Source organism: Streptomyces sp. NRRL B-1140 (assembly GCF_001280065.1).
Classification (GTDB): Bacteria; Actinomycetota; Actinomycetes; order Streptomycetales; family Streptomycetaceae; genus Streptomyces.
The window spans coordinates 1-113,398 of sequence record NZ_LGEA01000092.1; the positions used below are offsets into that span (position 1 = coordinate 1).

General features: G+C 70.5%; 110 protein-coding genes, 1 tRNA gene and 1 pseudogene (1 of these 112 cut by a window edge). 42 read left to right on the plus strand and 70 right to left on the minus strand.

Going from position 1 to position 113,398, the window contains the following annotated elements; translation table 11 throughout:
• The 3 genes and pseudogenes from ADK65_RS39260 to glgB form a co-directional block, all read left to right on the plus strand.
• Window positions 1–1,445, plus strand: a pseudogene (locus ADK65_RS39260) (alpha-amylase family glycosyl hydrolase); the annotation flags it as partial.
• Window positions 1,446–1,637: 192 nt separating this feature from the next.
• On the plus strand, window positions 1,638–3,080 hold the full coding sequence (locus ADK65_RS14440) for a maltokinase N-terminal cap-like domain-containing protein (protein WP_053670520.1): 1,443 nt from the start codon (window positions 1,638–1,640) through the stop codon (window positions 3,078–3,080).
• 28 nt (window positions 3,081–3,108) lie between these two features.
• Window positions 3,109–5,997: a 1,4-alpha-glucan branching enzyme gene (gene glgB / locus ADK65_RS14445; RefSeq protein ID WP_078955972.1), complete on the plus strand. Its 2,889-nt coding sequence runs from the start codon at window positions 3,109–3,111 to the stop codon at window positions 5,995–5,997.
• A 42-nt stretch (window positions 5,998–6,039) separates the two neighbouring features.
• On the opposite strand, the gene ADK65_RS14450 is transcribed toward glgB, so the two are convergent.
• Both ADK65_RS14450 and ADK65_RS14455 read right to left on the minus strand, forming a co-directional pair.
• Window positions 6,040–7,032, minus strand: a complete 993-nt coding sequence (locus tag ADK65_RS14450) for an alpha/beta hydrolase family protein (protein ID WP_053670521.1) — start codon at window positions 7,030–7,032, stop codon at window positions 6,040–6,042.
• Window positions 7,029–7,949, minus strand: a complete 921-nt coding sequence (locus ADK65_RS14455; protein ID WP_053670649.1) for a zinc-binding dehydrogenase — start codon at window positions 7,947–7,949, stop codon at window positions 7,029–7,031. Before ADK65_RS14455 ends, ADK65_RS14450 begins: the two co-directional genes overlap by 4 nt.
• Before the next feature lie 97 nt (window positions 7,950–8,046).
• Here ADK65_RS14455 and ADK65_RS14460 point away from each other — a divergent pair, with 97 nt between their 5' ends.
• From ADK65_RS14460 to ADK65_RS14470, 3 genes are all read left to right on the plus strand, one after another.
• A complete protein-coding gene (locus ADK65_RS14460; RefSeq protein WP_053670522.1) occupies window positions 8,047–8,991 on the plus strand; it encodes a LysR family transcriptional regulator in 945 nt (314 codons plus the stop codon).
• Window positions 8,992–9,105: 114 nt separating this feature from the next.
• Window positions 9,106–9,570, plus strand: coding sequence for a hypothetical protein (locus ADK65_RS14465; RefSeq protein WP_053670650.1), 465 nt, complete (start codon window positions 9,106–9,108; stop codon window positions 9,568–9,570).
• On the plus strand, window positions 9,567–9,977 hold the full coding sequence (locus tag ADK65_RS14470) for a hypothetical protein (RefSeq protein ID WP_053670523.1): 411 nt from the start codon (window positions 9,567–9,569) through the stop codon (window positions 9,975–9,977). The genes ADK65_RS14465 and ADK65_RS14470 overlap by 4 nt, the downstream gene beginning before the upstream one ends.
• 37 nt (window positions 9,978–10,014) lie before the next feature.
• Here the strand turns inward: ADK65_RS14470 and ADK65_RS14475 are convergent, their stop codons facing one another.
• The 4 genes from ADK65_RS14475 to ADK65_RS14490 all read right to left on the minus strand — a co-directional run bounded on the left by ADK65_RS14475 (window position 10,015) and on the right by ADK65_RS14490 (window position 13,714).
• Entirely contained in the window at window positions 10,015–12,246 is a 2,232-nt protein-coding gene (locus tag ADK65_RS14475; protein ID WP_199825636.1) for a HelD family protein, read from the minus strand.
• Window positions 12,247–12,417: 171 nt separating this feature from the next.
• Entirely contained in the window at window positions 12,418–12,753 is a 336-nt protein-coding gene (locus ADK65_RS14480) for a thioredoxin family protein (RefSeq protein ID WP_324614271.1), read from the minus strand.
• Window positions 12,747–13,175: a MerR family transcriptional regulator gene (locus tag ADK65_RS14485; RefSeq protein WP_053670525.1), complete on the minus strand. Its 429-nt coding sequence runs from the start codon at window positions 13,173–13,175 to the stop codon at window positions 12,747–12,749. The genes ADK65_RS14480 and ADK65_RS14485 overlap by 7 nt, the downstream gene beginning before the upstream one ends.
• A gap of 29 nt (window positions 13,176–13,204) precedes the next feature.
• Window positions 13,205–13,714, minus strand: a complete 510-nt coding sequence (locus ADK65_RS14490) for an Lrp/AsnC family transcriptional regulator (RefSeq protein ID WP_234352882.1) — start codon at window positions 13,712–13,714, stop codon at window positions 13,205–13,207.
• A gap of 45 nt (window positions 13,715–13,759) precedes the next feature.
• Between ADK65_RS14490 and ADK65_RS14495 the strand changes: the two genes are divergently transcribed.
• Together ADK65_RS14495 and ADK65_RS14500 are read left to right on the plus strand one after the other, a co-directional pair.
• The gene (locus ADK65_RS14495; RefSeq protein WP_078955983.1) at window positions 13,760–14,671 is read left to right on the plus strand and encodes an NAD-dependent epimerase/dehydratase family protein; all 912 of its coding nucleotides are present in this window, start codon (window positions 13,760–13,762) and stop codon (window positions 14,669–14,671) included.
• Window position 14,672: 1 nt separating this feature from the next.
• Complete coding sequence (locus ADK65_RS14500) at window positions 14,673–15,587, plus strand: aldo/keto reductase (RefSeq protein ID WP_053670528.1); 915 nt, start codon at window positions 14,673–14,675, stop codon at window positions 15,585–15,587.
• Window positions 15,588–15,647: 60 nt separating this feature from the next.
• On the opposite strand, the gene ADK65_RS14505 is transcribed toward ADK65_RS14500, so the two are convergent.
• A complete protein-coding gene (locus ADK65_RS14505; RefSeq protein ID WP_053670529.1) occupies window positions 15,648–17,330 on the minus strand; it encodes a DHA2 family efflux MFS transporter permease subunit in 1,683 nt (560 codons plus the stop codon).
• A 113-nt stretch (window positions 17,331–17,443) separates the two neighbouring features.
• On the opposite strand from ADK65_RS14505, the gene ADK65_RS14510 reads away from it, so the two are divergent.
• The gene (locus ADK65_RS14510) at window positions 17,444–18,058 is read left to right on the plus strand and encodes a TetR/AcrR family transcriptional regulator (RefSeq protein WP_053670530.1); all 615 of its coding nucleotides are present in this window, start codon (window positions 17,444–17,446) and stop codon (window positions 18,056–18,058) included.
• Window positions 18,059–18,136: 78 nt separating this feature from the next.
• Here the strand turns inward: ADK65_RS14510 and ADK65_RS14515 are convergent, their stop codons facing one another.
• Window positions 18,137–19,534 (minus strand): cation:dicarboxylate symporter family transporter, encoded by a 1,398-nt coding sequence (locus ADK65_RS14515; protein WP_053670531.1) that lies wholly within the window; start codon window positions 19,532–19,534, stop codon window positions 18,137–18,139.
• A 198-nt stretch (window positions 19,535–19,732) separates the two neighbouring features.
• Between ADK65_RS14515 and ADK65_RS14520 the strand changes: the two genes are divergently transcribed.
• On the plus strand, window positions 19,733–21,406 hold the full coding sequence (locus ADK65_RS14520; RefSeq protein WP_053670532.1) for an ATP-binding protein: 1,674 nt from the start codon (window positions 19,733–19,735) through the stop codon (window positions 21,404–21,406).
• Entirely contained in the window at window positions 21,403–22,092 is a 690-nt protein-coding gene (locus ADK65_RS14525; RefSeq protein WP_053670533.1) for a response regulator, read from the plus strand. Before ADK65_RS14520 ends, ADK65_RS14525 begins: the two co-directional genes overlap by 4 nt.
• Before the next feature lie 29 nt (window positions 22,093–22,121).
• Here the strand turns inward: ADK65_RS14525 and ADK65_RS14530 are convergent, their stop codons facing one another.
• From ADK65_RS14530 to ADK65_RS39785, 3 genes are all read right to left on the minus strand, one after another.
• Entirely contained in the window at window positions 22,122–23,468 is a 1,347-nt protein-coding gene (locus ADK65_RS14530; protein ID WP_053670534.1) for an enolase C-terminal domain-like protein, read from the minus strand.
• A gap of 72 nt (window positions 23,469–23,540) precedes the next feature.
• Complete coding sequence (locus ADK65_RS14535) at window positions 23,541–24,878, minus strand: gluconate:H+ symporter (RefSeq protein ID WP_053670535.1); 1,338 nt, start codon at window positions 24,876–24,878, stop codon at window positions 23,541–23,543.
• Between the two features lie 354 nt (window positions 24,879–25,232).
• Complete coding sequence (locus tag ADK65_RS39785; protein ID WP_199825637.1) at window positions 25,233–25,400, minus strand: hypothetical protein; 168 nt, start codon at window positions 25,398–25,400, stop codon at window positions 25,233–25,235.
• Between the two features lie 167 nt (window positions 25,401–25,567).
• Between ADK65_RS39785 and ADK65_RS14540 the strand changes: the two genes are divergently transcribed.
• On the plus strand, window positions 25,568–26,332 hold the full coding sequence (locus ADK65_RS14540) for a helix-turn-helix domain-containing protein (protein WP_420709029.1): 765 nt from the start codon (window positions 25,568–25,570) through the stop codon (window positions 26,330–26,332).
• Window positions 26,333–26,369: 37 nt separating this feature from the next.
• On the opposite strand, the gene ADK65_RS14545 is transcribed toward ADK65_RS14540, so the two are convergent.
• Window positions 26,370–27,395: an ATP-dependent 6-phosphofructokinase gene (locus tag ADK65_RS14545; protein WP_053670536.1), complete on the minus strand. Its 1,026-nt coding sequence runs from the start codon at window positions 27,393–27,395 to the stop codon at window positions 26,370–26,372.
• 220 nt (window positions 27,396–27,615) lie between these two features.
• Here ADK65_RS14545 and pta point away from each other — a divergent pair, with 220 nt between their 5' ends.
• The 3 genes from pta (at window position 27,616) to pyk (ending at window position 32,431) form a co-directional block, all read left to right on the plus strand.
• A complete protein-coding gene (gene pta, locus ADK65_RS14550; RefSeq protein WP_053670537.1) occupies window positions 27,616–29,718 on the plus strand; it encodes a phosphate acetyltransferase in 2,103 nt (700 codons plus the stop codon).
• Window positions 29,715–30,929, plus strand: a complete 1,215-nt coding sequence (locus ADK65_RS14555) for an acetate kinase (RefSeq protein ID WP_053670538.1) — start codon at window positions 29,715–29,717, stop codon at window positions 30,927–30,929. The genes pta and ADK65_RS14555 overlap by 4 nt, the downstream gene beginning before the upstream one ends.
• 74 nt (window positions 30,930–31,003) lie before the next feature.
• Window positions 31,004–32,431, plus strand: coding sequence for a pyruvate kinase (pyk, locus tag ADK65_RS14560; RefSeq protein WP_053670539.1), 1,428 nt, complete (start codon window positions 31,004–31,006; stop codon window positions 32,429–32,431).
• 104 nt (window positions 32,432–32,535) lie between these two features.
• On the opposite strand, the gene ADK65_RS14565 is transcribed toward pyk, so the two are convergent.
• The 4 genes from ADK65_RS14565 to ADK65_RS14580 form a co-directional block, all read right to left on the minus strand.
• Window positions 32,536–33,906, minus strand: a complete 1,371-nt coding sequence (locus ADK65_RS14565; protein WP_053670540.1) for a hypothetical protein — start codon at window positions 33,904–33,906, stop codon at window positions 32,536–32,538.
• Window positions 33,896–34,459, minus strand: a complete 564-nt coding sequence (locus ADK65_RS14570; protein WP_053670541.1) for a DUF6114 domain-containing protein — start codon at window positions 34,457–34,459, stop codon at window positions 33,896–33,898. The genes ADK65_RS14565 and ADK65_RS14570 overlap by 11 nt, the downstream gene beginning before the upstream one ends.
• A gap of 118 nt (window positions 34,460–34,577) precedes the next feature.
• The gene (locus tag ADK65_RS14575; protein WP_053670542.1) at window positions 34,578–35,210 is read right to left on the minus strand and encodes a DUF6230 family protein; all 633 of its coding nucleotides are present in this window, start codon (window positions 35,208–35,210) and stop codon (window positions 34,578–34,580) included.
• A 621-nt stretch (window positions 35,211–35,831) separates the two neighbouring features.
• Window positions 35,832–36,806, minus strand: coding sequence for a tetratricopeptide repeat protein (locus ADK65_RS14580; protein WP_053670543.1), 975 nt, complete (start codon window positions 36,804–36,806; stop codon window positions 35,832–35,834).
• Window positions 36,807–37,042: 236 nt separating this feature from the next.
• Here ADK65_RS14580 and ADK65_RS14585 point away from each other — a divergent pair, with 236 nt between their 5' ends.
• The gene (locus ADK65_RS14585) at window positions 37,043–37,654 is read left to right on the plus strand and encodes a TetR/AcrR family transcriptional regulator (protein ID WP_053670544.1); all 612 of its coding nucleotides are present in this window, start codon (window positions 37,043–37,045) and stop codon (window positions 37,652–37,654) included.
• A 39-nt stretch (window positions 37,655–37,693) separates the two neighbouring features.
• Here ADK65_RS14585 and ADK65_RS14590 read toward each other — a convergent pair whose 3' ends face one another.
• The 5 genes from ADK65_RS14590 to ADK65_RS14610 form a co-directional block, all read right to left on the minus strand.
• On the minus strand, window positions 37,694–39,394 hold the full coding sequence (locus tag ADK65_RS14590; protein WP_053670545.1) for an acyl-CoA mutase large subunit family protein: 1,701 nt from the start codon (window positions 39,392–39,394) through the stop codon (window positions 37,694–37,696).
• Window positions 39,395–39,508: 114 nt separating this feature from the next.
• Window positions 39,509–39,847, minus strand: coding sequence for a DUF3817 domain-containing protein (locus ADK65_RS14595; protein WP_053670546.1), 339 nt, complete (start codon window positions 39,845–39,847; stop codon window positions 39,509–39,511).
• Between the two features lie 43 nt (window positions 39,848–39,890).
• Window positions 39,891–40,400 carry a MarR family winged helix-turn-helix transcriptional regulator gene (locus tag ADK65_RS14600; RefSeq protein WP_053670547.1) on the minus strand — a complete coding sequence of 170 codons (510 nt, stop codon included), beginning with the start codon at window positions 40,398–40,400 and terminating at the stop codon, window positions 39,891–39,893.
• A 96-nt stretch (window positions 40,401–40,496) separates the two neighbouring features.
• Window positions 40,497–40,790: an MTH1187 family thiamine-binding protein gene (locus tag ADK65_RS14605; protein WP_053670548.1), complete on the minus strand. Its 294-nt coding sequence runs from the start codon at window positions 40,788–40,790 to the stop codon at window positions 40,497–40,499.
• The gene (locus ADK65_RS14610; protein WP_053670549.1) at window positions 40,787–41,131 is read right to left on the minus strand and encodes a DUF3817 domain-containing protein; all 345 of its coding nucleotides are present in this window, start codon (window positions 41,129–41,131) and stop codon (window positions 40,787–40,789) included. Before ADK65_RS14610 ends, ADK65_RS14605 begins: the two co-directional genes overlap by 4 nt.
• Before the next feature lie 191 nt (window positions 41,132–41,322).
• Between ADK65_RS14610 and ADK65_RS14615 the strand changes: the two genes are divergently transcribed.
• The 4 genes from ADK65_RS14615 (at window position 41,323) to ADK65_RS14630 (ending at window position 43,997) form a co-directional block, all read left to right on the plus strand.
• Window positions 41,323–41,955, plus strand: a complete 633-nt coding sequence (locus tag ADK65_RS14615) for an AIM24 family protein (protein ID WP_053670653.1) — start codon at window positions 41,323–41,325, stop codon at window positions 41,953–41,955.
• Window position 41,956: 1 nt separating this feature from the next.
• A complete protein-coding gene (locus ADK65_RS14620; RefSeq protein ID WP_053670550.1) occupies window positions 41,957–42,607 on the plus strand; it encodes an AIM24 family protein in 651 nt (216 codons plus the stop codon).
• On the plus strand, window positions 42,604–43,404 hold the full coding sequence (locus tag ADK65_RS14625; protein WP_053670551.1) for an AIM24 family protein: 801 nt from the start codon (window positions 42,604–42,606) through the stop codon (window positions 43,402–43,404). Before ADK65_RS14620 ends, ADK65_RS14625 begins: the two co-directional genes overlap by 4 nt.
• A gap of 116 nt (window positions 43,405–43,520) precedes the next feature.
• A complete protein-coding gene (locus tag ADK65_RS14630; RefSeq protein WP_053670552.1) occupies window positions 43,521–43,997 on the plus strand; it encodes a MarR family winged helix-turn-helix transcriptional regulator in 477 nt (158 codons plus the stop codon).
• 12 nt (window positions 43,998–44,009) lie between these two features.
• Here the strand turns inward: ADK65_RS14630 and ADK65_RS14635 are convergent, their stop codons facing one another.
• Window positions 44,010–45,419, minus strand: a complete 1,410-nt coding sequence (locus ADK65_RS14635) for a sensor histidine kinase (RefSeq protein ID WP_053670553.1) — start codon at window positions 45,417–45,419, stop codon at window positions 44,010–44,012.
• Window positions 45,416–46,084 carry a response regulator transcription factor gene (locus tag ADK65_RS14640; RefSeq protein ID WP_053670554.1) on the minus strand — a complete coding sequence of 223 codons (669 nt, stop codon included), beginning with the start codon at window positions 46,082–46,084 and terminating at the stop codon, window positions 45,416–45,418. Before ADK65_RS14640 ends, ADK65_RS14635 begins: the two co-directional genes overlap by 4 nt.
• A 116-nt stretch (window positions 46,085–46,200) precedes the next feature.
• Between ADK65_RS14640 and ADK65_RS14645 the strand changes: the two genes are divergently transcribed.
• Window positions 46,201–46,854, plus strand: coding sequence for a PepSY domain-containing protein (locus ADK65_RS14645; RefSeq protein WP_053670555.1), 654 nt, complete (start codon window positions 46,201–46,203; stop codon window positions 46,852–46,854).
• A gap of 346 nt (window positions 46,855–47,200) precedes the next feature.
• Here the strand turns inward: ADK65_RS14645 and meaB are convergent, their stop codons facing one another.
• A complete protein-coding gene (gene meaB, locus ADK65_RS14650; protein WP_053670556.1) occupies window positions 47,201–48,157 on the minus strand; it encodes a methylmalonyl Co-A mutase-associated GTPase MeaB in 957 nt (318 codons plus the stop codon).
• 34 nt (window positions 48,158–48,191) lie between these two features.
• A complete protein-coding gene (locus ADK65_RS14655) occupies window positions 48,192–49,406 on the minus strand; it encodes an acetyl-CoA C-acetyltransferase (protein ID WP_078955974.1) in 1,215 nt (404 codons plus the stop codon).
• Window positions 49,407–49,554: 148 nt separating this feature from the next.
• Here ADK65_RS14655 and mce point away from each other — a divergent pair, with 148 nt between their 5' ends.
• The 7 genes from mce to ADK65_RS14690 all read left to right on the plus strand — a co-directional run bounded on the left by mce (window position 49,555) and on the right by ADK65_RS14690 (window position 59,429).
• Window positions 49,555–49,995 carry a methylmalonyl-CoA epimerase gene (gene mce / locus ADK65_RS14660; protein ID WP_053670557.1) on the plus strand — a complete coding sequence of 147 codons (441 nt, stop codon included), beginning with the start codon at window positions 49,555–49,557 and terminating at the stop codon, window positions 49,993–49,995.
• 233 nt (window positions 49,996–50,228) lie between these two features.
• Window positions 50,229–54,176 carry a polarized growth protein Scy gene (gene scy, locus ADK65_RS14665; RefSeq protein ID WP_053670558.1) on the plus strand — a complete coding sequence of 1,316 codons (3,948 nt, stop codon included), beginning with the start codon at window positions 50,229–50,231 and terminating at the stop codon, window positions 54,174–54,176.
• 194 nt (window positions 54,177–54,370) lie between these two features.
• A complete protein-coding gene (locus ADK65_RS14670; RefSeq protein ID WP_053670559.1) occupies window positions 54,371–55,306 on the plus strand; it encodes a cellulose-binding protein in 936 nt (311 codons plus the stop codon).
• An 85-nt stretch (window positions 55,307–55,391) separates the two neighbouring features.
• On the plus strand, window positions 55,392–56,360 hold the full coding sequence (locus ADK65_RS14675) for an ABC transporter ATP-binding protein (RefSeq protein WP_053670560.1): 969 nt from the start codon (window positions 55,392–55,394) through the stop codon (window positions 56,358–56,360).
• A 3-nt stretch (window positions 56,361–56,363) separates the two neighbouring features.
• Window positions 56,364–57,134 (plus strand): ABC transporter permease, encoded by a 771-nt coding sequence (locus ADK65_RS14680; RefSeq protein ID WP_053670561.1) that lies wholly within the window; start codon window positions 56,364–56,366, stop codon window positions 57,132–57,134.
• Between the two features lie 121 nt (window positions 57,135–57,255).
• A complete protein-coding gene (locus ADK65_RS14685; protein WP_053670562.1) occupies window positions 57,256–58,551 on the plus strand; it encodes an ABC transporter ATP-binding protein in 1,296 nt (431 codons plus the stop codon).
• A complete protein-coding gene (locus ADK65_RS14690; protein ID WP_053670563.1) occupies window positions 58,548–59,429 on the plus strand; it encodes an ABC transporter permease subunit in 882 nt (293 codons plus the stop codon). Before ADK65_RS14685 ends, ADK65_RS14690 begins: the two co-directional genes overlap by 4 nt.
• A gap of 6 nt (window positions 59,430–59,435) precedes the next feature.
• Here the strand turns inward: ADK65_RS14690 and ADK65_RS14695 are convergent, their stop codons facing one another.
• Window positions 59,436–59,768 carry a hypothetical protein gene (locus ADK65_RS14695; protein WP_053670564.1) on the minus strand — a complete coding sequence of 111 codons (333 nt, stop codon included), beginning with the start codon at window positions 59,766–59,768 and terminating at the stop codon, window positions 59,436–59,438.
• A 266-nt stretch (window positions 59,769–60,034) separates the two neighbouring features.
• Between ADK65_RS14695 and ADK65_RS14700 the strand changes: the two genes are divergently transcribed.
• Window positions 60,035–61,063, plus strand: coding sequence for an LLM class flavin-dependent oxidoreductase (locus tag ADK65_RS14700; RefSeq protein ID WP_053670565.1), 1,029 nt, complete (start codon window positions 60,035–60,037; stop codon window positions 61,061–61,063).
• A gap of 84 nt (window positions 61,064–61,147) precedes the next feature.
• On the opposite strand, the gene ADK65_RS14705 is transcribed toward ADK65_RS14700, so the two are convergent.
• On the minus strand, window positions 61,148–61,540 hold the full coding sequence (locus ADK65_RS14705; protein WP_053670566.1) for an SCO5389 family protein: 393 nt from the start codon (window positions 61,538–61,540) through the stop codon (window positions 61,148–61,150).
• Window positions 61,541–61,797: 257 nt separating this feature from the next.
• Between ADK65_RS14705 and nucS the strand changes: the two genes are divergently transcribed.
• Window positions 61,798–62,469: an endonuclease NucS gene (nucS, locus tag ADK65_RS14710; protein ID WP_053670567.1), complete on the plus strand. Its 672-nt coding sequence runs from the start codon at window positions 61,798–61,800 to the stop codon at window positions 62,467–62,469.
• Window positions 62,470–62,535: 66 nt separating this feature from the next.
• Here the strand turns inward: nucS and ADK65_RS14715 are convergent, their stop codons facing one another.
• From ADK65_RS14715 to ADK65_RS14730, 4 genes are all read right to left on the minus strand, one after another.
• Entirely contained in the window at window positions 62,536–65,037 is a 2,502-nt protein-coding gene (locus ADK65_RS14715; protein WP_053670568.1) for an ATP-binding protein, read from the minus strand.
• A 267-nt stretch (window positions 65,038–65,304) separates the two neighbouring features.
• Complete coding sequence (locus ADK65_RS14720) at window positions 65,305–65,628, minus strand: STAS domain-containing protein (RefSeq protein WP_053670569.1); 324 nt, start codon at window positions 65,626–65,628, stop codon at window positions 65,305–65,307.
• 151 nt (window positions 65,629–65,779) lie between these two features.
• On the minus strand, window positions 65,780–66,628 hold the full coding sequence (locus tag ADK65_RS14725; protein ID WP_053670570.1) for a 3-hydroxyacyl-CoA dehydrogenase family protein: 849 nt from the start codon (window positions 66,626–66,628) through the stop codon (window positions 65,780–65,782).
• Between the two features lie 116 nt (window positions 66,629–66,744).
• Window positions 66,745–67,386: a TetR/AcrR family transcriptional regulator gene (locus tag ADK65_RS14730; protein ID WP_053670571.1), complete on the minus strand. Its 642-nt coding sequence runs from the start codon at window positions 67,384–67,386 to the stop codon at window positions 66,745–66,747.
• A 79-nt stretch (window positions 67,387–67,465) separates the two neighbouring features.
• Here ADK65_RS14730 and ADK65_RS14735 point away from each other — a divergent pair, with 79 nt between their 5' ends.
• The 3 genes from ADK65_RS14735 to ADK65_RS14745 are packed head-to-tail and all read left to right on the plus strand — an operon-like array spanning window position 67,466 to window position 69,625.
• Window positions 67,466–68,248: an ABC transporter ATP-binding protein gene (locus ADK65_RS14735; protein ID WP_053670572.1), complete on the plus strand. Its 783-nt coding sequence runs from the start codon at window positions 67,466–67,468 to the stop codon at window positions 68,246–68,248.
• A gap of 41 nt (window positions 68,249–68,289) precedes the next feature.
• Entirely contained in the window at window positions 68,290–69,033 is a 744-nt protein-coding gene (locus tag ADK65_RS14740) for an ABC transporter permease (protein WP_053670573.1), read from the plus strand.
• A gap of 19 nt (window positions 69,034–69,052) precedes the next feature.
• Window positions 69,053–69,625, plus strand: coding sequence for a cob(I)yrinic acid a,c-diamide adenosyltransferase (locus tag ADK65_RS14745; protein ID WP_053670574.1), 573 nt, complete (start codon window positions 69,053–69,055; stop codon window positions 69,623–69,625).
• Here ADK65_RS14745 and ADK65_RS14750 read toward each other — a convergent pair whose 3' ends face one another.
• Window positions 69,626–69,814, minus strand: a complete 189-nt coding sequence (locus ADK65_RS14750) for a DUF5708 family protein (protein WP_053670575.1) — start codon at window positions 69,812–69,814, stop codon at window positions 69,626–69,628.
• Window positions 69,811–70,389 (minus strand): hypothetical protein, encoded by a 579-nt coding sequence (locus tag ADK65_RS14755; protein ID WP_053670576.1) that lies wholly within the window; start codon window positions 70,387–70,389, stop codon window positions 69,811–69,813. Before ADK65_RS14755 ends, ADK65_RS14750 begins: the two co-directional genes overlap by 4 nt.
• A 152-nt stretch (window positions 70,390–70,541) precedes the next feature.
• Here ADK65_RS14755 and ADK65_RS14760 point away from each other — a divergent pair, with 152 nt between their 5' ends.
• From ADK65_RS14760 to ADK65_RS14770, 3 genes are all read left to right on the plus strand, one after another.
• Complete coding sequence (locus ADK65_RS14760) at window positions 70,542–71,735, plus strand: sensor histidine kinase (RefSeq protein ID WP_053670577.1); 1,194 nt, start codon at window positions 70,542–70,544, stop codon at window positions 71,733–71,735.
• Entirely contained in the window at window positions 71,732–72,373 is a 642-nt protein-coding gene (locus ADK65_RS14765; RefSeq protein ID WP_053670578.1) for a response regulator, read from the plus strand. Before ADK65_RS14760 ends, ADK65_RS14765 begins: the two co-directional genes overlap by 4 nt.
• A 121-nt stretch (window positions 72,374–72,494) precedes the next feature.
• Window positions 72,495–74,318, plus strand: coding sequence for a glycoside hydrolase family 18 chitinase (locus ADK65_RS14770; RefSeq protein WP_053670579.1), 1,824 nt, complete (start codon window positions 72,495–72,497; stop codon window positions 74,316–74,318).
• Between the two features lie 35 nt (window positions 74,319–74,353).
• Here the strand turns inward: ADK65_RS14770 and ADK65_RS14775 are convergent, their stop codons facing one another.
• From ADK65_RS14775 to ADK65_RS14900, 26 genes are all read right to left on the minus strand, one after another.
• A complete protein-coding gene (locus ADK65_RS14775) occupies window positions 74,354–74,800 on the minus strand; it encodes a DUF2550 domain-containing protein (RefSeq protein WP_053670580.1) in 447 nt (148 codons plus the stop codon).
• 131 nt (window positions 74,801–74,931) lie between these two features.
• Complete coding sequence (locus ADK65_RS14780) at window positions 74,932–75,309, minus strand: F0F1 ATP synthase subunit epsilon (RefSeq protein ID WP_053670581.1); 378 nt, start codon at window positions 75,307–75,309, stop codon at window positions 74,932–74,934.
• A gap of 117 nt (window positions 75,310–75,426) precedes the next feature.
• Window positions 75,427–76,863, minus strand: coding sequence for a F0F1 ATP synthase subunit beta (gene atpD / locus ADK65_RS14785; protein ID WP_053670582.1), 1,437 nt, complete (start codon window positions 76,861–76,863; stop codon window positions 75,427–75,429).
• On the minus strand, window positions 76,864–77,781 hold the full coding sequence (locus ADK65_RS14790; protein ID WP_053670583.1) for a F0F1 ATP synthase subunit gamma: 918 nt from the start codon (window positions 77,779–77,781) through the stop codon (window positions 76,864–76,866).
• A 20-nt stretch (window positions 77,782–77,801) separates the two neighbouring features.
• Entirely contained in the window at window positions 77,802–79,391 is a 1,590-nt protein-coding gene (gene atpA / locus ADK65_RS14795; protein ID WP_053670584.1) for a F0F1 ATP synthase subunit alpha, read from the minus strand.
• Window positions 79,392–79,515: 124 nt separating this feature from the next.
• Window positions 79,516–80,331 (minus strand): F0F1 ATP synthase subunit delta, encoded by an 816-nt coding sequence (locus tag ADK65_RS14800; protein WP_053670585.1) that lies wholly within the window; start codon window positions 80,329–80,331, stop codon window positions 79,516–79,518.
• On the minus strand, window positions 80,328–80,876 hold the full coding sequence (locus ADK65_RS14805; RefSeq protein WP_053670586.1) for a F0F1 ATP synthase subunit B: 549 nt from the start codon (window positions 80,874–80,876) through the stop codon (window positions 80,328–80,330). The genes ADK65_RS14800 and ADK65_RS14805 overlap by 4 nt, the downstream gene beginning before the upstream one ends.
• A 38-nt stretch (window positions 80,877–80,914) precedes the next feature.
• Window positions 80,915–81,154: an ATP synthase subunit C gene (locus ADK65_RS14810; RefSeq protein WP_053670587.1), complete on the minus strand. Its 240-nt coding sequence runs from the start codon at window positions 81,152–81,154 to the stop codon at window positions 80,915–80,917.
• Between the two features lie 66 nt (window positions 81,155–81,220).
• Window positions 81,221–81,991: a F0F1 ATP synthase subunit A gene (atpB, locus tag ADK65_RS14815; RefSeq protein ID WP_053670588.1), complete on the minus strand. Its 771-nt coding sequence runs from the start codon at window positions 81,989–81,991 to the stop codon at window positions 81,221–81,223.
• Between the two features lie 273 nt (window positions 81,992–82,264).
• Complete coding sequence (locus ADK65_RS14820; protein WP_053670589.1) at window positions 82,265–82,702, minus strand: hypothetical protein; 438 nt, start codon at window positions 82,700–82,702, stop codon at window positions 82,265–82,267.
• A gap of 297 nt (window positions 82,703–82,999) precedes the next feature.
• The gene (locus ADK65_RS14825) at window positions 83,000–84,346 is read right to left on the minus strand and encodes an MraY family glycosyltransferase (RefSeq protein ID WP_053670590.1); all 1,347 of its coding nucleotides are present in this window, start codon (window positions 84,344–84,346) and stop codon (window positions 83,000–83,002) included.
• Window positions 84,347–84,475: 129 nt separating this feature from the next.
• Entirely contained in the window at window positions 84,476–85,714 is a 1,239-nt protein-coding gene (glyA, locus tag ADK65_RS14830) for a serine hydroxymethyltransferase (protein WP_053670591.1), read from the minus strand.
• A 70-nt stretch (window positions 85,715–85,784) separates the two neighbouring features.
• Window positions 85,785–86,465, minus strand: a complete 681-nt coding sequence (locus ADK65_RS14835) for a low molecular weight phosphatase family protein (RefSeq protein WP_053670592.1) — start codon at window positions 86,463–86,465, stop codon at window positions 85,785–85,787.
• Window positions 86,462–87,109 (minus strand): L-threonylcarbamoyladenylate synthase, encoded by a 648-nt coding sequence (locus ADK65_RS14840; protein WP_053670593.1) that lies wholly within the window; start codon window positions 87,107–87,109, stop codon window positions 86,462–86,464. Before ADK65_RS14840 ends, ADK65_RS14835 begins: the two co-directional genes overlap by 4 nt.
• An 88-nt stretch (window positions 87,110–87,197) precedes the next feature.
• A complete protein-coding gene (gene prmC / locus ADK65_RS14845) occupies window positions 87,198–88,037 on the minus strand; it encodes a peptide chain release factor N(5)-glutamine methyltransferase (RefSeq protein ID WP_053670594.1) in 840 nt (279 codons plus the stop codon).
• Window positions 88,038–88,132: 95 nt separating this feature from the next.
• Window positions 88,133–89,209 (minus strand): peptide chain release factor 1, encoded by a 1,077-nt coding sequence (gene prfA, locus ADK65_RS14850; protein WP_053670595.1) that lies wholly within the window; start codon window positions 89,207–89,209, stop codon window positions 88,133–88,135.
• A 293-nt stretch (window positions 89,210–89,502) separates the two neighbouring features.
• Window positions 89,503–89,724 carry a 50S ribosomal protein L31 gene (gene rpmE / locus ADK65_RS14855; RefSeq protein WP_003992975.1) on the minus strand — a complete coding sequence of 74 codons (222 nt, stop codon included), beginning with the start codon at window positions 89,722–89,724 and terminating at the stop codon, window positions 89,503–89,505.
• A gap of 136 nt (window positions 89,725–89,860) precedes the next feature.
• Window positions 89,861–90,997, minus strand: a complete 1,137-nt coding sequence (locus tag ADK65_RS14860) for an LCP family protein (RefSeq protein WP_053670596.1) — start codon at window positions 90,995–90,997, stop codon at window positions 89,861–89,863.
• Window positions 90,998–91,203: 206 nt separating this feature from the next.
• Entirely contained in the window at window positions 91,204–92,997 is a 1,794-nt protein-coding gene (locus ADK65_RS14865) for a trypsin-like serine protease (protein ID WP_053670597.1), read from the minus strand.
• 152 nt (window positions 92,998–93,149) lie between these two features.
• On the minus strand, window positions 93,150–95,228 hold the full coding sequence (gene rho, locus ADK65_RS14870; RefSeq protein ID WP_053670598.1) for a transcription termination factor Rho: 2,079 nt from the start codon (window positions 95,226–95,228) through the stop codon (window positions 93,150–93,152).
• Between the two features lie 403 nt (window positions 95,229–95,631).
• Window positions 95,632–96,561: a homoserine kinase gene (gene thrB / locus ADK65_RS14875; protein ID WP_053670599.1), complete on the minus strand. Its 930-nt coding sequence runs from the start codon at window positions 96,559–96,561 to the stop codon at window positions 95,632–95,634.
• 340 nt (window positions 96,562–96,901) lie between these two features.
• On the minus strand, window positions 96,902–97,960 hold the full coding sequence (gene thrC, locus ADK65_RS14880) for a threonine synthase (protein WP_053670600.1): 1,059 nt from the start codon (window positions 97,958–97,960) through the stop codon (window positions 96,902–96,904).
• A 6-nt stretch (window positions 97,961–97,966) separates the two neighbouring features.
• The gene (locus ADK65_RS14885) at window positions 97,967–99,259 is read right to left on the minus strand and encodes a homoserine dehydrogenase (protein ID WP_053670601.1); all 1,293 of its coding nucleotides are present in this window, start codon (window positions 99,257–99,259) and stop codon (window positions 97,967–97,969) included.
• A 152-nt stretch (window positions 99,260–99,411) separates the two neighbouring features.
• Window positions 99,412–100,803, minus strand: a complete 1,392-nt coding sequence (gene lysA, locus ADK65_RS14890; RefSeq protein ID WP_053670602.1) for a diaminopimelate decarboxylase — start codon at window positions 100,801–100,803, stop codon at window positions 99,412–99,414.
• A 16-nt stretch (window positions 100,804–100,819) separates the two neighbouring features.
• A complete protein-coding gene (gene nrtL, locus ADK65_RS14895; protein WP_053670603.1) occupies window positions 100,820–101,866 on the minus strand; it encodes an ArgS-related anticodon-binding protein NrtL in 1,047 nt (348 codons plus the stop codon).
• Window positions 101,867–102,097: 231 nt separating this feature from the next.
• Window positions 102,098–102,655, minus strand: a complete 558-nt coding sequence (locus tag ADK65_RS14900; RefSeq protein WP_078955975.1) for a response regulator — start codon at window positions 102,653–102,655, stop codon at window positions 102,098–102,100.
• Between the two features lie 116 nt (window positions 102,656–102,771).
• Here ADK65_RS14900 and ADK65_RS14905 point away from each other — a divergent pair.
• A tRNA-Arg gene (locus ADK65_RS14905) sits at window positions 102,772–102,843 on the plus strand.
• Between the two features lie 232 nt (window positions 102,844–103,075).
• Here ADK65_RS14905 and ADK65_RS14910 read toward each other — a convergent pair.
• The 10 genes from ADK65_RS14910 to ADK65_RS14955 form a co-directional block, all read right to left on the minus strand.
• The gene (locus ADK65_RS14910) at window positions 103,076–104,482 is read right to left on the minus strand and encodes a tyrosine-type recombinase/integrase (RefSeq protein WP_053670605.1); all 1,407 of its coding nucleotides are present in this window, start codon (window positions 104,480–104,482) and stop codon (window positions 103,076–103,078) included.
• Window positions 104,479–104,673, minus strand: a complete 195-nt coding sequence (locus ADK65_RS14915; protein ID WP_033314625.1) for a helix-turn-helix transcriptional regulator — start codon at window positions 104,671–104,673, stop codon at window positions 104,479–104,481. The genes ADK65_RS14910 and ADK65_RS14915 overlap by 4 nt, the downstream gene beginning before the upstream one ends.
• The gene (locus tag ADK65_RS14920; RefSeq protein WP_053670606.1) at window positions 104,649–105,947 is read right to left on the minus strand and encodes a replication initiator; all 1,299 of its coding nucleotides are present in this window, start codon (window positions 105,945–105,947) and stop codon (window positions 104,649–104,651) included. Before ADK65_RS14920 ends, ADK65_RS14915 begins: the two co-directional genes overlap by 25 nt.
• Window positions 105,948–106,105: 158 nt before the next feature.
• The gene (locus tag ADK65_RS14925; RefSeq protein WP_053670607.1) at window positions 106,106–106,351 is read right to left on the minus strand and encodes a hypothetical protein; all 246 of its coding nucleotides are present in this window, start codon (window positions 106,349–106,351) and stop codon (window positions 106,106–106,108) included.
• 24 nt (window positions 106,352–106,375) lie between these two features.
• On the minus strand, window positions 106,376–106,570 hold the full coding sequence (locus ADK65_RS14930; RefSeq protein ID WP_053670608.1) for a hypothetical protein: 195 nt from the start codon (window positions 106,568–106,570) through the stop codon (window positions 106,376–106,378).
• 15 nt (window positions 106,571–106,585) lie between these two features.
• Entirely contained in the window at window positions 106,586–106,777 is a 192-nt protein-coding gene (locus ADK65_RS14935; protein ID WP_053670609.1) for a mobile element transfer protein, read from the minus strand.
• Between the two features lie 10 nt (window positions 106,778–106,787).
• Window positions 106,788–107,456 carry a DUF2637 domain-containing protein gene (locus tag ADK65_RS14940; RefSeq protein WP_053670610.1) on the minus strand — a complete coding sequence of 223 codons (669 nt, stop codon included), beginning with the start codon at window positions 107,454–107,456 and terminating at the stop codon, window positions 106,788–106,790.
• An 84-nt stretch (window positions 107,457–107,540) separates the two neighbouring features.
• Window positions 107,541–108,917 (minus strand): FtsK/SpoIIIE domain-containing protein, encoded by a 1,377-nt coding sequence (locus tag ADK65_RS14945; RefSeq protein WP_053670611.1) that lies wholly within the window; start codon window positions 108,915–108,917, stop codon window positions 107,541–107,543.
• A complete protein-coding gene (locus ADK65_RS14950) occupies window positions 108,917–109,273 on the minus strand; it encodes a hypothetical protein (protein WP_053670612.1) in 357 nt (118 codons plus the stop codon). Before ADK65_RS14950 ends, ADK65_RS14945 begins: the two co-directional genes overlap by 1 nt.
• 165 nt (window positions 109,274–109,438) lie before the next feature.
• Window positions 109,439–110,158: a GntR family transcriptional regulator gene (locus ADK65_RS14955; protein ID WP_233580483.1), complete on the minus strand. Its 720-nt coding sequence runs from the start codon at window positions 110,156–110,158 to the stop codon at window positions 109,439–109,441.
• On the opposite strand from ADK65_RS14955, the gene ADK65_RS39270 reads away from it, so the two are divergent.
• The 5 genes from ADK65_RS39270 to ADK65_RS14975 all read left to right on the plus strand — a co-directional run bounded on the left by ADK65_RS39270 (window position 110,072) and on the right by ADK65_RS14975 (window position 112,184).
• The gene (locus tag ADK65_RS39270; RefSeq protein WP_234352885.1) at window positions 110,072–110,314 is read left to right on the plus strand and encodes a hypothetical protein; all 243 of its coding nucleotides are present in this window, start codon (window positions 110,072–110,074) and stop codon (window positions 110,312–110,314) included. The two genes, ADK65_RS14955 and ADK65_RS39270, sit on opposite strands and share 87 nt — an antisense overlap.
• A gap of 20 nt (window positions 110,315–110,334) precedes the next feature.
• Window positions 110,335–110,742, plus strand: a complete 408-nt coding sequence (locus ADK65_RS14960) for an NUDIX hydrolase (protein WP_053670655.1) — start codon at window positions 110,335–110,337, stop codon at window positions 110,740–110,742.
• A 46-nt stretch (window positions 110,743–110,788) separates the two neighbouring features.
• Window positions 110,789–111,214, plus strand: a complete 426-nt coding sequence (locus tag ADK65_RS14965; RefSeq protein ID WP_053670613.1) for an ATP-binding protein — start codon at window positions 110,789–110,791, stop codon at window positions 111,212–111,214.
• A complete protein-coding gene (locus tag ADK65_RS39275; RefSeq protein WP_053670656.1) occupies window positions 111,214–111,594 on the plus strand; it encodes a hypothetical protein in 381 nt (126 codons plus the stop codon). The genes ADK65_RS14965 and ADK65_RS39275 overlap by 1 nt, the downstream gene beginning before the upstream one ends.
• 173 nt (window positions 111,595–111,767) lie before the next feature.
• Entirely contained in the window at window positions 111,768–112,184 is a 417-nt protein-coding gene (locus tag ADK65_RS14975; protein ID WP_053670614.1) for a hypothetical protein, read from the plus strand.
• A 221-nt stretch (window positions 112,185–112,405) separates the two neighbouring features.
• On the opposite strand, the gene ADK65_RS37140 is transcribed toward ADK65_RS14975, so the two are convergent.
• Window positions 112,406–113,398 carry the 3' portion of a DNA methyltransferase gene (locus ADK65_RS37140; RefSeq protein WP_078955978.1) on the minus strand. 159 nt of this gene lie beyond the right edge of the window, so 993 of the gene's 1,152 nt are visible here — the last part of the coding sequence; the start codon falls outside the window, past its right edge — the gene reads right to left on this strand; the stop codon is at window positions 112,406–112,408.

The window sequence follows — 113,398 nt, forward strand, 5'->3', positions numbered from 1 at the left end:
CGTGGAGTTCGTCGACGCCGCCCACCAGCGCGGCATGCGCGTGATCATCGACTTCGTCATGAACCACACCAGCGACCAGCACCCGTGGTTCCAGGAGTCACGCAAGGACCCCGACGGGCCCTACGGCGACTACTACGTGTGGGCGGACGACGACAAGCAGTACCAGGACGCGCGGATCATCTTCGTCGACACCGAGGCCTCCAACTGGACCTACGACCCGGTCCGCAAGCAGTACTACTGGCATCGTTTCTTCTCCCATCAGCCGGACCTCAACTACGAGAACCCGGCCGTGCAGGAGGAGATGATCTCCGCGCTGAAGTTCTGGCTGGACCTGGGCATCGACGGCTTCCGCCTGGACGCGGTGCCGTACCTGTACCAGCAGGAGGGCACGAACTGCGAGAACCTCCCGGCCACCCACGACTTCCTGAAGCGGGTGCGCAAGGAGATCGACGCGCAGTACCCGGACACCGTGCTGCTGGCGGAGGCCAACCAGTGGCCCGAGGACGTCGTCGACTACTTCGGCGACTACCCGAGCGGCGGCGACGAGTGCCACATGGCGTTCCACTTCCCCGTCATGCCGCGCATCTTCATGGCCGTCCGGCGGGAATCCCGCTACCCGGTCTCCGAGATCCTGGCCAAGACCCCGGCGATCCCGTCGAACTGCCAGTGGGGCATCTTCCTGCGCAACCACGACGAGCTGACGCTCGAGATGGTCACGGACGAAGAGCGCGACTACATGTGGGCCGAGTACGCCAAGGATCCCCGCATGCGCGCCAACATCGGCATCCGCCGCAGGCTCGCCCCGCTGCTGGACAACGACCGCAACCAGATCGAACTGTTCACGGCCCTGCTGCTGTCCCTGCCGGGCTCGCCGATCCTGTACTACGGCGACGAGATCGGCATGGGCGACAACATCTGGCTCGGCGACCGGGACGCGGTGCGCACGCCGATGCAGTGGACGCCCGACCCGGGACGCGGTGCGCACGCCGATGCAGTGGACGCCCGACCGCAACGCGGGGTTCTCCTCGTGCGACCCGGGGCGGCTGTTCCTGCCCACGATCATGGACCCGGTCTACGGCTACCAGGTCACGAGCGTCGAGGCGTCGATGTCGTCGCCCTCGTCGCTGCTGCACTGGACCCGCCGCATGATCGAGATCCGCAAGCAGAACCCGGCCTTCGGACTGGGCTCGTACACCGAGCTGCCCTCGACGAACCCGGCCGTGCTGGCGTTCCTGCGCGAGTACGAGGACGACCTGGTGCTGTGCGTGAACAACTTCTCGCGTTTCGCACAGCCCACGGAGCTGGATCTGAGCGCCTTCGAGGGGCGGCACCCGGTGGAGCTGTTCGGCGGGGTCCGCTTCCCGGCGATCGGCGAGCTGCCGTACCTCCTGACCCTCGGGGGGCACGGGTTCTACTGGTTCAGGCTCCGCAAGGAGAGCATGTGAGGCCTGAAAAGGCCTGTTGAGGCCCGATCCGCGGGACGGGCCGCAAACCCCGGCGGCGGGGCGTTTCCTCCGCCCCGCCCGGGGCACGCATCAGTAACACCCCGCCCGCCCGCGTGAGCCGGAGGGGCGCCGTCCGGGGCCGGTCGCAGGCGCCGGAAGGCGCACCACACATGGGTGAAAGGACGCGACGTCATGTCGGAAGCCGTCACACGCACCGTCACCACCCCGCCCGGCCTTCTGCCCTCCCTGGATCCGCTGCTGCGGGAATGGCTGCCGCGGCAGCGCTGGTTCGCGGGCAAGGGACGGCCGGTCACCGGGTTCACGCTGGTCGAGGCCACCGAGCTGCTCCCGGCCACGTCCAAGCTGGGCCTGTACCACCTGCTCGTCCGCGCCCATCAGCCCGTCGTGCAGTCCCGCGGGGCGCCCGGCCACCCCGGTGACTGCTACCAGCTGCTGATAGGCGTGCGCGAGACGCTGCCGCCTCGGCTGGCGCCCGCGCTGATCGGACACGTGCCGACGGGACCGCTGGCCGGCCGGACCGTCTACGACGCACTGCACGACACCCGGCCCGCCGAGCTGCTCCTGGAGGCACTGCGCTCCAAGGCCCGGGTCGGGCGGCTCCGCTTCGAGCGGGACCCCGGGCAGGACATCCGCTCCGGGCTGGTGCCACGCGTGGTGACCGCCGAGCAGTCCAACTCGTCCCTCGTCTACGGAGATACGTTCATCCTGAAGCTGCTCCGCCGGATCGTGCCCGGGGTCAACCCCGACCTGGAGCTGCCGCTCGCGCTGGCCGGGGAGAACTGCCCCCGGGTGCCCGCGCCGACGGCCTGGATGGTCGCGGACATCGCCCCCACGGCCGACCCGGTCGTCACGGCGGGCCCGGGCGACCTCGCCGGCCAGCCGTACGTCCTCGGGGTGCTCCAGCCGTTCCTGCAGGGCGCCTCCGACGGCTGGGAGCTGGCCCTGCGCGAGCTGGCCAAGGGCGAGGACTTCGGCGCCGAGGCACGGGCACTGGGGCGGGCCACCGCAGAGGTGCACACCGCGCTGGCCCGGGCGTTGCCGACCGTCACCCTCGGTCACACGCAGCTCGAGCTCATGGTCGGCGGCATGATCGAGCGGCTGGACGCTGCCGTCCAGGCGGTGCCCGCGCTGCGGCCGTACGCCCGCGGCCTGCGGTCGGCGTTCACGGCGCTGGGCGATCTGGCCGCCGAGGGCCGCACCTGGACCGCGCAGCGGGTGCACGGCGATCTGCATCTCGGGCAGTGCCTGCGCTCGCCGTCCGGCGAGTGGCGGCTGATCGACTTCGAGGGTGAGCCTGCCCGGCCGCTGGCCGAGCGCCGTATGCCGCAACCGACGGTACGTGACGTCGCCGGCATGCTGCGGTCCTTCGACTACGCGGCACGCTCGGCCGACCCGCCCCAGCCGGACTGGGCCGAGACCTGCCGCTCCGCGTACTGCTCCGGCTACGCGGAGGCCTCCGGCCGCGATCCGCGCACCGACCCGGTGCTGCTGCGGGCCTACGAGACGGACAAGGCGATCTACGAGGTGGTGTACGAGGCCCGGCACCGCCCCGACTGGCTGCCGGTGCCCCTGGCCGCCATAGACCGGCTCGCCTCGACCGGCCACCTGACCTGACCGACCCCTCGCCCTGGAGGCTCCGCCCGTGACCCCCCGCCCTGAGTCCAGCGGTTCGCGTCCCAAGGGGACCGCCGGGGAGAAGATCCCCGAGCAGCCCACGGCCGCCCAGCAGAAGAGCGCCGCCAAGAAGACGGCGGTGCCGAAACAGGCAGCGGCGAAGAAGGCGGCCCCCGCGAAGGCGACCGCCAAGAAGGCCGCCGCCGGCAAAACCACCGTCGCCAAGACCGTGGCCAAGAAGGCGGCGACGAAGGCTGCCGCCAAGAAGACGTCGGCGGGACAGCCGTCGTCGGAGAAGGCGGCTGCCGCCAAGAAGACCGCCGCGAAGAAGACGGCTGTGAAGAAGACGGCCGCGAAGAAGACCGCTGCCGAGAAGGCCACGGCGGTCAGGGAGACGGCGGCCAAGAACACCGCCACGAAGGTCTCGGCAGCGGATGTCACGGCTGCCGGGTCTCCCGCGGCCGGAGCCACCGCCAAGAAGACCGCCGCGAAGAAGGCCACGGCGAAGAAGGCCGCCGCCACCAAGGCCACCGCCAAGAAGGCCGCCGCCAAGAAGGTGCCCACCGCCAAGGCCCCCGCGAAGAAGACCGCCGCGGTCAAGACCACCGCGTCCAAGGTGCCCGCGAAGAGCCTCCCCAAGAAGGGCGCGGTCAAGAAGGCCCCGGCCCCGAAGACACCTGCCGACCAGGCCGCTGCCGCCCAGGTCGTTCCGCCGGAGGTGGAGGTCGCCGTCTCGCCCGCCGTCGACGCGGCGGACCGGGAGCGGCTGCTCGGCGGCACGCACCACGACCCTCACTCGGTGCTCGGCGCGCACCTCGTGCCCGGCGGCGTCGCCTTCCGGGCGTTCCGGCCGTACGCCCTGGCGGTGACCGTCGTCGCCGGGGAGCTGCGGGCGGAGCTGCACGACGACGGGGAGGGGTTCTTCTCGGGGCTGCTGCCGCTGCGGGAGGTCCCGGCGTACCGGCTGATCGTGGAGTACGAGGGCACGGTCCTGGAGACCGAGGACGCCTACCGCTTCCTGCCCACCCTGGGCGACCTCGACCTGCACCTGATCGGCGAGGGCCGCCACGAGGAGCTGTGGACGGCGCTGGGCGCACACCCGATGACCCACCAGGGCGTGACCGGCACCCGGTTCGCGGTCTGGGCGCCGAACGCGCGCGGGGTGCGCGTGGCCGGCACCTTCAACTTCTGGGACGGCACCGGGCACGTCATGCGCTCGCTGGGCTCGTCCGGGGTGTGGGAGCTGTTCCTGCCGGACATCGGCGAGGGCGAGCTGTACAAGTTCGAGATCACCCGCCCCGACGGCTCGAAGACGCTGCGCGCCGACCCCCTGGCCCGCCGCACGGAGGTACCGCCCGCCACCTCGTCGGTGATCACGTCCTCGGCGTACGAGTGGGGCGACGCCGACTGGGTGGCCCGGCGCGCGGACGTCCCCGCACACGAGGCGCCGTTCTCGGTGTACGAGATCCATCTGCCGTCCTGGCGGCCTGGTCTGACGTACCGTCAACTGGCCGAGCAGCTCCCCGGCTACGTGAAGAACCTCGGCTTCACGCACGTCGAGCTGATGCCGGTCGCGGAGCATCCGTTCGGTGGCTCCTGGGGCTACCAGGTGACGGGCTTCTACGCGCCGACGGCCCGGCTGGGCACGCCGGACGACTTCCGGTACCTGGTCGACAAGCTGCACCAGGCCGGCATCGGCGTCCTCATGGACTGGGTGCCCGCCCACTTCCCGCGGGACGCCTGGGCGCTGGCCGAGTTCGACGGCAAACCCCTGTACGAGCACGAGGATCCACTGCGGGCCGCGCACCCCGACTGGGGCACGCTGGAGTTCGACTTCGGGCGCAACGAGGTGCGCAACTTCCTGGTCGCGAACGCCGTGTACTGGTGCGAGGAGTTCCACATCGACGGCCTGCGGGTGGACGCCGTGGCCTCGATGCTCTACCTGGACTACTCGCGCGAGCCGGGCCAGTGGACGCCCAACGAGCACGGTGGCCGGGAGAACCTGGACGCGGTGGCGTTCCTGCAGGAGATGAACGCGACGGTGTACCGCAGGGTGCCCGGCGTCGTCACGATCGCCGAGGAGTCCACCGCCTGGGACGGTGTCACCCGGGCCACCCACCACAAGGGCCCGAGCGGTTTCGGCGGGCTCGGGTTCGGGCTGAAGTGGAACATGGGCTGGATGCACGACTCGCTGCAGTACATGAGCCACGAGCCGGTGCACCGCAAGTACCACCACGGGGAGATGACCTTCTCCATGGTGTACGCCTACAGCGAGAACTACGTGCTGCCGATCTCGCACGACGAGGTCGTGCACGGCAAGCGCTCCCTGGTGTCGAAGATGCCCGGCGACTGGTGGCAGCAGCGCGCCGGGGTCCGGTCCTACCTGGGCTTCATGTGGGCCCATCCGGGCAAGCAACTGCTGTTCATGGGGCAGGAGTTCGCACAGGGCGCCGAGTGGTCCGAGGCGCACGGCCCCGACTGGTGGCTGCTGGATCCGGGGTACGGGGCGGAGCCCGACCACCGCGGGGTGCGTGACCTGGTCCGCGACCTGAACACCGTGTACCGGGCGACCCCGGCGCTGTGGCGCCTGGACACCGACCCGGCCGGTTTCGAGTGGATCGTCGGGGACGCCGCCGACGACAACGTCCTCGCCTTCCTGCGGCTGGACCCGGAGGGCGTCCCGCTGCTGGCGGTGTCCAACTTCGCGCCGGTCACCCGCCCGGACTACCGCCTGGGCGTCCCCGACGACGTCCCCGCCTGGCACGAGGCCGTGAACACCGACGCGGCCCGTTACGGCGGCAGCGACGTCACCAACCCCCACCCGGTCAAGCCCGAGCCCGCGGCCTGGCACGGCCGCCCGGCCAGCATCCGCCTGACACTGCCGCCGCTGGCGACGGTGTGGCTGCGGCCGGCTTAAGGATCCGGGCAGGGGAAGGCACAAGGCGTCGACGGGAGCGGCTCACACCGCCGCTCCCGTCAGCGTGTGCGCGAGGTGGTCGGCGAGCGGGGGCAGCCAGTCGCTCCGCGCGTTGCCGAGCAGGTGGTCGCCGTGCGGGACCGGCAGATGGGTGCCGTGCGGTGCGAGGCGGGCCAGCGGCTCGCCGTTGGTCACGCCGGGGATGACGTCCCGGCCGCCGTCCACGACCAGCAGCGGGGCCGTGATGCGCGGTGCCAGGCCGGTGAGATCCACCCGGCGGGCGAAGGCGCGGGCGGCGTCGGCTCCTCCGGCCCGCCGGGTCATGATGTCCCGTACGGGCGGGGGCAGTTCGTCCCAGTCGAGACGGAAGGGGCCGCTGACGGTGGCGACGGCCGCCACGCGGGGCTCCAGGGCGGCGGCGCGTGCCGCGTAGTAGCCACCCAGACTGAGGCCGGCCAGTCCGACGCGCGGGACGCCGAGGGCGTCGACGACCCGGCCGACGACCTGCTCGTAGTGCGGGGTGAGGGGGGTGGTGGCCGCGAGGGCGCCCTGCCCGGGTCCGTCCATCGCGAACACCGCGAGCCCGCGGGCCAGCAGCACGGACGCCAGATCGAGGAACTCCTCCTTGGCCGAGTCCAGCCCGGGCACCACGATCACCGTGCCGGGGGCGTCCGAGGGGCCGCGCAGCCAGCCGGTGAAACCGGCACCGCTGATGCGTCGCGCACCGGGCTCCAACAGGGTCAGCGCCCGGCTCAGGGCATGGTCGGCGGCTGCGGCGGCACGGTCCGCCTGCGCGTAGGGGGCGAGTGTGGCGAGGTGGAACCAGCGGGCCGCCATCAGCAGGTGTTCCCCCGCGGAGACGGACGAACCTGCCCGCTCCGCACGCTCGACGCAGGCGTGGCCGGTGCGCGAGAAGGCCGGTCCCCAGTCGGCGACGGAGGCGAGGGCGGCGGTGACACGCCGGTACTCGTGGGGGTCGACACCCGCACCGGTGGCGCGGGTCCACTGGGCGGCGGCGAACTCAGAGGCGTTCATCGGGTTCCTCCCGTCAGCAGGACGGCCTTGCCGCGTATCCGCCGCTCGCGCAGGTCGACCAGCGTGCCGGCGGTGTGGGTCCAGTCGGCGGTCCTGCCGATCTCCGGGTGCAGCCGGTCGTGTTCCACGAGGCGCACCAGCGTCGCGAGGTCGGGGCCGTAGGGGGCGCCGGCGTAGTGGAAGTGCTGGAGTGTCACGCGCTCGGGGCCGCCGAGGAGCGCGAAGAAGTCGAGGGTCGCCGGGGTGCGGCTCGCCTGGCCGAACCAGACGACCAGCCCGCCCGGGCGCGTCCGGGTGAGAGCCGCCGGCAGGTCCGGCCCGCCCGTGGACTCCAGCACCACGTCGAAGAGCCCGTCAGCCGCCGCCACCTCGTGCACGACCTCCGCGCCCAGTTCCCTGAGGCGCTCGCCGCGTTCCGGTGTGGCCGTCACCGCGGTCAGCTCGGCTCCGGCTGCGACGGCCAGTTCGGTGACGTAGTGGCCAACCCCGCCCGAGGCGCCGGTGAGCAGCACCCGTGTGCCGGCCAGGGAACCGGCCGTGCGCAGCAGGCGCAGGGCGGTGATGCCGGCGAGGGGCAGGGCCGCCGCCCGGACGCTGTCGACGCCGTCCGGGAGGGGTGCGAGGGAGTGCGTGGGCACCGCGGCGTACTCGGCCCAGCCGGCCCGCGCCGGGTGTCCGACCACGCGGGTGCCGATGGCGGTGCCCGAGCCGTCGGCCGCGGCCTGCACCACCAGTCCCGCGATGTCCTTGCCCGGCAGCAGCCCCGGGCGGGGGTGCTCGAGGAGAAACGTCTCGCCCCGGTTCGGCGCGAACGCCTCGACCTTGACGAGTGCTTCGTCGGGCTCAGGGACGGGCGGGGGAACCTCGGCGAAGGCGACCGGACGGACCGCCTCCCCCGTGGGGATCAGTCTTCGCATACCCGACATGCAACCCTCGCGGCCGCCCCGTGATCCAACAACGAACGGGCGGGACCGACAACGTTCGGTTGTCGCCCGAGGTCTAGGCTGGGGAGCCATGGATCTCGACATGGCGCAGGTACGGGCCTTCGTACGCGCCGCCGAGGAACTGCACTTCGGGCGGGCGGCCGGCACGCTCGGCCTCTCCCAGCAGGCGCTGTCCAAGCGGATCGCGCGGCTCGAATCGCTGCTCGGCACCGTGCTGTTCCGGCGCGGCGGCCAGGCGGTCGATCTCACGGAGGCGGGGCGGCGTTTCCTCGCGCCGGCGCGGCAGGCCCTGGCCGCGGCCGAGTCGGCCGTCGCGGCGGCCGTGGGGGCGGACCGGCCCCTGCGGGTCGACGTCTGGGGCCACCTCTACGCGCCGATGCGGACCCTGGCCGGGGTGACCGCTCGTGCCGGGGACCTGGTGCTGGGGCACGGCCGTGATCTGCCGTCGGTGACGGCCGCCCTGCTGCGTGGCGACATCGACGCGGCCTTCGGCCGGGTGCACCCTCCGCTGCCCACCGGGCTGGCGCACCGTCTGGTGCGGCTGGAGCCGGTGGACGCCGTGCTGGGCGCGGGCCATCCGCTCGCGGCCGAACCGGCCGTACGGCCCGAGCAGTTGCGCGGCGGTGTGCTGTGGGCACCCGGGACGCTGGACCGCCTCGACTTCCTCCACCGGTTCGCCCGGCGCTTCGCCATCCCCACCACGGCCACCACCGTGAACCTGGGCCTCGCCCCGTTCCTGGCCGAGGTGGTGGCGGACCCGCGGCGCTTTTCGCTGCTGCCCGCCGACGTGCCCCTGCCGGACGTACCGGGGTTGCGCTCCGTTCCGCTGGTCGAGCCCACGCCCCTGTACGCCTGGTCGCTGCTGTGGCGCACCGGAAGCGGGCACCCGGGGCTGGACACCCTCACCACCGCCCTCGCCGCGCAGGCGGGACCGAGCCGGTGGCTGGAGTACGATCCGGCGCGCGACTGGCTGCCCGAGCCGCCCGCGAACGCGCACCCGCGCCGGGCGGGGTGAGCCCGCTGCCTGTGACAGGGGTGTGACCGGAGGAGTGGCTTCCACCACAGCCCGACCGGCCCGGCCCTGGTGGGGTGGCCGCATGGACACCCTCTCGAAGGTCCCGCCGTGCTGATGGGGCTCGGAGTCTCGATCGCCTGTGCCGTCGGCGCGCTCATCGCCGCGGCCGGTGTCGTCGCGATGGCGCTTCCCGGCCGGCCCGAGCCGTGGCGGGCGCATCTGCTGCGCCGTGCCGCGGCGGCCGCCGCGTGGGGTGCCGCGGCCGTGTACGCGCTGGGGCTCTCCTCCGTGCTGGCGTCGGAGCACGCGTTCGGTCACGGCGCGGACTCGGTCCCCGCCCCGGCCTGCCGCGACGGATTCGACGAGGCCACGCGGGACGGGCTGTCCCATCACCGGTCCTCGTACCTGCCACTGCGCTTCGACTGTGTGCGCAAGGACGGGACCGTCTACTCCAGTGATCCGGACTACGGGTGGATGAACGGGGCGAGCGCGTCCCTCGCCCTGACCGCCGCCCTGCTCGTCATCGGCGTGGGCTACATGAGCGAACTGCGCGCCCGGAAGGCGGCCGTGCCGTCATGACACTGCTCCCCGTCTTCGTCGTCCTGGTGGTCGGCTGGGTCGCGCTGCGGGGGCTGCTGGCGCATCCGCTGCTGCCGCTGTGGGTGAAGATGTCGGTCTTCTGGGCGGTGCCGCTCGGCGCTCTCACCTGGGTGTTCATCATGGTGGCGGACGATCCCGTGCTGTTCCCGGAGACCGCCCCCTGCCCCCAGGAGCCGTACCGGGAGGGCGTCATCGGGAGCGGGAAGGTGACGGGGGTCTCCACCCCGTTCCCGCCGCGGGCGTACTGCCTCTGGGAGGACGGCACCGTCTACGACCTCGCGCCACGGGCCGAGTTCCTGTTCTGGGTCTTCTTCGCCCTGACGGTCGTACCGCTCGGGGCCGGGCTGTGGCACGCGCTGCGTGATCCGAGGTCGATGCTGCGGTAGGCGGGCCCCGTACCCGGGCGGGTACGGGGCCGCTCCGCTACCCGAGCGCTGCCGCCAGGGGCTTCGGCAGCTCCCCGGTGTGCAGCACGCCCAGCCGCTGGGTGGCCCGGGTCAGGGCCACGTACAGGTCGCTGGTTCCGTAGCGGCCGGGCTCCACGACGAGGACGGAGTCGAACTCCAGGCCCTTGGCCTGGCGGGGGTCGAGCAGGACCACGGTCTGTGTGAGGTCGGGTTCGGCGCCCGCCGTCACACCGTCCAGCCGGGCCGCGAGCGAGCGGTGGAGGTCGCGCGGCGCGATCACCGCGAGCCTGCCCTCGGCCGGGGTGAGCTCCCCGACCGCCTCGGCGACGGCGCCGGGGAGGTCGCCGGTGGCACGCGCCCAGGGGCGTACGCCGGTCGAGCGGACCGAGCTGGGCGGTTCGAAGTCCGGGTGCTCGGCGCGCACCACGGCAGCGGCGACGTCCATGATCTCGGCCGGGGTGCGGTAGTTGACGCCCAGGCGGGTGTGCTCCCAGCGGTCCTCGACGAACGGCGAGAGGATGCCCGACCAGGAACCGACCCCGGCCGCCTCCGCCGTCTGCGCCGGGTCGCCGACCAGGGTCATCGAGCGGGTCGGGCTGCGCCGCATCAGCAGCCGCCAGGCCATCGGCGACAGCTCCTGCGCCTCGTCGACGATGATGTGCCCGAACGCCCAGGTGCGGTCGGCGGCGGCGCGTTCGGCGGCGCTGCGGTGGTCGTCCTCCTCGTGCCGCTCGGCGAACCGCTCGGCGTCGATGATGTCGTGCGCGGACAGCACCTCGGAGCTCTCGGGGTCGTCCTCCTCCTTGTCCTCGAACTCGTAGGTCCGGGACGCGTAGGACACGTCGAGCACGCCCTGGGCGTAGGCGATCTGCCGCCGTCGCTCGCGCTCGGCGCGGTCGCGGGCGAGCCGGTCGTCGTCGCCGAGGAGTTCGGCGGCCTCGTCGAGCAGCGGCACGTCCGCGACCGTCCAGCGCCGGGTCACCGGACGGCGTACGGCGTCGGCGTCCTCGGCCGGCAGGAACTCCTCGGGCGCGGCGAGGAGGTCGGCGACGAGCCGCTGCGGGGTCAGCAGCGGCCACAACTGGTCGACGGCCGCCCAGACCTCGGGGTTCTCGGCGAGGTCGTCGCGGATCTGGGTGATGTCGCTGGGGTCGAGCAGGCTGGACCCGTCGAAGGGGTCGGTGCCGATCCGTTCGGCGTACAGGTCGGTGAGGGCGTTGAGGATGTGGCCCTCGAAGTGCTCGCGGGCGGCGTTGTGCGGCAGCTTGGCGGCGCGGGTGCGTTCGCGGGCCATGTTGACCAGGCCGTCGTCGAGCATGAGGACCTCGCGGTCGTGCTCGATGGCGATCACGGGGTCGGGCAGCGCCTGCCGGCTGCGCACGGCCTCGGCGAGGACGTCGGCCATGCCGGCACGGCCCTTCACGGCGGCCGCCTCGGGCGTGTCGGTCGCGGTCGCCTTCACCCCGGGGAACAGTTCGCCCACGGTCGCCAGGAGCACACCGGTCTCGCCGAGGGAGGGCAGCACCTCGCCGATGTAGCCGAGGAACGCCGGGTTGGGCCCGACGATCAGCACGGCCCGCTTGGCGAGCAGCTCCCGGTGCTCGTACAGCAGGTAGGCGGCGCGGTGCAGGGCGACGGCCGTCTTGCCGGTGCCCGGGCCGCCCTCCACCACCATGACGCCGCGGTGCGGGGCGCGGATGATGCGGTCCTGGTCGGCCTGGATGGTCTGCACGATGTCGCCCATGCGGCCGGTGCGCGCCGAGTTGAGGGCGGCGAGCAGTACGGCGTCGCCCGTCGGATCCTCGTGACCGGTGCGGGTCTCGTCGCCGAGGTCGAGGATCTCGTCGTGCAGGTGGGTGACCCGGCGGCCGTCGGTGGCGATGTGCCGGCGGCGCCGGAGATCCATCGGCGTGTGCCCGGTGGCCAGGTAGAAGGGGCGGGCGACGTCGGCGCGCCAGTCGATGAGCACCGGGGTGCGCTCGGCGTCGTCGGTGCGCAGGCCGATGCGGCCGATGTGGTGGGTGACGCCCGAGGTGAGGTCGATCCGGCCGAAGCACAGGGAGCCGTCCACCGCGTTCAGCGCGGCGAGCAGCCCGGAGCGCTCGGCGACGAGGATGTCCCGCTCGAGTCTGGCCTGCTGGGGCGTGTTGCCCTGCGCGAGCGCGTCCGCGACGGAGGTCTCGGCGTCGCCGCGCAGCGCGTCCACGCGCGCGTACAACCCGTCGATGAATTCCTGTTCCTGTCGCAATTCATCGTCCGGAAATTCGGTGTTTGACAATTCCGCTCCCGCCCGGATATACTGTGCTCACTGAACTTCACGTGACCGCAATCCGATTGAAGTCACGAACAGAAAAATATACGCCAGGAAATCCCCCGAGCGCAATTGCTCGGGGGATTTCCTGTCGTCCGGGCGGGTCGCCTACATCACGTCGGCCAGCTCCTCCAGCAGTTTCCGCTTGGCCCGTGCGCCGACCATCGCCTTCACGGGCTCACCGCCCCGGAACACCATGAACGTCGGCATGGACAGCACCTTGTAGGCGTTGGTCGTCGCCGGGTTGGAGTCCACGTCGAGCTGCACCACCTTCAGCCGGTCGCCCTGCTCGGCGGCGAGGGCCTTGAGCACCGGTCCCATCTGCCGGCAGGGCGGGCACCAGTCCGCGGTGAACTCCACCAGCACCGGCAGCTCCGCGCCGATCACCTCCGCCTCGAAATCCGCGTCGGTCACATCCATCACGCCGGTCACTCCCGTCACCATGGTTCCCCTCCCAGCTCGCATGCGGGCTCCGGACCGCCCGGAACCTCCGCCTCGGCGGCCAGCTCGGCCCGCGCCAGCTCGGCCCGCTCCAACTGCCGTGCGACGGTGTCCCGCACGCCGGCCAGCTGACCGATCAGCGCGTCGAGTTCGTCCAGCTTGCGCCGGTAGACCGCGAGCGACGCCGGGCACGAGTCGCCTTCGGGGTGCCCGGCGCGCAGGCACTCCACGAAGGGCCGTGTCTCCTCCAGGTCGAACCCGAAGTCCTGGAGCGTCCTGATCTGCCGCAGCAGGCGCAGGTCGCTCTCGTCGTAGGACCGGTACCCGTTGCCGGTGCGCCGCGCGGGCAGCAGCCCGCGCGACTCGTAGTACCGCAGCGTCCGCGTCGTGGTCCCGGCCCGTGCGGCCAGCTCGCCGATTCGCATGCGCTCGAACGTAATCCTTGACCCCGGCGTCAAGGCAACAGCGGTTTCCGTTCCACCGGAGAGGTGAGCACGATCGACGTCGTGGTGCGGCCCAGCGCGGAGACGGCCTCCAGGACCTCCTCCAGGTGGACGGTGTCCCGCACCGCGACCTTGAGGATCCAGCAGTCCTCCCCGACCACGTGGTGCACCTCGGTGATCTCGGGACGCTCGATCAGCTCCAGGGTCCTCGGATGTTTCAGGTTGTACCCGCCGTGCGGGTTGACGCGGATGAACGCCTGGATGCCGTAGCCGAGCCGGGACGGCACGACGTGGGCGCCGTAGCCGCTGATCACGCCGGACGCCTCCAGCCGCCGCACCCGCTCCGTGACGGCCGCGGGGCTCAGCCTGACCCGCCGGCCCAGCTCGCTGAGCTTGATCCGGCCGTCCGTCTGGAGCAGCTGGAGGATCTGCCGGTCCAGCGCGTCGAAGGCCACCGATGTTTCCTCGGCGGCGGTCCGCAACTGCCGTGGTTCTTTCGGCGCGGTGGCCTGAACTCCCATGGTTCCCCCTTCAGAGCGTGGATGTACGCCGGGAGAATTATGTCCATGGAAAAGGCCCTGAACGTCCTGGTCATCGGCGGCAATCGATACGTCGGAAAGCGTCTGATCGCACGGCTGCTCGCCGAAGGCCACCGCGTCACCGTATTGAACCGGGGCTCCTCCCCGCCGCCCGCCGGGGTGGAGCACCTGTGCGCCGACCGGGACGACGAACGGTCGCTGACCGACGCGCTCGGGTCCCGCTTCTTCGACGTCGTCGTCGACCAGGTCTGCTACACCCCGCGCCAGGCCGCGATCGCCCGCCGTGTCTTCACCGGCCGCACACGCCGCTACGTGATGACCTCGACGGTCGAGGTGTACGAGTACGAGGACTCCCCCGCTCTCGTGCGCGAGGAGGCCGTCGACCCGTCCACCGTCCCCGTCGACCTGGACCTGGCCTGGGACGACCCCGCGTTCGTGGAGGCGCATTACGGGGAGGGCAAGCGGCAGGCGGAGGCGGTTCTCGCGGCCGGACCGGAGTTCGCGTCCACGGTGGTGCGGGTCGCCCATGTGCTGGGCGGGGACGACGACTTCACGGGCAGGCTGGCCCACTACGCCGAGCGGATACGCACCGGCGAGCCGATCGCCGTGCCGGCGGTGAACCGGCCCGCCACCTATGTGTACGTGGAGGAGATCGCCCGGTTCCTCGCGTGGGCCGCGGGCGAGGACTTCACCGGGCCGGTGAACGCCGCCTCCTACGGGGTGCTGGGCACCGAGGAGCTGTGCGTGGCGATGGCCGCTCATGTGCCCGGCGGCCGGGCCGAGTTCCGGCCCGTGGAGGTCGGCGAGGTCTCACCGTTCTCCTTCCGCCGCTCCTACGGCATGGACAACGGCCGTGCCGTCCGGCTCGGTTTCACCTTCGGCGAGGCCCGGCAGTGGCTGCCGCGTGCCGTCGCGGAGACGCTCGGGAAGGGTGCCTGACATGCGGTACAGAGCACTGGGGGGACTGCGGGTGAGCGCGGTGGGGCTCGGCGCGATGCCGCTGTCCATCGAGGGCCGGCCGGACGAGGACCGCGCACTGGCCACCGTGCACGCGGCGCTCGACGCCGGCGTGACCCTCCTGGACACGGCCGACTCGTACCACCTGCCGGGCGCGGAGCCCGGGCACAACGAATGTCTGGTGGCCCGGGCGTTGGCCTCGTACGGCGGTGACACCTCCGGTGTCCTGGTGGCGACGAAGGGCGGACGCGGCCGCCCGGCGGGCGGTGACTGGACGGTGAACGGCTCGCCCCGTCACCTCAAGGCCGCCGCCGAGGCGTCGCACAAGCGGCTCGGGGTGGAGGCGATCGGCCTCTACCAGCTGCACAAGCCGGACCCCGCGGTGCCCTTCGAGGAGTCGGTCGGCGCGCTGCGCGAGCTGCTCGACGCGGGCACGATCCGGCTGGCCGGTCTGTCCAACGTCGACGCGGACCAGATCCGCGGGGCCCGCGGGATCCTCGGCGACCGGCTGGTGTCGGTGCAGAACCGCTACTCCCCCGCCGTCCGGGACAGCGAGCCGGAGCTGCGGCTCTGCGCGGAACTGGGGCTGGCGTTCCTGCCGTGGAGTCCGCTGGGCGGGCTGGCCCGCAGCGCCCTGGACGGGCCGTCGCGCACCGAGGGGGAACAGCGCTTCGCCGCGTTCCACACGGTGGCGGCGGAACGCGGCGTCAGTCCCCAGCGGGTGGCGCTGGCCTGGCTGCTGTCCCGGTCCCCGGCGGTCGTCCCGATCCCGGGGGCGAGCCGGCCGGAGACGATCAGGGACTCGGCGGCGGCTGCGGACCTGCTGCTGACACCGGAGGAACGGACCCGGCTGGACGTGGCGGCCGGGGCGGCACAGGACGTTCGCGCGCACGGCTGAGGGGAGTCCGGGGAGCCCCGCCTGCCCGGCGAGCGGGCGGGGCGGGGCTGCCCGGGGCCCTCAGCGGGTCCCTGCGGACTCCGGTTCCCTGCTCTCCTCGTTCTCTTCGGCGGGTTCGGCCACCGTCTTGTCCTTGCCGGGCAGCAGCAGCGCCACCACCACCGTGCCGACGCCCAGGATCACGGCTCCGATGAGGCTGGTGTGCGCGACCGCGTCGGAGAAGGAGGACCCGACCGCCTCGGCCATCTGCTTGGCCCCGCCGCCGAGCTGCTCGGCCTGCGCCCGGAGCCGCCCGGCCTGCTGGGGGTCGCTCGTGTGCGCGGCCTGCTCGGCGAGCTGCCGGGCCTTGTCACCGATGCCCCGGGCGACTGCGTACCCGGCCCCGACGGAGTCCTGGGCCGTTGAGAGGGAGGACGCCGGGAGCTTGCTGCCGGCCGTCGCGTCCGAGAGGTGGCCGGAGTACGAGGTCGCCAGCAGCGAGCCGAGGATGGCGATGCCCAGCGAACCGCCGAGCTCCAGCGACGTGTCGTTCACCGCGCCGCCGACACCCAGCTTCGACTCGGGGAACGCCCCCATGATCGCGTCCGTGCAGGGCGAGAGCGCCAGTCCGATCGACAGACCGAGGACGATCAGCGGCGCGACGAAGTCGCCGTACGACGCACCGGAGTCGACCCGGGTGAGCAGGGCCAGGGCCGCCGTGCCGCCGACCATGCCGGCCGTGACGGTCCACTTCATGCCGACGCGGGGCGTGAGGAAGCCGGTGAGGGCGGACCCCACGAACACGGCACCCGCCAGCGGAAGCATCCGCAGGCCCGTGTCCAGTGCGTCGTAGCCGAGGACGAACTGGAGGTGCTGCGTCAGGTAGTAGAAGGCGCCGAAGACCGCCAGGAAGAACAGGGCGACGGCGAGATTGGAGCCGGCGAAGCCGCGGTCGGTGAAGCGGCGGACGTCGAGCAGCGGGCGCGGGTGGCGCAGCTCCCAGAGAACGAAGGCGACGAGCCCGGCTCCGGCGACGACCGCGGCGGTGACGGCCTTGACGCCCCAGCCGAAGTGCGGCCCCTCGATGATCATGTAGACCAGTGCGGCGATCCACAGCACCGACAGCAGACCGCCGCCGTAGTCGATGCGACCGCGGTCCGCGGCCTTGGACGGCGGCACGAGGACGAAGGCGCCGGCCAGGGCCAGGACGGCGACGGGGACGTTGATGAGGAACGTCGACGACCAGCCGTGGTCCTCCAGCAGCGCCCCGGCGACCAGCGGTCCGGCGGCGATGGCGAGTCCGGCCGTGGCGGTCCACAGGGTGATGGCCTTGGCGCGTTCGGCCCTGGGGAAGGTCGCGGCGAGCAGCGACAGCGTGGCGGGCATGATCATCGCCGCGCCCGCGCCCATCACGGCCCGGGCGGCGATGACCGTCGTGGAGCTGTCGGCGAGGTAGCCGAAGACGGAGCCGCCCGCGAACACGGCCAGCCCGAGGACGAGCGCGCCCCGGCGGCTGTACTTGTCGCCGATCGCGCCGAGCAGCAGCATCAGCGCGGCGTACGGGACGGTGTAGCCGTCGATCACCCACTGCAGGTCGGCGCTGGACAGACCGAGGTCCTCGGTCATGGCGGGCGCCGCGACGGTGAGGGCGGTGTTGGCCATCACGATGATCAGCAGGCTGAGGCAGAGCACGAGGAGCGCCCACCAGCGGCGCGGATAGGGGTGGTCCATCCTCTCGGCCGGTTCGTTCATGACGAGTCGCATGACAGGGGTCGCCTTCCCAAAGCTCGTAGTTGCACATGGCTGTGCATTTACACAACGCTGTGCAATCTACGCCGTTGCACAGCACTGTGCAACTCAATGAGGGAAGGGGCACAATGACGTCCATGACCACGGGAACCAGCCGCGCCGACGCCAACCGCCGCCGCATCCTCGACGTCGCCCTCTCCGAGCTCCTGCGCGACCCCGACGCGTCCATGGACCAGATCGCACGGGCCGCGGGCGTCGTACGGCGCACCGTGTACGGGCACTTCCCGAGCCGCGAGGCGCTGATCAGCACGCTCGTCGACGAGGCCGTGGAGGCGCTGTCGGCCGCGCACGCGGCGGGCCGCGAGGACGTGCGGGAACCTGCGGAGGCGGTGGCGCGCTCGGTGCTGGCGGTGTGGGAGATCGCCGACCGCTACCGGCTGCTGGTCGCCCTCGCCCAGCGCACGGTCACCATGCAGGGCATCCGGGAGCGGCTCGCCCCGGTCCGGGACGCGAGCATCGGGCTGCTGCAGCGAGGGCTGGACGAGAACGTCTTCAGTTCGCCGCTGCCGGCTCCGGCCCTGGCGTACGTGCACGAGCAGATGCTGTTCGCCGTGATGGAGGCCGTGAACGACGGGCTGCTGGCAGCACAAGAGGCGGGCCGCTGCGCCGCGGTCACCGTACTGACCGCGGCGGGCGTGCCCGCCTCGAAGGCCACCGAGCTGGTGGCGAAGCTGAACGCGTGAACTTCTCGGTGTGTGGACCGGGCGGCTGAGCGACGGGGGGACACCCAGCCGCCCGGAGTCTGGGGGGCGGCGCGGCCGTCAGGCCTTCGCCAGCTCCTTCTCGCCGCCCTTCTCGGGCACCTCGGCCTCGACGTGGTCGTCGGCCGGGCCACCGTGGCCGTCGTCCAGCAGCGTCTTCTCGTCGAAGGGCAGCTGACCGGCCAGGACCTGGCCCACCCGCTCCTTGTCGATCTCCTTCGTCCAGGTGCCGATCAGCACGGTGGCCACGGCGTTGCCGGCGAAGTTGGTCAGGGCGCGGGCCTCGCTCATGAAGCGGTCGATACCGACGATGAGGCCGATGCCGTCCACCAGGGCCGGCTTGTGCGACTGCAGACCGCCGGCCAGCGTGGCCAGGCCCGCACCGGTGACACCGGCGGCACCCTTGGAGGCGACCAGCAGGAAGAGCAGCAGCGGGATCTGCTCACCGATCGACATCGGCGTACCCATGGCGTCGGCGATGAACAGCGAGGCCATGGTCATGTAGATCATGGTGCCGTCGAGGTTGAACGAGTAGCCGGTCGGGACGGTGATGCCGACCACCGGCTTGCTGACGCCCAGGTGCTCCATCTTCGCGATGAGCCGCGGCAGCGCGGACTCGGAGGAGGACGTGGACAGGATCAGCAGGAACTCCCGGCCCAGGTACTTGAACAGCGTGAAGACGTTCAGGCCGGCCACCAGGCGCAGCAGGGCGCCGAGCACGATGAAGACGAACAGGAAACAGGTCACGTAGAAGCCGAGCATCAGCACGGCGAGGCTCTTGAGCGCCTCCAGGCCGGCGGAGCCGGTGACGGCGGCGATGGCGCCGAAGGCACCGATCGGGGCGGCCCACATGACCATGGCGAGGATGCGGAAGACGAGCCGCTGGATGTGCTCGATGCCCCGCAGGATCGGCTGGCCGGCCGAGCCCATGCCCTGCAGCGCGAAGCCCGCGAGGAGGGCGATCAGCAGGGTCTGCAGTACCGACTCGTTGGTGAAGGCCGAGACGATGGTCGTCGGGATGATGCCGAGCAGGAACTCCGTGGTGTCCTTGGCCTCGGAATCGATCTGCGCGTGACCGGCGTCCTTGATCGCGTCGGTCACCGCGAGGCCGGTGCCCGGCTCCAGGATGTTGCCGACGACCAGGCCGATACCCAGCGCGACGAGCGACATCACCATGAAGTAGCCCAGGGCGATACCGCCGACGGCACCGACCTTGGCGGCCTTCCGTACCGAGCCGATGCCCAGCACGATCGTGCAGAAGATGATCGGCGAGATCATCATCTTGATCAGGGCCACGAACCCCGTGCCGATCGGCTTCAGCCCGACAGCGAAGTCCGGAGCGGCCAGGCCCACCGCGATACCGGCGGCGACCGCGATGATCACCGCGATGTAGAGGTAGTGCGTGCGGTCCCGCTTGGGTTTGCGTGCGGCAGGTGCCGTATCGGCTGCGCTGGTCACGGCGGCCCTCCTTGACGACGTCGTCGGCATCACCGGCGTGCGGCTCACGTCCGGGGAGACTCCGGGAAAACTCGGGAAACACCGAGCGGGGCTCCCGGAGATGCGTTATGGGGAATGCCGTGACTATGTCGTCCTCTGTGAGCGCGGTCACCCTTCCGTTCATTTAGTTCACAATCGGCCACGAGGCAGACTGACGACATGCGCCTCACCGTCCCCGGTCCCCGCAGTCTGGCGGGCCAGCTCTTCGCCATGCAGGCCGTGCTGATAGCGGTCGTCGTGGCCGGATACGCGCTGTTCTCCTACGTCAGCGACCGCGGCCAGGCGGAAGAGGCCGCGACCCGGCAGGCCAGGGCGGTGGCGCGGTCCGTCGCGGACTCCCCGTCGGTGCTGGCGGCGACCCGTACCCCGGACCCGACGACCGAGCTCCAGCCGTACGCGCTGAAGGTGATGCGGGACACCGAGGTCGACTTCATCACGATCATGGATCCCCGGGGCATCCGCTGGACGCACCCCGACCCGAAGCAGATCGGCCAGACCTTCCGAGGGCACACCGAGCGGGCCCTGAAGGGCGAGACCTTCACCGAGACCTACACGGGCACGCTCGGCCCGTCGGTCCGCGCGGTCACCCCGATCCAGGACGGCGGCAGGGTGGTCGGCCTGGTCAGCGCGGGGATCCGGGTCGAGCAGATCACCCAGCGGGTCCAGGACCAGCTGACGGCGCTGCTCGGCGTCGCGGTCGGCGCGCTGGTCCTGGGCGCGGTCGGTACCTACGTCATCAACGCACGGCTGCGCCGCCACACCCACGGCATGAACGCGACCGAGCTGAGCCGGATGCACGACTACCATCAGGCCGCCCTGCACGCCGTGCGCGAGGGGCTGCTGATGCTGGACGGGCAGTACCGTGTGGCGCTGATCAACGACGGAGGCCGTGAGTTGCTCGGCGTGGCCGGGGACGTGGTGGGCAGGTCGGTGGCGGAGCTGGGGCTGCCGGCCCCGCTGACGGGCGCCCTGCTGGCCTCGGAGCCGCGGGTGGACGAGGTGCATCTCACGGCGTCCCGGGTCCTGGTGATCAACACCTCGCCGGTGTCGGGCGGTGAGCGGCGCGGTACCGTCGTCACCCTCCGCGATGTCACCGAACTCCAGTCGCTGATGGGCGAGCTGGACTCCGAGCGGGGCTTCACACAGGCGCTGCGCTCCCAGGCGCACGAGGCGGCGAACCGGCTGCACACGGTGGTCTCGCTGATCGAGCTGGGCCGGGCGGAGGAAGCGGTGGAGTTCGCGACGGCCGAGCTGGAGCTGGCCCAGGCACTGACCGACCAGGTCGTGGCGGCGGTGAGCGAGCCGGTGCTGGCGGCGCTGCTGCTGGGCAAGACGGCCCAGGCGAACGAGCGGGGCGTGGAGCTGATGGTGTCGGAGGACAGCAGTCTCGACGACGGTCTGCTGCCCGAGACCCTGCCGGCGCGGGACCTGGTGACCATCCTCGGCAACCTCATCGACAACGCCGTGGACGCGGCGCAGGGCAGCGCGCGGGCCCGGGTGACGGTGGCGGCGTACACCCGCCACTGCGGCGACTGCCCGGAGCTGGTGCTGCGGGTCTCCGATACGGGGCCGGGCGTGGACCCCGCACACGCCGAGGCGGTCTTCCAGCGCGGCTTCTCGACGAAACCGGCGGGACCGGGCGGCCGGGGCCTCGGGCTGGCGCTGGTCCGGCAGGCGGCCCAGCGGCACGAGGGCTCCCTGACGGTCGCGGAGGCCGACGGGGGCGGCGCGGAGTTCGAGGTACGGCTGCCGCTGCGGGAGCCGGGGACGCCGGCGGGCAGCGTGCCCTCCGGGGCAGCCCCGGTGGCCAGAGGCGCTGGAGGCGACGCATGACGAGCAGCGAGAAGGCCATCCGTGTCCTCGTGGTGGAGGACGACCCGGTCGCCGCCGACGCGCACGTCCTGTACGTGGGGCGGGTGCCCGGGTTCGTGGCCGTGGGCAAGGCGCACACCGGCGCGGAGGCCCGCCGGGCCCTGGAGCGCACCCCGGTGGACCTCCTCCTGCTCGACCTGCACCTGCCGGACGTGCACGGACTGCACCTGGCCCGGTCCCTCAGGGCGGCCGGTCATCACGCGGACGTGATAGCGGTGACGTCCGCCCGCGACCTGGCCGTCGTCCGCGAGGGCGTCTCCCTCGGGGTCGTGCAGTACGTCCTCAAGCCGTTCACCTTCGCGACCCTGCGCGACCGCCTCGTGCGCTACGCCGAGTTCCACGCGGCGGTCGGCGAGGCGAGCGGCCAGGACGAGGTGGACCGCGCGCTCGCCGCCCTGCGCGCGCCGGGCCCGGCCGCACTGCCCAAGGGACTGAGCGCGCCGACGCTGGAGCGGGTGACGGTGGCCCTGCGCGACAGCACGGAGGGCCTGACGGCCGCGGGTGTCGCGGAGACCGTGGGCATCTCCCGCATCACGGCCCGCCGTTACCTGGAGCACCTGGTCGACGCGGGCCGCGCCGCGCGCCGCCCGCAGTACGGCACGGTGGGACGGCCGGAGCTGCAGTACCGCTGGGTCACGGGCCAGTGACGGTTCACCGGCCGCCGCCGTCCGGGCCGTCACCGCACCAGACACGGCCGCTTCGGGTCGAACCGCCAGTCCGGGACCAGGTACCGCATGGCCGTGGCATCGTCCCGGGCCCCCAGCGCCTTCTCCCGGTACAGCTCGTGCGCGGCCAGCAGCCGGTCCATGTCGAGTTCGACGCCCAGCCCCGGCCCGGCCGGCACGGCGATCTCCCCGTCCACGATCCTGGGCGGCCGGACCGTCAGCCGCTCCAGCCCCTCCTGCCAGATCCAGTGCGTGTCCAGCGCGTTGTACTCGCCCGGGGCGGCCGCCCCGCAGTGGGTCACCATCGCCAGTGAGATGTCGAAGTGGTTGTTGGAGTGGCACCCCCAGGTCAGCCCCATCGCATGGCAGAGCTGCGCGACCCGCACCGATCCCTGCATCGTCCAGAAATGCGGATCGGCCAGCGGGATGGACACCGACTGCAGAGCCAGGGCGTGGGCCAGCTGTCGCCAGTCCGTGGCGATCATGTTGGTCGCGGTGGGCAGCCCCGTGGCCCGCCGGAACTCCGCGAGCACCTCCCGCCCCGAGTAACCGCCCTCCGCCCCGCACGGATCCTCGGCGTAGGCGAGCGTCCCCACCAGCGGCCGGCACAACTCCACGGCCTCCCGCAGCGACCACGCCCCGTTCGGGTCGAGAGTGATCCGGGCCTCGGGAAAGCGCCGCTTCAGCGCCCGCACGGCCGCGACCTCCTCGCTCCCCTCGCGTACGCCCCCCTTGAGCTTGAAGTCCCGGAACCCGTACAGGTCGTAGGCCGCTTCGGCCTGCCGTACGATCGCCTCCGCCGACAGCGCCTCCTCGTGTCGCACCCGGTACCACTCCACCGGGGAGCCGGGCTCGCGCACATACTCCAGGTCGGTCCGGTCCGGGTCGCCCACGTAGAACAGATAGCCCAGCACCCGCACCGAGTCCCGCTGCTGCCCGTCCCCCAACAGCGCCGCCACGGGCACGTCGAGGTGCTGCCCCAGCAGGTCGAGCAGCGCCGACTCGACCGCGGTGACCGTGTGCACCGTCGTCCGCAGGTCGAACGTCTGCGCACCTCGACCGCCCGCGTCCCGGTGGGCGAACCGCTCACCGATCTCGCGCAGCACCCGCTTGTAGTCGCCCACCTTCGCGCCGACCACGAGGGACTCCGCGTCCCGCAGCGTCCGCGTGATCCTCTCGCCGCCGGGCACCTCCCCCAGCCCGGTCCGTCCCTCCGAGTCGGTGAGCACGACGACGTTGCGGGTGAAGTACGGCCCGTGCGCGCCGGACAGGTTCAGCTCCATGCTGTCCCGTCCGGCGACGGGATGGACGGCGAACGATGTGACGACCGGCTGCCGGCCGGTGCTTGCGATGCTCATGGATCGCCCTTTCACGAAAAACCGGTTCGGACTCGGAACGACACGGACTCGGAACGACACGGACTCGGAACGTCACGGACTCAGAACGTCGAGCACCCACTCGGCCACCAGCACCCCGCCCAGCCCGAGCACGGCGAGCACCGTCGTGTAGGACGTGCGCACCTTGATCGCCTCGATGACCGACAGGTTGAAGTACTCCTTGAACAGCCAGAACCCGGGGTCGTTCACGTGCGAGAACGCGATGGAGCCACAGGCGACGGCCAGCACCATCACCTCCGGGTGGACGCCGCTCCCCGCGAGCAGCGGCAGGGCCACCCCGGAGGCCGTGACGACGGCGACCGTGGCCGAGCCCAGCGCGATGCGCAGGATGACGGCGACGAGCCAGGCGAGGACGATCGGGGAGACGGACCAGCCGTCCGTGGTGTCCTTGATGTACTCGGAGATCCCGCCCTCGACCAGGACGTTCTTGAACGCCCCGCCGGCGCCGATCACCAGCAGGATCATCGCCATCGCCTGGGCCGCCGACGTACAGGACGCCCCGACGTCGCTCAGGCTGCGCCCGATGCGCGGCCCGAACGCCCACACGGCCAGACACAGCGTCAGCAGCAGCGCGATCGGCGCCGACCCGATGAACGCGACGACGTGCAGCAGGGGACTCTCCCCCGACGTGGCCATCTCGGTCACCGCGGCGGCCACGATCAGCATCACCGGGAACAGCGCCACGAACAGCGACCAGCCGAGCCCGGGCATCTCCTCGTCGCCGAACTCGCGGTCGCTGACCAGGCCCTCGGGGATGGACGGCGTCAGCCGCGCGACGAACGGAAGCCGGGGCCAGGTGAGGGCGACGAGCACGCCTGCGGGGACGGCCACGAACAGACCGTAGAACAGGGTCAGTCCGGCGGAGGCATGGAAGGTCGCGGCGACGGCGGTGGGGCCGGGGTGCGGAGGCAGGAAGCTGTGCATGGTGGACAGGGCGATGGACATCGGCAGGCCGACCCACAGCAGCTTCGCCCCGGTGACCCTGACCAGGGTGAACGCGACGGGCACGATGATGATGAACGCGACCTCGTAGAACATGGTCACGCCGATGAGCATGGCCGTGACCACCATGGCCACCTGGACCCAGCGCGGGCCGAAGGCGTCGAGGAGACGGCCGGCTATGCGCTGGGCGGCGCCCGAGTCCCCCATCACGCGGCCGACCATGGCGCCGAGCCCGATGGTCAGCATGGTGTCGCCGACCTGGTCGCCGATGCCCTCGGAGAGGACGTCCGGGATGGTCGCCACGGGGATGCCCCGCACCAGCGCCACTCCCACGGCCACGAGCAATAGGGCCGCGAAGCCGTTCAGTCTCAGCCTGGTCATGAGCAGGAGCAGGATCACGACGCTGAGTCCGACGACGAGCAGAGGCAAGGCAGTTCCCCTTTGAACCGGTGTCCCATCCCTGGTGACGCATCCCGACGCAGCCGTCTCCGTATGCGAATGACGTCCACGTATGGAGATGGAGGCTAAGTGGGTGAACGGATCAGGGTCAATGGGTCGGACGATCACACCTCGACAGGTGCGCCGCACACGGGAGCGCCCGGCGAGACCTGCCCGCCGGGCGCTCAAGTGATCACCCCCCTAAATACGGGGGGACAGCCCGCCCGAGGGTTCAGCCCGCGACGAACCGGACGACCCTCCCCCGGATCTCCGCCCGGTCGTACGGGTTGCCGGAGTCGTGGCGCGACAGCGATACGTAAGGATTGCGCCGCCGGTTCTCCTCCTTCACCGGCCCTCCGAGGTGTCGACCACGGCGCACTCCCCTTCGATGTCCGCCCACAGGGGCGACACCCGAGGCGCCCCGTCCGCCCCCGCCCTCGCCGGGCGCCGGAAGTCCGGCATGGGGAAACGCTCGCGCATATGACCGTTGAGCTTGCCGTTCGCGTGGGTCATCGCCTTTCCGGGCCCGTGCTCATCGAGTCCGGCGCCCTCCTCGCCGCACCCGCTCCCCCGTAACGGCACGATTTACCCCCCGTTCGACCCCGCCGGTAGCCGTAGCTTCCTACGATCCGTGATCCTGGCCGAACAGACCGTAGTCATCCCCCGCGGGCGGCCCTAGCTTGTGGGCCGTGCGCCGACCTTCAGCCCGACCTGACCGCCCGTTCCCGCCTCCCCCCGCGCCGATCGCCCCCACGCCCCGGCCGTTCGACGCCCCCGCCGCCCGCCGACTGCGCGCGGCCCTCGGGATGGCACCCGAGCACGTCGCCCACGGCATGCGCGTCTCGTACGGGCATCCGCACGTCACCCCGGACCAGGTGAGGGAATGGGAGCGCGGGATTGCCGCCCCGACCGACTCCGAACTCACCGCGCTCGCGGGCGTGCTGTGGTGCTCGCCCTCCGAACTGATCAGCAGACCGCGCACCCTGCGCGAACACCGCATCGCCCGCTGCCTCGCCCCGGAGGACGTGGCCCGGGCCGTGGGGCACGACCTCCACGCGTACCTGCGCATGGAGGAGACCGGCGGCTGGCGCGGCACGGAACGCCAGGCCGCCGCCCTGGCCGATCTGCTCGGACTCGCGCTGCCCGACCTCGTGACCGTCACGGGCCGCGACGCCCGGCTGGGCGATCTGCTGCGCAGCGCCGCGACCACCCGCTGGCAGGCCTACGTCCGCCCGGTGGCCAAACTCGTGCCCCTGAACCGGCGGTTCCTGGAGGGCGCCCTGCGGGGCCTGCACGAGGACTACCAGGGCCACATGGCCGCCACCCTGAGCTGGGGCGGCGGCAGCGGTGACGCGGGCGGCGCCGGCCGGGACTTCCTCGACCGGATCGTGGAGCACTTCTGGACGAAGCTCCAGGGCGACACGGACCCGGAGGCCGGCCAGTAGCACGGCCACCGGGGGACTTCGCCCCCGAAGCCGCCTGCTAGAAGACCGACTCGGCCTCGTCCATCCGGTCCTTGGGGACCGTCTTCAGCTCGGTCACGGCCTCCGCGAGCGGGACCATCACGATGTCCGTCCCGCGCAGGGCGGTCATCCGGCCGAACCGGCCCTGGTGCGCCGCCTCCACCGCGTGCCAGCCGAACCGCGTGGCGAGCACCCGGTCGTAGGCGGTCGGCACACCCCCGCGCTGGACGTGGCCGAGGATGACCGGCTTGGCCTCCTTGCCGAGGCGCCGCTCCAGCTCGTGCGCGAGCGCGGTGCCGATGCCCTGGAAGCGCTCGTGGCCGAACTTGTCTATGGCGCCCTTGTTGTAGTCCATGGAGCCCTCGGCGGGGTGGGCGCCCTCGGCGACGCAGACCACCGCGAACTTCTTGCCGCGGGAGAAGCGCTCCTCGACCATCTTCACGAGGTCGGCCGGGTCGAACGGCCGCTCCGGCAGGCAGATCCCGTGCGCACCGGCCGCCATTCCGGACTCCAGGGCGATCCAGCCGGCGTGCCGGCCCATGACCTCCACCACCATCACCCGCTGATGGGACTCGGCCGTGGTCTTCAGCCGGTCCATCGCCTCGGTGGCGACGCCCACCGCGGTGTCGAAGCCGAAGGTGCGGTCCGTGGAGGAGATGTCGTTGTCGATCGTCTTCGGGACGCCCACGACGGGCAGGCCCGCGTCGCTGAGCATGCGCGCGGCCGTCAGCGTGCCCTCGCCGCCGATCGGGATCAGCGCGTCGATGCCGAACTGGTGGATCATGTCGGAGGCGTTCTCGCAGGCCTCCCGGAGCCGGTCGCGCTCCAGCCGGGACGAGCCGAGGATGGTGCCGCCGCGGGCGAGGATGCCGCTGACGGACTCCAGGTCGAGGGAGCGGTAGCGGCCGTCGAGCAGGCCCGCGTACCCGTCCTCGAAACCGATGACCTCGTCCCCGTAGTTGTCGACCGCCCGGTGCACGACCGACCGGATCACGGCGTTCAGGCCGGGGCAGTCGCCGCCTGCGGTGAGAACTCCGATACGCATCGTGCTGTGTCTCCTGCTCGCTGTTGACACCGGTGAGCCACTGCCGATTGTTTCACGCTCCACAGCCCGCTGCGGCACCCCGTCCTGACGGGCGCCTTATCCAGCGGCGGAGGTATTGTCAAGATGGTTCTGCTCACCTCGGTGGGCGATTTTTGTGCCCCGTGGCTGGAAAGCCGTGGGTGTGAGGCCTCCCCCACTCGAGACGAAACGGAGAGCGCGCGTGACCCGCAGCGTGTACGTGACCGGCATCGACCGCGGCGACGGACGCCAGGTCGTCGAACTGGGGGTCATGGAACTCCTCACCCGCCAGGTCGACCGGGTCGGCGTGTTCCGGCCCCTGGTCCACGACGGGCCCGACCGGCTCTTCGAGCTGCTGCGCGCCCGTTACCGGCTCACCCAGGACCCGGCGACCGTCTACGGCATGGACTACCACGAGGCGTCCGCGCTCCAGGCCGAGGCCGGCACGGACGAGCTGGTGTCCACGCTCGTCGACCGCTTCCACCTGGTCGCCCGGGACTACGACGTCGTCCTGGTCCTCGGCACCGACTACGCCGGCACCCAGCTCCCGGACGAGCTGTCGCTCAACGCCCGGCTGGCGAACGAGTTCGGCGCGTCCGTGATCCCCGTCGTCGGCGGCCGCAAGCAGACCGTCGAGTCCGTGCTCGCCGAGACGCGCAACGCCTACCGCGCCTACGACACCCTGGGCTGCGACGTGCTGGCCATGGTCACCAACCGGGTGGCCCGCGAGGACCGTGACGTCATCGCCGGCCAGCTCGACTCCCGGCTGCCCGTGCCCTGTTACGTCCTGCCCGACGAGCCCGCGCTGTCCGCGCCGACCGTCTCGCAGATCGGCCACGCCCTGGGCGCCAAGGTGGTGCTGGGCGACGACTCGGGGCTCGCCCGGGACGTGCTCGGCTTCGTCTTCGGCGGCGCGATGCTGCCGAACTTCCTGAGCGCCCTGACCCCCGGCTGCCTCGTCGTCACCCCGGGCGACCGCTCCGACCTGGTCGTCGGCTCGCTCGCCGCGCACAGCGCCGGCACCCCGCCGATAGCGGGCATGCTGCTCACCCTGGACGAGGTGCCCGGCGACCACATCCTCACCCTCGCCGACCGCCTCGCCCCGGGCACCCCGGTGCTGTCGGTGGCGGGCACCAGCTTCCCGACCGCCGAGCAGCTGTTCTCCCTGGAGGGCAAGCTGAACGCGGCCACCCCGCGCAAGGCCGAGCGGGCCCTCGGCCTGTTCGAGCGGTACGCCGACACCGCCGACCTGGCGCGCCGGGTCTCCGCGCCGAGCAGCGACCGCGTCACGCCGATGATGTTCGAGCACAAGCTGCTGGAGCAGGCCCGCTCCGACCTGCGCCGGGTCGTCCTGCCCGAGGGCACCGAGGAGCGGGTGCTGCACGCCGCCGAGGTGCTGCTGCGCCGGGGCGTGTGCGAGCTGACGCTGCTCGGCCCGGTCGACCAGATCCGCAAGAAGGCCGCCGACCTCGGCATCGACCTCGGCGAGTCCCAGCTGATCGACCCGGCGACCTCCGAGCTGCGGGACACCTTCGCCGAGCAGTACGCGGCGCTCCGCGCGCATCGGGGCGTCACCGTGGAGCTGGCCTACGACGTCGTCTCCGATGTGAACTACTTCGGCACGCTGATGGTCCAGGAGGGCCTGGCCGACGGCATGGTGTCGGGCTCGGTGCACTCCACGGCCGCGACCATCCGCCCCGCCTTCGAGATCATCAAGACCAAGCCGGACGCGGACATCGTCTCGTCCGTGTTCTTCATGTGCCTGGCCGACAAGGTCCTCGTCTACGGCGACTGCGCGGTCAACCCGGACCCGGACGCCCGGCAGCTCGCCGACATCGCCATCCAGTCGGCGGCCACGGCCGAGCAGTTCGGTGTGGAACCGCGCATCGCGATGCTGTCGTACTCCACCGGCACCTCCGGCTCCGGCGCCGACGTCGACAAGGTCCGCGAGGCCACCGAGCTGGTCCGCTCCCGCCGCCCCGACCTGAAGATCGAGGGCCCGATCCAGTACGACGCCGCCGTGGAGCCGTCGGTCGCGGCGACCAAGCTGCCCGGATCCGAGGTCGCCGGGCAGGCGAGCGTGCTGATCTTCCCCGACCTGAACACCGGCAACAACACCTACAAGGCCGTGCAGCGCTCGGCCGGCGCGATCGCCGTCGGCCCGGTGCTCCAGGGTCTGCGCAAGCCGGTCAACGACCTGTCCCGGGGCGCCCTGGTCCAGGACATCGTCAACACCGTCGCCATCACGGCGATCCAGGCCCAGTCACCCGCCCCGTCCCCGAGCGAGAAGGCAGCCGCCCAGTGAGCCCCACCCGTGTCCTCGTCCTCAACTCCGGCTCCTCGTCGGTGAAGTACCAGCTGCTCGACATGCGCGACAGCAGCCGGCTGGCGGTGGGCCTGGTCGAGCGCATCGGCGAGCAGACCTCGCGTCTGAAGCACACCCCGGCCGGTGGCGAGAGCCGGGAGCGCGGCGGGGCGATCGCCGACCACGACGCCGCCCTGAAGGCCGTCGCCGAGGAGCTCGCCAAGGACGGCCTCGGCCTGGACTCGCCCGAACTGGCGGCGATAGGGCACCGGGTGGTCCACGGGGGCAAGCACTTCACCGAACCGACCGTCGTCGACGGCGCCGTGCTCGCCGAGATCGAGCGGCTCATCCCGGTGGCTCCGCTGCACAACCCGGCCAACCTCACCGGCATCCGCACGGCCCAGGCCTTGCGGCCCGACCTGCCGCAGGTCGCCGTCTTCGACACCGCGTTCCACACCACGATGCCGGAATCGGCCGCCCGCTACGCCATCGACGTGAAGACGGCCGACGAGCACCGCATCCGCCGCTACGGCTTCCACGGCACCTCCCACGCCTACGTCTCCCGGGCCACCGCCGGGCTGCTGGGCAAGGACCCCGCCGAGACGAACGTCATCGTGCTGCACCTGGGCAACGGGGCGTCCGCCTCGGCCGTACGGGGCGGACGCTGCGTGGACACCTCCATGGGGCTGACGCCTTTGGAGGGGCTCGTGATGGGTACGCGCTCGGGAGACATGGACCCGGCCGTCATCTTCCATTTGATGCGTGTTGGTGGAATGTCCGCCGACGAGATCGACACTCTTCTCAACAAGAAGAGCGGTCTGATCGGTCTGTGCGGCGACAACGACATGCGGGAGATCCGCCGTCGCGTCGACGAGGGCGACGAGCAGGCGGAGCTGGCGTTCGACATCTACATTCACCGTCTGAAGAAGTACATCGGTGCCTATTACGCCGTCCTCGGACGGGTGGACGCGGTCGCCTTCACCGCCGGTGTGGGCGAGAACGCGGCGCCCGTGCGGGCGGCCGCCCTGGCGGGCCTGGAGGAGCTGGGCCTTGCGGTGGACGGCGAGCGCAACGCCGTGCGCGGCGACGAGGCGCGGCTGATCTCGCCCGACGGCGCCCGGGTGGCGGTGGCGGTGGTACCTACTGACGAGGAATTGGAGATCGCGACACAGACCTACGCGCTGGTAATTGGTTCGGGGAATCACACCTGAGCGGCATCCCGCCCTTTTGTATTTTCCGCCAGACGGAATATTCCCTTGCGAAACAAACCGATAGGATCGCCCCCATGCGCCGTTCGAAAATCGTCTGTACTCTCGGCCCCGCGGTCGACTCCCACGATCAGCTTGTCGCGTTGATCGAAGCCGGCATGAACGTGGCCCGCTTCAACTTCAGCCACGGCAGCCACGCCGAGCACCAGGGCCGGTACGACCGGGTCCGTGCCGCCGCCAAGGAGACCGGCCGGGCCATCGGGGTCCTCGCCGACCTCCAGGGCCCGAAGATCCGTCTGGAGACCTTCGCCGAAGGTCCGGTGGAGCTGGTGCGCGGTGACGAGTTCACCATCACCACCGAGGACGTCCCGGGCGACAAGACGATCTGCGGGACGACCTACAAGGGTCTGCCCGGCGACGTCACCAAGGGCGACCAGATCCTCATCAACGACGGCAACGTCGAGTTGAAGGTCACCGAGGTCGAGGGCCACCGGGTGAAGACGATCGTCATCGAGGGCGGCGTCATCTCCGACCACAAGGGCATCAACCTGCCCGGCGCGGCCGTCAACGTGCCCGCCCTGTCCGAGAAGGACGTCGAGGACCTCCGATTCGCCCTCCGCATGGGCTGCGACCTCGTCGCGCTGTCGTTCGTCCGGGACGCCAAAGACGTCGCCGACGTGCACCGCGTGATGGACGAGGAGGGGCGCCGGGTCCCCGTCATCGCCAAGGTGGAGAAGCCGCAGGCGGTGCAGAACATGGAGGACGTCGTGATGGCGTTCGACGGCGTGATGGTCGCCCGCGGTGACCTGGCCGTCGAGTACCCGCTCGAGAAGGTCCCCATGGTGCAGAAGCGCCTGATCGAGCTGTGCCGGCGCAACGCCAAGCCGGTGATCGTGGCGACCCAGATGATGGAGTCGATGATCACCAACTCCCGTCCGACCCGCGCCGAGGCCTCCGACGTGGCCAACGCGATCCTGGACGGCGCCGACGCGGTCATGCTCTCCGCCGAGTCCAGCGTGGGCGCGTACCCGATCGAGACGGTCAAGACGATGTCGAAGATCGTCACCGCGGCCGAGCAGGAGCTGCTCTCCAAGGGCCTGCAGCCGCTCGTCCCGGGCAAGAAGCCGCGCACGCAGGGCGGTTCGGTGGCCCGGGCCGCGTGCGAGATCGCCGACTTCCTCGGCGGCCGGGGCCTGGTGGCCTTCACCCAGTCCGGCGACACGGCCCGCCGTCTGTCCCGCTACCGCGCGCAGCAGCCGATCATCGCCTTCACCACCGACGAGGGCACCCGCAACCAGATGGCGCTGAGCTGGGGCGTGGAGCCGTACGTGGTGCCGTTCGTGAACAGCACCGACGAGATGGTCGACCTGGTGGAGCAGGAGCTGGTCAAGCTCAACCGCTTCAACGACGGCGACATCGTGGTCATCACCGCCGGTTCGCCCCCCGGCGTGCCCGGCACCACCAACATGGTGCGGGTCCACCACCTGGGCGAGGCCAAGGGCTGATCCGCGACGGGCCGTGAAGGCCCGTACACGCCGTCGAGGGCGCCCCCTGGGATCCAGGGGGCGCCCTCGGCGTGTGCGGCTCCCGAACGGGCTCTGAGGGACGCTCAGTCGGTGATGAAGTTGTGCAGTCCCGGCACGTGGAGGGTCCCGCCGAACTGGCCGGCCTGCTGGACCTTCACGTTGGTGAAGTAGATCAGCGGGATGTTCAGCGGCGGCGGGTGCTCCGGGTCGAACGTGATCGGTATCAGCCCGAGCAGGTTGCCCGAGATGCTCTCGGTGTACATCACGGTGTCGCCGTCGCGGATCGTGGACGTCGAGCCCTTGGCCGCCTGCACGTGGTAGGTCTTGCCGGACTGCTTGTCCTTGACGGTCTGGTGCAGGTCGCCGATGTCGGTGCCGCCGGATATGACGTACTTGAGCACCTTCTTGACGGTGCCGTTGGCGGTCCGCACCTCGACGACGCCCTTGTAGTCGGCGCCCTTCAGCGTCAGCGAGCTGGCGTTGAGGAACCACGGGTCGTCGGGCAGCGGCACCTTGTTGTCGACACCGCCCTCGGCGTCGGTGGCGGCCGGGCAGTCGTCGGCGTCCGTGGTGGCGCTCGGGGAGGGGCTGGGTGAGGCGGCGGCCTCCTTCGCCTTCTCCGCAGCGTCCTCGGCGGCCTTCTCGACGGCCTTGGTGGTGTCCTCCACCGTCCTGCCGGTGTCCTTCACCGTGTCGGACGCCTTGCCTGTGGTGTCCTTGACGGTGTCCTCGACCGTGCCGGTGGCCTTCTCCGCCGTGTCCTCGGTACCGGAGGTGTCCTCGGCGGGCTTCTCGGTGCTCTCCGACGCCGAGGCGGACGGAGTCGGGCCGGGGCTCTCCTCGTCCTTGTTCCCACCGTTGAAGATGCCGCCGATGGCGTCGCCGATGTCCTCCAGGACGTTGCCGCCGCTCCCGGAGGGCGAGGGGGACGGCGTGGCCTCCTCCTCGTCGCCGGTGGCGGGCGCGCTCGTGGACGGGGACGGCTTCGGCTCGGGCTTGTCGTCGGAACCTGAATCCGACGAAGAGGACCCGCCGTTGTTCGCCTCCGCACCACCCGAGGGGGACGGCTTCGGGGCGGTGTCGCCCTGCTCGTCCTTCTCGTTCGCCGCGCCGTCGCCCGCCGAGGGGGACGGCGTGGGCGAGGCGGAGTCGTCGGCCTTGGAGTCGTCGGCCTTGCCGGCGTCCTCGAGGGCCGCCACACAGTCCTTGTACTCGTCGGCCGTCAGGCTCTTGGAGGTCGGCGCCGCCGGGTTGGCGCTGTCGGCTATGGCGAGCGTCGACGTGAAGCCCATGCCCATGAGCACCGCCGTCGGCATCGCCGCCATGGCCATCGCCTTGCCGGTCGGCCTGCTGAACCTGGTGAACAGCGGCTTCTTGGGTGCCGCGTGGCGCGGCCCGGTTCTCACAGGGGACGCCTCCACATCAACCCCGTGGGTCACCTCGTCAGCCGGCACTGTGCCTCCCGTTCGCCCCGTTGGCCGGGTTCGTTCCTGAAAGATCGTTCGGCTCGCCCGCCCCGTCCACGGGCTTGAGCACCGTGGTGTCGTGGTCCGTGGCCTCGGGAGTCCCGCCCATGCCCGTGCTGGCCATGGCGGCGGGCTGTCCCGCGGGCCGTGCGCCCGGCGCCCAGGCCACGGCCATCGCCCCGCCCACGAGGGCGAGGAGGAAGCCGATGAGGAAGCCGCCGAGGTTGGACACGGGGATGGACACCAGTGCCAGCAGGATCGCCGCGACTCCCGCGAAGACGCGGACGTGCTTCTGGAACCAGAGGCTGACGCCCAGTACGACGAGCAGCACGCCGATGATCAGGGACCCGGCACCCGCGGTGGTCGCCATCGCCAGCGTCAGGTGGCCGATCTGGAGGTTCGCGTACGGGAAGTAGGCGATGGGCAGTCCACTGAGGAGGACGAACAGCCCGGCCCAGAACGGCCGCTCACCCCGCCAGGCGCGGAACTGCTGCCTCCGGACGGTGAACTGGCCGGTGGCGGCAGGAGTCTCGGCGCTCATGGAAAAACAGCTCCCTGGTACAGCGTTGCTGTGGTGGTGATGTGGGCCCCGCGTGAAGGCGCGGCCGGAAGGTGGACGGGCGGGGGCGCCACCGGCTCCCCCGCCCGTCATCGAGTGCTTAGTAGCACTCCTTGACACCCGTCGACAGCGACATCTTCAGGCCGCTGAGCTTGAAGGTTCCGGCGGTGGTCGCCCACGCCGTCTGCTTCACGTCGGTCAGGGTCGCCCTGTCCGCCTGCTGGGCGAAGCCGTAGGGATTGGTGGTCTCACCCTTCCGCATGGCAGGACCCTTGTTGGCGTCCTTGGCGGCCACACCGATGTCGATGTTCTCGAACGTCGCGTCGGCGCTGAGGTCGGCGACATCGATGTAGAGGTTCTGGGCCTCGACCGGCTTGGCACCCTGACCCGCACGCAGGATCAGGCTGACGTTCCCGAGCACCGGAATGTTCGGGGTGACGACCGACTGGCACAGGTTCTTGATCGTCGCCTGCTTGAACGACGAGACCGCGACCGGGTGCACCGACTTCTTGCCGTCGAGCGTGTACCCCTCGTCGAGGGCGCCGTACTGCGAGAAGCCCTCACCGACGAGCTGGTCGGTCGTGACCTTGAACGACTGGCCGGAGACGCTGAACGACGCGGCGAGAGCGCCCTGCGCGAGGGCGACACCTATCGCAGCCGTGGCGGCGACGCTGGGCACCATGACCACAGCGAACCGCTTCCATCTGGTCCCGCCACGCACCTGGGACTCCATATTTCCTCCTTCTCGGACGTACATCTCCTGCCCCGGCTCGCCCCGATTGGCGGCTCAGCCGGGCAGGGATGGGAGAAGTGCTACGTCCTCGGGAAGGAGAGCGCCTGCACTCGGCGGCGCAACTGCGCCCGAATCACCGGCGATCACCCCCGAGCGACAACCACTGGTCGCGCCTGACACGCATCACGCACAACCCTGCTGGACAGGCTTCACCGGAAGGGCGAAGACCCCCCTGTCCAAGAGCCGGCGCCACTGCCGCCGGCTCTGCTCGGTGGGGACCCAGGTAGTCCCGCGACCCAACCGGCTGCCGGGGTACGGGAATGGACCGAGCGTGGCCGATCGTGGTGCATTCTCGCCGCCCGCACAAGGGGGTTCGTTACTCGCTAGTAACGGCCGGATAACCGAACAACGACCCATCGGTCTCGGACGACGACTCAGGGTGGTGCCGGACGGCGGTACAAAGCTGTTGATCGATGGACAGAATCCGACAGATCAACGCCTGTGACTTACTCCTAGTAACAGCGGCCGCGATTACCAAGTTTTGGTAAAGCGCGGCCGCGGTGACCTGCTGTCGGCAGATTTTTCACGCGGGCACCACATGCCCGCGTGTTTAACGACTGGTCAGAACAGGGCGCGCGCCAGGGCCCTGCGGGCCGCGATCACGCGGGGGTCGTCGGGTCCGACGACCTCGAACAGCTCCAGGAGCCGCATCCGCACGGTGTCCCGGTCGTCACCCACCGTGCGCTGGACGGTCTCGATGAGCCGGCCGAACGCGTCCTCGACATGGCCGCCCACCAGATCCAGGTCGGCCGCGGCGATCTGCGCCTGCACATCGGCCGGCTTGTCGGCCGCGTCCCGGCGCACCTGCTGCGGGTCGACGCCCTGCACTCGCTGGAGCAACTCGGCCTGCGCGAGACCCAGTTTGGCCTCCTCGTTGCCCGGGTCCTCGTTCAGCACGTTCTTGTACGCCTGGACGGCACCGGACAGATCGCCCGAGTCCAGCGCCTGCACCGCGGCTTCGAGGAGCCCGTCGTGCGGACCGGCCGGCCGCTCGGGAGCCGCGGGGGCACCGCCCGGCACGGCCTCGGGGTCGACGGTCAGACCGGTCAGGCCGAAGCGCTGCTCGCCGACCTGCACCAGCTGGTCGAGGGTCTGGCGGATCTGCGCCTCGCCCGCCGCTCCCTGGAAGAGCGGCAGCGCCTGCCCCGCGACGACCGCGAACACCGCGGGGATTCCCTGGATGCCGAACTGCTGCATCAGCATCTGGTTGGCGTCGACGTCGACCTTGGCGAGCAGGAAGCGGCCGTTGTACTCGACGGCCAGCCGCTCCAGGACCGGGCTGAGCTGCTTGCACGGCTCGCACCACTCGGCCCAGAAGTCGATGACGACGGGGACCTCGGCGGAACGCTGCAGGACGTCCCTCTCGAACCCCGCCTCATCGACGTCGATGACGAGATCGGCCGGGGAGATCGCCCCCGTCCCGCCCTCCCGGGCTGCTTGCGCGCGCGCCTGCTCCGCCTTCGCCTTGGCCTCCTGGGCCGCCTTCACCGCGGCGAGGTCGACGACTCCGCTCATGGACATGTTCCGTGGCTGCATGCGTCTATCCTCCCCCGTCCTGCGCGCGTGTGTGAAAAACGGTGTGAAAGCAAGGCCGGTCCGTGCCTTTCGGCGCCGGGTCCCCACCCCACGCCGGGTGTACCGAGGCCCGTGTACGTCCTTCACGGGCTTTCGCTACGAGTCGTAGCGTAATGCCACACGGTACCGCCGGGACACCACCCCCCGGTGATCTCCCTCACGGCGCCCGGCGGGAATGGCCGGTTTATGGTCGACAGATGCAGAGCCGCAGCCCAGCCAGCCGCACCGGGCGTCCGCGGAGCGCCACGGCGGACGCCGCGATCCTGGCCGCGACGCGCGAGGCGCTCGTGGAACTTGGCTGGTCCAAACTCACCCTCGGAGACGTCGCGACGCGCGCCGGGGTTGCAAAGACGACGCTCTACCGTCGCTGGGCGGGCAAGAACGAACTGGTCGTCGACGCGGTCGCGGAACTCTTCGACGAGCTGGAACTCCCGGACCGCGGCTCCCTGGCCGCCGACATCGAGGGCGTGGTCCTGCAGTTCGCCACGATCCTGGCTCTTCCGGAGGCCAGGAGCGGCCTGATGGCGGTGGTGGCGGAGGCCACCCGCGACGAGGCGCTGCGCGAACGCATCCGGGCCTCGGTCGTCGACCGCCAGAAGCGCCTGGTCCTGGAGGGCCGCGCGCGGGCGCAGGTCCGGGGCGAACTCCCCCCGGAGCCGGACCCCGCCGCGGCCGACCGCACGGTGGACCTGATCTTCGACATGGTGGCGGGTGCGGTGGTCCACCGCACCCTGGTGAGCGCGGAACCGGCGGACGAGGAATGGGTCCGCAGCTTCACCAGGGTGCTGCTGCACGGGCTGGGCGGCTAGACCGTCACCTGCGGACGGGGTGCGGACGGCAGAGCCGGGTCAGAAGCCGGCCGGCTCCGTGTACACCCCCCACTCGTCCCGCAGCACTCCGCAGATCTCGCCGAGCGTGGCCTCCGCGCGGACCGCGTCCAGCATCGGCTCGATCATGTTGGCGCCGCTGCGGGCGGCGGCGAGCATGGCGTCGAGCGCGGTGCGCACCGCCGCGTCGTCACGGGCCGCCTTGCGCCCGCCGAGCGCCCGGACCTGCTCGCGCTCCACCTCGTGGCTGACCCGCAGGATCTCCAGGTCCCCGGTCACCGAGCCGTCGTGACAGTTCACGCCGACGACCCTCTTGTCGCCCTTCTCCAGGGCCTGCTGGTACCGGAAGGCCGACTCGGCGATCTCCCCGGTGAACCAGCCGTCCTCGATGCCGCGCAGGATCCCGGAGGTGATCGGGCCGATCGGGTGCTGCCCGTCGGGGTGCGCCCGCAGACCGCGCTCCTTGATCTGGTCGAAGATCTTCTCCGCGTCCGCCTCGATGCGGTCGGTCAGCTGTTCGACGTACCAGGAACCGCCCAGCGGGTCGGCCACGTTGGCGACGCCGGTCTCCTCCATCAGCACCTGCTGGGTGCGCAGCGCGATCTCGGCAGCCTGCTCGCTCGGCAGGGCGAGGGTCTCGTCGAGGGCGTTGGTGTGCAGCGAGTTCGTCCCGCCGAGCACGGCCGCCAGCGCCTCCACGGCCGTCCGTACGACGTTGTTGTACGGCTGCTGAGCAGTGAGGGACACGCCCGCGGTCTGTGTGTGGAACCGCAGCCACTGGGCCTTCTCGGACTTCGCGCCGTAGACGTCCCGCATCCAGCGGGCCCAGATGCGGCGCGCAGCGCGGAACTTGGCGATCTCCTCGAAGAAGTCGACGTGCGCGTCGAAGAAGAAGGACAGGCCGGGGGCGAAGACGTCCACGTCCAGGCCGCGCGACAGGCCCAGCTCGACGTACCCGAACCCGTCGGCGAGCGTGTACGCCAGCTCCTGCGCGGCCGTCGAGCCGGCCTCGCGGATGTGGTAGCCGGAGACGGACAGCGGCTTGTACGCGGGGATGCCGGCCGCGCAGTGCTCCATGAGGTCGCCGATGAGCCGCAGGTGCGGCTCGGGCTGGAAGAGCCACTCCTTCTGGGCGATGTACTCCTTGAAGATGTCCGTCTGGAGCGTGCCGTTCAGGACGGACGGGTCGACGCCCTGCCGTTCGGCGGCGACCAGGTACATGCAGAAGACGGGGACGGCCGGACCGCTGATGGTCATCGACGTCGTGACGTCACCGAGCGGGATGTCCTTGAACAGGACCTCCATGTCGGCCGCCGAGTCGATGGCGACCCCGCAGTGCCCGACCTCACCCAGCGAGCGCGGGTCGTCGGAGTCGCGGCCCATCAGCGTCGGCATGTCGAAGGCGACCGAGAGCCCGCCTCCGCCGTTGCGGAGGATCATCTTGTAGCGCTCGTTGGTCTGCTCGGCGTTGCCGAACCCGGCGAACTGCCGGATGGTCCACGTCCGCCCCCGGTAGCCGGTCGCGTACAGGCCACGGGTGAAGGGGTACTCCCCCGGCCAGCCGATCCGGTCGAACCCCTCGTAGGTGTCACCGGGCCGGGGCCCGTACACCGGCTCCACGGGATCGCCGGAGAGCGTGGTGAAGTCGGCTTCGCGCTTGCGCGCGGCGTCGTACCGGGCCTGCCAGCGGCGGCGGCCCTCGTCGATGGCGTCAGCGTCCATACCCTCGAATTTACTTGGACGTCCTAGTAAATGTCGATGGCTGACGGGAGTGACCTGGCGAACGGGTGAGGCAGGCCGCCGCACGCACGCTTGCCGCGGCGGCCCCGGATCCGGCTACGCCTTGACCGGCGCGGGCGCGTCCTCGGCGAGCTTGCCCTCCAGCTCGTGGCTGATCCTGCGCTCCACGAAGAACGCGGCCGTGGGGATCGTGCCGGCGAGCAGCACCCACAGCTGCTTCTTGACCGGCCACTTCGCCTTGGAGCCGAGGTCGAAGGCGAAAATCAGGTACACGACGTACAACCAGCCGTGCGCGATGCTGACCACCTGGGTGAAGTCAGCCGCGCCGCCCAGATCCAGGACGTACTTGCCGATCATGCCGAGGGTCAGCGCGACGAGCAGCACACCGGTGACGTAGGCCATGACCCGGTAGCGGGTCAGCACGCTCTTCTTCATGCCGTCGAGCGTAACGACCCGTTCCGGGGGATCTTGCCCCGGGTCACTCCTCTTCGAAGTCGCCTGCCGAGACGCGCAGCGGCCGCAGCATCGCGAAGATCTCCGCGCATTCCTCGGCGTCGTACACGCCGAGCCCGAAGTCCATCGCCATCAGGTCGCGGGTGGCCGACTCCACGACCTCCCGTCCCCTGCCGGTGATGCTGGCGAGGGTGCCGCGGCCGTCGTTCGGGTTGGGCCGCTTGGCGACCAGGCCCGACTTCACCAACCGGTCCACGGTGTTCGTCACGGACGTGGGGTGCACCATGAGCCGCTCACCGATCTTGGACATCGGCAGTTCGCCGGACTTGGAGAAGGTGAGCAGCACCAGCGCCTCGTAGCGCGCGAACGTCAGCCCGTACGGCCTGACCACCGCGTCGACCTCGGCGAGGAGGATCTGCTGAGCGCGCATGATCGAGGTGATCGCGGCCATGGACGGCACGTTCCCCCAGCGCTGCTTCCAGCGTTCGTCGGCGCGCGCGATCGGATCGAAGGAGAGACTGAGCGGCTTCGGCACGAACCCGACCTTACCGGCCGGTCACATGGTGGTCAGCCCCGTCTCGCCCTTCGGGCGCGGGCACCGGCCCCGGTGCCCGCGTCACTGTCCCGGCGGCTACTCGGCGAGGTGCCGCTCCACCGTCTCCACCTTGGACGTCAGGCCGTCCGACACGCCGGGGCGGATGTCCGCCTTGAGGACGAGGGAGACCCGGGGCGCGCGGCGCTCGACCGCGGCGACCGCACGCCGGACGACGTCCATGACCTCGTCCCACTCCCCTTCGACGGACGTGAACATCGCGTCGGTGCGGTTCGGCAGTCCGGACTCGCGCACCACCCGCACGGCGTCGGCGACGTACTCCCCCACGTCCTCGCCGACCCCGAGCGGCGTCACGGAAAAGGCGACGATCACGCGCCCACCACACCTTCCTTGCGCGCGCGGGAGGCGATGACCGCGTCCTCGGCCTCACGCCGGAGCCTGCGCTCGGCGACGAACCCGCCGCCGGGCAGCACCGAGAGGACGAAGTACAGCGCGGCGGTCTTCAGCGACCACTTCGCCCGGTTCCACGCGTCGGCCCAGAAGATCACGTACAGGACGAACAGGAGGCCGTGCACCGCGCCCATCACCGGCACGGCGTTGAAGTCCGTGGTCCGCTTCAGCACCGAGCAGACCAGCAGGATGAGGAAGGAGATCGCCTCGGGTGCCGAGACCAGGCGGAGGCGGCGGATGGCGGTGGCGGTCTTGAGGTCCACGGGTCACCTTCGGTGAGAGAGGAAACAGATTGTGAACGCGCGCACAAGCGTCCCGCCCATTGTGGCAAACCGCCGGGGTCCCTCCGTCCGGGGGTCCGCCCCCCCGGCCCTTAAGGGTGTGATCAGGGTCGTTCTCCACCCACGGGCCCTGTCCGCGAGGCCCGGCCTGCGGATACCTTCCCCTCGTGGCGATGTTCCGACTTCAGAGCAGCAAGGTGCTCGCCGTCGACATGACCGGAGACGCCGTCAAGGCGAAGAACGGCTCGATGGTCGCGTACGACGGGGAGATGGCCTTCAAGAAGCTCAGCGGCGGCGGCGAGGGGATCCGGGGAATGGTGACCCGGCGGCTGACCGGTGAGCAGATGACGTTGATGGAGGTGAAGGGGCGCGGGACCTGCTGGTTCGCGGACCGCGCCTCCGAGATAAACCTGGTCAGCGTCCAGGGCGACAAGCTCTACGTCGAGTCGAGCAACCTGCTCGCGACCGACGCCGGGCTGCGCACGGGCACGGAGTTCACCGGCCTGCGCGGCGCCTCCCAGGGCAACGGGCTGTTCACGACGACCGTCGAGGGCCACGGCCATGCGGCGATCATGTCGGACGGCCCGGCGGTGGTGCTGCGGGTGAGCGCCCAGTACCCCCTGACGGTCGACCCGGGGGCGTATGTGGCGCACCAGGGGAATCTGCGGCAGTCCTTCCAGTCCGGTGTGACGTTCCGCACGCTGCTCGGGGAGGGCGGCGGCGAGGCGTTCCAGATGCGGTTCGAGGGCGACGGGCTGGTGTACGTGCAGCCGAGTGAGCGGAACACGATCGCGGGGGACGTGTGACATGGCTTTCCGGGAGATCAACGGAAAGATGATCGAGGCGACGGTCGCGCCGGGGCAGCGGCTGTTCAGTCAGCGCGGGGCGATGCTCGCGTACAAGGGCGAGGTGTCCTTCACACCCAACATGGCGGGCGGCCAGGGCGGGATCATGTCGATGATCGGCCGCCGGGTGGCGAACGAGGACACGCCCCTGATGTCCGTCGAGGGCAGCGGCACGGTCCTGTTCGGGCACGGCGGACACCACGTCCAGGTGATCCGCCTCACCGGCGACACGCTCTACGTCGAGGCGGACCGCCTCCTGGCCTTCGAGGGCTCGCTCCAGCAGGGCACGATGTTCCTGGGCTCGCAGGGCGGCGTCATGGGCATGGTGCGGGGCCAGGTCAGCGGCCAGGGGCTGTTCACCACGACGCTGCAGGGGCACGGTGCCGTCGCGGTCATGGCTCACGGCGGTGTCATCGAGATCCCGATCAGCCCGCAGCGCCCGGTCCACGTGGACCCGCAGGCCTACGTCGCCCACCACGGCGACGTGCGCAACAAGCTCTCGGCCGCCCTGGGCTGGCGGGACATGGTGGGCCGCGGCTCGGGCGAGGCCTTCCAGCTGGAGCTCAGCGGCAGCGGTGCGGTGTACGTCCAGGCGTCGGAGGAGAAGCTGTGAGCACCTACGGAACCCCGGGCGCCGGCCCCGTGGTCTTCGACCCGGCGACCCTGCCGCCCGACGACAACGTCAATCCCTACACCTTCTGCGTGGAGCTCAAGGGGAGCCAGTGGTTCCTGCAGAAGGGGAAGATGATCGCCTACTACGGCTCGATCGACTTCAACGGCGTCGGACACGGCCGGCTGGACCGTCTCGTGCGCACCTCGTTCCATTCGCCACTGCACGCGAGCGACTGGGTCGTGGCCGAGGGCTCGGGCAAGATGCTCCTCGCGGACCGGGCCTTCGACGTCAACTCGTACGACCTCGAGGACGGCAACCTGACCATTCGCTCGGGCAACCTGCTCGCTTTTCAGCCAACTCTCGCATTGAAGCAATCAATCGTGCCGGGTTTTCTGACCCTCATCGGAACCGGAAAGTTCGTGGCCGCGTCCAACGGACCGGTGGTGTTCATGGAACCCCCCATCCGGGTCGACCCCCAGGCCCTGGTCGGCTGGGCGGACTGCCCCTCCCCCTGCCATCACTACGACCACGGGTACATGACCGGCGTCATGGGCGGTCTACGTGCGCTGACGGGCCTCGGAGGCGCCTCCGGCGAGGAGCACCAATTCGAGTTCGTCGGCGCCGGGACGGTGCTGCTCCAGTCGTCCGAGACCCTGATGGCCGAGCAGGCCACGGGGACCGTTCCACACCAGGCCGGCGTGCCCGGCGGCGGGGCGCACAGCCCCCAGACGGGGCAGTCGGGCGTACCGCGCCTTCCCGGACAGCTGGGGGACCTCCAGCGTCGCTTCGGGCTGTGAGCGGTAGTCTGCAGAGTGTGACATCGAACGTCTGCGCACTGCTGTTCGCCAGGCGTACACCGTCACACGCCACCCCTCACTAGTTCACCTTTCAACCTTTTAGGTAGACTTCATTCATGGAGACCGAGACGGCCACCCGCTGGCTGACCGATGCGGAGCAGTGCGCCTGGCGCACCCACCTGGAGGTCAACAGGCTGTTGACGTACCAGCTCGAGAAGGACCTGCAGCCGTTCGGCCTGACAATGAACGACTACGAGATCCTGGTGAATCTCTCCGAGTCCGACGATCAGAGAATGCGGATGAGCGACCTCGCCTCCGCCACCCTTCAGTCCAAGAGCCGCCTCTCGCACCAGATCACGCGGATGGAGAACGCGAACCTGGTCCGGCGGGAGAACTGCGAGTCGGACCGCCGGGGCCTCTACGCGGTCCTCACCGACCACGGCATGGCGACGATGCAGAAAGTCGCGCCCCACCATGTGGCGTCCGTGCGCAGGCACTTCATCGACCTGCTGTCCCCCGAGGCCCTGACCGAGCTGGACAAGAGTCTCAAGCCCATCGCGGAGCACCTGCGCGGCCAGCGCGGACGCCCGTAGCAGCGCTGCCCGCTAGACGAGCGGCAGGCGGAGTTCGAACAGGGCTCCGCCTGCGGGTCCCCGCCCGGCCGTGAGGGTGCCGCCGTGCCGGACGGCTACGTCCCGGGCGATGGCGAGCCCCAGCCCGGCGCCGCCGTCGTCGCGGCTGCGGGCGGCGTCCAGCCGGACGAACCGTTCGAAGATCCGCTCCCGGTCGTCCTCGGGCACCCCGTCGCCGTCGTCCGCCACCCCGACCACGGCCCGGTCACCCTCGCGCCGCACGGTCACGGTGACGGCCGACCGGGCGTGCCGCTGGGCGTTGTCGAGCAGATTGGCGAGCACCCGCCCCAGCTGCCCCCGCGATCCGGCCACCTCCACCGGCTCCGCGTCCACCGTGACACCCGTCCGGCCCTCGGCCTGCTCCCGGGCGAGGCCCGCGAGGTCGACCTTGGCGTCGCCGGGCCGCTCCCCCGCGTCCAGCCGGGCCAGCAGCAGCAGATCGGCCGCCAGCCGCTGCAGCCGGACGGTGTCCTCCACGGCCCCGTCGAGGTCCAGCAGCTCGGGGTGCGCGGCGGCCACCTCCAGTTGCGTGCGCAGCGAGGCGATCGGACTGCGCAGCTCGTGGGAGGCGTCGGCGACGAACCGCCGCTGCCGCTCCACGGACGTCTCCAGGGCCGCGAGCGTCTCGTTGGTGGTGCTGGCGAGCCGGGCGATCTCGTCGTGCGTGTCCGGCTCCGGGACACGCCGCGCGAGGTCCTCGGAGTGGGTGATCGCCGCCATCTCGCGCCGGATCCCCTCCACGGGCCGCAGGGCCCGCCGGGTGACCAGCCAGGTCACGGCCGCGACAACGCCGAGCAGCAGCGGGAAACCGATCAGCATCACCGTCAGCGCCGTCCGCACGGCCCCGTGCTCGGCGGCCAGCGCGGAACCGGCGTAGACCTTGAGGTGCCCTCGGCCCTGGGTCTCCACCTCGACGGCGGCGAAGCGGTAGTCCTCCGCATCGCCGTCGATCGTGGCGGACCCGTTGCTGAAGACGCTCTCCCCGGAGATCTCACCGGGTTCGAGGGCCTCGCCCGCGTCCTCGGCGTCGTCATCGTCGTCCCCGGTGGCCTTCACGGCCGGCTGCGGCTTCACCTGCCCGCTGTCGGTCCCGCTGATCTTCTCCAGATCCTCGCTGGCCGCGACCAGCCGCCCGTGCTCGTCCAGGACCTGCACCGGCCCGTCGTCGCCGTCCAGCCCGGACAGCTTGTCGTACGGCGTTCCGGCGGCGAGCTCGGAGGCCACCGCCCGCGCGGAGCGCTCCGCCTGCGTACCGGCCTCGCCGATCAGGTTGGACCGCAGGGACAGCAGCACGGCGCCCCCGGCGGCGACGAGCGCCACCGCGACCACGAGGGTCGCTCCCAGCGTGGCCCGCGCCCGGACGGACCCGAACAGCCGCCTCACGGCGACGTCTCCAGCCGGTAGCCGGCCCCGCGCACGGTCCGGATCAGCCCCGCCCGCAGCTTGCGCCGCAGGGTGCTGACGTACACCTCGACGATGTTCGGGTCACCGTCGTACGCGAAGTCCCAGACGTGCTCCAGGATCTCGGACTTGGACACCACCTCGCCGGCCCGCAGCACGAGCTGCTCCAGCACGGAGAACTCCTTGGCGGTCAGGGCGATCTCGTCGTCACCGAGGAACACCCGGCGGGCCGCGGTGTCCACCTTCAGGTCGCCGTGCACATGCACGGGTGACGCCCCGGCCCCCTGTCCTCGCCGCCGCAGCAGCGCCTTGACCCGGGCGACGAGCACGACGTAAGAGAACGGCTTGGTCAGGTAGTCGTCCGCGCCGGTGTCGAGCCCCTCGGCCTCGTCGTACTCGCCGTCCTTGGCGGTCAGCATCAGGATCGGTACGTCGTGCCCGGCGGCGCGCAGGGCGGCGCAGACCCGGTAGCCGTTGAGGCCGGGCAGCATGATGTCGAGGATGACCAGGTCGTACGTGCCCTCCGAGGCCTGGTACAGCCCTTCCTGGCCGTCGTGGACGACGTCCACGGCGTACCCCTCGGCCGTCAGGCCCCTGGCGAGCGACAGGGCCAGCCGCTTCTCGTCCTCCACGATCAACAGGCGCATGCGTAAAGAGTGGCAAAGGCAAGCTGAAGATCCCTTCAGGGGGCTTCAGGTTCCTCTCAGCCTCCGTCGGCCAGAGTCGAAGACGTCGAAAACGAAACGACTCGGGAGGAATCCGCATGAAGCGCAACATCGTGATCGCCGCTGTGACCGCTGCCGCTCTGATCGGAGGCGGTACGGCCACGGCCCTCGCGACCACGGGAGACGACGAGGGCTCGGCGCGGCAGGCGGCCACCACCCAGCTGTCGTCGAACGACGACACGCACGACGACCGCGACGACCGCGACGACGACGCAGCCCGGGCCGCCTCCGCGGACGTCACCGCGTCCGAGGCGATCGCCTCCGCGCTGAAGCACACCTCGGGCACGGTCGTCTCCGCCGAGCTGGACGACGAGGACGACAGCGACAAGGTGGTCTGGAACGTCGACGTCCTGTCCGGCGACAACACCTGGCACAGCGTCAGCGTGGATCCGTCCAGCGGCAAGGTCCTGGGCTCGCAGACCGACGACGAGGACGACACGGCGCAGGTGCGGGCGGCCCTGAAGGGCTCGTCGGTGACCGCCGAGGAGGCGGCGAAGGCTGCCGCCGGCAAGGGTGTCGTGACGTCGGTCGGCCTCGACGAGGACGGCAAGAACAAGTCCTGGGAGGCCGAGACCCGCACGTCCGGCGGCGCCGAGCAGGACTGGAAGATCGACCTCAAGTCCGGCAAGGTCACGGCGGACCGCGCCGATGCCCAGGACGACGACGCGGACGACCAGGACGACCAGGACTGATCAGCAGCTGCCCCTCTTCACGGCCCCGGCGTCCACACGGACGCCGGGGCCGGGTGCTTCCGCAACGCTGCGTCGCAGCGTGCCACCCCTGGCGGCACGCATGCCCGCAGCTGGGCCCGCGTGCCCGCAGCTGGGGCGCGCCACGACGCTCCCGCACCCGCGTACGGCGAGAAGGGGCCGTGTCGGGGGGTGTCCGCCCGCAGCGGTTGGCCCGTCAACGGAGAGTCGGTCGGCGTCAGACCATCGCGCCGTTCCGAGGACGGACACCCCCCGGCGCGGCCCCGACCCACCCCCCACGCAAAGGCGAAGCAGACGCGCACCTCCACCGGCGGAAACCCGAAGCGGCTCAGCCCTCCGTCAACCCCGCGACCAGCTCGTCAGCCGCCCGGTAGGGATCCAGCTCGCCCGCGATGATCCGCTCCGCCAGTGCCCCGAGCCGCCGGTCCCCGTGCAGGTCCCCGATCCGCTCCCGCAGCGCGGTCACCGCGATCGTCTCGACCTCCCGCGACGCCCGGGAAAGACGCCGCTCCGCGAGGACGCCCCGCTCCTCCATCCAGGCCCGGTGTTTCTCCAGCGCCTCGACGACCTCGTCGACGCCCTCGCCCCGCGCCGCGACCGTCTTCACGATCGGCGGCCGCCAGTCACCCGGCCCCCGGGACTCCCCCAGCCCCAGCATGTGGTTCAGCTCGCGAGCCGTCGCGTCCGCCCCGTCCCGGTCCGCCTTGTTCACGACGTACACGTCACCGATCTCCAGGATCCCGGCCTTGGCCGCCTGGATCCCGTCGCCCATCCCGGGCGCGAGCAGCACGACGGACGTGTCCGCCTGCGAGGCGATCTCCACCTCCGACTGCCCGACCCCCACCGTCTCGACCAGGATCACGTCACAGCCGGCGGCGTCCAGGACCCGGATGGCCTGCGGGGCCGCCCAGGCAAGACCGCCCAGGTGCCCGCGCGTCGCCATGGACCGGATGTACACGCCGGGGTCGGACGCGTGGTCCGACATCCGCACCCGGTCCCCGAGCAGCGCACCGCCCGAGAACGGCGACGACGGGTCGACGGCGAGCACGCCGACCCGCTTGCCCTGCTTGCGGTACGCGGAGACCAGAGCCGAGGTCGACGTGGACTTGCCGACCCCGGGCGACCCGGTCAGCCCCACGACGTACGCCCCGCCCGTCAGCGGCGCGAGCGCCGCCATGACCTCCCGCAGCTGCGGGGACGCCCCCTCCACCAGGGAGATCAGCCGGGCCACGGCCCGCGGCCGGCCTTCCCTGGCCTGGGCCACCAGGGTGGAGACGTCCTGCATCACAGCTCCGTTCAGATAGGGGACGTACCGAAACTCAGGCCTGGGCCTTGGGCACGCGCACGATCAGCGCGTCACCCTGCCCACCGCCACCGCACAGCGCGGCCGCGCCCACGCCACCCCCGCGCCGCTTCAGCTCCAGCGCGAGATGCAGCACCAGACGCGCACCGGACATCCCGATCGGGTGACCCAGGGCAATGGCACCACCGTTGACATTCACCTTTTCGGTGGACACGCCGAGGTCCTTCATGGACTGCACGGCGACGGCCGCGAACGCCTCGTTGATCTCCACGAGGTCGAGGTCCGAGACCTCCAGGCCCTCCTTCTTCAGCGCGTGCAGGATCGCGTTCGACGGCTGCGACTGCAGGGAGTTGTCCGGCCCCGCCACGTTGCCGTGCGCCCCGATCTCGGCGATCCACTCCAGGCCCAGCTCCTGCGCCTTGGCCTTGCTCATCACAACGACGGCGGCGGCACCGTCGGAGATCTGCGAGGCGGAACCGGCCGTGATGGTGCCGTCCTTGGAGAACGCCGGACGCAGCTTCCCGAGCGACTCCGCGGTCGTGTCGCCGCGAATGCCCTCGTCCTTGCTGAACAGCACCGGGTCGCCCTTGCGCTGCGGGATCTCGACGGGCGTGATCTCGGCCTCGAACAGGCCGTTCTTCTGCGCGGCGGCCGCCCGCTGGTGCGACAGCGCGGCGATCTCGTCCTGCTCGGCACGGCCGATGCCCAGCCGGGTGTTGTGCTTCTCCGTCGACTCGCCCATGGCGACGCCGTCGAAGGAGTCGGTCAGACCGTCGTGGGCCATGGAGTCGAGCATCTGGACGGCGCCGTACTTGTAGCCCTCGCGGGACTTCGGCAGCAGGTGCGGGGCGTTGGTCATGGACTCCTGGCCACCGGCGACGACCACGTCGAATTCACCCGCACGGATGAGCTGGTCGGCGAGCGCGATGGCGTCGAGGCCGGACAGACACACCTTGTTGATGGTCAGCGCCGGCACGTTCATCGGGATGCCGGCCTTGACCGCGGCCTGACGGGCCGGGATCTGCCCCGCACCGGCCTGGAGCACCTGCCCCATGATCACGTACTGCACCTGGTCGCCGCCGATCCCCGCACGGTCGAGGGCGGCCTTGATCGCGAAGCCGCCGAGGTCGGCTCCGGAGAAGGACTTGAGCGAACCGAGCAACCGGCCCATGGGCGTCCGCGCGCCCGCGACGATCACCGAGGTGTTCGCCCCAGAAGTTCCAGAAGACATGAGCTGCGATCCCCTTACCGGCTGCACAGCCGAGGAGTGAACGAGGGTTTACTTCGAATGTACTGAGTGGCACTCCGTGCCGTCATCGGGCTGTCGGTGTGATCGCGCGCACGTTGCGTAACCACCTCGGGGGCGCTGCACTGAACTCATGCTGACGCGAATCGACCACATCGGAATCGCCTGTTTCGACCTCGACAAGACCGTCGAGTTCTACCGTGCCACCTACGGCTTCGAGGTGTTCCACTCCGAGGTCAACGAGGAACAGGGCGTGCGCGAGGCCATGCTCAAGATCAACGAGACGTCCGACGGCGGGGCCACGTACCTGCAGCTCCTGGAGCCGACCCGCGAGGACTCCACCGTCGCCAAGTGGCTTGCCAAGAACGGCGAGGGCGTGCACCACATCGCCTTCGGTACGGCGGATGTCGACGGTGACGCCGACGAGATCAAGGGCAAGGGCGTACGCGTGCTGTACGAAGAGCCGCGAGTCGGTTCCATGGGGTCACGGATCACCTTCCTGCACCCCAAGGACTGTCACGGCGTACTGACAGAACTGGTCACTTCGGCGCCTGTTGAGTCACCTGAGCACTGACCCTCGTACATAGGGGCCGGTAGGGTTGGGGGCGGTCGCCGCTCAGTCCAGGGTGACCGCGGTCCCGCCGTGCGACGGCAGGACCACCGGGGTCCGGGTTTCGGGGGACGAGCGTCGGGGCAGCAGCCTCTGCTCCGCCGATGATCTGACACCATTCCCCGGGGGCCCCGTTCGGCGGATGGACGGAGCTCGTTCGGAAAGAGTTGCGACCAGGGGACGGATGGGACCGCGCAGTGCGGGGCTACGAGAGCCAGGAGCGAGAGCCGGCGGCTGACGTCGACCACCTCTCTCGGTTCGAAGCCGAGATGAAGCGGCTGAAGACCGAACGGGAAAAGGCGATCCAGCACGCCGAGGACCTCGGCTACCAGGTCGAGGTGCTGCGCGCCAAGCTGCACGAGGCGCGGCGCACCATCATGTCCCGGCCCTCCTTCGAGGGGGGCGACATCGGCTGGCAGGCCGAGCAGTTGCTGCGCAACGCGCAGATGCAGGCCGACCAGATCCGCGCGGACGCCGACCGCGAGCTGAGCGAGGCCCGGGCCCAGACCCAGCGGATCCTCCAGGAGCACGCCGAACAGGCGGCCCGGCTCCAGGCGGAGCTGCACCAGGAGGCGGTGACCCGCCGCCAGCAGCTGGACCAGGAACTGTCCGAGCGCCGCCAGACGGTCGAGTCGCACGTCAACGAGAACGTGGCGTGGGCCGAGCAGCTGCGGGCACGTACCGAGCAGCAGGCACGCCGGCTGCTGGAGGAGTCCCGGGCCGAGGCCGAACAGTCCCTCGCCACCGCCCGCGCGGAGGCCGAGCGGCTGGCGACGGAGGCCCGGCAGCGGCTGACGAGCGCGGCCGAGGAGGCCCGGGCCGAGGCCGAGCAGATCCTGCGCCGCGCCCGTACGGACGCCGAGCGCCTGCTCAACGCCGCCTCCACGCAGGCGCAGGAGGCCACCGACCACGCCGAGCAGCTGCGCACGTCGACCGTCACCGAGTCGGAGTCCGCGCGCCGCGAGGCCCAGGAGCTGAGCAAGGCCGCCGAGCAGCGGATGGCCGAGGCCGAGGAGGCGCTGCGCAAGGCGCAGGCCGAGTCGGAGAAGCTGGTCACGGAGGCCAAGGAGGCCGCCGCCAAGGCCCTGGCGAGTGCCGAGTCGGCGAACGAGACGCGTACACGCACCGCCAAGGAGCAGGTCGCCCGGCTGGTCGAGGAGGCCACGAAGGAGGCCGAGAACACCAAGTCCGAGGCCGAGCAGCTCGTCGCCGACGCCAAGGCCGAGGCCGAGAAGATCGTCGCGGAGGCCTCCGAGAAGGCCCGCACGCTCACCGCCGAGGAGACCGCGACCCAGCTGTCCAAGGCGGCCCGGACCGCCGAGGAGGTCCTCGACAAGGCGTCGGAGGACGCCAAGAAGACCACCAGGGCCGCGGCCGAGGAGGCCGAGCGGATCCGCTCCGAGGCCGAGGCCGAGGCGGACCGGCTGCGGGCCGAGGCGCACGACATCGCCGAGCAGCTCAAGGGCGCGGCGAAGGACGACACCAAGGAGTACCGCGCCAAGACGGTCGAGCTGCAGGAGGAGGCCCGCCGGCTGCGCGGCGAGGCCGAGCAGCTGCGCGCGGACGCGGTCGACGAGGGCGAGAAGATCCGCGCCGAGGCCCGCAAGGAGGCCGTGGCGCAGATCGAGGAGGCGGCGAAGTCCGCCGAGGAGCTGCTCGCCAAGGCCAAGGCGGACGCGGACGAGCTGCGCACGACGGCCCAGGCGGACAGCGAGAAGGTCCGCACCGAGGCCATCGAGCGGGCGACGACCCTGCGCCGGCAGGCCGAGGAGACCCTTCAGCGCACCCGGCAGGAGGCCGAGCGGCACCGCGAGGAGGTCGTCGAGCAGGCCGAGGCGCTCAAGGAGGACGCCGAGCGCGCGGCACGGGAGCTGCACGAGGAGACCCAGCGGGCCATAGAGGCCCGTCGGGCCGAGGCCGCCGAGGAGCTGACCCGGCTCCAGACGGAGGCGGAGGAGCGGCTGACGGCCGCCGAGCAGGCGCTGTCGGACGCCCGTGAGGAGGCCGCGCGGCTCCGCCGCGAGACCTCCGAGGAGAACGAGCGGCTGCGGGCCGAGGCCGCCGAGCGGATCCGCACACTCCGGCAGCAGGCCGAGGCGGAGGCCGAGCGGCTGCGCGACGAGGCCGCCGCGGACGCGTCCGCGGCGCGCGCCGAGGGCGAAGCCGTCGCCGTGCGGCTGCGCTCGGAGGCGGCGACCGAGGCCGAGCGGCTGAAGTCGGAGGCACAGGAGAGCGCGGACCGGATGCGCGCGGAGGCGCAGTCCGCGGCCGAGCGCCTCGCCACGGAGGCGTCCGAGACGCTGGCCGCCGCCCAGGAGGAGGCCAACCGGCGTCGCCGCGAGGCCGAGGAGGTCCTCGGCAGCGCCCGTCAGGAGGCCGACCAGGAGCGCGAACGGGCCCGCGAGCAGAGCGAGGAGCTGCTGGCCTCGGCGCGCAAGCGCGTGGAGGAGGCGCAGACCGAGGCCGTACGGCTGGTCGAGGAGGCCGACCGTCGTGCCACCGAGATGGTGGCGGCGGCCGAGCAGCACGCCCAGCAGGTCCGGGACTCCGTCGCGGGGCTGCACGAGCAGGCCCAGGAGGAGATCACCGGTCTGCGCTCCGCCGCCGAGCACGCGGCGGACCGTACCCGCCGGGAGGCCCAGGAGGAGGCGGACCGGGTCCGTTCCGACGCCTACGCCGAGCGGGAGCGGGCCAGCGAGGACGCGGGCCGGCTGCGGCGCGAGGCGCACGAGGAGACCGAGGCCGCCAAGGCGCTCGCCGAGCGGACGATGACCGAGGCGATCTCGGAGGCGGAGCGGATCCGCACGGAGGTCGCCGAGCACGCCCAGCGGGTGCGCACGGAGGCGTCGGACGCGATCGCCGAGGCGGAGCAGAGCGCCTCGCGCACCCGGGCGGACGCCCGTGAGGACGCCAACCGCATCCGGTCGGACGCGGCGACGCAGGCGGACACCCTCATCGGCGAGGCGCGCGCCGAGGCGGAGCGGCTCACCACCGAGACGGTCCAGGAGACCGACCGGCTGCGGATGGACACGGTCAACGAGGCCGAGCGGGTCCGCACGGAGGCCCTGTCCGAGGCCGAGCGCGTGCGGTCCGAGGCGGCCACGGAGGCCGACCGGGTGCGGACCGAGTCCGTCGCCAAGGCCGACCAGCTGGTCGCGGAGGCCACCGGCGAGGCGGAGCGGCTGCGGGCCGAGGCCGCCGAGACGGTCGGCTCGGCGCAGCAGCACGCCGAGCGGATCCGCCGCGAGGCCGAGCGGGTCAAGACCGACGCGGAGGCGGAGGCGGAGCGCCTCGTCGCCACGGCTCGCGAGGAGGCCGACCGCACGCTGGACGAAGCCCGCAAGGACGCCAACAAGCGGCGCTCGGAGGCGGCCGAGCAGGTCGACAAGCTCATCACGGAGACCACGGCCGAGGCGGACAAGCTGCTGACCGAGGCACAGCAGCAGGCGCACAAGACCACCGCGGAGGCCGAGTCGCGGGCCGACACCATGGTGGGCGCGGCCCGCAAGGAGGCCGACCGGCTCGTCTCCGAGGCGACGGTCGAGGGCAACTCGCTCGTGGAGAAGGCCCGTACGGACGCCGACGAGCTGCTGGTCGGTGCGCGCCGGGACGCCACGCAGATAAGGGAGCGTGCCGAGGAGCTGCGCGACCGCATCACCTCCGAGATCGAGGAGCTGCACGAGCGGGCCCGCCGTGAGTCGGCCGAGACGATGAAGTCGGCGGGCGACCGCTGCGACGCGCTCGTCAAGGCGGCCGAGGAGCAGCTGGCGAAGGCGCAGGCGAAGGCCAAGGAGATCGTCTCGGAGGCCAACTCCGAGGCCGGCAAGGTGCGTATCGCCGCGGTGAAGAAGGCGGAGGGGCTGCTCAAGGAGGCCGAGCAGAAGAAGACCACGCTGGTCCGCGAGGCCGAGGAGCTCAAGGCCGAGGCGATCCGCGAGGCCAAGCGCACGGTCGAGGAGGGCAAGCGCGAGCTGGAGGTCCTGGTTCGCCGGCGGGAGGACATCAACGCCGAGATCTCCCGTGTCCAGGACGTCCTGGAGGCGTTGGAATCCTTCGAGGCACCCGCCGGCTCCAAGGACAACGGGGTCAAGGCGGGCGCGACGGTCGGAGCGCCCCGATCGGGTGGCAAGTCCTCGGACGGCTAGCGGTAAGCCGGGCCGGGGAGCCCGATTCCGGGGCCATCCGGGGGCTTTGACCAAGTTTTGGCAAGCGATCCGCCGCTTAGCCACTCAAAAGGGGTCTCATTTTCCAGATCAAACGCGCATCCGCTCGATGACACACCGTTTCGGCCCCTAGGATTCCACCTATCACCTCACCGGTCTCATTCGACAGGAACCCCATGAGCGACACTTCCCCCTACGGCTTCGAGCTTGTGCGGCGTGGGTACGACCGCGCTCAGGTGGACGAACGTATCTCCAAGCTCGTCTCCGACCGTGACAGCGCTCTCTCCCGCATCACCGCTCTGGAAAAGCGCATCGAAGAGCTCCACCTCGAGACGCAGAACGCCCAGGCCCAGATCACCGACGCCGAGCCGTCGTACGCGGGTCTCGGCGCGCGCGTGGAGAAGATCCTCCGTCTCGCCGAGGAAGAGGCGAAGGACCTGCGCGAGGAGGCCCGGCGCGCCGCCGAGCAGCACCGCGAGCTCGCCGAGTCGGCGGCCCAGCAGGTGCGCAACGACGCCGAGTCGTACGCGGCGGAGCGCAAGGCGAAGGCCGAGGACGAGGGCCTGCGGATCGTCGAGAAGGCCAAGAGTGACGCTTCCCAGCTGCGTGCCGAGGCGCAGAAGGACGCGCAGTCCAAGCGTGAGGAGGCGGACGCCCTCTTCGAGGAGACCCGCGCCAAGGCCGCACAGGCCGCCGCCGACTTCGAGACGAACCTCGCCAAGCGCCGCGAGCAGTCCGAGCGCGACCTGGCCTCCCGTCAGGCCAAGGCCGAGAAGCGCCTCGCCGAGATCGAGCACCGCGCCGAGCAGCTGCGCCTGGAGGCCGAGAAGCTGCGCACGGACGCCGAGCGCCGCGCCCGCCAGACGGTCGAGACGGCTCAGCGCCAGGCCGAGGACATCGTGGCCGACGCCAACGCCAAGGCCGACCGCATCCGTTCGGAATCCGAGCGCGAGCTGGCCGCCCTCACCAACCGCCGCGACAGCATCAACGCCCAGCTGACCAACGTCCGCGAGATGCTCGCGACGCTCACGGGCGCCGCGGTGGCCGCCGCCGGCACGCCGGCCGAGGACGAGCCGATCTCCCGTGGGGTCCCGGCCCAGCAGTCCCGGTAACACCGGGGTATACGGAGTCTGAACCTCCGCAAAGCCCTCTGCCGCTCGGGTGGCAGAGGGCTTTGCCACGCTCTAGCGTGGCGGCATGATTGAGCTCGAGGGGCTGACGAAGCGATACGGCGAGAAGGTGGCGGTCAACAACCTCTCCTTCACCGTCAGACCGGGCATCGTCACCGGCTTCCTCGGGCCGAACGGCGCGGGCAAGTCGACGACCATGCGGATGATCCTGGGGCTCGACCATCCGACCGCCGGCGACGTCCGTATCGACGGCAAGCGCTACCCGCAACTCAAGGACCCGCTGACGTACATCGGCGCCCTGCTGGAGGCCAAGGCCTGGCACGGCGGTCGCACCGCCTACAACCATCTGCTGTGCCTCGCGCAGAGCAACGGCATTCCGCGGAGCCGGGTGCGCGAGGTGCTGGAGACGGTCGGGCTCACCGCGGTCGCGAAGAAGAAGACCAAGGGCTTCTCGATGGGCATGGGGCAGCGGCTCGGCATCGCGGCCGCGCTGCTCGGCGATCCGCGGATCCTGATGTTCGACGAGCCGGTCAACGGCCTCGACCCCGAGGGCATCCACTGGATCCGTACCCTGATGAAGTCGCTCGCCGCGCAGGGCCGGACGGTGTTCGTCTCCTCCCACCTGATGAGCGAGATGGCCCTGACCGCCGATCACCTCGTCGTGATCGGGCAGGGGCGGCTCCTCGCGGACACCTCCATGGCGGACTTCATCGACCGCAACTCACGCTCGTACGTCCGGGTCCGCAGCCCGCAGCGGGAGCGGCTGCTCGACGTGCTGCGGCAGGCCGGGATCGTGGCCGTGCAGAGCGGTGACGGGGTGCTGGAGGTGGACGGCGGCAAGGCGGAGCAGATCGGTGAGCTGGCGGCGCAGCACCGGATCACGCTGCACGAGCTGAGTCCGCAACAGGCCTCGCTGGAGGAGGCGTTCATGCGGCTGACCGCGGAGTCGGTGGAGTACCACGCACACAGCGGGACGAGCGCGCCGAGCCCCGAGCCTGCGCGGCAGCAGTGGGGCGACGGCTGGAAGAGGGGCTGAGGCATGGCGGTGACGCAGGTCGTCCGGTCGGAGTGGACCAAGATCCGGTCGGTGGCATCCACGGTGTGGACACTCTCGCTGGTGGTGGTCGTGACGGTCGCCCTCGGCATGCTGATCTCGGCGCTGTCGAAGAACGAGTTCGACTCGATGAACGCGCAGGACCGGGCGGAGTTCGATCCGACGTTCATCAGTTTCGCGGGGATGAGTCTCGGTCAGCTCGCGATGATCGTGTTCGGGGTGCTGGTCGTGTCGAACGAGTACAGCACCGGCATGATCCGCACCTCGCTGGCCGCGGTGCCGCAGCGGGGGTCCTTCCTGTTCAGCAAGATCGCCGTCGCCAGTGGGCTCGCCCTGCTGGTCGGTCTCGTCACCAGCTTCGCCGCCTTCTTCCTGGGGCAGGCGATGCTGGGCTCGCACCGGGCCGGGATCGGCGACCCGGGGGTGCTGCGGGCCGTGCTCGGCGGAGGGCTCTACATGGCGCTGATCGCGATGTTCTCCATGGGCATCGCCGCGATGCTGCGCTCGCCGATGCTGTCGCTGGGCATCCTGATGCCGTTCTTCTTCCTGATCTCCAACATCCTGGGCAACGTCGACGCGACGAAGAAGGTCGGCCGGTTTCTTCCCGACCAGGCCGGCAGCAAGATCATGCAGGTGGTCACGCCGATCGACGACGACACGCCGTACGGGCCGTGGGGCGGCCTCGGGATCATGGGGCTGTGGGTGCTCGCCGCGCTCGTCGGCGGTTACGTGCTGCTGAAGAAGCGCGACGCATAGAGGGATCGGCGCGGGCCGGCCTTTACCTCCTCTTGGAAGGAACCGTCAGCGCCTCGATATCCTCCTAACCCTTACGGGGGCGTGTGCCCCGCTGTCCTGAACCTTGCGATGGGTGCGGAGCATGATCGAAGCAGTCGGCCTGACGAAGCGCTACGGCGACAAGACCGCTGTGTACAACCTTTCCTTCCAGGTGCGGCCCGGAGCCGTCACCGGCTTCCTCGGGCCGAACGGCTCGGGCAAGTCGACGACGATGCGCATGATCCTCGGCCTGGACAACCCGACGGCCGGGCAGGTGACGATCGGCGGCTATCCGTACCGCAGGCTGCCCAACGCCGCCCGGCAGGTCGGCGCCCTGCTGGACGCCAAGGCGGTGCACGGCGGCCGGTCCGCCCGCAACCACCTGCTGTCCCTGGCCCAGCTCTCGGGCATCCCGGCCCGGCGGGTGGACGAGGTGCTCGGGGTCGTCGGTCTGCAGGACGTGGCCAAGAAGCGGTCCAAGGGCTTCTCCCTCGGCATGGGGCAGCGGCTCGGCATCGCGGCGGCGCTGCTCGGCGACCCGCAGGTGCTGCTGTTCGACGAGCCGGTCAACGGCCTGGACCCCGAGGGCATCCTCTGGGTGCGCAACCTGATGAAGGCGCTGGCGGCGGAGGGCCGCACGGTCTTCGTCTCCTCCCATCTGATGAGCGAGATGGCGCTGACCGCCGACCACCTCATCGTCATCGGGCGCGGTCAGCTGCTCGCGGACATGAGCGTCACCGACTTCATCTCGGCGAACTCGGCGGACTTCGCGCGCGTGCGCACGCCCGACACCGAGCCGCAGCAGCGCGAGAAGCTGTCGTCCGCGCTGACCGAGGCGGGCGGTCATGTCCTGCCCGAGCAGGACGGCGCGCTGCGTGTGACCGGGCTGCCGCTGCCCCGCATCAGCGACATCGCGCACGGCACCGACGTACGGCTGTGGGAGCTGTCGCCGCACCAGGCCTCCCTGGAGGAGGCGTACATGCGGATGACGCAGGGCGCCGTCGACTACCGCTCGACCATCGACCAGAAGGAAGGGCTCCAGCAGCCGCTGCCGCCCGGCGCGCAGCCGCCGATGCCGGTGCCCGGGCAGGGCCAGCCGGGCTGGTACGCCCCGCCGCCGCCCCAGCAGGGCGGCGCGCCCTTCCCGGGCCCACAGCAGGGCGCAGCGGGCGGCCCCCCTGGCCAGGCTCCGGCGGGCCCGTACGGCTCCGCCCAGGGCGCCTCCGGCCCGGGCACCGCCAACCCGTACGCCCAGCCCGCGCCCCAGACGCCTCCGGCGCCCCAGGGCGCCCCGCAGCCCGCGCCCCAGCCGGACGCCGCGCCCGCGCAGCCCGCCGCCGCGCCGCCCGCGCCCGCCGCCCCGACCGCCGACCTGACCAAGCCCGAGGACGCCCGATGAGCAGCCCCCAGTCCCAGATGCCGCAGGCCGCGCCCGCCTGGCAGGCGGCTCCCGGTCCCGCCCCCTACGGCGGCGGTGCCGGCTACACCTCGCCGATCCCTGTCGTGCGCACGCACCTCGGGCACGCCATCGCGTCCGAGTGGACGAAGATCAGGTCGGTGCGCTCCACCCTGTGGACGCTCGGTGTGTTCGTCCTGCTCGTCATCGGTATCGGCACGCTGACCGGCGTGGTGGTGGCCGAGTCCGACCCGGCCCTGGACGGCGAGAGCCCCCTCGGCCTGGGGTTCTTCGGGCTGCTGCTGGGCAGCATGTGCATCATCACGCTGGGTGTGCTGACCACGGCCTCGGAGTACGGCACCGGCATGATCCGCACCACGATGGTCGCGTGCCCGAGCCGGGGCAGGGTGCTGGCGGCGAAGGCCGTGGTGTTCTTCCTGACCGCGTTCGCCGTGACGCTGGTGTCCGCGTCGCTCGTCGCGTTCCTGCACGTGGCGATGCTGGAGGGCGATGGCGCCAAGTCCCCCTCCGGCGGTGAGTGGCTCAAGGGCACGGTCGGCATCTCGCTCTACATCGCGCTGCTCGGCCTGCTCTCGCTGCTCGTCGGCTCGATCATCCGGCACTCGGCCGGCGCCATCACCATCATGATCGGCGCCGTGCTGGCCCCCCTCGTGATCGCGCTGTTCATGTTCTCCGAGTCCCTGCAGGAGGTGCGCGACGCACTGTTCGAGTACTCGATCCCGAACCAGCTCAGCGTCTTCTACGCCAACTCCCTGAGCGAGTCCGGCCCGTCGGGCTGGGACCCGCTGTGGATCATCCTCGGCGTCACGGCCGTCGCCTTCGGCGGCGCCTTCGTGCTCCAGGAGAAGCGGGACGTCTGAGCCCGGTCAGAATCTCGGCGCGTTACGGGACCGCCGCACCCCCGGGGTGCGGCGGTCCCGCGCGTTCCAGCAGGCCTTGTGCCAGTGCCGCCGGTCGTCCACGCCCACGTGGTCCGCCCAGGCCACCACGTGCGGCACTCCGTCCGGGATCATCTGGTCGCAACCCGGGCAGCGGTACGCCTTGCCCTGCGCGCTCGCGCCGGCCACGTGCCGCACGTTCCAGTTCTCGCCCTGCCAGTTCTCCGAGGACTGCCAGCCGCCGTAGCGGCCGGGGCGGTCGTCCTCGGCGCTCCGGCCGGAAGAACCGGCGTCCTTGGGTCGGTTGCGACGCGGGGACACGGGACACCTCTCGGGGCTATACAGGAAGCACGGGCCGTATCCAGCCTACGCGGCGCGCGGAGAGGTACGCGTACGGCACGAATCGCCCGGAGTGCCCCGCGAGTCCGGCGGCCCCGCCCCGGGACGACCCTCTCCCCCGGCTGCCGACGAGCGGCCATTCTGCAGACAATCCGCAAAATACTCCGCCCGCCCGTGTCCTCGGCACGTGTCGGACGGTTATGCGCTGTGGGGGAGCTCCGTGTCGGAGCCAAGGAAGCAGGAAAGCAATGCGCGTTGGAAGTTTCGTGTTGGCGGCCCAGTTCCCCGGTCAGGGCGAGGGAGAGGCGCTGCACCGCGCGGTCCGCTCGGCCGAGGTGGCCGAGGAGGCCGGGCTCGACACGGTCTGGCTGGCCGAGCACCACTTCGTGCCGTACGGCACCTGCCCGTCGGCCATCACCCTGGCCGCCTTTCTGCTGGGCCGCACCCGGCGCATCCGGGTCGGTACGGCGGTGAGCGTGCTGCCCACCGCGCACCCCGTGGCCCTCGGCGAACAGGCGGCGCTGCTGCACCACACGAGCGACGGGCGTTTCACGCTCGGTGTCGGACGCGGCGGCCCCTGGGTGGACCTGGAGGTGTTCGGCGCGGGCCTGGAGGCGTACGAGAACGGGTTCCCGGAGTCCCTGGAGCTTCTGGTGCGGTGGCTGCGCGAGTCGTCCGTGGCGGCCGACGGGGAGCGGTTCCGCTTCCGTGAAGTCCCGGTGGTGCCACGACCCTCGGAGGCCCTGACGGAGGGCGCGGGGCCCGAGCTCGTCGTCGCCTGCACCTCGCCGTCGAGCGTGCGGCTCGCCGCCGAGCGGGGCCTGTCGATGCTGCTCGGGATGCACGTGGGCGACGAGGAGAAGGCCGAGATGGTCGCGCTGTGGCGGCAGCACGCACGGGCCTGCGGCCGCTCGCCGGAGGAGATCCTGGGCGCGTCCCATGTGTCGGCCGGCGTCTGCCAGATCGCGGACCGGCGGGTCGACGCGGCGGAGACGCTGATGAAGGCGATGCCGGGCTGGCTGAAGCAGGGCCTGGAGGCGCATGTCACGGTCGACGGGCGCACGCGCCGGATGCGCGACCCGCTGGCCTACACCGAACTGCTCTGCGGACTCCACCCGGTGGGCACTCCGCGGCTGTGCGCGGACCGGCTGGCGGCGACCAGCGAGCGGACGGGTATCTCCCGCTTCGCGCTGCTCGTCGAGGGCTCCGGCGACCTGGCGGCGACCGAGGAGAACGTGCGGCGGCTGGGCACCGAGGTGCTCCCCCAACTCGTCTGAGGGCGCGATGACTTCCTGGGGGCTTGCCGCTCCGGTACAGAACCGCACCTCCCGCGTACGGAGCGGCAAGCAAGTGGCGCCGCGTCAGCAGTCCCGGAACTCGGGAGACTGGTTCAGCACCTGACTGCGGACCGAGGTGAAACGGTCCAGCTTCTCGTCGACCGAGGAGTCGAGCGGGAACACGGCCACCCGATGGCAGTTCTGGAAGGCCAGGCGCACACCGAAGTGCCGTTGCAGCGCGCCGCGTATCGCGTCACTCGCAAGCGCACGCAGCAGCTGACCGCGTGCCTGCTCGTCCGGCGGGGGCGTCTGGTTGTCGGCGAACGCACCGCCGTCCACCTTCAGCTGGGCCACCAGTGAGCTGATCATCTCCCACGCATAGGGCAGGGAGATCCGGACGCAGTCGACGAATTCCGCTTCGTCGACCTCGCCTCGCTCGGCCTGTTCGAGTAGGGCCGGTGAGACGTCGAGCGACATGAGTTCTCCTCTCGCACCCCCGCCCGGCGGGCAGGGGTTGCCGGACAGAAAGGGAAGTTCGCGACACCCGGACACGCTGCGTACACGCACCGCGACCTCCCGTTCATACGGTAAGCAACGCGGGGTGACGGCACCAGGAAAATGCGCAGATGAGACACTCCCAATGAGCACACCATGCACACAATCGGCCATTACCGAACACGTGTTTTCCAGGGCGAATCGCGTCGACAGGTGCCCGTCGAGTAGCGTTGCCGACCATGCGTCTCGTCATTGCCCGCTGTTCCGTGGACTACGCCGGGCGGCTCACCGCCCACCTCCCCTCGGCCCCGCGCCTGATCCTGGTGAAGGCGGACGGCAGCGTCTCGATCCACGCCGACGACCGGGCCTACAAGCCCCTGAACTGGATGTCGCCGCCGTGCACCCTGAAGGAGGGCACCGGCGAGGAGGAAGGCGTCTGGACCGTCGTCAACAAGGCGGGTGAGAAGCTCATCATCACGATGGAGGAAGTCCTCCACGACTCCTCGCACGAACTGGGCGTCGACCCCGGCCTGATCAAGGACGGCGTGGAAGCGCACCTCCAGGAGCTGCTCGCCGACCGTATCGAGACACTCGGCGACGGCTACACGCTGATCCGACGCGAGTACCCGACGGCCATCGGGCCGGTCGACATCCTGTGCCGGGACGCCGACGGCAGGACCGTCGCCGTGGAGATCAAGCGGCGCGGTGAGATCGACGGCGTGGAACAGCTCACGCGTTACCTGGAGCTGCTCAACCGCGATCCCCATCTCGCCCCGGTGCGCGGTGTCTTCGCGGCGCAGGAGATCAAGCCCCAGGCCCGCGTGCTCGCGACCGACCGCGGCATCGGCTGCCAGGTGCTCGACTACGACGCGCTGCGGGGCATCGAGGACGACAAGCTGCGGCTGTTCTGACAGCCGGACGACGACGAACAGGGCCGGGTCCGAGGAGCGGACCCGGCCCTGCCGTGTGCACAGGCGTCAGATCACCGTCTCCGGGCCGCTCGGCGTGCCCGTGGCGCTCTGCGACGCGCTCGCCGAAGTACTCGTGGGAGAGCTGGGCGCCGGGCCGCTGGCCGAGTTCGAGGTGGAGGGGCTCGTCGTCGGCGGCTCCGAGGTCGGCGGCTCGGAGGTGGGCGGCTGCGAGGTGGGCGGCTCGGACGTCGGCGGCTTGGACGTCGGCGGCTTCGACGTGGGCGGCTTCGACGTCGCGGGCGGCTTGGACGTGGCGGGCGGCTTCGAGGACGACGGCGGCTTCGACGGCGACGGGGAGTCACTCGGGTCCTGCGAACCGCTCGGGGAATCCGTCGGCGTCGGGTCGTCCGACGTGCCGGGCGTCCCGTCCGGGCCCGGGTCCGTCGGGCGAGCGGGCGCACCGCCGGTGTCGCCGCCGCCGTCGTTCCCCGGCCGGTCGGCACCGATGCTGTCGTCGTCGACACCCTGGCTGGCGGACGGGTTGACGCCGACCTGGCCGGAAGGCGGGTTCCTGTCGTTGTCGGAGGTGGCACCCAGCGTCACCACCGTGCCCAGGACGGCGACGAGCAGGGCACCGGCACCGGCGGCCACGAGGTTGCGCCGGGCCAGCCCCTTGAGGCCGCCCCGGGCCGCCCGTGAGGGCGCGGGCGAGCTGCGGTGGGTGACCAGGGTCGCGGAGGGCGGCTGCTGGAGCTGCGGGAAGGGCGCCGGAACACCGCCGGGCGGGGACGCCGACTCCTCATCGCGGGTGTCGGGCACCTCCTCCCCCGCGGTCGGCCCGAGCCCGATCGGGGTGCCCGAGCGGTCGGCGACCAGGGCGAGGGCACGGCGGCCGGCGACGGTGCCCCGCTTGTCGGCGAGAGCGCCGCGCAGGCCGATGGAGGCCTCCAGTTCGGCCCGGGCCCGGTCGAGCTGCCCCGCGCACAGCGCGAGGACTCCGAGCTCGTGGTGGAAGTAGGCCTCTTCTGCCACGTCTCCGGCGAGCCGGGCGGCCTCGGCGCCGGAGCGCAGGGCCCGCTCCCAGGCGCTCCAGTGCAGTCCGGCGGCGAACGCGGGGGCGGCGGTGCGGGCCAGGTGCACGGCCGCGCTCTCCTCGCCCTCGGCGGGCGGACGGGTGACCGGCCCGAGAACGGCAAGGGCGGCGAGGACCGCGTCGGCCTCGGCGCACACGCGCTCAGGGGTGACCGAGGGGTGCCCGGCCCACCAGGAGTAATGCTGGGCGGCGCTGCGGGCACCGGCCTCGGTGTCGTCGGCGTATCCGGCCGCCTCCAGCTGGGCCGGCACGCCGGCCGCGAGGCGGTAGCGCGAGCCGACCGGGGAGACCAGACCGCAGGCGGCCAGTTCGCCGAGTGCGGCGTCCGCGTGGGTGTCGCCGACCAGGGCGGGCAGATGCGCCTGGTGCGGGACCTCGCCGCCGAGGACGAGCGCGAACCGCAGGGTGGCGCGGGCGGAGGCGCTCAGCCGGGAGGCGAGCAGCGGCGCGGGCGCGGCGGCCTCGCCGAGCGCGGGCAGCGGCACGTCGTCGCCGAGGTCGTAGGTCTCGGTGCTGTCGGCCGGGGGCGCGTCCTCGAACACGCCGAACTCGTCGACGGCACTGGTGCCGGCGCGCAGCCGGTCGCGCTGCCGCAGCAGGGCACCGGCCTGGACGAAGCGCAGCGGCAGGCCCTCGGACTCGAACCAGAGGTCGCCGGCCCAGTTGGACTCGTCCTCGGTGAGGCTCCGGCCGACAGCGTGTTCCAGCAGGTCGAGCCCGGCCGCGCGCTCCAGCCCGCCGAGGACGACCTCCTCGACGGCGGAGTCGGCCGAGGGGGCCGGCACGTCCGGGGTCGCGCCGAAGAGGAAGGCGCACTCGGGGGTCGCCTCCAGCAGCTCGTCCAGCGCGGCGCCGCCGAACTCCAGGTCGTCGAGGACGACGACCGCGCCGATCTCACGGAGGTGGGTGAGCAGCTCGTCCCGGTCCGGGCGGTACAGCGGGGCGCTGAAGACCGCGTGGAACAGGCCGTACAGCAGGTCCTCGGAAGTACGTCCGAAGCCGTTGAGACGGACCACGCCGTCGGGGGCGAGGTCGGAGCAGTCCTCGGCGACCAGGTCGAGGAGGCGGGTGCGACCGGAGCCGGCCGGGCCGGTGAGGCGGGTGGAGCGGCCGCGGGCGAGCAGGCGCACCAGGCGCTCGCGTTCGTCCTGGCGGGCCAGCAGCGGCAGGGCGGGCTGCGGGGGGCCGGGCGGGACGGGCGGGCGGGCCGCGCGCTCGGCCTCGGCACGCTCGGCCGCGGTGAGCTTCACGGGCCGGGCGGGCCGTCGGGTGGGCGGGCAGGCCTCGATCTCGCTGCCGTCGACGGGGTTGACCGTCAGCAGGAAATCGCCGGCGACGAGCTGCACCGTGCGGGCGAGCGCCGGTGCGTGCTGGGCGAACTCGGGTGTGAGGGATTCCCTGGGAGGGCGCTGGCGCGGCGCGGGGCCGTCGCCGTCGTGGCCGTACTCCTCGGGTCCCTGGTTGTCAGGATCCATAGGTCAAGCCCCCCAAAAGCGTGTGTGTGCTCGGAAAAGCCCCTCCCGGCCTTGCTGCACACCGCGCTGTCGCTTCTGGTCCGGTCCCGCTCGAAGGGTGTCAAGGCAGCGGGCAGCCGAACCCTAAACCTTCGCACAGTATCTACGACAGTCCGGGGTACCGCTCCGTCCGTAACGTCACGGTCTCGTGAGGATTGTGCGCGTCGCCCGGCGTGGCGACAGGCGTCCGGGTCTCCCCGGTCGCCCGGCTCACACCCGTACGAGCCGTCACACGCGGGGGAGCGTCTCCACCCCGATGCCTCCCTCGATCGCCAGGATCCGGTGCAGGCGGGTGGCCACCAGCAGGCGCTGCATCTGCGGCGGTACGTCGCGCAGCACCAGGCGCCGGCCGCAGCGGCCGGCCCGTCGGTGGGCTCCCATGATCACACCCAGGCCGGTGGCGTCCCAGGAGTCCAGTTCGGACAGGTCCAGCACGAGGTCCCCGACTCCGTCGTCGACGGCCGAGTGCAGGACCGTACGGGCGTCCGCCGCGCTCCGGACGTCGAGGCGGCCCCCGACGACCAGCCCGGCGTGGTCGCCCCTGATGTACATATGCGCTCCCCGTGCGTGCGAATCGTGCTCCGCGTTCTGGATGTGGGTGATGCAACCTCTGACTGTGTGGAGGAGTCAGAGGTTGCTTCTTGTAAGCGAACCGATACCGAATTCACCCGTGGGTGTGATGGGCCCCTGGGCATGTGCGGTTTCAGTGCTTGTAGAAGCCCTGCCCGCTCTTGCGTCCGATGTCACCGGCGTCAACCATCCGGCGCATCGACTCGGGAGCCGCGAACTTCTCGTCCTGGGACTCGGTGTAGATGTTGTTCGTGGCGTGCAGCAGGATGTCGACGCCGGTCAGGTCCGCCGTCGCCAGCGGGCCCATCGCGTGACCGAAGCCCAGCTTGCAGGCCAGGTCGATGTCCTCGGCGCTCGCCACGCCCGACTCCTGCAGCTTCGCGGCCTCGACGACCAGGGCGCAGATGAGACGGGTCGTCACGAAGCCGGCGACGTCGCGGTTGACGACGATGCAGGTCTTGCCGACCGACTCGGCGAACTCCCGTGCGGTGGCGAGGGTTTCGTCGCTGGTCTTGTAGCCGCGCACCAGTTCGCACAGCTGCATCATCGGCACCGGCGAGAAGAAGTGCGTGCCGACGACCCGTTCGGGGCGTTCCGTCGCCGCCGCGATCTTGGTGATCGGAATGGCGGAGGTGTTGGAGGCGAGGACCGCCTCGTCCTTCACGATCTTGTCGAGGGCGCGGAAGATCTCGTGCTTGATCTCCAGCTTCTCGAACACGGCCTCGACGACCACGTCCGCGTCCGCCACGGCGTCCAGGTCGGTGGTCGCGGTGATGCGGGCCAGGGCGGCGTCGGCGTCGTGCGCCTCCAGCTTGCCCTTGGCGACGAACTTGTCGTACGACGCCTTGATGCCGTCGGTGCCCCGCGTCAGCGCCTCGTCGGTGACGTCACGAAGGACCACCTCCCAGCCCGCCTGTGCGGAGACCTGGGCGATGCCGGACCCCATGAGGCCGGCTCCGATGACGGCAAGCTTCCGTGCCACTGTGCGACTCCCCTGACGCGCTGCTCATGTCTGCTTCTCGGCCGGACACTAGCGCTCGCGAGAGCGTGTGTGAGCGCTTAGTAACGCGTTTCACGTCTCACGACGTGAGACACGCGTCACGCGCCGCCTCGTACGGCGTAGTTGAGCACCTTCTCGCTCAACAGCTCCTCGACGTCGTCGAGGACGACGAGCATCTCCCGTGACACTTCGTCCGGGTTGCGCCCCTTGACCATCTCGCGGCCGATCGCGGCGAAAAGGGTGCCGTGCACCCAGCAGACCTGACCGGCGATCAGCCCGGGCAGCGGGTCACCGGCACCGGCGCCGGTCTCCTCGCGGAGCGTCGCCTCCAGGTTGTCCTGGAGCTCCTGCTGGATGCCCCACAGCCGGGAGCGCAGCGGCGGTGCCTCCTCGATGCAGCGCATGAAACGGTCGTAGCCCTCGATGAGGCCCATACGGGGCGAGACGGCCTCGATCTCGGCGCGCAGCTCGCGCAGCACCGCCCGGGTGGCCGACTCCCCCGCGTCCCGGCCGCGCACCCAGCGCGAGAGCCGGTCGACGACGCCCTGGGAGCGGTCGAAGAAGAGGTCCTCCTTGGCAGGGAAGTAGTTGTAGACGGTGTTCACGGAGACGTCGGCCGCCTCCGCCACGTCCGCGATCGTCACCGCCATGAACCCGCGCTCCAGGAACAGCCCGGTGGCGATGTCGGAGATGCGCTGCCGGGTCTCGCGCTTCTTCCGTTCCCTGAGTCCCTCAGCCATGTCCGCATCCTAGCTTCTCTGGGGTCCCCCAAAACTTGGAGTCATTGCAAAATTTAAGAGACTCTGTTTTTCTGGAGCCATGACCATCATCAGTACGGCCGGGCTGGCCCGTACCTTCCTGACCAAGAACGGCCCCGTGGAGGCCGTGCGCTCCATCGACCTGACCGTCCACGAGGGCGAGATCCTCGGCTTCCTCGGCCCGAACGGCGCCGGCAAGACGACGACCCTGCGGATGCTGACGACCCTGCTGGCACCGACCGGCGGTGCCGCCACCGTCGCGGGATGCGACCTGGCGACCGACGCGGCCGGCGTGCGGCGGGCCTGCGGTTACGTGGCACAGTCCGGCGGGGTCGATCCGCAGATCAGCGTGCGGGAGGAGCTGGTCACCCAGGGGCGGCTGTACCGGCTGTCCAGGGCCCGGGCCGCAGAGCGCGCCGGGGAACTGGCCCGCGAGCTGGACCTCACCGGGCTCCTCGACCGCAAGTGCGGTGCGCTGTCCGGCGGACAGCGGCGGCGGCTGGACATCGCCATGGCTCTCACCCACCGCCCCGAGGTGCTGTTCCTGGACGAGCCGACGACCGGTCTCGACCCCGGCAGTCGCGCCGACCTGTGGGACCTGGTGCGCCGGCTGCGCGACGAGCACGGCACCACGGTGTTCCTGACCACGCACTACCTCGACGAGGCCGACGCCCTCTCCGACCGGCTGGTCGTCGTCGACCACGGCGTGGTCGTCGCCGAGGGCACCCCGAGCGCGCTGAAGCTGCGCCACGGCGGATCGCTCGACGCCTCGCTGCAGGACACGTTCCTGGCCATCACCGGCCGCAGCGCCGCCCCGGCCGAGCAGGCCCCCGTCGCCGTATGAGAAGTCGCAGGAGAAGCCACATGAGAGACCGAGGCACATCGATGCTGTTGCACGACACCGCGCTCGTCTACGGGCGCTACCTCCGCCAGTCCCTGCGCTCCCGCTTCGCACTGCTCTTCGGCGTGCTCATGCCTCTGCTGTACCTGCTGTTCTTCGGCCCCCTGCTGACGGATCTGCCGCTGGGCACGGCAGGCAGCTCCTGGCAGGTGCTCGTACCGGGGCTGCTGCTCCAACTCGGTCTGTTCGGGGCGTCCTTCGCGGGCTTCTCGATCATCATCGAGAAGGGCCACGGCGTGGTCGAGCGCATGCGCGTCACCCCCGTGAGCCGACTGGCCCTGCTGCTCGGCCGGGTGCTGCGGGAGGCCACGGTGTTCGTCTTCCAGGCCGTGCTGCTGGTGCTGGCGGCGGTGGCGATGGGCCTGCGGGCACCGCTGGCCGGCGTCCTGATCGGCTTCGCCTTCGTCGCCCTGCTCACGCTCTCGCTGGCCGCCCTGTCGTACGCGCTGGCGATGCGGATGGACACCCCGCAGAGCTTCGGCCCTGCGATCAACGCGCTGACCATGCCGTCCATGCTGCTGTCCGGTCTGATGCTGCCGATGACGCTGGGGCCTGCCTGGCTGGACGTCCTCTCCCACCTCATGCCGTTCCGCTATCTGGTGGACGCGGTACGGGACGCCTACGTCGGCGGCTACGCCACACCCCACATGCTGTACGGCTCTCTGGTCGCCGTCGGCCTCACCGTGCTGTCCGTGACAGTGGGCACACGCGTGTTCCGAACCGCCTGAGCCTCACTAGGCTGGCCGCATGGTCAATCTGACGCGCATCTACACCAGGACCGGCGACCAGGGCACGACCGCGCTCGGCGACATGAGCCGTGTCGCCAAGACCGACCTGCGGATCTCCGCGTACGCCGACGCCAACGAGGCCAACGCGGTGATCGGCACGGCGGTCGCGCTGGGCGGTCTGGACGCGGAGATCGTCGAGGTCCTCACCCGCGTGCAGAACGACCTGTTCGACGTGGGCGCGGACCTGTCGACGCCGGTGGTGGAGAACCCGGAGTTCCCGCCCCTGCGGGTCGAGCAGTTCTACATCGACAGGCTGGAGGCGGACTGCGACCGCTTCAACGAACGCCTGGAGAAGCTCCGCTCGTTCATCCTCCCCGGCGGCACCCCCGGCGCGGCCCTGCTCCACCAGGCCTGCACGGTCGTACGCCGGGCGGAGCGCTCCACCTGGACGGCGCTGGAGGTGCACGGCGAGGTGATGAACCCCCTGACGGCCACCTACCTCAACCGCCTCTCCGACCTCCTGTTCATCCTCGCGAGGACCGCGAACAAGGAGACCGGCGACGTGCTGTGGGTACCGGGCGGGGAGCGGTAGTCAGTTTCTGCCGCGCGCCGCCTGCCACAGGCCGGAGGCGATCAGCAGGCCGCCGACGCACATCATCACGATGCCCGCCTTCGTGAGGGTCACGACGGGGGCCTCCACGTCATCGGTGAACAGCCACAGCCCGAGGCCGACCACGAAGGTGACGACACCTTCCACCAGATTCCCGCGGGCCTTGCTCATCGGTGCGCCCCCTCCTTCTCCAGCCGCTCCTCCGGCTCCCCCGCGGGAGCCTTCCGCGGCCAGATCAGGTAGCTGAGCGCGATCAGGCCGTGGATCCCCGCCGCACGCCAGGCCACATAACGCCAGCTCTCCAGCGAGGTGACGCGGCTCGGGTCGTCGACGTACCAGATCGCGAGCTGGAGGAGCGCGGTCGCGACGGCGGCGCCCACCAGGGTGCCCAGCCAGACCTGGCCCTCGTACCGCGCCCGGGCCATGCCGTGGCGCGGCGGGCCGAGCGGTTTCGGGGCGCCGCCCAGCCGGTGGGCGGCGTGGCCGTCGAGCCACTTCACCGTGCGGTGGCCGTGCCCGACCGTGTAGCCGATGTACAGCGCTGCCAGCCCGTGCGTCCAGTTCGGGTCTGCACCGTTCTTCAGATCCAGAGCGGTGGCGACCAGCAGGACGACCTCCAGCAGCGGCTCGCACAACAGCAGCGCCAAGCCCGTGCGCGGCATCTTCAGCAGGTAGCGGGTGGCCAGTCCGGCGGCCAGCAGCACCCAGAACCCGATCTCGCAGGCGGCGATCAAGGCGACGATCACGGTTCGCTCCTCTCGGTGACCTCTCCAGGCTCCCGGGCGGTGCGGCGGTAATCGTCGTCGCGAGTGACGAATGCGCGGTACATCGAAAGATGCAGTCGGGGACCCTCCGCGGGGATCACGCCCGGCGCGCGGCGGCCGTGTTGGATGGTGACATGGCCGTACGACTCCCCCGCCCACGCCGCTTCGACGTGTACGTCGCCCTGGGCAGTCTGCTGGGCGGCCTGTTGCTGTGGGCACTCGGGCTGGCCACCCGCCCCGCCACCGAGGTGTACGTGCTGCTGCCGGGCCGCTGGCCGGTGCTGCTGCCGCTGTCGGTGATGGCCGGCTGCGAGCTGCTGCGGCGCACCGCCCCGCGCACCGCCCTGCTGACGGGCACCGCCGCGATCGTCCTGGACCTCCTCACCCAGGGCAACCTCGTCACGATCCTGATGTACACGGACCTGATGTACGCGGCCGTCCTGTACGGCCCGCCCGCCTCGGCACACCGCATCCCGCGGATCACCGGGCTGCTCACCGTGGCCGGAGCCGTCGTGCCGTTCGCCCTCTGGCGCGAGCCCGAGGCACTGCTGATCGGCGTGGTCACCGGCCTGGTCGCCTTCGGGCCGGCCTCCACCGGGCTGATCGTGCGCAACCACCGCGAGGCCGCCGACGCCGCCCGGCTGCGCGCGGAACAGACCGCGCTGCTCGCCGAGATGGACCGCGCCCAGGCCATTACCGCCGAACGCGCCCGGATGGCACGCGAGTTGCACGACATGGTCGCCAACCACCTGTCCGCGATCGCCATCCACTCCACCGCGGCCCTCTCCCTCGACGACCCGAAGACCTCTCAGGACGCGCTGGTGGTCATCCGCGAGAACAGCGTGGAAGGGCTCGCCGAGATGCGCCGGCTGATCGGCATCCTGCGCGACAGCAGCGGCGACGTGGAACCGTCCGCCGCTCCCACGCTCGATGGCCTCGCCGGGCTGGTGGACGGCGCCCGCACCAACGGCCTGGACGTCACCCTCGACGCCGAACGGAGTCAGGTGCCCGCCCCGGTCGAACTCGCCGCCTACCGCATCGTGCAGGAGTCGCTCACCAACGCCCTCAAGCACGCCGCCCCGGGCCGGGTCCACGTGTCCCTCGCCCGGCGGGACGGCTCACTCGTCGTCAGCGTGACCAGCCCGTACGGGGACCGGGACGGCCCGCGCGCCCCCGGCTCCGGCGCGGGCCTGGTCGGCATGAGGGAACGCGTGGCCCTGCTGGACGGCACCTTCGAAGCAGCGCCCGAGAACGCGCCGGAGGGCGCGGTCTGGGCCGTGCGCGCCACCCTCCCCGTCGACGACACCCTCGAAGGAGACACCGCATGATTCGCGTCCTGGTCGCCGAGGACCAGTCGGCCGTCCGCGCCGGCCTGGTCCTCATCCTGCGCAGCGCGCCCGACATCGAGGTGGTCGGAGAGGCCGCGGACGGCGAGCGGGCGGTGGCACTGGCCCGCGAGCTGCGACCGGACCTGGTGCTGATGGATGTTCAGATGCCCCGTATGGACGGGGTGTCGGCGACCCGGCAGGTCGTCGCGGAGCGGCTCGCGGACGTCCTCGTGCTGACCACCTTCGACCTCGACGAATACGTCTTCGGGGCGCTGCGGGCGGGCGCGTCCGGGTTCCTCCTGAAGAACACCGAGGCGAGGCAGCTGCTGGAGGCCGTGCGGACGGTCGCACGCGGGGAGGGGCTGATCGCCCCGGCGGTGACGCGACGGCTGATCGCGGAGTTCGCCGCGAGGCCCGCCCGGGAGCCCGCGGCCGACCCGGCGGTGCTCGACCAGCTGACCCGGCGGGAACGCGAGGTGCTGGCCTGCCTCGGCGAAGGCCTGTCCAACGCGGGCATCGCGGAGCGGCTCGACATGGCCGAGGCGACCGTGAAAACCCACGTCAGCAGGCTGCTCGGGAAGCTGGGGCTGCGGAGCCGGGTGCAAGCCGCCGTGCTGGCGCAGGAGTTGGGTGTCTGAGAACTCCGTGCATGGTGGTCCAGACCTATTGACCGGTGGTCCAGACCTTTCTATTCTCACCGCACCATGTGTGGCGTGAGGCTCAGTCACGCCCCCCACAACTCCATCGAGGAGGCGCAGCATGCGCTTCAGACACAGAGCCGCGGCAGGGTTCGCGACCCTGTTGCTCCCCTTCGCCGGCCTCGTCGGCCTGGCGAGCCCGGCCCAGGCAGCCACGTCCGCCACCGCCACCTACGCCAAGACCCAGGACTGGGGATCCGGCTTCGAGGGCAAGTGGACGGTGAAGAACACCGGCACCACCGCCATCAGCTCCTGGACCGTCGAGTGGGACTTCCCCTCCGGCACGTCCGTCACCTCCTCCTGGGATGCCGACGTCACCTCCTCCGGCAGCCACTGGACCGCGAAGAACAAGTCCTGGAACGGCAGTCTCGCCCCCGGCGCCTCCGTCTCCTTCGGCTTCAACGGCAGTGGCGCCGGCTCCCCCGCCAACTGCAAGCTCAACGGCGGCAGCTGCGACGGCGGCACCACCGAACCGGGTGACAGCGCTCCGAGCGCCCCCGGCACCCCCACCGCCTCCGGCATCACCGACACCTCGGTGAAGCTGTCCTGGTCCGCCGCCACCGACGACAAGGGCGTCAAGAACTACGACGTCCTGCGCGACGGCACGACGGTCGCCACCGTGACGACGACCTCGTACACGGACTCCGGCCTGACCAAGGGCACGGACTACTCGTACTCGGTCCAGGCCCGTGACACCGCCGACCAGACCGGCCCGGTCAGCGGCGCCGTCCGGGTCCGCACCACCGGCGGCACCACCGAGCCGCCCACCGGCGACAAGGTCAAGCTCGGCTACTTCACCGAGTGGGGCGTCTACGGCCGCAACTACCACGTCAAGAACCTGGTGACCTCGGGCACGGCGTCGAAGATCACGCACATCAACTACGCCTTCGGCAACGTCAAGAACGGCCAGTGCACCGTCGACGACACCTACGCCGCCTACGACAAGGCCTACCCCGCCGACCAGTCCGTCAGCGGCACCGCCGACACCTGGGACCAGCCGCTGCGCGGCAACTTCAACCAGCTGCGCCAGCTGAAGGCCAAGTACCCGCACATCAAGGTGCTGTACTCCTTCGGCGGCTGGACCTACTCCGGCGGCTTCGGCCAGGCCGCTGCCAACGCCGCAGCGTTCGCCAAGTCCTGCAAGGCCGTCGTGGAGGACCCGCGCTGGGCCGACGTCTTCGACGGCATCGACATCGACTGGGAGTACCCGAACGCCTGCGGCCTGAGCTGCGACACGTCCGGTCCGGCGGCCTTCAAGAATCTCTCCCAGGCCCTGCGCGCCGAGTTCGGCCAGAACTACCTGATCACCGCCGCCATCACCGCCGACGCCTCCTCCGGCGGCAAGATCGACGCGGCCGACTACGGCGGGGCCGCCCAGTACCTCGACTGGTACAACGTGATGACGTACGACTACTTCGGCGCCTGGGACAAGACCGGCCCGACGGCCCCGCACTCCCCGCTGACCTCGTACAGCGGCATCCCGAAGGACGGCTTCAACTCCGCAGCCGCCATCGCCAAGCTCAAGGCCAAGGGCGTCCCGGCGAGCAAGCTCCTGCTCGGCATCGGCTTCTACGGCCGCGGCTGGACCGGTGTCACCCAGGCCGCCCCCGGCGGCACCGCGACCGGCCCCGCGCCCGGCACCTACGAGGCGGGCATCGAGGACTACAAGGTCCTGAAGAACTCCTGCCCGGTCACCGGCACCATCGCCGGCACGGCGTACGCGCACTGCGGCAGCAACTGGTGGTCGTACGACACCCCGTCGACCATCGCCGGCAAGATGAGCTGGGCCAAGAACCAGGGCCTGGGCGGCGCGTTCTTCTGGGAGTTCAGCGGTGACACCGCCAACGGAGAGCTGGCGACGGCCATCGACAGCGGCCTGAAGTAGGCCGGATCACAGAGAAGTTCGAAGGGTTTCAGACCCTAGGCGACATTGACGCGCTGTCCGGGCGGGGCTGCCTCCAGCCACGCGAGGAACCCGGTCAGCGCGTCTTCGCTCATCGCGAGTTCCAGACGCGTGCCCCGGTGCAGACAGGCCAGGATCACGTGGTCGGAGAGCAGCGCCAGCTCCTCCTCGCCCTCCGGCACCCGGCGGCCGGCCACCTCGATGGCGGAACGCTCCAGGGTGCGGCGCGGACGCGGCGAGTACGAGAAGACGCGGTACCACTCGACGCGGTCACCGTTGTACCGGGCCACCCCGTACGCCCAGCCCTTGCCGTTGGTGTCCCCCTCGGCGGGGGCGTCCCAGCGCATACTGGCGTCGAAGGTGCCGCCCGAGCGCTGGATCAGCCGGCGGCGCAGACCGAAGACGAACAGGCCCACCACCACGAGGGCCACCACGATTCCGCACACAGTCAGAGCGAGGACCATCGACACCGACCTCCTCGTCTCCTAGGTAACGGAACGTAAAAATCACCCACATCCGCCTCAGCCGCGGCCGGGCCCGGATCTCTCCGGTACCCAGCCGCGGCTGAGTGACGTCATCACACGGCGGACTTCGGTCAGCGCGCCGCCGTCGCAGCCCGCAGACGGACGTCCGCGCGGCGCTGGGCCTCCGCGTCGTCCTCCGCCTTCGCACGCTCGAGCTCCTGCTCCGCGCGCTGGACGTCGATCTCGTCCGACAGCTCGGCGACCTCCGCCAGCAGCGAGAGCTTGTCGTCCGCGAACGAGATGAATCCGCCGTGGACCGCGGCGACGACCGTCCCGCCGTCGCTCGTGCGGATGGTCACCGGGCCCGACTCCAGCACACCGAGCAGCGGCTGGTGACCGGGCATGACGCCGATGTCGCCGGACGTGGTGCGCGCGACGACCAGGGTGGCCTGGCCGGACCAGACCTCACGGTCGGCCGCGACCAGCGCGACGTGCAGCTCAGCAGCCAAGGGTGGCTCCTCGGGTCACCACCCGGCGGGAGTGCCGGGTGTTGGTTACAAGTCTAGTAGGCGTGAATGAGGGGGCGGGACGAACCCCGCCCCCTCATGACTCGAGCGCTGCCCGGGTCAGGAGACGCCGAGCTCCTTCGCGTTCTTCTTCAGGTCCTCGAGACCACCGCACATGAAGAACGCCTGCTCCGGGAAGTGGTCGTACTCGCCGTCGCAGATCGCGTTGAACGCGGCGATCGACTCGTCCAGCGGCACGTCCGAACCGTCCACGCCGGTGAACTGCTTGGCGGCGTGGGTGTTCTGGGACAGGAAGCGCTCCACGCGACGGGCACGGTGGACGACGAGCTTGTCCTCCTCGCCGAGCTCGTCGATACCGAGGATCGCGATGATGTCCTGCAGGTCCTTGTACTTCTGCAGGATGTTCTTCACGCGCATCGCGGCGTTGTAGTGGTCCGCCGAGATGTACCGCGGGTCGAGGATGCGGGACGTCGAGTCCAGCGGGTCCACGGCCGGGTAGATGCCCTTCTCGGAGATCGGACGGGACAGAACCGTCGTCGCGTCGAGGTGGGCGAAGGTGGTGGCCGGGGCCGGGTCGGTCAGGTCGTCCGCGGGGACGTAGATCGCCTGCATCGAGGTGATCGAGTGACCACGGGTCGAGGTGATGCGCTCCTGGAGGGTGCCCATCTCGTCGGCCAGGTTCGGCTGGTAGCCCACCGCGGAGGGCATACGGCCGAGCAGGGTCGACACCTCGGAACCGGCCTGGGTGAAGCGGAAGATGTTGTCGATGAAGAACAGCACGTCCTGCTTCTGGACGTCACGGAAGTACTCCGCCATCGTCAGGCCGGCCAGGGCCACGCGCAGACGGGTGCCCGGGGGCTCGTCCATCTGGCCGAAGACCAGGGCGGTCTTGTCCAGAACGCCGGACTCTTCCATCTCCGCGATGAGGTCGTTGCCCTCACGGGTGCGCTCGCCGACGCCCGCGAAGACGGAGACGCCCTCGTGGAGGTTGGCGACACGCATGATCATTTCCTGGATCAGCACGGTCTTGCCGACACCGGCACCACCGAACAGACCGATCTTGCCGCCCTTGACGTACGGGGTGAGGAGGTCGACGACCTTCAGGCCCGTCTCGAACATCTCGGTCTTCGACTCGAGCTGGTCGAACGCGGGGGCCTTGCGGTGGATGGACCAGCGCTCGCCCGTGTGGACCTCGTCCGTGTTCAGCACCTCACCGAGGGTGTTGAACACCTTGCCCTTGGTGAAGTCGCCGACCGGGACGGTGATGCCCGCGCCGGTGTCGGTCACCGGGGCCTGGCGGACCAGACCGTCGGTGGGCTGCATGGAGATGGCGCGGACCAGGCCGTCACCCAGGTGCTGGGCGACCTCCAGGGTCAGCGTCTTCTTCTCGCCCGCGAGCGCCGGGTCTGCGACCTCGACGTGCAGGGCGTTGTAGATCTCCGGCATCGCGTCGACGGGGAACTCCACGTCGACGACCGGGCCGATGACCCGCGCGACGCGGCCCGTCGCCGTGGCCGTCTCAACAGTGGTGGTCATTTATCGGTCACTCCCCGCGGTCGCGTCGGCCAGGGCGCTCGCGCCACCGACGATCTCGCTGATTTCCTGGGTGATTTCGGCCTGGCGGGCCTGGTTGGCAAGCCGGGTGAGCGTCTCGATGAGCTCTCCGGCGTTGTCGGTGGCCGACTTCATCGCGCGCCGCGTGGCGGCGTGCTTGGAGGCGGCCGACTGGAGCAGCGCGTTGTAGATGCGGCTCTCGACGTAGCGCGGCAGGAGGGCGTCGAGGACGTCCTCCGCCGAGGGCTCGAAGTCGAACAGCGGGAGGATCTCGCCCTTGGGCGCCGCCTCCGCCGCGACCTCGTCGAGGCTGAGCGGCAGCAGCCGGGCCTCGATCGCCGTCTGCGTCATCATCGACACGAACTCGGTGTAGACGATGTGGAGCTCGTCCACGCCGCCCTCGGCCGTCTCCGTCTCGATGGCCTCGATCAGCGGGGCCGCGACCTTCTTGGCGTCCGCGTACGACGGGTCGTCGGTGAAGCCCGTGAACGACTCCGCGATCTTGCGCTCGCGGAAGTTGTAGTGGGCGACACCACGGCGGCCGACGATGAAGTTGACGACCTCCTTGCCCTCGGCCTCAAGCTTCGCCGTCAGCTTCTCCGCGGCCTTGATGGCGTTGGAGTTGAAGGCGCCGGCCAGACCGCGGTCGCTCGTGAGGAGCAGGACCGCGGCGCGGGTCGGGTTCTCGGCCTCCGTCGTCAGCGGGTGCTTGGTGTTGGATCCGGTCGCCACCGCCGTGACCGCGCGGGTGAGCTCGGTCGCGTACGGGGTGGAGGCCGCCACCTTGCGCTGCGCCTTGACGACGCGCGAGGCGGCGATCATCTCCATCGCCTTGGTGATCTTCTTGGTCGCGGAGACGGATCGGATGCGACGCTTGTAGACCCGGAGCTGGGCTCCCATGAGTCAGGTCCCTTCCGTCGTCACTTACCGGCAGCCGGGGTGTCCTCGCCGAGCAGCTTGCCGTCGGAGGTCTCGAACTGCTTCTTGAACTCCGCGATGGCCTCGGCGACGGCCTGCAGGGTGTCGTCGGACATCTTGCCGCCCTCGCGGATGGAGGTCATCAGGCCCTGCTCCTTGCGGTGCAGGTAGTCCAGCAGCTCCTTCTCGAAGCGGCGGATGTCGGCGACGGGGACGTCGTCCATCTTGCCGGTGGTGCCGGCCCAGACGGAGACGACCTGGTCCTCGGTGGCCATCGGCTGGTACTGCGGCTGCTTCAGCAGCTCGACCATGCGCTGACCGCGCTCCAGCTGCGCCTTGGACGCGGCGTCCAGGTCCGAACCGAAGGCGGCGAACGCCTCCAGCTCACGGAACTGGGCGAGGTCCACGCGCAGACGGCCGGAGACCTGCTTCATCGCCTTGTGCTGCGCGGAACCACCGACTCGGGAGACGGAGATACCGACGTTCAGCGCGGGGCGCTGACCGGCGTTGAACAGGTCCGACTCCAGGAAGCACTGGCCGTCGGTGATGGAGATGACGTTGGTCGGGATGAACGCCGAGACGTCGTTGGCCTTGGTCTCGACGATCGGCAGACCGGTCATCGAGCCGGCACCCATCTCGTCGGAGAGCTTGGCGCAGCGCTCCAGCAGGCGGGAGTGCAGGTAGAAGACGTCACCCGGGTAGGCCTCACGGCCCGGCGGGCGGCGCAGCAGCAGCGACACGGCGCGGTAGGCGTCGGCCTGCTTCGACAGGTCGTCGAAGATGATCAGGACGTGCTTGCCCTCGTACATCCACTGCTGGCCGATGGCCGAACCGGTGTACGGCGCCAGGTACTTGAAGCCGGCCGGGTCGGACGCCGGGGCGGCGACGATGGTCGTGTACTCCAGCGCGCCGGCCTCTTCCAGAGCGCCGCGCACACCGGCGATCGTGGAGCCCTTCTGGCCGATGGCGACGTAGATGCAGCGGACCTGCTTGTTCGGGTCGCCCGAGCGCCAGTTGTCGCGCTGGTTGATGATCGTGTCGACGGCCAGGGCGGTCTTGCCGGTCTGGCGGTCACCGATGATCAGCTGACGCTGACCACGGCCGACGGGGGTCATCGCGTCGACGGCCTTGTAGCCCGTCTCCATCGGCTCGTGCACCGACTTGCGCTGCATGACCGTGGGGGCCTGCAGCTCCAGGGCGCGGCGGCCCTCGGACTCGATCTCGCCGAGGCCGTCGATCGGGTTGCCGAGGGGGTCGACCACGCGGCCGAGGTAGCCCTCGCCCACCGCGACGGAGAGAACCTCACCGGTACGCGAGACCGGCTGACCCTCCTCGATGCCGCTGAACTCACCGAGGACGATGGCACCGATCTCGCGCTCCTCGAGGTTGAGGGCGAGGCCGAGGGTGCCGTCCTCGAACTTCAGCAGCTCGTTGGCCATGGTCGAGGGCAGACCCTCGACCTTCGCGATGCCGTCGCCGGCAAAGGTGACCGTACCGACCTCCTCGCGCGAGGCCGCGTCCGGCTTGTACGCCTGGACGAAGTTCTCCAGCGCGTCCCGGATCTCCTCCGGCCGGATCGTGAGCTCCGCCATCTGGGTTCCCTGCTCTCCTTGTTGGGCCCGAAGTTTCTTAGGGGGTCTGGGGGCGACCCCCAGGATTCTTCTGCACGGCCCAACCAGGGCCGTCGTAAGTACGTTGTGCCTATTGAGTTGCTGCTCAGCCGGCGAGCCGGCGGCTGGCGTCCTCGATACGGTCCGCGAGGGAGCCGTTGATGACCTCGTCGCCGACCTGCACCCGGATTCCGCCGAGGACCTCGGGGTCCACGTCCAGGTTGAGGTGCATGGTGCGGCCGTAGAGCTTCGCGAGGGCGGCGCCCAGGCGCTGCTTCTGCGGGTCGCTCAGCGGCACCGCCGAGGTGACGATCGCCACCATGCGGTCCCGGCGTTCGGCGGCCAGCTTGGACAGGGACTCCAGTCCCGCCTCCAGGCTACGTCCCCGCGGCGCGGTCACAAGGCGCGTGACCAGACGCTCGGTGGCCGACTGGGCCCGGCCGCCGAGGAGGCTGCGCAGCAGCTCGCCCTTGGCCGAGGTGGTGGCCTTGCGGTCGGTCAGCGCGGCCCGCAGCTCGGTGCTGCCGGAGACGATCCGGCCGAACCGGAACAGCTCGTCCTCGACGTCGTCGAGCTTGCCTGCCTGCTGCGCGGCGGTGAGGTCGGCGGTGTTCGCCAGCTCCTCCAGCGCGTCCACCAGGTCGCGGGACTGCGACCAGCGGGAGCGCACCATGCCGGCCACCAGGTCGGCGGCGGGGCCGCTGACCTGGGTGCCGAGCAGACGCTGGGCCAGCTCGGCCTTCGCCTCCGCGGCCTGCGCCGGGTCGGTGAGGACCCGACGCAGCGACACCTCGCGGTCGAGCAGCGCGGTGACGGCGGCCAGCTCGTCGGCGAGCGAAGCCGCGTTGGCGGACGTCGAGTCCGTCAGCGCGTCGAGACGCTCACGTGCGGCTGCCAGGGCCTCGCGGCTCGCTCCGTTCATCGCCCGGCCTCGGCCTTCTCCTCGAGCTCGTCGAGGAACCGGTCGATCACGCGGCTCTGGCGGGCGTGGTCCTCGAGGGACTCCCCGACGAGCTTGCCGGCCAGGTCGGTGGCGAGCTTGCCGACGTCCTGGCGCAGCGCGGACGCGGCGACCTTGCGGTCCGCCTCGATCTGGGCGTGACCGGCGGCGACGATCTCCTCGCGCTGCCGCTGGCCCTCGGCCCGCATCTCGGCGATGAGCGCGGCACCCTGCTCCTGCGCCTCCTGGCGCAGGCGCGCGGCCTCGTGCCGGGCCTCGGCGAGCTGTGCCTTGTACTGCTCAAGGACGCTCTGGGCCTCGACCTTCATGGTCTCGGCCTCTTCGATACCGCCTTCGATCGCCGCGCGGCGCTCCTCCAGAACCTTGTTGATGTTCGGAAGCAGCTTCTTCCAGAAGAAGAAGAACACGATGGCGAAGGCGATGGTGCCGACGAGCAGCTCGGGGCCCGGAGGAATGAGCGGGTTCTGCTCTTCCTCGGCCGCCAGCTGCACCAGGTTGGCGATCACATCAGTGCCTTTCGTCGAAACGTGTCGGTAGGGAAGTCTTACTTCGTACCGAACACGAACGGCATGACGATGCCGATGAGGGCCAGCGCCTCACAGAAGGCGAAGCCGAGGATCTGGTTGGCGCGGATCAGGCCGGCAGCCTCGGGCTGACGGGCGAGAGCCTGGGTGCCGTTACCGAAGATGATGCCGACGCCGATGCCGGGGCCGATAGCCGAGAGGCCGTAACCGACGGAACCGATGGAACCGGAGACAGCGGCGAGGGTCTCAGTGGCAGCCATGCTGAATCTTCCTTCTCTTAACGGACCGGTGGGGGTTGGCCACCGGACGACGGGGGATGGTGGGGCTCAGTGGTGCTCGGCGAGAGCGCCCTGGATGTACGTGCAGGCGAGGAGTACGAAGACGTACGCCTGGACGGCCTGCACGAAAAGCTCGAAGCCGATCATGGCGATGGTCATGACGAAGGAGACACCGGCCGCCGGGACCATCCAGCTGTTCAGCAGGTACCAGGAGGCGACGGTGAACATGACCAGCATCAGGTGGCCGGCGAACATGTTCGCGAACAGTCGCACCGCGTGCGTGAACGGCCGGACGAGCAGGTTCGAGAAGAACTCGATGACCATGACGAGCGGCAGCACCGGGCCGAGCGACTTGTCGTAGCCGGTGATGTTCTTGAAGAACCCGACGAAGCCGTGCCGCTTGAAGGTCAGCGAAACCCAGGTCACGTAGACGATCGCGGCGAGGACGGCCGGGTACGCGATGATCGACGACACCGGGAACTGCGCGAGCGGGATCACGGACCAGATGTTCATGATCCAGATGAAGAAGAACAACGAGACCATGAACGGGACGTACTTCTCGCCCTCACGCTTGCCGAGCGTCTCGTAGACGATGCCGCGGCGGACGAAGTCGTAGCCGGCCTCACCGACCATCTGCAGCTTGCCCGGCACCACCTTGGCCTTGCCGAAGGCCGCGTAGAAGAAGCCGATGACAAGGACGGTGGTGATGATGGCGAGCAGCATCACCTTGTTGAACTCGAACCCCCCGACCGTGGTGATCGGCTTGAAGAGGAACGAGTGCAGGCCCGGAGCCGGAAAACCACACCCGTTGTCGGACATGATCCGACAGCTCCAGTCAAAGGCGAGCTGGGTCTGGTCAGCACTCACCGCGGGCTCCTTCGGCGTGACGCATAGGTACGGCAACCTCGTTGTGTCGGCGCGGCGCGCAGCCGCGGATCGGCACCGGACTGGTGTTACGGATGTGAGAGCGGCTGGGGGGCATCGAGCCTCGCGTTCGAGCAGGCGTCAGCTCAGATGCCCGCGCCCGCGATGCCGCAGTTGGCACCGGACGATAGCAGGAGTTCCTACTGCCCTTTATCGCGCCCCTACTCGTCACGACGACGGTCCGGTCTTCTCGGGCTTCTCGCTCTTCGCGGAGTCCGGGTCGATGTAGAAGATCTTGGCCTTCATATGCGCACGAGCCTGCGCAGCCATCCACACGACGGTCGCGATGACGAGCCCGAGGGCGAACGTCTTCGGGTTGAAGAGAGAAGTGTCCTTGAAGACAGCAGCGAAGATCAAAAGCAGCAGCAGCTGAGCGCCATAAAGCATCAGGCCCATGGCCTGGAACAGCTGCGGGAGCGTTTTTGCCGTCCACTGAAGAACGAACAGGCCGATTCCCATGAAGAGGACGGCCAGAACGACGCCGACGGCCGCTCCGATGGCTCCCTTACCTCCGGCCACCACACCACTGACGGCGACCACAACAGCACCGGCAGCCGCTGTAGGCACAGCGCACTGCAAGAGGTTCCGGGCGTCATTGGACGGCATGGCGGCAACTCCGCTTTCGCAGGGGGCAGGGGTGTCGTCATGGACGAGCGTAGTCCCGGGCTGAGTGGAGACCTCACACCAATGGACCGTCGCACTACGGTCCTTCGGCTCTATCCGGGGGGTTCTCGTGAACCGTATCACAAACTATTTGATGCAGTCTTTACCTGAAGGTGTGCGGACTCTCACACATGAGAGTGAACATGCGCGTCTGAGCGAGAACAGCGCCGAGATGTCTGGTATTGGGCGCTTCGCACCCCCATCGCAACCCCACGACTTGGCAATGCTCTCGTCAGATTCTTACCTTGTCCCCGCCTTGCGCCGGTCGGCCAGACGCGAACGGGGGCCCAGAGCCGTCGCCCCGTTGACACCGGCGACCCCGGAGACCACGGGCGTGCGGCTCTCCGTCCCGACCGGGCTGTGCGCGTCCGCGGCAGACGCCGGCGTCGAAGCCTCGGGTGAGAGGGCGGCGACCGAGCCGCGGCGCCGGTAGCGCGGCGGCACGAAGCGCTCCATCCAGCGCGGGGCGCGGGGCGTGAAGCGCGGCAGCAGAAGCAGGATCAGACCGATCGCGCTCAGGAACACCACACCGAGCACGATCCACATGGACGCCGAGTTGACCGAGTAGGCGAGCGCCCCGAAGGCGATCAGCGCCGACCAGAAGTACATGATCAGCACCGCGCGGCTGTGCGAGTGGCCGATCTCCAGCAGCCGGTGGTGCAGGTGGCCGCGGTCGGCAGCGAACGGGGACTGACCGCGCCAGGTACGGCGCACGATCGCCAGGATCAGGTCGGCGGCCGGCACCGCGATGATCGTCAGCGGCAGCAGCAGCGGGATGTAGACGGGGACCGTCTGGTGCACGGCCTCCTTCTCGGAGCCCACGTACAGGTTGAGCGCGTCCGGGTCGACCTGGCCGGTGACGGAGATCGCACCGGCGGCCAGGACCAGGCCGATCAGCATCGAGCCCGAGTCGCCCATGAAGATCCGCGCCGGGTGCATGTTGTGCGGCAGGAAGCCCAGGCACATGCCCATCAGGATCGCCGAGAAGAGGGTGGCCGGGGCGGCGGCCTCGATGCCGTACGAGTACCAGATGCGGTAGGCGTACAGGAAGAACGCCGTGGCCGCGATGCAGACCATGCCGGCCGCGAGACCGTCCAGGCCGTCGACGAAGTTGACCGCGTTGATGGTGATGACGACCAGCGCGACCGTGAGCAGGGTGCCCTGCCACTGGGTGAGCGCGACCGAGCCGACGCCCGGGATCGGCAGCCACAGGATCGTCAGACCCTGCACGACCATCACACCCGCGGCGATCATCTGGCCGCCCAGCTTGATCAGGGCGTCGATCTCGAACTTGTCGTCCAGCACACCGATCAGCCAGATCAGGGCCGCCCCGGACAGCAGCGCCCGGGGTTCGTTCGACGCCGCGAAGACCTGGTTGAGGTTGGTCAGGTGGTCGGCGACCAGCAGGCCCGCGCACAGGCCGAAGAACATCGCGATACCGCCGAGGCGCGGAGTGGGCTCCCGGTGCACGTCACGCGCCCGGATCTCCGGCATCGCTCCGGCCACGATCGCGAACTTCCGTACCGGCCCTGTCAGCAGATACGTCACCGCGGCCGTGATGCAGAGCGTCAGGAGGTATTCACGCACGGGCTTCCCCACAGGTCTCGCTGGCCATCTCAGCCCCACACCCTAGCGATGCGCGCATATGGGTGGGGACTTCCGGGTAGCGATGATGGTTGCACGAGTGGCTGTGCACCCTGATGCGCTTACCCCGACTCACGCTGGATACGGCGGAAATCCACCGGCCAGCTCCCGCACTTCTTCACGGGCTCTTGAGGGATCCGTCACGCCCCGCAGCACCCCGGCGAACAGCCCGGCGATCCGGACCACCTCCGCCTCGCCCATCCCCTGCGTGGTGATCGCGGCCGTGCCGAGCCGGAGGCCCCGGGCGTCCCCGTGCGGCAGCGCACAGCAGTCCATGACCAGGCCGGCCGCCGCGAGACGGCCCCGGGCGGCGCGTCCGTCGACGCCGAGCGGCGCCGGGTCGGCGGTGATCAGGTGGGTGTCCGTGCCACCGGTGGTGACGACCAGGCCCTCGGCGGCCAGCCGGGCCGCCAGAACCCGCGCGTTCGCCACCACCTGATGGGCGTACGCCGCGAACGCCGGTGTTGCCGCCTCCCCGAACGCGACCGCCTTGGCGGCGATGGTGTGCATCTGCGCACCGCCCTGTGTGAAAGGGAACACCGCCCGGTCCACCCGCTCGGCCAGCTCCGCCCGGCACAGGATCACGCCGCCACGCGGGCCCCGCAGCACCTTGTGGGTGGTCCCGCAGACGATGTCCGCGTACGGCACCGGGTTCGGTGCCGCTCCCCCGGCGACCAGCCCGAGGGGGTGCGCGGCGTCCGCGATGAGGTAGGCGCCCACCTCGTCGGCGACCTCGCGGAAGAACGCGTAGTCGAGGTGGCGCGGGTAGGCGATCGAGCCGCACACGATCGCCTTGGGCCGGCGGGTGCGGGCCAGGGTGCGCACCTGCTCGTGGTCGATGAGCCCGGACTCGGCCTCGACGCCGTAGCCGACGAAGTCGAACCAGCGGCCGGAGAAGTTGGCGGGCGAGCCGTGTGTGAGATGGCCGCCGTAGGGCAGGCCGAGCGCCAGGACGGTGTCGCCGGGGCGGAGCAGGGCGGCGTAGGCGGCGAGTACCGCCGAAGAGCCCGAGTGCGCCTGGACGTTGGCGTGGTCGGCGCCGAACAGCTCCCTGGCCCGCTCGACGGCGAGCCGTTCGGCGACGTCGACGACCTCGCAGCCCCCGTGGTGCCGTGCGCCCGGGTAGCCCTCGGCGTACTTGTTCGCCAGCGGTGACCCGAGCGCGGCCAGCACGGCCGGGGAGCTGAAGTTCTCCGCGGCGATGAGCTGGAGCGTGGTCGACTGCCGCTCCGCCTCACCGAGCAGGATGTCGGCGAGCTCGGGGTCATGGCGGCGCAGGACGTCGGCCTCGATGGCAGGGGTGACCGTCATGGTGGGCTCCGGGCGTAGACGGTGACACGTACGACCAATGTAGGCCCGGGGCCTGCGGAGCGCTCGGCTGTTACGTCTTTGCGGGGACGCCGGTGAGGGCCGTGACGACCGGATCGAGCGCCTGGTGTATCTCGTCCCCGATGGACCGGAAGAACGTCAGGGGGGCGCCGTACGGGTCGTAGACCTCGTCCGCCTCGGCGGTCGGGGCCAGCAGCCACCCGCGTAGAGCCGCCGCGGCGCGGACCAGAGCACGCGCGCGGGTGACCACGCCCTCCTCCAGGGGCGGCAGGGTCGCCGGGTCGATGGCCTTGACCAGACGGGTGAACTCCTTGAGCGTGAAGGTGCGCAGACCCGCCGAGTGGCCCATGGAGATGACCTGCGCCCGGTGGTCCCTGGTGGCGGTCAGCACCAGGTCGGCGCGGATCACGTGCTCGTCCAGGAGCTCGCGCCCGGTGAAGCCGGAGGCGTCCGCGCCGAAGTCGGCCAGGACGGTCTCCGCGTGGGACTCCATGGGCGCGCCCTCGTGGCCCCAGGTGCCCGCGCTCTCCACGATCAGCCCGCCGCCCAGGATGCCGAGCCGCTCCCGCACCGCATGGCGGGTCAGCCGCTCGGTGATGGGCGAGCGGCACACGTTGCCGGTGCTGACGTGGAGGATCCGGAAGCTGTCACGCGGAAGCCCCACGAACGTCGTCGTGATCTCCGCCGCGCTTTCCCCGTTGCCTATGCCACGCCCCGGCCCAGGGGCCGTCAATTCGCCACCTCGAGGTCGGGTACGACCTTTCGCAGCTCGTCCGCCGAGATGGCACCCGCGCGCAGCAGCAGCGGCACCTCACGGGTCACGTCGACGATCGACGAGGGCACGATGCCGGGGGTCGGGCCGCCGTCGAGGTAGACGGAGACGGAGTCGCCGAGCATCTCCTGCGCGGCGTCGCAGTTCTCCGGTGCCGGGTGGCCGGTCAGGTTGGCGGAGGAGACGGCCATGGGGCCGACCTCGGTCAGCAGTTCGATGGCGACCGGGTGCAGGGGCATGCGCACGGCGACCGTGCCACGGGTGTCCCCGAGGTCCCACTGCAGGGACGGCTGGTGGCGGGCGACGAGCGTCAGAGCGCCCGGCCAGAAGGCGTCGACCAGCTCCCAGGCCAGCTCGGAGAAGTCCGTGACGAGGCCGTGCAGCGTGTTCGGGGACCCGATGAGGACGGGCGTGGGCATGTTGCGGCCCCGGCCCTTCGCGTCGAGCAGGTCGGCGACCGCCTCCGAGGAGAACGCGTCGGCGCCGATGCCGTACACCGTGTCCGTCGGCAGCACCACGAGCTCGCCACGGCGGACGGCGGACGCTGCCTCGCGCAGACCGGTCACACGGTCGGTCGCGTCGTTGGTGTCGTATCGCCGTGCCATCTTTAACTGGCCTCCTCGTACACGTGCTGCTGGGATGAAGTCCACGAAGTCCGCGAAGCCCGCGAAGAGCGCGGGGTGCCCGGTGTGCTCACGGCAGGGCCTTGCGGGCCGTGGCGAAACGCGGGCGGTTGTTGAGGTCCGGGTGGTCGGCCGCGTCGGTCCAGCCGCGGTCCTCGGCGAAGATCCACGGCACCTGGCCGCCCTGGGTGTCGGCGTGCTCGACCACGACCACACCGCCCGGCCGCAGCAGCCGGTGCGCGGTGCGCTCCAGGCCGCGGATCAGGTCGAGGCCGTCCTCGCCGGAGAAGAGGGCCATGTCGGGGTCGTGGTCCCGCGCCTCGGGGGCGACGTACTCCCACTCGGTGAGCGGGATGTACGGCGGGTTGGTGATGACCAGGTCGACCTGTCCGTCCAGGTCCGGGAAGGCGGTGAGCGCGTTGCCCTGGCGCAGGTCGACCCTGGACCCCTCGACGTTCTTGCGGGTCCACTTCAGGGCGTCCTCGGACAGCTCCACGGCGTGCACGCGCGAGCGCGGCACCTCCTGGGCGAGGGCGAGCGCGATGGCGCCGGATCCGGTGCACAGGTCGACGATGCACGGCTCGACGACGTCCATGGCCCGTACGGCGTCTATGGCCCAGCCGACCACGGACTCCGTCTCGGGCCGCGGCACGAACACCCCGGGGCCTACCTGCAGTTCCAGGTAGCGGAAGTAGGCGCGCCCGGTGATGTGCTGGAGCGGTTCGCGGGCCTCGCGGCGGGCGATGACCTCCCAGTAGCGGGCGTCGAAGTCGGAGTCCCTGACGGAGTGCAGCTCGCCGCGCTTGACGCCGTGCACGAACGCGGCGAGTTCCTCCGCGTCGGTACGCGGCGAGGGCACGCCGGCGTCGGCGAGCCGCTGGGTGGCCTGGGCCACCTCCGCGAGCAGCACGCTGCGGGGGCTTGGGGGTCGCCCCCCAAATGACTGCTGCACGCAAGTCCTCCGTAGTACTCGTACGCGATCGGTCGTACGTGCTCGTGCCTGCCTTACGCGGCCGCCAGCTTCGCCGCGGAGTCCGCGTCGAGGCAGGCCTGGATCACCGCGTCGAGGTCGCCGTCCAGGACCTGGTCCAGGTTGTACGCCTTGAAGCCGACGCGGTGGTCCGAGATGCGGTTCTCCGGGAAGTTGTACGTGCGGATCTTCTCGGAGCGGTCGACCGTGCGGACCTGGCTGCGGCGGGCGTCGGCGGCCTCACGCTCCGCCTCCTCCTGCGCCGCTGCGAGCAGCCTGGAGCGCAGGATACGCAGTGCCTGCTCCTTGTTCTGCAGCTGGCTCTTCTCGTTCTGGCAGGAGGCGACGACTCCGGTCGGGAGGTGCGTGATGCGCACGGCGGAGTCGGTGGTGTTGACGGACTGTCCGCCGGGCCCGGAGGACCGGTAGACGTCGATGCGGAGGTCGTTGGGGTTGATCTCCACGTCGACCTCCTCGGCCTCGGGTGTGACGAGCACACCGGCCGCGGAGGTGTGGATCCGGCCCTGGGACTCCGTCGCCGGCACGCGCTGCACACGGTGCACGCCGCCCTCGTACTTCAGGCGCGCCCAGACGCCCTGGCCGGGCTCGGTGGCGCCCTGGCCGCCCTTGGTCTTCACGGCGACCTGGACGTCCTTGTAGCCGCCGAGCTCGGACTCGGTGGCGTCGATGATCTCGGTCTTCCAGCCGACGCGCTCGGCGTAGCGCAGGTACATGCGCAGCAGGTCGCCGGCGAACAGGGCCGACTCGTCGCCGCCCGCGCCCGCCTTGATCTCGAGGATGACGTCCTTGTCGTCGCTGGGGTCGCGCGGGACGAGCAGCAGGCGCAGCTTCTCCGTGAGCTCCTCGCGCTGCCGTTCCAGGTCCTTGACCTCGGCCGCGAAGTCTGGGTCGTCGGCGGCCAGTTCACGCGCGGTCTCGATGTCGTCGCCCGTCTGCGTCCAGGAGCGGTACGTGGCGACGATGGGGGTGAGCTCGGCGTACCGCTTGTTCAGCTTGCGCGCGTTGGCCTGGTCGGCGTGGACCGACGGATCGGCGAGCTTCTTCTCCAGGTCGGCGTGCTCGGCGACGAGTTCCTCGACGGCCTCGAACATCTTGGGGCTCCTGTGTACGGACGGGGGTGAAGGGCGGGCGACCAAAAACGCCGGTCCCGGAGCGCCCGGTGAGGGGGCGCGTCCGTGGACCGGCGCTAGGGCCTGCCCGGCGGATCAGGTCGGAGGAAAGCCGCCGTACCTGTCAGTGCCGGTGAGCGGGGCCTGGTGCGTGCAGCTGCAAGGCGGAGGAAGGAGCCGACGCGGAGCGTCGGCGACTGACGACAACGCCGCAGATGTGCGTGCCAGGCCCCGCGTCTCCGACAGGATCCGCTGGGCAGGCCCTAGGAGGCTCGCTACTTCTTGGAGCCGGCGGCCTTGCCGAAGCGGGCCTCGAAGCGGGCCACACGGCCACCGGTGTCGAGGATCTTCTGCTTGCCCGTGTAGAACGGGTGGCACTCGGAGCAGACATCGGCGCGGATGGTGCCGGACTCGATGGTGCTACGGGTGGTGAACGACGCGCCACAGGTGCAGCTGACCTGCGTCTCGACGTACTCGGGGTGGATGTCGCGCTTCAAGGTGTCTCCTAGTTTCGGGAGGGCGCCGGGTCGCCGCCGCGGGGTGCGGGAGCGTGAACCGGGGCCGACGTACCAGTCTGCCAGGACTGGGGCCTACTCCCAAAACCGGGGGTTGCCGTCGTTTGTTCCCGCGCCCTTACGGGGCGCTGACGACACCCTTGGCCTCGCCGGACGCGCTGCCCTTCGTCGCGCTCTTCGGGATCGGCTTGTCCTGCTCCAGGGCCTTCCAGATCTGTTCCGCCTTCTTCTTCCGGAGGAGGACGCGGTTGGGGTCGGCCGGGTCGTAGGCCACCGGCATCGTGACCATGTGCATGTGGGACGGGCTGATGCCCTGGAGGCCGCCGGCGAAGGAGGCGAGCTTGTTCACCGAGCCCAAGTCGGAGTCGGTCGTCACGGTCTTGGTCGCGGTCTCCGCGAGGTCGAGCAGCTTCTTCGGGTTCGAGAAGACGCCGACGTCCTTGATCTGGTTGACCAGGGCCTTGATGAAGGCCTGCTGGAGCTGGATGCGGCCGAGGTCGGAGCCGTCGCCGACGCCGTGCCTGGTGCGGACCAGGCCCAGGGCCTGCTTGCCGTCGAGCGTGTGGGTGCCCGCCTTCAGCTTCAGATGGCTGTCGGGGTCGTCGATGCTCTTGGTCGTGGTGATCTCGACGCCGCCGAGGTCGTCGATGAGCTTCTGGAAGCCGGCGAAGTCGACCTCCAGGTAGTGGTCCATGCGCAGGTCGGTGATCGACTCGACGGTCTTCACGGCGCAGGCGGCTCCGCCGGTGGAGTACGCGGAGTTGAACATCACGCCGTGGGCGGCGGGGTGCTCACCGCCCTTGGTGTCCGTGCACGACGGGCGGTCGATCAGGGTGTCGCGTGGGATGGAGACGACGCTGGCCTTCTTGTGGCCCTTGTAGATGTGCACGATCATCGCCGTGTCGGAGCGGGCGCTGCCGTCGTCGGTGCCGCCGCCGAGCTTCTTGTTGCCTCCGGCGCGGGTGTCGGAGCCGAGGACCAGGATGTTCTCGGAGCCGTTGTCGGCCTTCTTGGGGCGGTCCGTGCCGAGAGCCTGGTCGATGTCGACGCTCTTGAGGTTGCCGTTGAGCTTGAAGTACAGGTAACCGGCTCCGGCGCCACCCAGCACGACGATGCCGGCGGTGGTCCAGGCCGTGATCATCAGGCCCTTGCGACGTCTCGGAGGCTTGCGCCGCCGGCCCTTGCCGCGGTGACGCGCTCCGTCGATGCCATTGCTTCCCGGTATGCCCGGATCCGGCGTGCTCTCGGCAGACATGTACTCCTCAGCTCTTCTACGGTCGCTTACCCCCTGCGGTCAGTGTCAGGCGTGGCCGAAAAGGACCCTTCCCGCACTATCGTCGCCCCACCTGGTCAGACGGGGAAACTCGGGAAAGGGTTGCACAACGGACTGTGCCCACCGCGTAGGACGGTGGGCACAGCGCGTGTTCGGCACAGCGGGGCGCGCCCCGCTCACCTGCGATTTCAGCCGAAGATGTCGTACTGCTTGAAATCGGTGCCGACGGACTTCCGTGTGGCGAAGATCTCGCTGGTCCCCTTGCCGGTGCCGGCGTAGAGGTAGAGCGTGCCGCCGGGGGTGCGGGCCAGGAAATCGGCCTTGCCGTCGCCGGTGACGTCACCGGGCGCGTCGAAGGCGTTGTAGCCGTCCCACGTGCGCACCTTGACCCGGGCCGAGAACGCACCCGAGCCGGCCTTGCCGGTGCCCTTGTACAGGTAGATGTAGCTGCCCGACTTGCTGCGGGCGATCAGGTCGGTCTTGCCGTCCCCGTTGAAGTCGCCCTTGCCGCGCACGGAGTTGTACTGGTTCCAGCCGGAGCCGACCTTCACCCGAGAGGCGAAGGTGCCGTTGCCCTTGCCCGGGTAGATCCACATGACGCCCGCGGAGTCGACCGAGAGCAGGTCGGGCAGGTAGTCGCCGGTGACGTCACCAGGGGTGATGATCCGGGTGCGGGTCTTCCAGTTGTCGGCGATCTGCTTGGTGCTCCAGGTGCCGCTGGAGATGACGTAGTGCGCCCAGAAGACGTCGCCGGTGGAGCTGACGCGGTAGACCAGGTCCTGGTAGCCGTCCCGGTCGAGGTCGGTCTGCAGGACGACGTTGACGCCGTCCCAGTTGCCCCAGGACTCGCGAGCGGCGAAGGACGTGCCGTTGGAGTTCTTGGAGTAGCCGGTCTTGGTGGAGGCGTTGCGCACCCACAGGTCGGCCTTGTGGTCACCGTTGATGTTGGTGTCGTCCAGGCGCGGGTAGGCGGCGCCCACGTAGGTGCTGACCTTGCTGAAGACGCTGTATGCGCCCTTCGCGACGCAGTCGGTCACGCCCCAGGACACGACACCGACGATCCGGTTGTTGACGACCAGGGGGCCGCCGGAGTCGCCGTTGCAGGCGGAGACGGTGCCGGTGTCGCTGCCGGTGGCGGGATTGCCCGCGCAGACCATGTGGCCCTTGATGAAGTCCGCGCCGTACGCGTTGGAGCACGTCGTGTCGGACTGCATGGGCAGTGTGGCCGTCTTCAGCGTCTCGGAGATGTCGTCGCTGGTGGAGGTGGTGCGGCCCCAGCCGTAGACCTTGGCGCTGGTGCCGGCCTTGTACGACGTGGTGTCACCGGACGTCGTCATCCGGATCGGGGTGGCCTTGACCGGGACGGCCAGGGTCAGCACCGCGATGTCGTTGTCGATGGTGCTCGCGTTGTACGACGGGTGGTTCCACTGCCGCCAGACCGCCGTGGCGGTACCGCCGTGCAGGTCGGTGCCGTTGTCCGAGGGAAGCTGGGAGGTGCCGGTGACAACCGCGCCGTTGGCGTTCCAGTTGTAGCCCTTGACGCAGTGCGCTGCGGTGAGGATCTTCGTCGGCGCCACGACGGCGCCGCCGCAGAAGAAGCCGATGTCGTCGCTGGTGCTGGAGGTGCCCCGGTCGTCGAAGTAGAGGAGCTGCGCCATCCACGGGGCCGTGCTGATGGTGGTCTCGTTGCCACCGATGATCTTCGGGTCGATGCTGCCGGTGTTCGTGCCGGTGCCGGCGCTGAGCGAAGCCTTGCTCGTCTTGCCGGCGACATCGTCACCGACCATGGCGCCCGCGACGCGCTTCTCCAGCTCGGCGAGCGACGGCGAGCTCATGGCGGGCTTGACCGTCGGCTGCGGCAGCGGGGTCGCCGCGTCGGCGGACGTCGTCAGCAGCGCGCCGGCCACGGCGGCGGCGACACCGGCCGCGGCGACGGGCAGTGCTATGCGTATCCGGCGTCTGTGCCGACCGCCCCCGGGCATGGGTGTACCCACGAATGTCCCCCCTCGGGATCACAAGTTCGAAGAGAGCGTGATCCTACCCGCACCCGAACAACACAGAGGGCCGCCCCCCGTCCGGGGGCGGCCCTCTTGTGCAGTCCTTACCTGAGGCGGTTCACCTCAGCCGACTCACCTCAGTCGCCGTTGCCGGGCGTCGGGGTGGTCTTCTGGATCTGCATCAGGAACTCGACGTTCGACTTCGTCTGCTTCATCTTGTCGAGGAGCAGCTCGATGGCCTGCTGCTGGTCGAGGGCGTGCAGCACCCGGCGCAGCTTCCAGACGACCGCGAGCTCCTCGTTGCCGAGCAGGATCTCTTCCTTGCGGGTGCCGGACGCGTCGACGTCCACCGCCGGGAAGATGCGCTTGTCGGCGAGCTTGCGGTCGAGCTTGAGCTCCATGTTGCCGGTGCCCTTGAACTCCTCGAAGATCACCTCGTCCATGCGGGACCCGGTGTCCACCAGAGCGGTGGCGAGGATCGTCAGCGAGCCGCCGTCCTCGATGTTGCGGGCCGCACCGAAGAAGCGCTTCGGCGGGTACAGCGCCGTCGAGTCGACACCACCGGACAGGATGCGGCCGGAGGCCGGGGCGGCGAGGTTGTACGCGCGGCCCAGGCGGGTGATCGAGTCGAGCAGCACGACCACGTCGTGGCCCAGCTCCACCAGACGCTTGGCGCGCTCGATGGCGAGCTCGGCGACGGTGGTGTGGTCCTCGGCGGGACGGTCGAAGGTCGAGGAGATGACCTCGCCCTTGACCGACCGCTGCATGTCGGTGACCTCTTCCGGACGCTCGTCGACGAGGACGACCATCAGGTGGCACTCGGGGTTGTTGTGGGTGATCGCGTTGGCGATCGCCTGCATGATCATGGTCTTGCCGGTCTTCGGCGGGGCCACGATCAGACCGCGCTGGCCCTTACCGATCGGCGACACGAGGTCGATGATGCGGGTGGTCAGCACGCCCGGGTCCGTCTCCAGGCGGAGGCGGTCCTGCGGGTACAGCGGGGTGAGCTTGTTGAACTCCGGGCGGCCGCGGCCGTGTTCGGGCGCCATGCCGTTGACGGAGTCGAGGCGCACCAGCGCGTTGAACTTCTCGCGCCGCTCGCCTTCCTTGGGCTGGCGCACGGCGCCGGTGATGTGGTCGCCCTTGCGCAGGCCGTTCTTGCGGACCTGGGCGAGGGAGACGTACACGTCGTTCGGGCCGGGCAGGTAGCCGGACGTGCGGATGAACGCGTAGTTGTCGAGGATGTCCAGGATGCCCGCGACCGGGATCAGGACGTCGTCCTCGTTGATCTGCGGCTCGGAGGCGATGTCGTCGCGGCCACGACGGCCACGGCGGTCGCGGTAGCGGCCGCGACGGCCACGCCGGCCACCCTCGAAGTCGTCGTCATCCTGCTGCTGGCCCCGGTCCTGACGGCCGCCGCCCTGCTGGCTCTGCTGCTGGCCGCGCTGGCCGCCGCCCTGCTGGTCGTCGCCCTTGCCGCCGCGGCGGTCGCGGTCCCGGCCACCGCGGTCACCACGCTCTCCGCGGTCACGGCGGTCGCGACGACGGCCCTCGCCGCCGTCACCGGCGTCGGACTTGGCCTCGTTGTTCTGGGACTGCTGCTGCGACGGGGCCGGCGTCTCGGCCTTGGTGTCGCTCTTCGCCTCGGCGACGACGGTCTCCGTGGCGGTGGAGGCCGGGGCTCCGGCCTCGGCGGTGGCCCGGCGGCGACGGCGCTCGGGCGCCTCGTCCCCGCCGCGCTCGCCCGCGCTCGCGCGGGAACCGTCGCGGGAGGGGCCGCCGGCCGGCTGGCCGGGGATCTCGATCTGCTGCTGGGCCACGGCCTTGTCGGCCTTGTCCGCGGGGGCCTGGGAGGCCTCCTTCGCGTCCGCCTTCTTGTCCGCCTTCTCGGCGTTGTCGCCCGTACGGGTCCGCGAGGTGGCGCGGCGCTTGGGCTTGGTCTCGGCGGGGGCGTCGGCCTTCGCGGCCGGAGCGGCGCCGCCGGACGCCTGCGCCTCCTTGATGACCTCGATCAGCTGGCTCTTGCGCATCCGCGCGGTACCCCTGATACCGAGGCCGGAGGCGACCTGCTGCAGCTCGGCCAGCACCATGCCCTCGAGGCCGGTACCGCGGCGCCGCCGGGAGCCGGCACCGCTGGCAGGCGCGGAGGCGTCCGTGGCGGGCGCGGCAGCGGTCTCCTCGACACGTGCGCCCATCAGATCGGTGGTGTCGCTCACGAAGGGTCCTTCCCTGGAGCGGACGTCGGCCTGTCTGGCTCGGCGACCGTTTGTGCTGTCCGACTTCGGTTCGTGTGGTGTGAACCGTGCCGGGGCGGTGGTCCGCCTAAGCGGCGGAGGAATCTGGTGATGGCGCTTCCTTGAGTCGTGGCACCCAGTGTCAGTGTCACGCGGCGTGGTCGCACCGGTTCCGGAGCGTGCCCTGCGCCCCGCTCAGTGTCCTCGTACGGCGTACGGTCCGACGTACGGAACACAGTGCGGCTTGGGGGGCTCCCGGAAGAATGTCTGTCCCGGACGGGGACACGAGGCACCTCGCCATGGTGGGGTCGGGTGCAGACTTGAGGTTAACACTACCGGATCCAACAAACATTCCCCCTCTCGAAATCCGGTAACCGAGCGTTTTTCAGATGTCACCGGAGGTCGCGAGCGGCAGCACGCTCGCGCCCTGCTGGTCGAGACGCAGCCGGTTCGCGGCCCACTCCGCGCCCGCCAGGGCCTCGACCTTGTCGGCCGTCTCCGCGTCGGCCAGCGCCATGACCGTCGGTCCGGCGCCGGAGATGACCGCGGGGATGCCGTCGCCCCGCAGCCGCTCCACCAGTGCCGCGCTCTCGGGCATGGCCGGGGCGCGGTACTCCTGGTGCAGGCGGTCCTCGGTGGCCGGCAGCAGCAGTTCGGGGCGGCGCGTCAGGGCCTCGACGAGCAGGGCGGCCCGGCCGGCGTTGGCGGCGGCGTCGACGTGCGGAACGGTGCGCGGGAGCAGGCCGCGCGCCGTCTCCGTGAGTACCGGCTTTCCGGGGACGAAAACCACCGGAACGATGGAATCCGCGGGGTCCATCCTGATCGCGCGCGCGGCGCCGCCCTCCATCCAGGACAGCGTGAAGCCGCCCAGCAGGCACGCCGCGACGTTGTCGGGGTGCCCCTCGATCTCGGTGGCGAGCTCCAGCAGCGCGGTGTCGTCGAGCTTGGCGTCGGCCCCTATGGTCACGGCGCGGGCGGCGACGATGCCCGCGCAGATCGCGGCCGACGAGGAACCGAGACCCCGGCCGTGCGGAATCCGGTTGGCGCAGACGATCTCCAGACCGCGCGGCTGTCCGCCGAGCACGTCGAAGGCGGTGCGCAGGGATCGGACGAGCAGGTGCTTCTCGTCGCGCGGGAGCGTCTCGCTTCCCTCACCCGCGATGTCGATGTGCAGCCCGGAGTCGGCCACCCGGACGACCACGTCGTCGTACAAGCCCAGCGCGAGGCCGAGGGCGTCGAAGCCCGGGCCGAGGTTGGCGCTGGTGGCGGGGACGCGCACCCGGACGGCGGCGGCGCGGAACGCTGGACCGGCCATCGCTCGATGACTCTCCTTGAGCTGCGGTGATTGTCGAATGACGTGCAGTGGACATTCGATGGCGAACGAGAACCCCCCAGGCCGCTGCCGACCGGGACGGCCGGCCGCTGCCCGGCCGCGGAGACGGCGCGGCGCCGTGCTCATGCGGAGGCATATGCGGCGGGCGGGTTCAGTACAGCCTATCGAAGGAAGGTTCTGTGGCGACACAGGGCGCACAGGAGGCGCACGATGCGTGTCGTAAGCCCCCTATGCACCCCCCGTAGGGAACTCCCCCGGGAAAGCGCCGTCTTGCGCCGGACCGTGTCGGGCCGTGCTCCGGCGCTCGGCGCGACGCCGCAGGTCAGGCCAGGCCGAGGCGCTCCGCCGCGGCCGCCGAGTCGACGGGTACGGTGACCGGCTGCGGCGCGCCGGCGACGGCCCAGTCGGGGTCCTTCAGGCCGTTGCCGGTGACGGTGCACACGATGCGCTGCCCCGGGTCGACCTTGCCCTGCTCGGCGGCCTTCAGCAGACCCGCGACGGACGCGGCGGACGCCGGCTCGACGAAGACACCCTCCTGGGACGCCAACAGACGGTAGGCGCGCAGGATCTCACGGTCCGTCACCTCGTCGATGAAGCCGCCCGACTCGTCCCGCGCGGCAAGCGCGTACTGCCAGGAGGCCGGGTTGCCGATGCGGATGGCCGTGGCGATGGTCGAGGGGTCCTTGACGACCTCGCCGCGCACGATCGGGGCACTGCCGGAGGCCTGGAAACCCCACATGCGCGGGGTCCGGGTCGCCACCTTGTCGGCGGCGTACTCCGTGTAGCCCTTCCAATAGGCCGTGATGTTGCCCGCGTTGCCGACCGGCAGGACGTGGATGTCGGGCGCGTCGCCGAGCATGTCCACGATCTCGAAGGCGGCGGTCTTCTGACCCTCGATACGGACCGGGTTGACCGAATTGACCAGCGCCACCGGGTAGTTGTCGCTCAGACCGCGCGCGAGCGTGAGGCAGTCGTCGAAGTTGCCGTCGACCTGGAGGATCTTCGCGCCGTGCACGAGGGCCTGGCCCATCTTGCCGAGCGCGATCTTGCCCGTCGGCACGAGCACGGCGCACACCATTCCGGCCCGCACGGCGTAGGCGGCGGCGGAGGCCGACGTGTTGCCGGTGGAGGCGCAGATGACGGCCTTCGCGCCCTCCTCCTTGGCCCGGGTGATGGCCATGGTCATGCCGCGGTCCTTGAAGGACCCGGTCGGGTTCGCGCCCTCGACCTTGAGGTGGACCTCGCAGCCCGTGCGCTCGGAGAGCACCTGCGCGGGGACGAGGGGCGTGCCGCCCTCACGGAGCGTCACGACCGGCGTGCTGTCGGATACCGGCAGCCTGTCCCGGTACTCCTCGATGATTCCGCGCCACTGGTGGGTCATTGCTGGTTACTCTCCTTCAACCCGCATGATGCTGGCGACACCACGCACGGTGTCGAGCTTGCGCAACGCCTCGACGGTCCCGGTGAGGGCGGCGTCGGACGCACGGTGCGTGACGACGACGAGAGAGGCCTCGCCGTCCTTCCCCGACTGGCGAACCGTATCGATCGAGACTCCGTGCTCGGCGAAGACGGTCGCGACCTGGGCGAGAACACCCGGTTTGTCAGCTACGTCGAGGCTGATGTGGTACCGCGTGACGACGTCGCCCATCGGCGACACCGGCAGCGCGGCGTAGGCGGACTCGCCCGGTCCGGTCGCGCCGCCGATCCGGTTGCGGCAGACGGCGACGAGGTCGCCGAGCACGGCGGAGGCGGTGGGGGAACCGCCCGCTCCGGGACCGTAGAACATGAGCTGCCCGGCGGCGTCGGACTCGACGAACACGGCGTTGTAGGCGCCGCGGACGGAGGCCAGCGGGTGGCTCAGCGGGATCATGGCCGGGTGCACCCGCGCGGTGACCGACGCCCCGTCGTCGGCCCGCTCGCAGATGGCGAGCAGCTTGATGGTGCAGCCCATCTCCTTCGCGGAGGCGAAGTCGGCCGCGGTCACCTCGGTCATGCCCTCGCGGTGGACGTCGTCGAGGCGCACGCGCGTGTGGAAGGCGATACCGGCGAGGATCGCGGCCTTGGCGGCGGCGTCGAAGCCCTCCACGTCGGCGGTCGGGTCGGCCTCCGCGTACCCCAGGGCGGTGGCCTCGTCGAGGGCCTCCTGGTAGCCCGCGCCCGTCGAGTCCATCTTGTCGAGGATGAAGTTGGTCGTCCCGTTGACGATGCCCATCACCCGGTTGATCTTGTCGCCGGCGAGGGACTCGCGCAGCGGCCGGATCAGCGGGATGGCACCGGCGACGGCGGCCTCGTAGTAGAGGTCCCGGCCGTGCTGCTCGGCGGCGGCGTGCAGGGCGGCGCCGTCCTGGGCGAGCAGCGCCTTGTTGGCGGAGACGACGGAGGCGCCGTGCTCGAAGGCGGTGGTGATGAGGGCCCGGGCGGGCTCGATGCCGCCGATGACCTCGACCACCACGTCGATGTCGCCGCGTTTGACGAGGGCGGTGGCGTCGGTGGTGACGAGCTCGGGGGCGATGCCTTCGCGCACCCGGTCGGGCCGCCGTACGGCCACGCCCGCGAGTTCCACCGGGGCCCCGATGCGGGCCGTGAGGTCGTCGGCGTGCGTCGTCATGATGCGCGCCACCTCTGAGCCGACCACTCCACAGCCCAGCAGCGCCACCTTCAGCGGACGCGTACGCATCATCCGACCTCGTTTCCTCTTTACCGTCTACGGTGGAACCAGTCTCACTCACCGGACGGGAGTTTCTGCCCCCGGTCCGGATCGTGAGATGTCTATTTCATTTTCGCGCGGGCCGAAGACAGGAGATCTTCCGCCGCCGGTTTTGCTCTCTGTCCTCAGCCCACGTCCAGACGCAGCAGGTCCTCCTCCGTTTCGCGCCGGACGATCACCCGGGCCTCACCGCCGTCGACGGCGACGACCGGCGGGCGCAGCACGTGGTTGTAGTTGCTGGCCATGGAGCGGCAGTACGCGCCGGTGGCCGGTACGGCGAGAAGGTCACCCGGTGCCACGTCGGACGGCAGGAACGCGTCCTTGACCACGATGTCCCCGCTCTCGCAGTGCTTGCCGACGACCCGGGCGAGCATCGGCTCGGCCTCGGAGGTGCGGGAGACCAGCGCGACGCTGTACTCGGCGTCGTACAGCGCCGTGCGGATGTTGTCCGACATGCCGCCGTCGACGGAGACGTAGGTCCGCAACCCGTCGAGGGGCTTGATGGTGCCGACCTCGTAGAGCGTGAAGGCGGTCGGACCGACGATGGCGCGCCCCGGCTCCACGGAGATCCGCGGCGTGCGCAGCTGCGCGGCCTCGCACTCACGGGTGACGATCTCGGTCAGCGCCTTGGCGATCTCGTGCGGCTCACGCGGGTCGTCGTCGCTGGTGTAGGCGATACCGAGGCCCCCACCGAGGTCGATCTCGGGCAACTCGACACCGTGCTCGTCGCGGACGGCCTTCAGCAGCCCGACCACCCGGTGCGCGGCCACCTCGAACCCGGACATGTCGAAGATCTGCGACCCGATGTGGCTGTGGATGCCGACGAGCTCCAGCCCGTCGAGCTGCAGGGCCCGCCGTACCGCCTCGGCGGCCTGCCCGCCGGCCAGCGGGATGCCGAACTTCTGGTCCTCGTGGGCCGTGGCGATGAACTCGTGGGTGTGCGCCTCGACGCCGACGGTGATCCGGATGAGAACCTTCTGCCGCTTCCCCAGGCCCTGCGCGATATGGGCGACGCGCACGATCTCCTGGAAGGAGTCGAGAACGATGTGCCCCACACCGGCCTCGACGGCCCGGGTGATCTCGTCGACGGACTTGTTGTTGCCGTGGAAGGCGATGCGCTCGGCGGGCATGCCGGCGGACAGGGCGGTGGCCAGCTCGCCGCCGGAGCAGACGTCGACGTTCAGCCCCTCCTCGTCGAGCCAGCGCACGACGGCACGGGACAGGAACGCCTTGCCCGCGTAGAACACGTCGGCGTCGGCCCCGAAGGCGGTGCGCCAGGCACGCGCGCGGGCCCGGAAGTCGGCCTCGTCCAGGACGTAGGCGGGAGTGCCGAACTCCTCGGCGAGCCGCGTGACCGGAATGCCGCCGACGGTCACGACCCCGTCGTCGTCACGCGTCACCGTCTGGGCCCACACCTTGGGGTCCAGCGCGTTGAGGTCGGCGGGCGGGGCCGAGTAGTGCCCCTCGGGGAGGACATCTGCGTGACGGGGCCCGGCGGGGTGTGCGGAACGGCTCATGATCTGTACGTGTCTCTCAGAGATGGTCGGGTGCGTCGATGCCGAGCAGGGACAGGCCGCCGGCCAGCACCGTCCCGGCGGCTTCGGCGAGCGCGAGCCGGGCACGGTGGGCGGCCGAGGGTTTCTCCTCACCGAGGGGCAGCACGGCGGGGAGCAGAGGCATCACGGCATCGGCGACGGCGATGAGATGCCGGGCCAGACGGTCGGGGGTGTGCTGCGTGGCGGTGGCGGCGAGGACGCGGGGGTGGTCGCCGAGTAGGGCGGTCAACGCTTCCGCTGCGCTCACGGGACCCGGCTCGGGGTGGAAGCCCAGGTCCGCGGCGTTGCGCAGGAGGGCCCGGGTGCGGGCGTGGGCGTACCGGACGCGGAAGAGGGGGTTGCTCTCCCGCTGGACGAGGTGGTCGCCGGGGATCTTGGGCCGGTCGTGGGCGGCAGGGTGCAGCAGGGCCCAGCGGGCGGCGTCCCGGCCGAGGGGCAGAGGGTCGACGCGGGCGGGAACGGGGTGGACGGTGACGGACCGGTCGGGGATGACACGCGGCCCCGGGGTGGTGATGTCCGCCCCGAGGACGGACCCCCACTCCGGGGCGGGCCGCCCGGTGCAGGAGACACGGACGATGTCCCCCTGGCTGCGCGCCAGACGGGCCACGACGTCCGTGACCACGACGGCGCGCACTTCCGCCCGGCAGTAGATCTTGAGGGCGAACCCGCTGAACCCGCTGGTCGTGTGCCCGTAGCGCCGCCCGCGCCGCAGGATCTCGTCGACGAGGTCGCCGGAGGCGGTGTTGTGCAGGCTGACGTTGAGGAAGCCGGGCCCGGTGACCACGACGTCGGCGAACCGCCGCTCGTCGAGGAGCCGCGCCCGCAGCACCTCGGCCACGTCACGAGGCGGCCGCCCTGCCGCGCGGGCCAGCTGGAGGGCGATGTTGGTGGCGTAGTCGCCACGGCCCCCGGGCCCGGGCGGAGCAACCACGGCCCGCTCCGGAACGGTCACGCTGAGCTCACCCTCGTCGACGGCGCGGCGCACGGCGTGCAGCACGGTGCGGGAGAGCTCTGCGGGGGTCACGGCACCAGCGTATGGGAGGAAGGGGGTGGGTATGCGAGCCGGTTTCCCGGGGGTCCGGGATGTGGACGGTGGCCGGTGTTCCGGGGTGGGTGCTGCTCGGGGGTTCGTAGAATGCCTTCGGCAGACGCCTACCTGGGTCAGGGGTGGACGCTGCCCAGCATGAGGGGGCCGCGCGGTGGACGCTGCCCGGCGTTTCGGGAGCGGCGACGGTGCGACGGTGCGACCGAGCTCCTACGGCACGGCGGGAATATCCACTTCCTGCCCCTGCCCCTGCTCCCTCACCGGTTCCTTCGCTACCGGTTCTTCCCCTGGGGCACCACCGCCGTCGGTGTCGGGACCACCGCCGCGCTGCCGACCCCCGCCCCGGGCTCGCTCCATCAACTGGCGGACCACGAGGACCAGTTCGGCGGGCTCGAAGGGTTTGGCGAGGAAGGCGTCGACGCCCACTTCAAGCCCGGCCTCGATCTCGTGGTGGCTGCAGGCGCTGACGATGGCGAGGGGCGTGTCCCGGGTCCGCGGGTCAGCCCGGAGGCGAGCGGCGGTCCGCAGCCCGTCCAGCCGGGGCATGACGACATCGAGGGTCACGACATCGGGCCGCACGTGATGCACGACATCGAGACACTCGGCACCATCGGCCGCGGTCACGACCTCCAGCCCCTCAAGCTCGAGGTTGACCCTGATCAACTGCCGGATGACCTTGTTGTCGTCCACAACAAGCACCCGACCCGACGCGCCTGGCACAACTCGAGAGTAGGTCGGCCCCGGCCATCGCGTCCGGGTTTTCCCCACTTCCACCCCGCACGAGCGACCCGGACCCCCCGCCCCGACAGCGGAAACCCGTTCATGACCACCCCGAGGGAGCTGGTAGTGTTCTACCCGTCGCCGCGAGCAATCGCGACGCACACGCCCCCGTAGCTCAGGGGATAGAGCAACGGCCTCCGGAGCCGTGTGCGCAGGTTCGAATCCTGCCGGGGGCACCTTGCATGAGGTGCCCAAAGACCCCGCCATCAGCGCTTTCGCTGGGACGGGGTCTTCGCGTATGTGCAGGCGTGTGCCGCTCGGAGCGGCTGTATGTCGGGCGCCGTGGACTATCCGTGGACTGGCCACAGGCCAGGAACCCGCAGGTCAGGGCCGGAAAACGCCGAGACCCCCGAACCGTAGTCCAGGGGCCATCATGCCGCAGGTGCGCGTGTCGGAGGTCTGCCGGGATCAAGTCCCGTCGCCGGGCTCGTCCTCCAGGCCGTCATCCTCACCGAGGAGCTCGGCGATCCGGCGGTTGGCCACGTCCTGGCGCCCGTCGAGGCACTTCGCGTACCGGCTCAGCAGCACTTCGACGCTGTTGCCCGCGCGTTCCGCCACCTCGGTGGGGTCGACGCCGGCGTTGAGCCACGAGGAGAGCGCGGCGTGCCTCAGGTCGTACGGCCGAGCGGCCAGCGGCGAGGCCACCTGTTCCGGCGTGAGCGCCAGGTGCCGGGCCTCGTCCCAGACGCGCCAGTACGTAGTGGAGGCGACCACTCCCCCACGTTCGTTGGCGAACAGCCGCCCGTCCGTGGCAGTGCCGAACTCCTCGATGTGGGCGAGGAGCATGCGGACGAGGCGAGGCGGGATCGGGACGATGCGGGTTTCGTTCGCGGGGCGATTCTTAAGCCCGCGGTTGTCGTGAACCTCCCCGGTCCCGGTCCAGCGCTTCCCAACGGTCGGCCGGGTCTTCTCCAGGATCAGCGAACCCCACCCGGTCTCCGGCAGCGTGCAGTCCGGACGACGCAGCGCCACAGCTTCCGCCGGCCGAAGCCCACCGAAGTACATGCAGGCGAAGAGCGCGACCATGCGCCGTCCCCGGGCCCTGCGGTAACCGCCGACGTATGAGACGGCGGCCAGGAGCTCGCGTGCCTGCCGAGGGTTCACCACGACCCGGCGGTCGACTTCCTTGGTCACCTTCGGCGGCTTCCACTTCACGAGCGTGACCGGGTTATCCGGGAGCTCCCCCAGTTCGACCGCGTACGCGAGGGCATTGAAGAGGACCGCCCGCTTGCGCCGCACCGTCTCGGCGGCCGCTGGAGCGCCCGACAGCTTGAGCTTGAGCGAGTCGAGGACGCGGCGGGTATCTGCCGGGTTCTTGAGCGTCGCCAACGGCAGCGAGGCCTTGGCCACCCATCGAAGAGCGTTCGCGATGTCGACCGGCGGAGCTTCCTCGTCCGAGGCTTGGACGACGAAAGCCCAGCCCCGCAGCGCACGGCGCAAGACGTCGTCAGCAGGCCGCCCCGGGCGATCACCCAACAACTGAGTGGTGACGAGCGTCATCGTCTCGTTCAGGCTGTCGCGGGAGTTCGGAGCCGCGTGCGGCCACTTCATGGCGACGTACGCCCGTGCGAAGTCGTACCAGGTACGGGACGCTTTGACGGGTGCCATGGAGTCCGGCAGACCGGTTTCCGTGTCGAATGCCTCGCCCTTCTGCGCAGCCCGAAGAAGCTTGGCGCGGAAGTTGTCGGCGAGTGCCTTGGTCCGGAAGGTCTCGGAGAACGGCGGGGCGTCGGCAACCTTCCATCGCACGTCATAGGACGGCGTCTTGTAGGGCCGCTTGCGGATGCCCCACACCCTCACGTCATGCGACTTCACGCCGCCTCCGCGAGCCCGTGGAGCCAGGCGTCGAAGTCACTGCGCCAAACGCGGAGCTCACCATTCGGCAGCTTGATCGCTTCCGGAGCCTGCCCTAGCTCGCGCCAGCGGTAGAAGGTTCGGCGGGACACTCCGCCCAGCTCGGCGAGGATCTGCGGGACAGTCATCAGTTCGTCCCGTCGGCGGTCCATGTCGGTTCTCCTTCCGTTCCGGGGGCGGGTTCGAGAGATGCGGCCAGCCAGGCTTCGGTGTCGGACAGGCCGGTTCCGGCGAAGACCCAGTGCGCGAGGACGTAGGTCGTCTCGGGCTCGGGGCCGTTGGGTGTTGCGGCTTGGGCGCGGCGCCACTGGGCGCGTGCGTCGCGGAGGGCGCCGAGAGTGGTTGAGTAGCGGCGGGACTTGGTGGAGAAGTGGCCGCGGAAGCCGAGCATGTGAGCCCAGGCGCGCAGGCGGAGGCGTTCGAGGTCCTTGCGTGCGCCGAGGAACCAGGCGGTGCGGATGAGGCGGCGGGCGTGGTCGCTGATGTCGAGCTGGGCGAGTTCGGCGGCGAACTTGAGCGGGCGGTCGAGAGCTCCTGTCGCCGTCTCGGCGCCTTTGGTGGCGTACTTGGCGATGTAGGCGGCGACAGCCCGTTCGGTCAGCTCCTGGCCGCCGTCGAAGTCGGCCGAGCGGATGGTGCGTACGTCGAGCTGGCGACCGAAGGTGAAGGCGTGGGCGCGGCCATCGATGGTCGGGCCGTCCACCCGGACCTTGGCGGTGGCCGCCCGGATGGCGTCCGTGAGCAGCTCGGCGGTTGCCCACACAGGAGGTGGAGTGTCGCCGCCGCTGGGGCCGTCGATGCGGATGACGGCGTGGAAGTGGACTGCGCCACGCTTCTGGTACTCGGCGACCTTGGCGAAGGACACTCGGGCGTGCTCGCGGAAGCGCCGCTGGGAGAGGCCGGCGCGCTTGGCGACTTCTCGGCGCAGGTAGGTGGAGAAGCGCCGCCAGAGTGGACCGGCGTGGGCGTTCCAGAGCACCGCGGCTTCGTAGTCGTAGGTGTCCGGGTCGAGCGCGGTGCCGAGTGCCTCGTCGTCCTGGTCGTGGTGAGTGCCGCAGCGGCACGGGCGCCCGCTGGAGGGACGGTTGTGGACCGGGCCGAAGCTCGGCGCGGTGAAGGTGGCGAACACGCGCGGGTGGGCGGCGACGTGTTCGGGGATGCCCTTGCCGCCGCGCAGGCCGGAGGTGATCAGGTGGAAGGTGTCGCGGCGGTAGACCTCGGCGCAGGCGGCGCAGCGGGTCGTGCGGCGGTTGTTGCAGCGGACGAGGAGCTGTCCGGCCGGGAGGCTGGTCGAGTCGAGGCGGTGGAGGAGGTTGCCGATCTCGCCGGTCGTGGTGTCGACGTGGTACTCGGTGCGGTGGCCGTCGAGGCGGATCGGGTTGGTGCAGCCGCCGAGTCCGGAGAGCTGGCGGAGGATACCCGGCAATGTGCCCTGCGCGGCCAGGTTCGCGAGTTCCGGGAGTGGGGCCGGAGTGGTGCGGGTGAAGATGGCGTTTCCCCTTCTGACTGGCTCGGTCGGGAGGAGCAGGCCCCGGGGTGGCGAGATGCTTGGTCGTGTGCCGCCGCCCCGGAGGCCAGCGCGGTTCAGCGGCGGTGGTGGTCGCGGAGCATGGAGCGCAGGACGACGGCGGCCACGGCAACGGAGATGGCCGTCACGGCGACGGCGGCCAGGAGCGCGGTGAGGACGACCCCGCCGACGACCAGGGCCACGACGGTCTTCTGATCGATGGAGACCGACGGGAGCGAGCGCCGTACGGGCGCCGGCTCGGTCGGGGTGTGGGTGTGCGCGGGCGGCGGGGTCGGGCTGTCGGGGTACTTCGGGAGGAACACGGTTCCCTCTCCTTATCTACTCGTCTAGGTGTGTGAGCCGTTTATGACGGTCACGCCGGAGCGCGTGCCGGACTCGATTGCGGGTGCCAGGAAGGTGCGGGAGAGCCAGAAGCCGAAGAGGGCGATCAGGACGACGATCCAGACGCGGACGCCGAGGAACCTGACTGCTCCCCAGGCGAAGAAGCCGAGGACGACGACAAGCGGCAGGCTGACGGTCACGGGGCGAGGGTCCTTTCAGCGCACGTGGCAACGGTGAGTGCGGGCGGCCAGCTCGGCGGCGGCGCGGCCGTCGTAGTCGGTGGAGAAGCCGCAGCGGGGGGCGGTGCAGGCTGCGGTGTGCTTCTCCTGGCCCCGGCCGTCGTAGTACGTGCCGACCCGGACGGGGCCGATGCGGACGACGTTGCGGAAGCGGCGATTGGCGCTCACGAGGTCTCCTTCAGAGGTGGGTGGCGATGGCTTCGGCCATGGGTTCGGGGACGCCGAGGCGGGCGCGGAGCGTTGGGGTGTCGATGAGTGTTCCGGTGCGGGTGTGGTGTTCGGCGGCGACCTTGCGGGCGTGGGTGACCAGGGCGGCCGGAACGGGCAAGGCGGGACGCTCGGGCGGCTCGTGCTCGTCGGCGGGTTGGGGTGGGGCTTGTTCGGCGGCCGGGCATACAGGCGGCTCGGGACGGGCTTCTGGTGCCTCCGCGGAGTCGTGGACCTCGTTGTCCTTGTCGGGGTCGGCGGCCTGGTGGAGCGTTGTCGGTGCGGAGTGCGCGAGCAGCGTGCCGCCGAGGAAGGCGACCGCAGGCCAGCCCGCGACGAGGATGCGCAGCCAGGCCGGGACGTGGTTCAGGTCGAGGAGGCCGGCGGTGGCGACGTTGGCTCCGAGGGAGGCGGTGAGGGCGATGACGAACCAGCACCACCCGGCCGCTTTGGCTTCCCCGGACCGCAGTCGGCGCCAGGCGGCGACGAGCAGCAGGTCGACCGAGATCGGGTAGGCCCACGCCTTCCACCCGTCCTGTCCGGCCGCCGAGGCGATGTCGTGCAGGTGGGCGAAGGACAGCGCGGCGGCGATGACGGCTTGGATGAGCACCGCGTCAACGCGGGCCAGTTGGGCGCGCATGATGCGGCTCCTTCCGGGTTCAGGCATGCGAGGGGTAGGGACCTGGCGTGAGGCGGTCACGCCGACCGGGGATGGTGGAGGAGGTCAGCCGGTAGCCGGGCGGGGTTCGGCGACGGGGGCCGGAGACTCGACCGGCCGTATGGCCACCTCGGGCAGGAAGGGCTTGAGCCCAGGCACGTCCGGCACCACGTGTGCGGAGTCTCGGCAGGCCGCCGCCGCATCGCTGAGGGACAGGTACGGGGTCCGGATGCGTGACCAGCCGCCGGAGGTGTCACCAGCTACGGCCAGGCCGGGGCGTTCAGGTGCGATGGCGCAGGCAGCCGAGACGGCTTCGGGTGCGATGTCGCCGAGCGCCATCTTCGCGGAGGCTTCGTCGTTCACTCGGTGGCAGACGCGGCCGGTCAACTGGGCTCGCAACATGGTCGCGCCCTTGCCCAGCTCGGCGCCGAAGCGCTGTCCGCAGACCTCTAGGTAGATGCCGGCCGCGCGGCCGAGCTGGGCGAGGCGAATGAGCTGGGTGACCATCTCGTCCCGGCGTTCCTCGTCCTTCCTGGTGGCGACGAGGAACAGTTCAGCGACCTCGTCTACGAACAGCACCAGAGGGACGGGACGTTCGGACTCGGGCAGTCCCCAGATGTCGGAGGTAATCTCTTCGGCCGGGGTATCCGGGGCGATGCCTTGCCGGGCCTTGATCAGGTCGTAGCGGTCCTCCATTTCCTTCACGAGCACGGGCAGCAGCTCGGCTGCCTGCTCCGGTTCGGTCGCCAGCGCGGAGAGGCGGGACGCGAACGGCGCCAGCTCCACACCGCGCTTGCAGTCGATGCCGACGAGGGCGACCGGCTGAGGGGCGAGCCCGGCGATCAGGTGCCGCAGGTACATGGATTTACCTGACAGCGTCGCGCCGAGGGTGAGTTGGTGGGGTACGGCCCGGTAGTCGCGTACGAACGGCATGGCATCCTCCCGCAGCGCCACCGGCACCTGGAGGAACTCGGCGTCCACCTTGCGAGGCATACGCACCTGCCGCAGAACGTCGAAGCCGACCAGCCGCAGTTCGACCACACCAGGCTTGACCGTCGAGACGTACACGGCGTGAACGCCCCAGGCGTGCCGCAGTCGTTCCGCCGAGGCGGCGACGTCGGCCGGTTCCTGCCCCGGAGCGAGCCGCAGACGGAGCCGCAGCCCGGTCGAGGTGGGGCGGATGATGCCCCGACGCGGCGGTACGGGACGAACTTCACGGCGAGTGGTGGCCTTGACCGCCAGCATCCGCAGCCGGGACGGAGCCACGGTCAGGCCGCAGGCCTCCATGACCGAGCCGTACGAGCTGAGCAGCCGGGCCGTGGATATCGGCAGGCCGACTGTGGACCAGTACAGGCCGGGATGCTTGGCCCGGGCGTAGGCGGCCCCGCCGCCGAGTGCGGCGACAGGACCACCCACTTCCAGGAGCGTCGTCAGATCGGTCATCAGGCAGCGGCCCCGGAGGCGGCCGGGAACGCGGCCGGAGTTACGGCGGCGGCGCGGAAGGCGATGCCGTGCCGCTGCTGACCGTTGAAGACGCTCTCCCACGGGCGGGCCACCAGCCCCGGCAGCGAGACCGGAGCACCGAGCGTCAGCCCCTCGGAGACTCCACTCTCAGGAACGGTGACCTTGATCAACGAGGACTCGCCGTCCTCCAGGTAGACGACGCCCATGGTCATCAGGGCTTCACCGCTGGTCGCGTCCTTGGCGATCTCGCCCGTCTGCCGGTCGCGGACCTTGGGCTCGGGGGCCTCGGTCAGCAGGATCGTTGCGGCGGAGGTCTCTACACGGATGGTGCGCAAGACTTCTTCCCATCTACTCGTCTATACAAGATGCGGCGTTCGAACCCGATCTCCGGGAACGACGACCACCTTGCCACACAACTTGCCCACTCGTCTATACGAGTAAGCCTGTTGGGGTGTACGAGTTCGGGCAGGCAGCCCCGCGCACCACCGCCGATCAGGCGTTCACGTCGCCGGAAGCTGGTACGACAGCACGTACGCGTCCGCAGCCATGACTGTGTCGCAGACCTCCACGGCCCGCCCCTCCTGGTCGAACGCGGTGCGGATCAGGTGAATGACCGGCACACCGGAGGCCAGCCGCAGCGTCCGCACCTCATCAGGCGAGGGCATCCGGGCACGGATCTCTTCCTCGAAGTGGTCGAGGCGGTGCCCCAGCTCCTCAAGCCGGGCATAGATGCCACCGGGCCCGGGGTTCGGCTCAGCGATCGGTGTACCGCGCGCGATGTCGAGCGGCAGATACGAGGTGGCGAACTCCACCGGCCGCCCGTCCAGCAGATACCGGCGACGCCGGGCCAGCACCCGCCGCACGGACCCAAGCCGGGTGGAGACATCCTGACTGGCCTTCTCCTCCTTCACCTCCAGGCTGTCCACCTGCGGGTGACTGCCGGCAGCGTCGGCCTCCACGATGAACGCGGACTTCCCCTGCTCGCGATGACGCCGGGCGAACCGGTCTGAGGCGAGACGCCGTACAGGCGGGCGTGGTCGCACGAAGACGCCCTTGCCGTGCTCGGCGTGCACCAGGCCCTCGCCCTGGAGGACGGAGAAGGAGTTTCGAACCGTCATACGGGAAACCCCGTAATGCTCGACAAGCTCCGCTTCCGAAGGCAGCTTTTCGCCCTCCTTGAATCGCCCACGGTCGATGGCCTCGCGCAACTGGTCGGCGATCTGCCGAAAGACCGCACGATCGCTCGTGGGATCGAGGTCGCCGAGGAGGCCGGAGGAAAGAGAGGGCACGTGTACTCCTTTAGGTATCTAGACGAGTGGGCGAGCTTTGTTGCTACGGTGGAGAGCCTAGCCATCCGAGAGGGCAGAGGAACGTGAGCACCGAACGTCCGCACTCCGTGAGCGTCGCCGGAGTCATCGTCGACGACCAGGACCGCGCCCTCTTGATCAAGCGCCGCGACAACGGCCACTGGGAACCCCCGGGCGGCATCCTCGAACGCGAGGAGACCATCCCCGAGGCCCTTCAGCGTGAAGTTCTCGAAGAGACCGGCATCAAGATCGCGCTTCCCGCGACGCTGACCGGGATCTACAAGAACATGAAGGGCTTGATCGTCTCCATGGTCTTCCGCTGCGAGGCCGCCGACGGCACGCCCACCACCGGGGACGAGACCCGCGCACTGCGCTGGGCCACCCGCGAAGAGGTCATCGAACTCGCCGACGAGGCATACGCGATCCGCGTCCTGGACGCATTGGACGCTGTAGCCCCGCCGGCCATCCGCGCCCACGACGGCGTGAAACTCGTCTAGCCCGAACCCGCTGCACATGGCGGCCTACCAGCACGAAGGAACTTGTATGCACGAGTATACGAGCACCGCCCGGGTCTGGGGACTCACATGCCCAGGATTTCCGGAAGAGGTGAGCCGGGCCCGCCGCTGGACGCGGGACATCCTGCGCGGATCTCCCCTGGCCGACGACGCAGAACTGATCGTGAGCGAGCTGAGCGCGAACGCGATCCTCCACACGGCGAGCGGCGGGCTCGGCAGCTTCCACCTGGCCCTCGCGGTCTCCGCCAAGGTGGTCGCCCTGTCGGTCACCGACGAGGGAGGAACGGGCACCGCCCCCAAGGTCGAGCAGCCCAGCGAGGACGCGGTACACGGCCGCGGCTTGGGCATGGTCAGCGTCATCGCACACCGGGTCGTCGTCCACGGCAGCCACAGCGGCTACACCGTCACCGCCGAACTTTTCACGGACACCCAGCCGGGAGGACACCCGTGCTGATGGACAAGCCCCAGCGGGGCTTCTGGTGCGAGTGCTGGACCCAAGACGTCAACGACAAGACGGGGTCGCCGGCTCTCCGGGCATCCTTCGACGCCTACTCGGCACCGCAGGCTGACAGGTGGGTAGCGGTCGCCTTACGCACCATCTCACCAGCACTCGACCCGGACGCCTCCGACGAGGCCTGGGCCTGGCTCTATAACGGCCGCATCGACACACGACGAGCCCTCTTGCGCATGGAACCCTGCACGGTCTCTGTAACCCACGCCCGCACCTGCATCACATGGACGATCCGACCAGTGGTCTTCCTACCGTTGCTCCACCGCCAAGGTGCCGAACTCCCAGCCTGCGCGTACGACTTCAATCCCCGCGCCACAGACTGAGTTACAACTTTCTCTACTAGTTCAAGGCCCGCGCACCGCGCGGGCGCGCGCCGCCGGGTAGGGCCGCCGCCCTGTCTTCGCCAGCGGCGGCCCTACCCGGCGGCGCGCTGCGTGCAGCGAGCAAGGCGAAAAACGATCTCCCGCGTGCGAATCGGTCGCGCCAGGATGGCTCTATGGGGGAATCCATCGTGCGTACAGCGTTCCGTCTAACGTTTACCGACTATCGCCAAGACCCGACTGACAGCGATGTCCTTCGACGAGCAGTCACTGTCCGGGCCGACCGAATCACGTTCGATGACGGCCACCTGCACCTCTGGCTCGCCGGCACCCACGCCGGAGAGTTCCCGGTGGACATCATCGAGTCCATCTGCCCTCAGGACGAAGCCGGTAGGAGTCGGGAGTCGCTGGAAGAGCTGCGTGCTCGCTATCCGCAGATGGGCAATCCTTGGTCACCCGAAGACGATGCTCGGCTCCTTACGCTGTACCAGCAGGGGGAGCGTGACTTCAGCACTCTCGGGAAGCAGTTCGGCCGAAAGCCCAGCGCTATCCGATCGCGACTGGCCAAGCTCAGCCTAGAGCGTCTGGTCTGACGGGCCCGAGGACCAAACGTCTGTGGCTGGGGCGGCCGGCTCCACGGCTTTAGGCAGCCACTTTGGCGCGAGCCTCGAAGATCATGGCCCAAAATCGGGCACTACCGGGCAGGCTCACAAACCTGCCCGATCCGCGGGCGAGCGTAATGGGCCATGATCACTCGCGCCAAAGCAGCTCCAGCCCAAAGCCGCTCCACCGTCCGCTATGCCATTGCGTGCGCTCACGTGGGCATGAGCGCCTTCTCAAACTTGAGAATTGTTTCCGTGCGCATGCGTCGATTCAAACTACCTTCGGCCGCCTTTGGCGGCGGAAGATAACGCCGATTCTCCGGCAACTCCCGCTCTCTGCGGCCCACAAGGGTGAGGCCAGACATCTCTGCCGCGGCTACGCAGGCCTCGTCATTCCGCATAAAATTACCGCTCATTGAGCAATTGCCGATCACGGTAACAGCCTGACCACCTACACGAAGGCACCGCGCCTGCTCTTTGTACAGCACCAACAGATCGGCGAGATAGCGGTCAACCATCTTTTGCTGTCGCGGCTTGAGTTTATCAACTTCGCCAATAGCTCTTCTCATTCGGCTAACCTTGGGATCCTCACCCTCCAACACCAGGCCTCGCTCCGTGCCAATGGAAGTGCCCCGAGTCTCGCGAAGTTCGCCAATCCGATGCCCCATCCACACGAGAGCCATGCGGTGCCCGCGTAGATAGTCAATAGCGTTCAGATAAGGTGGCGAGGTGATAACAAAGTCCACAGAACCATCTGTCACTGCGAGTTTCCTCGCGTCACCCAGCTCAACGTCCACGGCCCCCCTCACGTTACGCGCGGAAAGGATCCGTCCAACTTTCGCCGCAGCCCGAGAAAACTCGGCGAATACGTCGAAATCGTTTGTGCTGCCAACCCTATGCGGACGACTATGGCTGACATCCCTCGCTAGTGAGGCGCCTCGATCTTTTGTAATAATCAGCCGGCTGAAAGTGACCCAGAGCGCATTCTTTATGGGCCCTTCCGCGAGTTTTTCGATAGCAGCAGCAAGCCTTCTCAGTGCTCCCCGCTGCGGTTCAGCGAACCAGAACTCTACGAATTTCCGTGTTTCTGCATCCTCGTCCAAGACTGGCAAAGCCGGCGCTTTAGTGAACGCCTTCGCAGCAACAACAAGGCGGTCAGCGGCTGCCGCATACTCAAGCGGATCGATCAGGGCAGTGTTAACGGA

Coding starts and splice junctions, on each gene's coding strand:
- ADK65_RS14440 (WP_053670520.1), top strand. CDS start 1,638: ATGTCGGAAGCCGTCACACGCACCGTCACCACCCCGCCCGGCCTTCTG.
- ADK65_RS14450 (WP_053670521.1), bottom strand. CDS start 7,032: ATGAACGCCTCTGAGTTCGCCGCCGCCCAGTGGACCCGCGCCACCGGT.
- ADK65_RS14455 (WP_053670649.1), bottom strand. CDS start 7,949: ATGCGAAGACTGATCCCCACGGGGGAGGCGGTCCGTCCGGTCGCCTTC.
- ADK65_RS14460 (WP_053670522.1), top strand. CDS start 8,047: ATGGATCTCGACATGGCGCAGGTACGGGCCTTCGTACGCGCCGCCGAG.
- ADK65_RS14465 (WP_053670650.1), top strand. CDS start 9,106: ATGGGGCTCGGAGTCTCGATCGCCTGTGCCGTCGGCGCGCTCATCGCC.
- ADK65_RS14470 (WP_053670523.1), top strand. CDS start 9,567: ATGACACTGCTCCCCGTCTTCGTCGTCCTGGTGGTCGGCTGGGTCGCG.
- ADK65_RS14480 (WP_324614271.1), bottom strand. CDS start 12,753: ATGGTGACGGGAGTGACCGGCGTGATGGATGTGACCGACGCGGATTTC.
- ADK65_RS14485 (WP_053670525.1), bottom strand. CDS start 13,175: ATGCGAATCGGCGAGCTGGCCGCACGGGCCGGGACCACGACGCGGACG.
- ADK65_RS14490 (WP_234352882.1), bottom strand. CDS start 13,714: ATGGGAGTTCAGGCCACCGCGCCGAAAGAACCACGGCAGTTGCGGACC.
- ADK65_RS14495 (WP_078955983.1), top strand. CDS start 13,760: ATGGAAAAGGCCCTGAACGTCCTGGTCATCGGCGGCAATCGATACGTC.
- ADK65_RS14500 (WP_053670528.1), top strand. CDS start 14,673: ATGCGGTACAGAGCACTGGGGGGACTGCGGGTGAGCGCGGTGGGGCTC.
- ADK65_RS14505 (WP_053670529.1), bottom strand. CDS start 17,330: ATGCGACTCGTCATGAACGAACCGGCCGAGAGGATGGACCACCCCTAT.
- ADK65_RS14510 (WP_053670530.1), top strand. CDS start 17,444: ATGACGTCCATGACCACGGGAACCAGCCGCGCCGACGCCAACCGCCGC.
- ADK65_RS14520 (WP_053670532.1), top strand. CDS start 19,733: ATGCGCCTCACCGTCCCCGGTCCCCGCAGTCTGGCGGGCCAGCTCTTC.
- ADK65_RS14525 (WP_053670533.1), top strand. CDS start 21,403: ATGACGAGCAGCGAGAAGGCCATCCGTGTCCTCGTGGTGGAGGACGAC.
- ADK65_RS14530 (WP_053670534.1), bottom strand. CDS start 23,468: ATGAGCATCGCAAGCACCGGCCGGCAGCCGGTCGTCACATCGTTCGCC.
- ADK65_RS39785 (WP_199825637.1), bottom strand. CDS start 25,400: ATGACCCACGCGAACGGCAAGCTCAACGGTCATATGCGCGAGCGTTTC.
- ADK65_RS14545 (WP_053670536.1), bottom strand. CDS start 27,395: ATGCGTATCGGAGTTCTCACCGCAGGCGGCGACTGCCCCGGCCTGAAC.
- pyk (WP_053670539.1), top strand. CDS start 31,004: ATGCGCCGTTCGAAAATCGTCTGTACTCTCGGCCCCGCGGTCGACTCC.
- ADK65_RS14570 (WP_053670541.1), bottom strand. CDS start 34,459: ATGAGCGCCGAGACTCCTGCCGCCACCGGCCAGTTCACCGTCCGGAGG.
- ADK65_RS14575 (WP_053670542.1), bottom strand. CDS start 35,210: ATGGAGTCCCAGGTGCGTGGCGGGACCAGATGGAAGCGGTTCGCTGTG.
- ADK65_RS14580 (WP_053670543.1), bottom strand. CDS start 36,806: ATGCAGCCACGGAACATGTCCATGAGCGGAGTCGTCGACCTCGCCGCG.
- ADK65_RS14585 (WP_053670544.1), top strand. CDS start 37,043: ATGCAGAGCCGCAGCCCAGCCAGCCGCACCGGGCGTCCGCGGAGCGCC.
- ADK65_RS14590 (WP_053670545.1), bottom strand. CDS start 39,394: ATGGACGCTGACGCCATCGACGAGGGCCGCCGCCGCTGGCAGGCCCGG.
- ADK65_RS14595 (WP_053670546.1), bottom strand. CDS start 39,847: ATGAAGAAGAGCGTGCTGACCCGCTACCGGGTCATGGCCTACGTCACC.
- ADK65_RS14615 (WP_053670653.1), top strand. CDS start 41,323: ATGTTCCGACTTCAGAGCAGCAAGGTGCTCGCCGTCGACATGACCGGA.
- ADK65_RS14620 (WP_053670550.1), top strand. CDS start 41,957: ATGGCTTTCCGGGAGATCAACGGAAAGATGATCGAGGCGACGGTCGCG.
- ADK65_RS14630 (WP_053670552.1), top strand. CDS start 43,521: ATGGAGACCGAGACGGCCACCCGCTGGCTGACCGATGCGGAGCAGTGC.
- ADK65_RS14640 (WP_053670554.1), bottom strand. CDS start 46,084: ATGCGCCTGTTGATCGTGGAGGACGAGAAGCGGCTGGCCCTGTCGCTC.
- ADK65_RS14645 (WP_053670555.1), top strand. CDS start 46,201: ATGAAGCGCAACATCGTGATCGCCGCTGTGACCGCTGCCGCTCTGATC.
- meaB (WP_053670556.1), bottom strand. CDS start 48,157: ATGCAGGACGTCTCCACCCTGGTGGCCCAGGCCAGGGAAGGCCGGCCG.
- ADK65_RS14655 (WP_078955974.1), bottom strand. CDS start 49,406: ATGTCTTCTGGAACTTCTGGGGCGAACACCTCGGTGATCGTCGCGGGC.
- mce (WP_053670557.1), top strand. CDS start 49,555: ATGCTGACGCGAATCGACCACATCGGAATCGCCTGTTTCGACCTCGAC.
- ADK65_RS14670 (WP_053670559.1), top strand. CDS start 54,371: ATGAGCGACACTTCCCCCTACGGCTTCGAGCTTGTGCGGCGTGGGTAC.
- ADK65_RS14675 (WP_053670560.1), top strand. CDS start 55,392: ATGATTGAGCTCGAGGGGCTGACGAAGCGATACGGCGAGAAGGTGGCG.
- ADK65_RS14680 (WP_053670561.1), top strand. CDS start 56,364: ATGGCGGTGACGCAGGTCGTCCGGTCGGAGTGGACCAAGATCCGGTCG.
- ADK65_RS14685 (WP_053670562.1), top strand. CDS start 57,256: ATGATCGAAGCAGTCGGCCTGACGAAGCGCTACGGCGACAAGACCGCT.
- ADK65_RS14690 (WP_053670563.1), top strand. CDS start 58,548: ATGAGCAGCCCCCAGTCCCAGATGCCGCAGGCCGCGCCCGCCTGGCAG.
- ADK65_RS14700 (WP_053670565.1), top strand. CDS start 60,035: ATGCGCGTTGGAAGTTTCGTGTTGGCGGCCCAGTTCCCCGGTCAGGGC.
- ADK65_RS14705 (WP_053670566.1), bottom strand. CDS start 61,540: ATGTCGCTCGACGTCTCACCGGCCCTACTCGAACAGGCCGAGCGAGGC.
- nucS (WP_053670567.1), top strand. CDS start 61,798: ATGCGTCTCGTCATTGCCCGCTGTTCCGTGGACTACGCCGGGCGGCTC.
- ADK65_RS14715 (WP_053670568.1), bottom strand. CDS start 65,037: ATGGATCCTGACAACCAGGGACCCGAGGAGTACGGCCACGACGGCGAC.
- ADK65_RS14720 (WP_053670569.1), bottom strand. CDS start 65,628: ATGTACATCAGGGGCGACCACGCCGGGCTGGTCGTCGGGGGCCGCCTC.
- ADK65_RS14730 (WP_053670571.1), bottom strand. CDS start 67,386: ATGGCTGAGGGACTCAGGGAACGGAAGAAGCGCGAGACCCGGCAGCGC.
- ADK65_RS14735 (WP_053670572.1), top strand. CDS start 67,466: ATGACCATCATCAGTACGGCCGGGCTGGCCCGTACCTTCCTGACCAAG.
- ADK65_RS14740 (WP_053670573.1), top strand. CDS start 68,290: ATGCTGTTGCACGACACCGCGCTCGTCTACGGGCGCTACCTCCGCCAG.
- ADK65_RS14745 (WP_053670574.1), top strand. CDS start 69,053: ATGGTCAATCTGACGCGCATCTACACCAGGACCGGCGACCAGGGCACG.
- ADK65_RS14750 (WP_053670575.1), bottom strand. CDS start 69,814: ATGAGCAAGGCCCGCGGGAATCTGGTGGAAGGTGTCGTCACCTTCGTG.
- ADK65_RS14760 (WP_053670577.1), top strand. CDS start 70,542: ATGGCCGTACGACTCCCCCGCCCACGCCGCTTCGACGTGTACGTCGCC.
- ADK65_RS14765 (WP_053670578.1), top strand. CDS start 71,732: ATGATTCGCGTCCTGGTCGCCGAGGACCAGTCGGCCGTCCGCGCCGGC.
- ADK65_RS14770 (WP_053670579.1), top strand. CDS start 72,495: ATGCGCTTCAGACACAGAGCCGCGGCAGGGTTCGCGACCCTGTTGCTC.
- ADK65_RS14775 (WP_053670580.1), bottom strand. CDS start 74,800: ATGGTCCTCGCTCTGACTGTGTGCGGAATCGTGGTGGCCCTCGTGGTG.
- atpD (WP_053670582.1), bottom strand. CDS start 76,863: ATGACCACCACTGTTGAGACGGCCACGGCGACGGGCCGCGTCGCGCGG.
- ADK65_RS14790 (WP_053670583.1), bottom strand. CDS start 77,781: ATGGGAGCCCAGCTCCGGGTCTACAAGCGTCGCATCCGATCCGTCTCC.
- atpA (WP_053670584.1), bottom strand. CDS start 79,391: ATGGCGGAGCTCACGATCCGGCCGGAGGAGATCCGGGACGCGCTGGAG.
- ADK65_RS14800 (WP_053670585.1), bottom strand. CDS start 80,331: ATGAACGGAGCGAGCCGCGAGGCCCTGGCAGCCGCACGTGAGCGTCTC.
- ADK65_RS14810 (WP_053670587.1), bottom strand. CDS start 81,154: ATGGCTGCCACTGAGACCCTCGCCGCTGTCTCCGGTTCCATCGGTTCC.
- atpB (WP_053670588.1), bottom strand. CDS start 81,991: ATGTCCGACAACGGGTGTGGTTTTCCGGCTCCGGGCCTGCACTCGTTC.
- ADK65_RS14820 (WP_053670589.1), bottom strand. CDS start 82,702: ATGCCGTCCAATGACGCCCGGAACCTCTTGCAGTGCGCTGTGCCTACA.
- glyA (WP_053670591.1), bottom strand. CDS start 85,714: ATGACGGTCACCCCTGCCATCGAGGCCGACGTCCTGCGCCGCCATGAC.
- ADK65_RS14840 (WP_053670593.1), bottom strand. CDS start 87,109: ATGGCACGGCGATACGACACCAACGACGCGACCGACCGTGTGACCGGT.
- prfA (WP_053670595.1), bottom strand. CDS start 89,209: ATGTTCGAGGCCGTCGAGGAACTCGTCGCCGAGCACGCCGACCTGGAG.
- ADK65_RS14860 (WP_053670596.1), bottom strand. CDS start 90,997: ATGTCTGCCGAGAGCACGCCGGATCCGGGCATACCGGGAAGCAATGGC.
- ADK65_RS14865 (WP_053670597.1), bottom strand. CDS start 92,997: ATGCCCGGGGGCGGTCGGCACAGACGCCGGATACGCATAGCACTGCCC.
- thrB (WP_053670599.1), bottom strand. CDS start 96,561: ATGGCCGGTCCAGCGTTCCGCGCCGCCGCCGTCCGGGTGCGCGTCCCC.
- thrC (WP_053670600.1), bottom strand. CDS start 97,960: ATGACCCACCAGTGGCGCGGAATCATCGAGGAGTACCGGGACAGGCTG.
- ADK65_RS14885 (WP_053670601.1), bottom strand. CDS start 99,259: ATGATGCGTACGCGTCCGCTGAAGGTGGCGCTGCTGGGCTGTGGAGTG.
- lysA (WP_053670602.1), bottom strand. CDS start 100,803: ATGAGCCGTTCCGCACACCCCGCCGGGCCCCGTCACGCAGATGTCCTC.
- ADK65_RS14915 (WP_033314625.1), bottom strand. CDS start 104,673: ATGGACCGCCGACGGGACGAACTGATGACTGTCCCGCAGATCCTCGCC.
- ADK65_RS14940 (WP_053670610.1), bottom strand. CDS start 107,456: ATGCGCGCCCAACTGGCCCGCGTTGACGCGGTGCTCATCCAAGCCGTC.
- ADK65_RS14945 (WP_053670611.1), bottom strand. CDS start 108,917: ATGACCGATCTGACGACGCTCCTGGAAGTGGGTGGTCCTGTCGCCGCA.
- ADK65_RS39270 (WP_234352885.1), top strand. CDS start 110,072: ATGCTCGACAAGCTCCGCTTCCGAAGGCAGCTTTTCGCCCTCCTTGAA.
- ADK65_RS14965 (WP_053670613.1), top strand. CDS start 110,789: ATGCACGAGTATACGAGCACCGCCCGGGTCTGGGGACTCACATGCCCA.
- ADK65_RS39275 (WP_053670656.1), top strand. CDS start 111,214: ATGGACAAGCCCCAGCGGGGCTTCTGGTGCGAGTGCTGGACCCAAGAC.
- ADK65_RS14975 (WP_053670614.1), top strand. CDS start 111,768: ATGGGGGAATCCATCGTGCGTACAGCGTTCCGTCTAACGTTTACCGAC.